Origin of the sequence: Paenibacillus canaveralius (assembly GCF_047238265.1) — a bacterium.
Lineage (GTDB): Bacteria > Bacillota > Bacilli > Paenibacillales > NBRC-103111 > Paenibacillus_F.
Genome location: NZ_JBDFMM010000001.1, coordinates 430,687 through 546,029, shown reverse-complemented (window position 1 = coordinate 546,029; position 115,343 = coordinate 430,687). Strand labels below are relative to the sequence as shown.

Here is a 115,343-nt window from a genome sequence, read left to right as displayed (position 1 = left end):
CCGACGTCATGATCAACCCGCTGCTCGCCGCGCTTGAAAAAAGAGGCTGCCGGATCAGCCTGAGCACCCCCGCCGAAGGATTAAGCCTGGAAGACGGCCGGGTCACGGGCGTCTCCCTGCAGGAAGGCGGGACCCTGCGAGCGGCTCACGTCGTGATCGCCACGGAAATCTCGGCGGCCAAGCGGCTGCTCCAGCCGCCGTTCGGAGGAGAGGCGTGGTATCAGCCTCTCCAGGATCTGCCGACGATGCCCGACGTGACGATTCAGCTGGAGCTCAGCGAGCCGCTCCTTCCGCAGGACCGCGTCACCTTCGGTCCGGGCACGTGCATCGGCAGCTTCAGCGAGCAGTCGCGCACGACGTTCCCTCACCTGCCCGGCCGCGTCTCCATGATCCTCTCACCCCCGGACGAGTTCATCGATATGCCGGATGATCTCGTTTTCGAGCGGGTGTGCGCCGATGCGGACAAGCTCGGTCTCGACCTGCGCGCGAAGGCCAAGGATTACCGGGTGATCCGCAGACCGGATCACTTCTACTCCGTCCGGCCCGGCAGCGAGAGGCTCCGCCCCGAGCAGCGTACGCCCGTGCCGGGTCTCGCCCTCGCCGGCGACTATACACGCCAGCCGATGTTCGCGACGATGGAAGGCGCGGTCATCTCCGGACGCAAGGCGGCCGAGGCCGTGTTGGGCCGGGAGCTGGTCTGAGCTTGGTGGCAGCTTAGCTTGACTGGCAACCCAGCCCGGTCGACAGGCAGTGCTCGATGGCAAGCCGAGCTTGGTTTACGGGCTGGGCTTGGATGACAGGCCAGGCTTGGTTGGCAGACCGAGATTGGCGGCTTCCGGGCTTGTCGCCGTTGTGCCCGGCTGTGTTAGGCGATGCCGTCACGGCTACTTTGGCCTGGCCCCCTACTGCACTGTGCCTTGCTAAGTCCATGCTCCGCAAGTATTGCACCACAGCCGAAGGACAGATTGAGCGTCACGGAGCGGAATATGCCCCTAAATCAAAAAGGACAGCCGGATAACCGGCTGTCCTTTTTTCCAACTCTTTTTCATAAATCTTACTTTTTCTCTTTTTTCACTTCGTCCAGAAGCGACAGATCCAGGAACTTGCTAAGATCCAGCTCTTCTTTCTTCACATTCTTGATAAAGCCGGCATCGATCGATACTTTTGCCATTTCTTCAATCGCTTCCTTGCTCACATCCGGCGTCAGATTGAGGCGGGAGAGCGCCGCTTTGATCAGTTCGTTATCGAGTCCTTTGCCGCTGAGCTTTTTAAGCTGATTGTTGATCAAATCGTACGACTTATCGGGGCTGCTTTTGATAAAGTTAATGGCATCGATATTCGCCTGAATTGCGCCTTTCGCCATATCGCGGTGGTCCTTCAGGAACTTGTCGCCGGCGACGAGGATCGTCAACGGATAGTTGCCGTTATTAGGCGGGATTTTGTCCCAGTCCACGAGAATTTGGCCGATGCCTTCCTTCTCCATCTGCGTTCCCCACGGTTCCGGGATAAGCGTAGCGTCGATTTCTTTCTGGCGCATGGCGACCAGCGTATCCGCCGGAGCACGGGCGATAATTTCCACGCCGGATTTATCCGTCGTCACTTTCAGCCCTTCCTGCTGGAGCAGCAGGCGCAGCGAAATTTCGTTCGTGCTGCCGCGCGTCGGGATGGCGACGGTTTTGCCTACAAGGTCTTTCACACTTGAAATTCCCGCGTCTTTACGGACAGCCAGTACGGCACCGCCGTTGTTGGAACCGGAAATGACTTTGAAGTTCTTGCTTTTCAGGTATTGGTTGGTGGATGGTCCGGGACCGACGAAGCCCAGGTCAATCTGATCCGTAGCGAGTGCGGTCGAAAAGTCCGAGCCGTTATCGAAAGCCGTGACTTCCACTTTAACGCCTTCGCCCCAATATTTTTCGAAATATTTATTTTCGAGCGCCACATAACCCGCGGCATGCGTAACGTTTTTGAAAATACCGACGCGGACTGTTTCCGGCTTCTTGCCGTCACCGCTCCCGCCGGAGCTTTTGGAATCTCCGCCGCCGCATGCGGTAAGCACCGTACCGACCAGCAGAATGAGCGCAAGCAGCCATGCTGTTTTTTTCATTGTGAACTCCCCTTTATCTGTTCGTCTGTTTCTTGCTTATTTGCCGCTTGAGGCTAGACCGTAGCGGAGCAGGATTTTATCCTCCAGCTTTTTGAAGCAGAGATGATCGGAAATCGTGCCGAGTACGGCGATTATAATGACGATGCAAAGCATAAGTGCGGTATCCGCAATATCGCGGCCCTGCTGGAGCAGCTGGCCCAAACCGACGCCTTTGGCGATCAGTTCCCCAGCTACGAGCGCCCGCCAGGCGAATGCCCAGGCTACGCGCACCCCGTTAATAAGATGAGGGAAGGCCGCCGGCACCATGATCTGCCAGAACATCCGCAGCCCGTTGCCCGTTCCCATAGTCTGAGCCGCTTTCAGATAGATCGGCGGGATGTTCATAATTCCCGTGCGGCTTGACATCGCCATCGTCCAGGTAGCCCCGAGCGCCGTGATGAAAATAACGGAGGTGTCCGTAAGTCCGAACCAGATGATCGCGAACGGCAGCCAGGCGATACTCGGCACCGTCTGCAGGGCAACCACGACAAATCCGAGCGTATCGTCCAGAAACCGGTAACGTGCGAAAAGAAAGCCGAGCAGTGTACCTACGACGAGGGAGATGCCGAACCCGGTAAGGAGCCGGCCGAGCGATCTGAACGTCGCTTCCAGAAGCTGTCCGTCCGTAAAACCGAGACGGAAAGCGTCCAGTGTCTGGAACAGAGACGGGAATTTCCATCCCCAATCGAAGATTCTATATCCCGCCTCCCACGCTATCAGCAGAATCACGAGAAAAATCATTCTTCTTAAGGCTGTACTCATCGCCCATCTCCTCCTTTACCACTTTCTCGAGCTCCTCGGCAAGAACGTCCATGATCGCACTCTCGACATGATGGATAACGGAGTCGGCATTGTCGCGCGGACGCGCGGCCTGCACGGCGAATTCCTTCTTGATCGTTCCCGGCCGGGTCGACATGACGACGACGCGGTCGGACAAAATGACGGCTTCACGGATGTTATGGGTAATAAACAAGATCGTTTTGCCCGTTTTCATCCAGATTTCTTCAAGTTCTTTATGCAAAATGAGGCGGGTCTGCTCATCGAGCGCAGCGAAAGGCTCATCCATGAGAAGTATTTCGGGGTCCATGGCAAGGGCGCGTGCAATCGCGGCACGCTGTTTCATGCCTCCGGACAGCTCGTGCGGATAACGGTCGGCAAATTTGCTGAGGTGGACCGTCTTGATCTGCTCCATCGCTTTCTCGTACCGTTCCTTCTTCGGAATGCCCTTCTGTTTAAGGCCGAAGGCTACATTGTCGAGCACGGTCAGCCAGGGAAAAAGCGCGTGCTCCTGGAAAACGACGACCCGGTCGGAGCCCGGTCCGGTCACTTTAGTTCCGTTCACTTCAATCGTTCCTTCATCGTAGCCTTCCAACCCGGCGACCATGTTGAGCACCGTCGACTTGCCGCAGCCCGAAGGGCCGAGCAAAGACACGAACTCGCCTTTCCTGATGGTCAGCGAAACATCGTCAATAGCGGTAAATGATCCGCTGCTGCGCTGCTTGAAGGTTTTGCGAACATGCTTGATTTGTATCATCGCTTGATCTCTCCTTCAGGCTCGGACGAAAGCAGAAGCTTCGTATGTCCCGTTCCTATTCTTATACCAACTTATTTTATCGGAATTATGTTATTTGTCAACCTTTAATTGCATAAAGTTCTCATAAAAAAAGCCCCTGTAAGGGGCTTAAAAGGCTGCTATAAAAGGAAAAAGGGAGTTGTGCAGCATACCGACTGACGCATCCAAACCGTTACCGGCCAGTCACCCAGAGTTGCGGATGCGGTATGTACGCCAGGGCTCACTCGTGCGCTTACCGCCCGCACCATCGAGACTGCGCTCGCTCGTGCGCTTGCCGCCCACGCCATCGTGACCGCGCTCGCACGTGCGCTTGCCGCCCATGCCATCGAGACTGCGCTCACTCGTGCGCTTGCTGCCCACGCCATCGAGACTGCGCTCATCCGCGGGTCCGGCGGCCCCGCCGGTCTTTGGCGGTCTCCGACTCCGCCACGACGAGCACGTCCATGCCGCGCGCCCCGCGCATGATCCGTTTCACGATGGAACCGTGAAACAGCCGCTCCCAGAGCGACTCGCGCGCCTGACCGATGATGAGCTGCGTAGCGCTCAGCTCCAAAGCCCGCGCGAGCAGCCCCTCCGCGGTGCGTCTCCGTCCCGCGGCACCCAGCACTTCGAAGCGGCCGCCGAGCCGCTCCGTCAAGGTCTGCAGCGCGGCGATCCGCGCCTCCTCTCCTTCCGCGGGCGAGCCGCAGCGGATGTAAGCGACGTGCCACCGCGCCTTCAACCGGTACGCGATGCGGAAGCCGCGGCGGATGATGCGCTCCGCGTGCCGGTTCAACTTCACGCAGACGAAGATCACTTCCTCGCGCCGCCAGGGGCCGCGCAGGGAACCGACGCGTTCCCACGCCTCCAGGCGCTCGTCCACGTCGTCGGCGATTTCGCGCAGCGCGAGTTCCCTCAGGGCAATCAGATTGACGGTTTTGAAGAAGTGGCCGAGTGCCTGGTCCACTTTCTCCATCCCGTAAATCTTGCCCTCCTTCATGCGCTGCCGCAGCGTCTGCGGCGTCACGTCGATGAGCTCCACCTCATCGGCCAGCCGCAGGATACTGTCCGGGACTGTTTCCCGGACCCGCACGCCCGTCAGCTGCTCAACGGAATCGTTCAAGCTTTCGAGGTGCTGGACGTTCACCGTAGAGATGACCGAAATGCCCGCATTGAGAATCTCCAATATGTCTTCATATCTCTTCTTATTGACACTCTGCGGCACATTCGTGTGAGCCAATTCATCCACGAGAACCAGATCCGGCATCCGCCGGATCACCGCCCCGGTGTCCATTTCCTGCAATTCGGCTCCACGGTAGGTAATGATTTTGCGCGGAATCAGCTCCAGATGGCCGACCTGGTCCGCCGTTTCTTTACGGCCGTGCAGCTCCAGAAGCCCGATGACCACGTCGATATTTTTACGCAGCAGATCGTTCCCTTCCCGCAGCATGCTGTAAGTTTTGCCGACGCCCGGCGCGGCCCCGATATAGACCTTGAAGCGTCCTCGCCGCGCTTTCCGGATTTGCCGTTCCATCTCCTGGGGACTGGGGCGCCGGTAGAGCTCGACCGGCTTCCGGGCATCGCTCTTTCGTTTTACCGGAAGGATCCGCTCTCCGTCCCTTTCCGCCCGGTCGGCCACCACGAACAGATCGATCCCTTGCAGACGGCTCACCGCATCGTTAAGCACCGAACCCTGCCAGAATTCCTGCCAGCGGCTGTGCTTGGAATGGCCCAGCACGATCCGGGTCACTTTGCGGTCAATCGCGTAACGTATGAGCGCCTGTGTAAGCTTCCGCCTTCCCGGGAAGGGAAGCTCCTCGAAACTGCCGCCTACTTTCTCGACCAGCTTGATAATCGAACGGCGGAACGTAGCCGCATCCTTGGATAAAGTTTTCCCCGGCCGTGCAAATGAGACGACGAACAGATCGCCGCTCAGCCGGTCCGCTATCTGCTGGCCCCGCCGGACATAGATAGACCCGTTCCAATGGTACTGGGCGGAAACCAAAATCCGCTCATCCGCACCCGAAGGACCGGTCATCCCCATTTCTCCCCGGTGCTTCTCCAGGGATTCGTTAACTCCTTCCGCCACGAGCCGAAGCGCCAGCTCGCGCAGCACGCCGATATTTCCCCGTTTCAGCACCTTACGCTCGTGCCACTGGCAGCCCCTCATCCCACCTTCCTCAAGGCGGTTAAGGATCGTTTCAGGGGTGGCATCGATAAGCCTCACTTCATCTGCCAACTCCAGGGTATCCGCCGGTACCGTATGCTCAACGACGATACCCGTCATTTTACGGGCAAGTTCCCGCACTCCCTCCAGCTCGTATACGTTGACGGTTGCCAGCACGCTGATGCCTCTGTTCAGCAAAAATTTGATATCCTCCAGCCTTGTCGGGTAAAGCGCTCCCGGCCGGTTGCGATGAGCCAGGCCGTCGGTCAGCACCACTTCCGGATTGCGGGCAGCAAGATCGTCGAGCGGCAAATCCTGCTGCCTCACTCCTTCCTCGATCCACTCGATGCTTTCAACCCGTTCCAGTCCATCGGCCTGCTCCAGCGTTTCGGGCCGTCCTTCCATAGAAACCGCACACAGCACCACATCGATTCCCTGTTCGCGAAGTGTCTGTCCTTCCCGCAGCATGTGGTACGTCTTCCCCGATCCGCTGACGGCACCGATATAGACTTTCAGCCGGCCCCGTCGGATTTCCGAAATGGACAGCAAAATTTCTTCGGGTGTTCTTCTCCGGAAATTATCCATCCTCCGGCTCCTTTCCGGTTCCTGATCCCCGTATTCTAAAAGTTGTCCCACATCATCAAACGGCGATTTTATACCTCACACTATTCTCTCACGAAATTCCCGCTGCTTTGTTAGCATCATGCAAGCATTCAATGTTACGAAAACAAGGGGCCGTACGCCCGGACTGAAGAGGAGCTATATATAATAGTAGAAACACATTTTCCCCAAGTGTAAAGACGGTTTGTTCCGGTTCATAAACCTGCAAAACGCATACCCTCCTGGCCGGATCGGGCATGCGTTAAGTAGTACGCAGATTTCCGGAGCTTCGCCGGTCAAAGGGAAATCTTCGCTAGGTAGAAAACTGACGTCCATCAGCAACCGGGACCCATATTTTACCGATATGCGGGTTTCAGGCTTTCCCGCCCGTATATCCGTCTTGTAGTCTCCAATTACGGTTCACAGTTCACGGTCTTCGGTTTACGGTCACGGTCTACGGTCTTCGTTCTACGGTCTTCGTTCTACGGTCTTCGTTCTACGGTCTTCGTTCTACGGTCTTCGTTCTACGGTCTTCGTTCTACGGTCTTCGTTCTACGGTCTTCGTTCTACGGTCTTCGCAATATCGGCTGCCCGTTTCCGGTTAATTCCCGGCTATCTTTTTCAAATCCAGATTTAATTCCAGCACATTCACGCGAGGCTCTCCGAACACGCCAAGGTCCCGACCGTCCGTATGTTTTTTCACCAATTCCTGAAGCTGGGCGGTCGATACTCCCGTCACTTTGGCAATGCGGGGAATCTGGACTCCGGCCGATTCCGGCGTAATATGAGGGTCGAGACCGGAAGCGGAGTTCGTGAGCAAGGAAATCGGCACCTGATTGACGGGCACGTCCGGATTCTCCTTTTTCCATGTATCGATGGACTCCTGCGTACGTTTTACCAGTTCCGGGTTGGAAGGTGCATAGTTGTTGGAGCCCGAAGCCTCCGCTTTATACTCGATGGAGGAAACGCGGCCGTGGAAATACTTCGGATCTGTAAACAGCTGCCCGATCAGCTCCGAGCCGACGATCTCCCCCTGGTCGTTCTTGATAACACTGCCGTTAGCCTGTTTGGGGAAAATAATCTGTGCCAAGCCTGTCGACACAAGGGGGTATATCATTCCGCATAGAACGATTAACAATAGGCTGATGCGGACAGCGATGGACAAGGCGGACCCGTTCCACCCGCCGTTTTCTTTAGGTACCGAAGCGCCTGGATTCATCCTTTTTCAATCCTCTCTCTTATACCGGGAGAAGCCTCGTAAGACATTCCCGGCATATGGTTGTTCTTTGTTACAGGGCACTTTCATGCCATTTTCTTTCACGCGTATGTGCTTCCGCTGCCACAGAATAGAATTCTAGATCCAGACATGAACGACCAGATCAATGATCTTGATTCCGATAAAAGGAACGACGACCCCGCCCAGCCCGTAAACAAAAAGGTTGCGGCTGAGCAGCTTTGTCGAGCTCATCGGGCGGTACTTGACCCCCTTCATCGCAAGAGGAATGAGCAGCGGAATGATCACCGCGTTGAAGATAAGAGCGGACAGCACCGCCGACAGGGGCGATCCCAGCTTCATGACGTTGAGAGCTTCCATCTGCGGAATCGCCAGCATAAACATCGCCGGGATGATCGCGAAGTATTTGGCGATGTCGTTCGCGATCGAGAAGGTGGTAAGCGCCCCTCGTGTCATCAGCAGTTGCTTGCCGATGCCGACCACTTCAATGATCTTGGACGGGTCGGAGTCCAGATCGACCATGTTGGCCGCCTCTTTGGCGGCGATGGTGCCGCTGTTCATCGCCAGGCCCACGTCGGCCTGGGCAAGCGCCGGGGCGTCGTTCGTGCCGTCGCCGGTCATCGCGACAAGCTTGCCCTCCGCCTGTTCCTTGCGGATCACGGCGATTTTATCCTCCGGCTTGCTCTCGGCGATAAAGCCGTCCACGCCGGCTTCTTTGGCGATGGTAGCCGCCGTGAGCGGGTTGTCGCCGGTGCACATGATCGTTTTGATCCCCATTTGGCGCAAGGTATCGAAACGCTCCTTCATGCCGGGCTTCACGGTATCCTTCAAGTAAATCAGGCCGTACACCCTACCGTCCACGGCTACGGCGAGCGGAGTCCCGCCTTCTGTCGCGATCGCGTCCCCATTGGCCTTAAGATCGGCGGGAACGGTTCCGCCCTGCTCCTGCACCCAGCGTACGACGGCGTCTACCGCGCCCTTGCGCACTTTTCTCCCGTCTTTCAAATCGATGCCGCTCATCCGGGTTTCCGCTTTAAAATCGATAAACTCCCCGCCTTCCGCGAGAGCCGGCTCGTAAACCAGGTTCTGCTTCTTCATCAATTCCAGCACGGAGCGTCCTTCCGGCGTTTCGTCTTTCACCGAGCCGACGGCCGCCCAGGCAGCCGCTTCGCCTGTAGAGGCGCCGCCTACCGGGATAAATTCGCTGGCCATCCGGTTTCCGAACGTGATGGTTCCCGTTTTGTCCAGAATGATCGTATTGATATCTCCGGCTGCTTCGACCGCTTTACCCGACATCGCCAGGACGTTGAACCGGGTGACCCGGTCCATACCCGCGATCCCGATCGCGGACAGCAGAGCGCCGATCGTCGTCGGAATGAGACAGACGAGCAGGGCGATCAGTACGGCCGTATCCAGCTCGACGTTTACGAACCCCGCGATGGGCTTCAGCGTAACGACCACGATCAGAAAAATAAGCGTCAGCGTAATAAGCAGCGTGTTCAGCGCGATTTCGTTCGGCGTCTTCTGGCGGGATGCTCCCTCGACGAGGGAAATCATCCGGTCGATGAAAGATTCGCCGGGATCGCTTGTGATCCGTACCCGGATCGCGTCGCTCACGACCCGCGTGCCGCCGGTAACGGAGCTGAAATCGCCGCCCGCTTCTTTAATGACCGGCGCGGATTCACCCGTGATCGCCGATTCGTCCACAGAGGCCAGCCCTTCTATCACTTCCCCGTCACCGGGGATCATTTCTCCCTGGGCGACGGTAACGATATCGCCCTTGCGGAGTTCCGTGGACGGAACGACTTTGATGCCGCTGCCGACCACCTTGTTGGCTTGTATTTCCTGCTTGGATTTCTTTAGCGAGTCCGCCTGGGCCTTCCCCCTGCCTTCCGCCAGCGCCTCGGCAAAGTTGGCGAACAGCACCGTGAAGAGCAGAATCAGAAACACGGTCAAGTTAAAACCGATCCGGTCCTGCGTTCCGAAATAGCCCGGCAGCACCGTCATCAGAAGAACCATGAAGGTTCCGATTTCTACCACGAACATCACGGGATTTTTCATCATCGTAACCGGATTTAATTTAAGAAAGCTTTGCGCGGCCGCCTGTTTGACGATGTCACCGCTCAGCATCGATTTTCGTTTCGCTTGAGAAGCATTTGAGCTCATCCGTTTTCACCCCATCGTTATTAACGCAATGTCAAATATTCGGCCACCGGTCCGAGCGCAATTACGGGCAGGAAGGTAAGCGCCCCAATGATGACGACCGTTCCTACCACGATCCCGGTAAACAAGGCATTGTCCGTACGGAACGTACCGATTGTTTCCGGAACCCACTGCTTGCGGCCCAGTGATCCGGCCACACCAAGAAGGGCGATGATCGACACATAACGGCCGAGCAGCATCACAATACCCGTAGAAACGTTCCAGAACGGCGTATTGTCCGCAAGGCCCTCGAAACCGGAGCCGTTATTGGCCGCCGACGACGTAAACTCATACAGCACCTGGGAGATTCCGTGGAACCCCGGGTTGGTGACCGCTCCTTTGCCAAGCTCCGTCATAAAGGCGAGCGCCGTAGGAGCCAGAATAATAAGCGGATGCGCCAGAATCGCGACGGCGATCAGTTTCATCTCGCGGGACTCGATTTTGCGTCCCAGAAATTCCGGCGTCCGGCCGACCATCAGGCCCGCCAGAAAAACGGCCAAAATGGCGTACATGAGCATATTGACCAGCCCGACTCCATCCCCGCCGAATACACAGTTCAGCATCATTTGGGCGAGCGGAACCATTCCGCCCAGCGGCGTGAGCGTGTCGTGCATGTTATTGACGGAACCTGTCGTAGCCGCCGTCGTTACCGTAGTAAACAGCGCGGACTGGGCAATGCCGAACCGCACCTCTTTGCCTTCCATACTGCCGATGGACGAATCCGCGCCAAGGGCATTTAAGGCGGGATTGCCGGCCTTTTCCGAGAAGAAGGCGACCGACAGGAAAACCAGGAACAACGTCATCATGGCCGTGAAAATAACCCAGCCCTGTTTCCGGTTCTTCGCAAACCGCCCGAAGGTATAGGTCAACGAGGCCGGAATACACCACATGGACAGCATCTCGATCACGTTAGTCAGCGGAGACGGATTTTCAAACGGATGGGAAGAGTTTACCCCGAAGAAGCCGCCTCCGTTCGTACCCAAATGCTTGATGGACACAAGCGACGCCACCGGTCCGATGGCGATTTGCTGCTCCCCGCCTTCAAGCGGCTTTGCGGCCAGCGACGGGTCCAGCGTTTGCGGCACTTTCAGGCCGACAAGCAGCAGCGTAACCACGATGGCCAGCGGCAGCAGCAGGCGCGTGTGGCCTTTTACAAAATCGGTAAAAAAGTTGCCGATGGTGTTTCCTTTGGACGTCAGTCCGCGTATAAACGCGATCGCGACCACGATTCCAGTTACGGCGGACGTGAACATCATCATCATGATGACCGCCATTTGCGAGAAATAGGACAGACCCGTTTCCCCGCTGTAGTGCTGCAGGTTCGTGTTGGTCATAAAGCTGATGATCGTATTGAAAGACAAAGTCGCTTCCATATCGTCGATCCCGTTCGGGTTAAAAGGAAGAGCGCGCTGCAGGCGCAGGATCAAATACCCGGCCGCCACAAGCACGATGTTGGTCAGCACGAGGCTGCCCGCATATTTTTTCCACGTCATGCCGTGCTCGCTGCGGATGCCCGCAAGCTTGTAAATGGGTTTCTCCAGCCAGCCGAACCATTTGTCCGTCCGGTTTTTTTCATTCGAGAAAACGTGATAAATATAAGTGCCAAGCGGCTTCACCAGCAGGCAAAGCACCGCGATTACGATTAAAATTTGCAGTATCTCCATGGATTCCGATCCTCCTCAAACAACTCCGTGCAGGGTTCTCCGGCAGCCCGCAGGCGCCTCAAAATTTTTCGGGATGAACAAGCGCGTATATCAGATACAGGAAAAGTCCTGCCGTAAAAAGCGCGATAATCATCATGAACGGCCGCCTTCCGGGCCATCCGCAACATGGTCACACCAGAGCAGAAATCCGTAAAAGATGAAATAAATGACTGCCAGCAGCAAAATCATATAAAGATCCGTCATGCGCGCCGGCTCCTTTCCTTCCTATTTATAGGGTTATTCTTTATCGTTCGCACAAATTGTTCCGCATGTTCAGCGCAAAACTTCCTCGGGCACCTGGCCCGGTGCCGCTCCAAGCAGGAAAGAGACCTGACGGGTATTCGTATGCACCACATGGTCGGCGCCGAGCGCTTTATAAATCAACCGCGGTGTGGCATTCGTTTTCACCACGTAAATCGTTCCGGTTGTCCAGCTGCGGACCATCTGAAGATACCGGCAGCAAAGCGGCAGGCTGTCTTCGAAAAGATACACGTCACCGATCGGAAGCTCCGGAACTTCCCAGGCTTCGTGGCGTACGGTATCCACCTCCACGAGATGCCGGACTCCCAGCTTCTTCATCCGCTGTCCTTCCACGGGGTTATTAACAAGCGCCGCGAAAGGTTTGCGGTAAATATTCAGCAGTTTAATAAAGTTCTCGCCGGTGACATTCGGTGCGGAAACCAACGTATAGGTTTGGATCTTTCTCTCGTCCACTTTTTATCCCTCTTTCGTGTTTTGGGCAGCAAAAAAAGAAGCCTGCGGGAAGAGGAACTCTTCACGCGGCTTCTTGACGGTCACAGCCTAAAAAAGACTATGGCCGAAGCGCGATAGCAGTCGCCTCTCTCGGTACGCTTACGAGGTTAGCTGTCGGATTCGGGCGTGAGAGTCGCCCTACCATAACGGCACGGATGCCGCTTCTGGATTCACCCCATGAGGACCGGCTTTCAAGCCTGCAAGTCCTCGTTGGTTCCCCCGTTTTCCGCTTCACACGGAAACTCAGCGATAAAAACGCATGTTCATTTTTTTGGCACATTTTTCATTTTCGGATGTTTTTGCACATAACAAAACCACAGCGAAACGAAGTCCCTGTGGTCGATGCCGATCACAAGCTTCTTCAACCCCTCCCGAACTCATGCGCTTACGAGGTTAGCTGTCGGATTCGGGCGGTGAGAGTCGCCCTACCTGATTGCCGGATCCATGGGTTCCGGCGCTTCAGGATTCACCCCTGCAGACAAGGCTCCGGCTCTCACACCGGATCAATGCTGCGATGGTTCCCCCGCTTCCCCGGATGGGGAAATTCAGCGAAAGCAAGAAACTGTTTTTTTCAATTGATGGAATGAATGTTACACCTCCGTACGTGCTTTGTAAAGATAGGGAGAGATTGGTTTTAAACCGATTTAAGCCAAAGAAAACCCCTAATGCGCTTACATTTCTTCTTTTTACGCGCTAGCTTGTTTATGCGTCGAAAATCTCACGTTTTTGAAAACGGTTTGGTCACCCGGACTCTTCTCATCCAGGAAAAACCTGCTATACTACTTGTAAACGTTACCATAATAACCAGTAAGGAGGCGTATTTATGAAAAACGGATGGAAATCAATCTTGCTCTGGGGGGTGATTTCCATTGTCGGCGCGTTCGCTTTCGGGCTTGTCGCACTTAACCGCGGGGAGACGATCAATGCCGCCTGGCTCGTCATTGCGGCCGTGAGCTGTTATGCGGTCGCCTACCGGTTCTACAGCCGGTTTCTCGCCCGCAAAGTATTCGTGCTCGATGACAACCGGAAAACACCCGCAGAGCTGAACAACGACGGCAAAGATTATGTGCCGACGAACAAATGGGTGCTGTTCGGGCACCATTTCGCGGCTATTGCCGGCGCGGGTCCTCTCGTAGGTCCCGTACTTGCCGCCCAGATGGGCTATCTGCCCGGAACGCTGTGGATCATTCTCGGCGTTATTCTGGGCGGCGCCGTCCAGGATTTCGTCATTCTTTTCGCTTCGACACGCAGAAACGGTAAATCGCTCGGCGATATGATCAAGGACGAAATCGGCAAGGTGACGGGCACGATCGCCATGCTGGGCATTCTCGGCATTATGATCATTCTTCTCGCCGTGCTGGGGCTCGTCGTCGTCAAAGCGCTGATCGGCAGCCCGTGGGGCATGTTCACGATTGCCGCCACCATACCGATCGCACTACTGATGGGCGTGTATATGCGCTACATACGGCCAGGCCGTGTCGGGGAAGCTTCCCTTATCGGCGTGGTTCTGCTGATTCTGTCCCTCATCGGAGGCAAGTTCGTCGCCGAGAGCGCATCGCTGGCGCCGCTCTTCTCGTTCAGCGGCGAAACCATCGCTCTGATGATGATCGCCTACGGCTTCTTCGCTTCCGTCATGCCGGTCTGGCTGCTTCTCGCTCCCCGCGACTATCTCAGCACGTTCCTGAAAGTCGGAACGATCATCGGACTCGCGCTCGGCATCATTTTCGTCCTGCCGGATCTGTCCATGCCGGCCACGACCCGGTTTATCGACGGAACCGGCCCCGTCTTCGCCGGGAACTTGTTCCCGTTCCTGTTTATTACCATCGCCTGCGGCTCCGTGTCGGGCTTCCACGCGCTGATTTCGTCCGGCACGACGCCCAAAATGCTGGAACGCGAATCCCACGCGCGTCCGATCGGCTACGGTGCGATGCTGGTCGAATCGTTCGTCGCCATCATGGCGCTGATCGCCGCCTGCATCATCACGCCCGGCACTTACTTCGCGATTAACTCGTCCGCGGCGGCGCTGGGCGGTACCGATGTGGCGACCGCCGCGGCGACCATCACGAACTGGGGCTTCACCATTACGCCGGAGCAGCTGACCACGCTGTCCAAGGATATCGGCGAGAGTACCATCCTCTCGCGGACGGGCGGCGCGCCTACCTTCGCCATCGGCATGGCGCAGATCTTGTCCGGCGTGATCGGCGGCAAAACGATGATGGCGTTCTGGTATCATTTCGCCATCCTGTTCGAAGCCTTGTTCATCCTGACGACGATCGACGCGGGCACCCGGGTGGGCCGTTTCCTTATCCAGGATCTGCTGGGTTATGCCAGCAAGTCGCTGGGGGATACCCGGTCCACGGTCGGCAACCTTATCGCTACGGCTCTCTGTGTGGCGGGCTGGGGTTATTTCCTCTATCAAGGCGTTGTGGACCCGCTGGGGGGCATCAACTCCTTGTGGGCGCTCTTCGGCATCGCCAACCAGATGCTGGCGGGTATCGCGCTCGTGCTGGGGACGACCATTTTGTTCAAAATGGGCAAAAAGGCGTACGCCTGGGTCACGCTACTGCCCACAACGTGGCTGCTTATCGTGACCATGTCCGCCGGCTGGCAGAAGCTGTTCCACGAGAAAGCGAACATCGGCTTTCTTTCTCACGCCAAGCAGTTCCAGAGCGCGCTGGACAGCGGCAAAATCGTCGCTCCGGCCAAAACGGCCGCCCAGATGAAGCAGATCGTGATGAACGATTATATCGATGCGGCCTTGTGCGGGTTTTTCATGGTCGTGGTGCTCATCGTGTTTATCTCGGCCATCCGTGTCTGGCTGAAGGCGATTTCAAACAAACCGCTGGATCTTTACGAAGCTCCGTATATCCCGCGCGGCGGGCAGGGCCGAAGCGAGGCGACCAAGTATGTTTAAGCGCCTAAAACTCATCTGGAGCTACCGCAGCCAGTTTATCCATCTGATGGTGGGCGTCCCCCACTACGAGACCTATGTGGCCCATATGAAAGAGGCCCACAAGGACCAGCCTGTGCTGAGCCGTGCGGAGTTTTTCCGGCAGGCCCAGGACAACCGCTACGACGCCAAGGACGGGAAAATCTCCCGCTGCTGCTAGACGCTCACGGCAGCACGCCACGGCAGCACGCCACGGCAGCACGCCACGGCAGCACGCCACGGCAGCACGCCACGGCAGCACGCCACGGCAGCACGCCACGGCAGCACGCCACGGCAGCACGCCACGGCAGCACGCCACGGCAGCACGCCACGGCAGCACGCCACGGCAGCACGCCACGGCAGCACGCCACGGCAGCACGCCACGGCAGCACGCCACGGCAGCACGCCACGGCAGCACGCCACGGCAGCACGCCACGGCAGCACGCCACGGCAGCACGCCACGGCAGCACGCCACGGCAGCACGCCACGGCAGCACGCCACGGCAGCACGCCACGGCAGCACGCCACGGCAGCACGCCACGGCAGCACGCCACGGCAGCACGCCACGGCAGCACGCCACGGCAGCACGCCACGGCAGCACAAAAAAACCAGCAGGCCTTCGGCCGCTGGTTTTTTCCTTTCCTGCGTTTGCAGGGGGAAGCTTTTGTAAGGATTAGTGGATATCCTTCTTCTTGAATTGTCCGCCCTTCACATCGTGAATGTTGCCGACGGCGATAAACGCGTTTTCGTCCCATTCTTCGACGATGGATTTCAGCTTCGCTTCTTCCAGACGCGTAATGACGGTGAAAATCACCTTCTTGTCGTCGCCGGTATAAGCGCCCTCCCCATGAAGGTAAGTCACGCCACGGCCCAGACGCTGAGTGAGCGCATCGCCGATTTCTTTATATTTTTCACTGATGATCCATACGGATTTCGACTGATCGAGACCCTCGATCGTCACATCAATCATTTTCATCGCAATGTAATAAGCAATCAGGGAATACATCGCATGATCCCAACCGAATACGAATCCGGCGCTGCCGAGAATGAACAGGTTGACGAACAAGACGATTTCACCGACGGAAAACGGTGATTTTTTATTGATCAGAATAGCTACGATCTCCGTACCGTCCAGGGAACCTCCCGAGCGGATAACGAGCCCGATCCCGACACCGAGGATAACCCCGCCGAAAACGGCCGCCAGCAGCGGATCAATGGTAAAAGCCGGTACCGGATGAAGAAAGGAAGTGCCGACTGACATGGCGATAACACCGAACAAGGTCGAGAAGGCGAACGTTTTACCGATTTGTTTGTAGCCCAGAAACAGAAAAGGAAGATTTAAAAGGGTCAAGAAAATACCGAGAGGGAGATGGAAGAAGTGGGACAGCATAATCGAAATACCGGTTATACCGCCGTCGATAATGTTATTGGGAACGAGGAAAACTTCCAACCCGACCGAAAATAAAGCCGCACCTAACGTAATAAATACGATTCTTTGCAGAAGCTTTGCCGCAGTGGCCGTACGTTTGCCTGTTTTTTCTCCTTGAAAAGTCGATTTTTCCACACTCAATGGCCGACACCCCTTTATTTATATTTATCTAAAGCTTGCCTTAACCCGAAAAAGGAGCCTGTTTGCAACAGACTCCGGAAATGCGGCCGGCAAACAAACATCGAATACATGTATTATACCATATTATTCGCCTAGGATCACTGAATTTACCGAAATACGGTCAAAAACGGCGATCGGGATTCTTGACAAGCCTTGTGAAGGTCTAACCGAAGCCTTTTTCATGTTCTTCTCCGCAAAGGAAAACTCGGCAAACGGCGTCTCTCATCAAGCCCACGAAAGGGGCTACAAACTCTTGCGGCAAACGGCTGTTGGCCTAAAGTCGGCCTAAGCTTTGCTTAGTTTTCCCCAGGTTTCAGCTTTCATTCCAATCCGCACCGCCGTACTGCAGGATGTGCTGCTGCATTTTTTTGCTTAAACTGCCGCGGACCAGCATATAAGACACGTCCACCATATCCCTGATTTCCTGCGGATCTAGACTTCCGTCCAGAAGCACGGTATTCCAGTGGCGCTTGTTCATATGATAGCCGGGCTTTACGGCATCGGGATACTGCATGCGCAGCAGCTCCGCTTCCTCGGGCGGACATTTTAACGTTACGGTCCCCTCGCCCCTTACGGCCTCTTCCGAAGGCAGCAGAGCGAACATTTTTCCTCCCACCCGCAGCACATCGGTTTCATTGTCGAAGGGACGGTCCACAGCCGCACCCGGCTTGGACAGCGCGTATTCCTTAACCTCTTTTGTATTCATCTTTGGTGACCCCTTTCATCGCATAAGTTTTGTTTTAAACGGGATTCGCTTCTCCAGGCGTAATTCCTTTCCGGACAAAAAAAGAACACCCCGCCGGTTCGCTTAGGCTGCTGCCTTTCGACTCCTTTGGGGTGTTCCTGTTCCTAACTTCAGCGGCTTTCAAACTGCTATACTAACTTTGAAGCCTTTATACTTGCGGCTGATGGCCGTTTACGAGCGCCACGACTTCCTCAGCCGTAGACAGCCCGATCGCGCGGGCGGCGAGCTGCTGCATCTCCGCCAGGGAGAGCTTCACAATCTGGCTGCGGGCAGGCAGAATGGATGTGGCGCTCATGCTGAACTCGTCGAGACCAAGTCCGAGCAGAAGCGGAATAGCGGTCGTATCTCCCGCCATCTCCCCGCACATGCCGGCCCATTTGCCTTCGCGGTGAGCCGCGTCGATCACCATTTTAACGAGGCGCAGAATGGCCGGATTGTATGGCTGATACAGATAAGAGACGCGCTCGTTCATCCGGTCGGCCGCCATCGTATATTGAATGAGGTCATTAGTGCCGATGCTGAAGAAGTCCACTTCTTTGGCAAACTGGTCGGCCATGACAGCCGTCGACGGGATCTCCACCATAATACCGAGCTGAATCTCGTCGGAAGCCGGAGTTCCCTCCGCCGCGAGTTTCTCCTTCTCTTCGAGAAGAAGAGCCTTCGCCTGACGGAACTCGTCCAGCGTAGCGATCATAGGGAACATGATCCGCAGAGAACCGTGCACGCTGGCGCGCAGCAGGGCGCGCAGTTGGGTGCGGAAAATATCTTCGCGTTCCAGACACAAGCGGATGGCACGGAAGCCGAGGAACGGATTCATTTCCTTAGGAAGCTGCAGGTAAGGCAGCTCCTTGTCGCCGCCGATATCCAGCGTACGGACCACAACCGGCTTGCCCTCCATCTTCTCGAGGACGGCCTTGTAGGCCTTATACTGCTCTTCCTCGGTCGGCAACTGATCGCGCCCCATGTACAGGAACTCCGTCCGGTACAGGCCGACTGCCTCGCCGCCGTTCTCCAGCACGCCGGCTACGTCGGCGGGCGTGCCGATGTTCGCCGCAAGCTCGACATGGTGGCCGTCCGGGGTCACTGTCGGCTCGTTGCGCAGCTTGGCCCATTCGGCGCGTTGCTCCGCGTAGCGCTGCTGCTTTGCGCGGTATTCTTCGACCACTGCCGGCTCCGGATTGATAAGGACGTCGCCGTCCAATCCGTCCACGATCAGCAGGTCGCCGTCCTTGACCAGATCCAGCACGTTCTTCGTCCCGACGACGGCCGGGATTTCAAGCGAGCGCGCCATGATCGCGGAATGGGACGTGCGTCCACCGATATTGGTCGTAAAGCCTTTCACGTAGGTGCGGTTAAGCTGAGCAGTATCCGACGGAGTCAGATCCTCCGCCACGACGACCATCTCCTCGGAGATCGCCGACGGGCTCACGAATTTGACGCCGAGCAGATGAGCGAGCACCCGCTTCGTCACATCGCGCATATCCGCCGCACGTTCCTTCAGGTAATCGCTGTTCATGTTCTCGAACATTTCGACGAACGTCATCGCAACTTCGTTCATCGCAAATTCCGCGTTCACCTTCTCGTCGCGGATTTTCGCTTTCACCGGATCGACCAACTCGGGGTCACCGAGCACAAGCAGGTGAGATTCGAAAATCTCCGCTTTCTCTTCTCCCATCTCCCGAAGCGTCTGTTCCTTGATAGCCTCAAGCTCGGCGCTGGATTTCTCCAGAGCCTGCTCGAATTTGGCAACCTCGGCTTCCGTATCCTCCACGGTTTTGCGGATGACGGTCAAGTCGGGGTGTTCCAGACGGAACGCCCGGGCGATGGCAATTCCCGCCGAAGCGGCAATGCCACGGATATTAGCCATTAAGCTCGCCCAGCCCTTCTTTGGTCATGATTTCTTCCAAAGCGGCGATCGCTTCCGCTGCGTCTTCACCTTCCGCGGAGAAAGTAATGACGTCGTTTTCTTCCAGACCCAGGGAAAGCACGCCCAGGATGGATTTCATGGTTACTTTCTTGCCTTTGCTTTCAGCGAATACATCGGCTTTGAATTTGTTGGATGTGTTCACAAGTGCCGTAGCCGGACGTGCGTGGATTCCTGTATCGCTGGTTACTTTAAATGTTTTTTGCATAGTCGGTCATCTCCACTCGTTAATTTATAGTTGCTTCCTCTATCTTAACCGAAAAGGAGGGGGTTAGAAAAATAACGCCCTTCTCCCCCCATTCCTATTTACCTGATCGTAATAATATTTTTATCGCCCGATTTAACGTCGCCTTGCTTATTCAGACGAATTTCGGTGCCTTCCGGCAGATTCGTGAAAATGACCGGCGAGATAATGGAAGGAGCATGCTCTTTCACATAATCGAGGTCGACTTTCATGATCGGCTGACCCGCTTCCACGATATCTCCTTCGGAGACAAGCACCTCAAAGCCTTGTCCTTTCAGCTTCACCGTGTTCACGCCGATATGAACCAGCAGTTCTTTACCCGCATCCGACTGAATGCCGATGGCATGCTTACTCGGGAATACGTTGAAAATTTTACCGTTTACCGGAGACACGATCGTTCCGTTTTTCGGCAGGATAGCAAAACCGTCGCCCGTCATTTTCTGAGAAAAGACTTCGTCCGGAACAAGCGTGATATCCATCAGTTCACCGTCCGCGGGAGCTACGATCGTTTCTTCCTTCATCAGCTCGCTGCCGCCCGTATCGGGAGATTCCACAACCGGCACGCTCGCCGTCGAAGGAATGCGGCCCGCCATAACGTCCTGAATCTGATTTTTCAGTGAATCGGAACGGGTGCCGAAAATCGCTTGTACATTGTTGCCGACTTCAAGCACGCCGGAAGCGCCCAGTTTCTTCAGACGCTCTTTATCCACCGAGCCCTTGTCCTTCACTTGGACACGCAGACGCGTGATACAAGCGTCAAGGTTGGAAATGTTCGGCGCGCCGCCAAGTGCCGCCAGAATGCTGCTCGGAAGGTCGCCCGTACCGCTGGCATTGCTTGCGCCGCTGACAGGAGCATCGTCCGTATCAGCTTCCGTTTGAACTTCTTCGCGTCCCGGCGTTCTCAGGTTGAACTTGGTAATCGCGAAGCGGAACACCACATAATAGATGACCGCGAAGACAAGACCGACCAGAATCGCAAGCCACCACGGCGTACGGTTCGGCAGGACACCGAGCAGCAGGAAGTCGATCGAGCCGCCGGAGAACGTAAAGCCCAGTTTAACATTCAGCAGAGTCATAATCGCGAAAGACAGACCTGCCAGCAGGGCATGAAATACATAGAGAAGCGGTGCAACGAACAGGAATGAGAACTCGATCGGCTCCGTAATCCCCGTAAGGAAAGCCGTCAAAGCCGCGGAGCCCATAATACCGGCAATCAGCTTTTTGTTCTCGGGACGTGCCGTATGGTAAATGGCCAGACACGCCGCCGGCAGACCGAACATCATGAACGGGAAGTTACCGCTCATAAACGTACCCGCCGTAAGCGGTACGCCGTCTTTCAGACTGGGCGAAGAAAATTTTCATATCCCCGCGTACCAGAACGCCCGACTTGTCGATATACTCGCCGAACTCGTACCAGAACGGCGCATTCCAGATGTGGTGCAGACCAAACGGAATGAGAGAGCGGACGCCTACCCCGAACAAGAAGGAAGCCAGAACCGGATTCGCGTCGAGTACGGAACGGGAGAACGCGCTTAGTCCGTGCTGAACCGGAGGCCAGATAAAGATCAGAATAAACCCGGCCAGCAGCGCGGCAAGAGACGTAATGATCGGAACGAACCGCTTGCCCGCAAAAAAGCCGAGGTAGGACGGAAGTTCGATTTTATGAAACCTCTTGTAAAGGAGCGCCGCTATGACCCCCATAATAATCCCCCCGAAAACGCCCGTTTGCAGGGTGGGTATACCGAGCACACTCGCGTAAGCAGGATCTTTAAGCGTCAGCGAGAAAGGGGTTACACCCGCCAGAACGCCCATCGTCACGTTCATAATCAAGTAACCGATTGTGGCTGCGATACCGGCAACGCCGTCTCCGCCCGCCAGACCGATCGCTACCCCGATTGCGAAGAGCAAAGCCAGGTTGGCGAAAATAATGTCGCCCGCACTCGACATAAGGTGAGCCGCTACCTGAAACCCGTTTCCGCTGAGGAAAGGCATAAGCTCGATGGTGTCCGGGTTTTGCATGGCCGAACCGAACGCCAGCAGGAGACCTGCGGCAGGAAGAATGGAAACCGGAAGCATGAGCGCCTTACCTACTTGCTGGAGAGCGCCGAAAACGCCTTTTAACATGTGCTTCACTTCCTTTATCTGGTCATAGTGTCTATGGATTATTCAACCCCACAGGCAAGGCCGAAACAGCAAAAAAGGCATAAGCAGTCAAGGAATGCCGGAAATAGCTGCCGGATAAGGGTTAATATAACCCGAATCGGACCATTTCCATTCATTCTCTTTCGTGCTCATGCCTGATCGTATCAGTCACACGCGCATATCGCCTGTTCAGTTGTATAATTCCTAAGCTCCGTCATTATAGCATGACAAATCTCAACAGACAATACCATTTTTCGCACTTCGGGCGCATTAAAAGGGAGACCTCCCGAACGGGAAATCTCCGGTTAAAAAAACGGAAGTGGGCGCGTTCCGGCAAAGGAACGTCGCCCCTTCCAAAAGGGATATCGCTCCTTAAGATACCCGGGGGAATCTGCAAAGGAAATCGCTTGTGTGATCTTCAGGAGATGACTCTCATTAGCAAAACGAGGCTTTCCTCAAGCGTTCCCGCAGGGGTGATCGGACCGTCCGGATCGCTCGGACCGAAAACTCACTAAGGCGGTTCGGCCGGAATCGCCCGGCTCTGGCACCGCCGCCCTAAGACGGTTCTGCGGATCCGGTCGGCCTTAACCTTACCCGGCCGGTTTCCGGGGATAATCCGGCGTCAGAATAAACGCCGTCTCCTCCTTATCCAGAGGAGGCTGCTTGGGGAGAACACGGTCGATAAACGGAGTCGTATCCAGCTTGGCAAGCTTGACGCGCCCCGGTCCCCAGCCGATCTTCTCTCTCCAGCTGCCGAGAACGCCGGATTCCGCAAGCGCCCGCTCATCGACGTTTACTGCCTCATCTCCGAACGGAGAGACGTAAAGCGCGTCGACCGGACAGTAAACCTCGCAGATAAAGCAGGTCTGACAGTCGTCCTGCCGGGCGATAACCGGTATCCGGTCCGGTCCTTCGTCGAACACATTCGTGGGGCAGACCTTGACGCACATGCTGCAGCCTACGCAGCGGGAGGAACTGACCAGCTCGATCATGCAGGCGCCACCTCCTTTCGCAAGGCATCTCCGCCGGACGGCTGAAGCCGCTCATGCAGGGACTGCGCGGAATGTGCCGCCGGGACGGCCGCCGTCAGGGGCGGAACTTCCCCGCCGCCCTCGAACTTGACGCGGATATCGTCCAGCCCCGACACGAGCAGACGGCGCTGGTAAGCCGGATCGCTATGCGGGTATTCCGCGAGCGTATGCATGCCGCGCGTTTCCCGCCTCGCCAGTGCGGCGGTATGAATCCAGCGGGCCGCCGCCGTCATGGCGGCCGCTTCCCTGGCACGGACCCGCTCCCTCGCATCACCGCCGGGGATACCGCCCTGAACGAGCGGCCACAGTCCGTGCAGTCTTTGAAGAGACTCCCGGAGCACAGGTTCGCTCCGGAAGTAGTTGATCTCCAGCGGAAACACTTCCCGCTGGACGGCTCTTACAATCCCGGGCACATCCGTCATTACGGATGTCACCGCTGTCCCTGCCAGCCCGGCGCCGCCTGCCGGGCGGAGATTACGCCGGTCTGCCCGGCCGCCCAGCGCAAGCGAATAAGCGGCGGCGGCTTTGCCGGACCAGGTTCCGGACGAGATCGCCCACGAGGCGTTGAAGGCGCCGCCTCCGGATTGAGCGCCCGTGACCCGCTCCCGGGTGGCCGCATCGCCGGCGGCATAGAGCCCGGCCACGGTCGTCGAGCAGTCTTCGCCGACGAGCCGGATGCCGCCCGTTCCCCGCACGGTCCCCTCGTACCGGAGGGTCAGCGGGAACGGCTGCGTAAACGGATCAATGCCCGCGCGGTCAAGCGGCAGAAAGAAAATCGCGTGCGAGCTGCGCAGAATCGCACGCTTCTCCGGGGTGTCCGCCTTGTCCATGATGGCGTACACGGGCCCTTTGCTCAGCATCTTCGGCAGGAAATCGTGCGGCCGGGGCCCCTCGGAATGCAGAGGCGTGCCGTTCTCGGCATAGAAGGTCGCCCAGTTCAGCAGACGACCGCGCGTGTTCGTGGCGAATGCCGCACTCGGCGCATACTGGCGGCTGAACTCCATGCCGGAGAGTTCCACGCCCAGCTCGGCGGCCATCAGCAGACCGTCGCCGGTCAGGACGTTGCAGCCGAGGCCCTTGCTCAGGAAGGCGCAGCCTCCCGTAGCGATCACGACGGCGCCTGCCCGCACTTCCCAATCCCGGTCATCGAGCCGGGATACGCCTCTGGCTCCGCCGACACCGTGCTCGTCGACGAGAAGCTCCAGGGCCGGAGACTGGTCCAGGATACGCACCCCTGCCTTAATCACGGCCCGGCGCATAAGCTTCATATACTCCGGTCCCTGCAGATGATCCCTCATGGGGACCCCGTTCTCGTCTCTGCGGAACGGATATCCCCAGGATTCCACCAGCTCCAGGCTTTCGTACACCTGATCAAGCACACCGTGAATCCAGGAAGGTTCGGACAGGAAGCCGCCTCCTTTCATCCGCTTCCTAACCGCTTCTTCCCTCAAAACGGGATCGGGCGGCAGGTAAAGCAGATTCGTTCCTCCGGGCGCCGTCGCCCCGCTGGAACCGAGAAAGCCCTTGTCGGTCACGACTACCCTGGCACCGCGGGAAGCCGCGCTCCATGCCGCCCAGGCGCCTGCGGGTCCGCCGCCGATCACCAGGACATCGGCCGTTAATTGAAGCGGCTGTTTCTGACTCATGGTTCTTCCTCCCTGTTCTGCCGCTTATTTGGCTGTAATCTGTTTGTACGACCCGTTTGGATGGCGGATTTGACGACCGGCTTATTTCACCAGCCACTCATCGACGTTGAAATCGGTATCGGCCAATTTATCCCCAACCAGAAAATCTTTGGTCGCCTTTAAAGCCGCAATACCGCTGTCCGTGAACGATTCTCTCTGAATGCGGGAGACGGCGCTCGTTTTTTTGACCAAATCCGCCGGGGTTCCGGTATTCTCGACGACAAACGCATAATAAGCCTCTTCCTGCGTTTTCAGACTGTCCAGCGCTTCGATTCTAAGATCGTTCCATACTTTGGCGATATCGGGCACTTTTTTCAAATAGCTCTCCGACACGACCGTTACCCCCGCGCCTACGAGAGCGGGATGATCTTTGGCCGCTTCGTCCAGAACGGGAAAGCCCTGAGGAATCAGCTTGAGTCCGCGCACTTCCGTGGTCGCTATAGCGTCCACTTCTCCTCTGACCAGAGCGGCATCCGCATCTTCATCCAGCAGATGGATCAGCTGTACGTCTTTAATGCCCTGCTCTTTGAGCAGTCCCGCCAGATAGCGGTGCATATAAGAGCCTTTTTTCACGGACACCTTCTTGCCTTTCAATTCGGCCAGCGTTGCGGGGCCGTTCTTCTTCCCGAGAATAAACGCGTTGCTCCCGGATGAATTCAAGGTGATGACTTTGGACGGCGCCCCTGCGGAACGGGCCAATATAGCCGGCGTGTCACCGAGAGAGCCGATGTCGATCCGCCCGCTGATCAGCGATTCGCTCAAGTCCGGGCCGTTGGGAAACCCGACGAACTGCACGTCCGTGATCCCCAGTTTTTTCAGTTCTTCCTTAGTTTTGCCTTTGTAAAAACCCCACCCTTCGGCGCCACTCGGAAGGTTCAGCTTGTTGGCGCCGATATAGCCGATGCGCAGCACGGAAGGCGCTTTGCCGCCCGGTTCCGCTCCTCCGGACGGATCGGCCTCCGCCCGGCCGCAAGCCGAAGCCAGCAGGACCAGCGTGATTAGAATGAGCAGCAATCCGATAAGACCGGTATGTTTGTGAATGAATGACGAACGCGTCATGCTAATCCCCCTTGTATGTAGAAAATTTTCTCCGGAAAGCTTTCGTTTTCCCTTTACGTTTCCGTTAACGTTCCCGTCTCAGTTTCAAATTTAAGCCGAAAACGCCTTTATCAGCCTTCAAAACTGTCCCTCCACTGCAGCAGCTTCGACTCCAGCAGCCTGACGAACGTATCCACAAGCTTGCCGACGACCGCAAACAGGATGACCCCGACAAAAATAATTTCCGTTACCGAATTCTGCTTCGCGAAGTTGATCAGAAAGCCGATACCCGACTGGGAGCCGATCAGTTCCGCTACGACGAGCCCCAGCCATGAAACGGCCAACGAAAGCCGCAGCCCGAGCAGAATGTTGGGCAGGGAAGCGGGAATGATCAGCCGGAGAAGCTGTTTGTAAGGACTGAACTGCAGCACCTTGGCCACGTCGAACAGTTTGTTGTCCACACTCCGGATGCCGAGGTAAGTGTGCACATAGAGCGGAAAGAAAGCTCCGTTCGCGATAATGAGCGTTTTGGACGTTTCACCGAATCCGAACCAGAGGATAATGAGCGGAGCCGCCGCCAGATGGGGCACGAGGCGGATCATCTGCAGCGTCGGGTCTAGCAGCTGCTCGGCTTTGCGGAAGTACCCGGTCAACAGGCCGAACAACAGACCGAGACTGCCGCCGAGCAGAAAGCCCGTTAAAGCCCGCCACAGCGAAATTCCCATATGCTCCGTAAGCTCGCCGCTCACGGCCAGTTCTTTGAGTGCAGCGCCGATCATCAGCGGAGTCGGCAGAAAAAACGTCGATATCCAGCCGAGGTCTCCTGCCGCCTGCCACATCACGAGCACAAGCACCGGAAGAACGGCACCCTGGGCAAAATCGCTCGTCTTCGCTTTCAGAAATGTCTGCCGGGATTTACGCAAACTTCCGGGCTGTTCATGTGCTCCGGTGAGCCGCCGAAGCGCTTCCCCTCCACCGTTCATAGCTGTCCCCTCCTTTCACTTGCCTCCGTAACTGTCCTGCCACTGCAAAAGACGCCTTTCCAGCAGCCGGACCCCGGAATCCGCCGCCTTGCCGATCACGGCAAACAGGATAATGCCCACGTACACCACCGCGGTTTTGTTAAACTGCCGGGCTTCCGACATCAGATAACCGAGCCCCGACGAGGCCCCCATCAATTCGGCGACGACCAGTCCGAGCCAGGCGATGCCGAGCGAAACTCTTATGCCAAGGAAAATGTTCGGAAGCGCCGACGGCAGAATAAGCCGCACCAGCTGTTTGCAGGTGCTGAAACCCAGCACTCTCGTCACTTCAAACAGCTTTTTGTCCGCGCCCCGTATCCCCAGGAAGGTATTGATGTAAAGCGGGAAAAAAGCCCCTTTGGCAATCAGCAGCACTTTCGAAGGTTCGCCGAAACCGAACCAGAGAATAAACAGGGGCGCAATCGCCAGATGGGGAACCATCCGGATCATCTGCACGGAAGGATCGAGCACCTTCTCCGTTCTGCGGAAAAAACCGACCAGCATGCCCAGCAGAAGACCGAGTCCGCCTCCGAGCGCAAAACCTGCGGCTGCCCGCAGCATGCTTATGCCCACATTCTCCGCAAGCGCGCCGGACTCCAGCAGGCTGCGAAGCGACTTCGCGATGGTCCAGGGAGTCGGAAAAAGCAGCCGGGAGATATAGCCCGCGTCGCCGAGCACCTGCCACAAAATGATCGCGGACGCCGGTACGACCGCTCCCAGCCAGAAAGAATTCAGCCGCCGGCTCCGTTTGGAAGAGCCGGAAGACGCGGGTTCTACCGGAACAGAATCAACCGCAGCGGCCAACAACGCCGGACTTGTGCCCGGCAGCGGATTTGACGGCTTGCTCACAAAGCGGCACCTCCTTCGTCAGATTCCTGCGCTTTCAACGAGCTCCAGCTCATCCAGCTTTTCGAATTCGTTTAAAATTTTGTAACGTATTTCCTGGAACGACGTGCTCGTTTTCTTTCTCGGGAAAGGCAGATCCACCGGAACGATATTCCGGATCGCGCCCGGGCGCGGTTTGAGGATGACGACCCGGTTCGCCAGGAAAATGGCTTCATCGATGTCGTGGGTAACGAACACCATGGTCGTCCGGTTGGCCTGCCAAATATCCAGCAGCACCTCCTGCATGTGCGCTCTCGTAAAAGCATCCAGCGCCCCGAAAGGCTCATCCAGCAGCAAAATTTTCGGTTTGCGGAGCAGAGCGCGGGCAATCGATACACGCTGGGCCATTCCGCCCGAAAGTTCCCTCGGATAAGACTTCTCGAAGCCTTGCAGCTTAACCAGCTCGATCAGATTATCCACCTTGGCACGGACCTGCGGATCTTTGAGCGAAAGATCGGCCGCGATATTCTTCTCGACCGTCAGCCACGGGAACAGGCGCGGTTCCTGAAAAATGAACCCTTTATCGATTCCCGGCCCCGCCACTTCCTCGCCTTCCAGCCGGACGTTTCCATTATGATCGGTATCCAGACCCGCCACGATTTTCAGCAGCGTGCTTTTTCCGCATCCGCTCGGGCCGATGACCGTGATGAACTCGCCCTCTTTTATATCCAGATTGATATCGTGCAAGGCATGGACAATCCCCTTCTTCGTCTCAAAAGATTTATTCAGCCTTCCGATTTCAAGCAGCAGTTTCCCCATCGTGCATCCCCCTTCGTTTTAGGACAAAAATAAAAAAAGCGCATGCCGAACGGACGACTTCTCTCATCCGGATCGCAGGCGCTTCTAGTTAACTAGTCAGCAATTTGTAATTAGGAATGTTCATTTTTAAACCGGGTAACAATTGCCGGGATAAACAAATATTTATTTCATACTATTCTTATAGGATTAGACAAATATTATCACCATCGCCCGGATCGGTCAAGACCGTTTTGCAAATAAAAAAGAACGCAAAAAAACGAGCCTCACGCAGCCGCGCCGGCTCGTTTTAATCCTACGCTTTTTCAAAGGAAAGCAGTCTTGCCGGAAAATGTGGGCATTCCGGATCAGCGCTCGCCCCCGGTTTTCCCCTTTTCCAGAGAATCGTCTTTCTCCATAAGGCGGATCAGGTGCATGGTCAAATAAACCGCCTCCGCTTCGTAAACCGGCTGCCGCAGACGGCGCTGCATGACTTTCATCAAGGTCCAGGCGATGGAGTAAATCTCCGGGTACTGCTGCTTAAGCAGTTCGCCGAGCTTGTCCGGTTCGTGGACCGCCTCTTTCCTCTTTACCCGTTCGATGGCAAAACGGAGATGGCGCAGAAGCCGCGAATACGCGATGGTGCTGCGGTCGATCGTAATATGCATCTGACGCTCGATCAGGCTGATAAGCTCTCCGATGAGGCGGGAATGCTCGTTGACCTCCGATACCGGACGGTTCGTAATCGCGCCGTGAATATGAAGCGTAACGAAGCCGACCTCGGCCGGAGGCAGATGCACGTTCATTTTATTGTTAATGGTCTTGATGACATAGTCGGCTATGGCATATTCCTGGGGATAAAGCTCACGGGTTTCGAGTAAAAACGGATTTTGCAGCACGATGCCCTGCTCCAGCCGTTTGATCGCAAACGCGATATGGTCCGTCAAGGCAATATGAATATGTTCATTCAGCGGCGCCCCGGCATGCTCCGAGATATACAGAATCACCTCGTTCATAACCTCGATCAGCTTCTCGTCGATTTGGGGAATCAGCTGCTGGTATTGTTCTTTTTCTTTTTCATTGGTCAAAATAAACAGCTTCTCGACCGCTTCCGAAGGAATGAGATCCTTGGCTTTCCGGTTAAAACCGATGCCCTTGCCGATCACCACGACTTCACGATAGACGGGATGTGCCGCGATGATCACATTGTTGTTCAGCACCTTGACCACTTCTATGCTGCTGTTCTTCACTTCCGCACCTCTTCCGTGCACCCTGTTGATTCCTCCAGATTACTAGAAAAAGGCGCTTACATCAAGTTGATGGAGCAAAAGCGGGCAGGCAATCCCCGGACTTCGGGAATTACCCCCGTTTTCCCGCCATTCCTTCCGGAATCTCTTGAAGAACCCCGCCGAAAGCTTCCTCCGGATAGTAGGCGCCGGAGGACGGCTCCGCCGTGCCCATACCGGGTGCGTAGCGCCTTTTCATCTGCCCGGCCGACATTGCGATAATACGCGGAGTGAGCCGGTCCTTGTTCTCCTGAAGGCGTCCGAATCCTCCCGGATGAAGCATTCCCAGCAGAATGCGCAGGTACAGCGTCGAGGACCAGCGCCACAAGCGGTTATGCAGCGGAAGGACGGTAAATCCGAACTGTTTTGTACCGCGGTGGATCATGGAGATTCCATACACGCCCTTAAGATCGGCAAGGGCCGGGTCCGCCAGCAGGCGGTGCGCCAGTCTGGGCATGGAATGGCCCATGGCCCGGATCATCTGCACGGCCAGTTTCATCATGGAGGAGCTTTGCGCTCCGGCCTGACGAAGCCATTCGTTGTCGAGATGAAGCTCCGCCACCTTGTCACCCGGACGGATAATCTCCCCGTCGTCGAGAACCAGTTCCTGCCCGTGATACGTCCGGATGCGGTAATGAAGGAAGCGGTGCTCGGGATCTCCGGGCTGTATTCGGTACAGCCGGTGGAACAGCCGCTCCCACAGCATCCATGCGCGCAGGGCCGGGCCCCGCCGCTCCGGCGTCGGAGACGGCTGGCTCTTCGGCGCTTCGCGGGCGGCAGCCGCTTCTTGCGCGGGCCGAGGAAGCCGCACGTTCGCAGACACTTGCTCCGCCGCCTGCGGCGCCCGCACAGCCGCTACCGCGATCTGCGCGTGCTGCATGGCCGCGGCCGCCTGGCCTGCCGTCGCCGGATGCTGCGCAGTCCCCGCCGCTTCCTGCGCCTGCCGCGAGATCGCAGCAGGCAGAACGGTCATCTTCTCCGCGCGGCGGCGGACGAGCCGGCCCGGGAGATGCTCGTCAATACGCGCAAAACGGATGCCCCGCCTGCGGGCATCCTCCAGCACATCCGCGAGTGCCTCGATCATATAGCCCGGCGCATCCGGATTGGCGCCCAGCGTATCGCCGCTGTCATGAAGAAGAATGACGGCGCCGTCCTTCACCTTCCCGATCAGCTTCCTTTTGATCTTGTCGGTTCCCCCTCTGCTGCGCCAGTCAAAAGCGGCCATGGACCATAAGACAATACGGAATTTGCGGATGAGCAGAAAGTCGAACACGTTGAAAACGCCCCACGGGGGACGGTAATGAACGGGGCGTATTCCCGTAATTCGTTCGATCACGTCGGCAGAGTGCTCCAGCGTGCGGCGGACCTTCCAAGGTGTCATGAGAGCATTCGAGTGATGCATATAGTTATGCAGCCCGACCAGATGCCCTTCCTCGTGCATACGGCGGATCAGATCCGGGTAATGCTCCGCCTTGGCGCCCAGCACGAAAAAAGTCGCTCGCGTGCCTTTCCGGGCAAGCAGATCCAGAAGCTGCGGCGTGTACTGCGGATCGGGGCCGTCGTCAAAAGTCAACGCGGCGCACGGGCTGCCGCTTCTGCTTTTGAACACACCGTATCCGAGCCGGCGGATCAGGAAGGTAGGCACAAGGGTGTAGATAAGATAGAAAATAAAGACCATCCATATAATTCCTTCAACCACGGTGCGTCACCCCCTTTACGGCGGCTTTGCCGTCTGTCTTACCCGAAGGCTGAAGCGGTACAAGTATGTACCACAGCGCAATGGCTCCCAGCAGAACCGCACTTGCCGCAATTACGAAAACTTCGCCGTACCGGTCGGCCAGCCATCCCCCGAGAACCGGCCCTATAAAGGCGCCGAGCCCCTCGACACTGGATAGCGTCCCCCATCCCATCTCCTGATGCCCTTTGGGAACGTAGAGAGCCATCAGGGCGTTCCAGGCCGGCAGCACGCAGGCATAGGAAACGCCAAGAAGAGCGGCTGTCAGCAGCGCAAACTCCAATTCTTTTATAAACGTCATCACATACAGAGCCGCCGCCAGAAACGCAAACCCGATAATCAGAAATCCGCGGAGCCCGAAGCGGTCAGAGAGTTTTCCCATCGGCATTAAACAAATGACCGTGCACAGCCCGCCGGCCAGCAGAACCATGGAGTATTCCGCATACTGCAAGCCCATGACTCCCGATGCAAACCCCGGAAGAACAGGAACAAGCAGACCCGCCGCAAGAGTCTGCAGCATCATCGGAGGCAGAAGCGGTTTCGCTGCGCCGAGCTGTTTTTTGAGTACGCCGGCCTGCACTTTCCACGTGACGGTTTTCTTCCGCGTCCCTTCGGCTCTGCCCCCCATTCCCAGAGAAAGCAGGCAGCCCAGTCCCCACAACCCGAGCAGGATAAAATAGGTGACCGACAGGCTGTAGTCCAGCACAAAATTTATTACGACGGGGCCCGCACCGAGTCCGGTGAGCCAGACGGTATACAGGACGCCCATTTGAAAAGCGCGCTGTTCGGCCGTTACCCGGCTCAGACAAACGAGCCAGATCGGGGAAATTCCGACCCCAAATAAAGCCGCCGACAGGAGAAAAACAAACACATTCTGCGGTCCTTGCAGCAGAATAAGCCCGATCAGAGAGAAGAGCATCCCTCCGCCGACAATAACCCGGGCGGGGAACCGGTCGAGAAGAAACCCCGCCAGCCCTTTTACAACCATATCTACTACATAGTGAATGGAAATCGCCAGACCGACAACCGTCACGGGGTAATGAAGTGCCTTCTCCGCATATACCGGCAGATAGGACAGCAGGTAAGCGCCCCGGACGAATTCCACGACAAAAAGAATGAGTGCGTACCCGATTAATCGGGCGGTAAGCCGGCGCTGTTTGTTCTCATCCATCGTTCTCACCTCGCTCGTTCGCTGCTGCGGGCAGGATGATGCCCGATCTCTTCTAGAATATGCGAGACAATGGTTTGGCCCGCATTTTTTTTGTGCAGTTTGCGGGCGGACGCCCGGGCCGACTCCGGCGGCCATTCGCCGCGGATCACCCTTCCGACCTGCCGGACAAGCTCATCCGGATTAAAAGCGGCGAGCGCCGCGCCCTTTTTCACGAAATAATCGGCATTTTCTTTCTCCTGGCCCAAAAAAGGCCGATAAACGACAACGGGTACTTCCAGCGCAAGCGCCTCGGACAAGGTAACACCGCCCGCTTTCGTAATCATGCAGGCGGAATCGGCCATCAGCCGGTGGATGTCCTCCACAAAACCGTGAACACACACGCGGTCCTGTCCCGCGAAAGCCGTTTCAAAATACCGCTTCAGGCGCCCGCTGCGGCCGCATACGAGTACGATTCTCACGTCCGGAATCTCCTTGAGAAGTTTGACGCATAGCCCGCGCAACCCCTTCAGCACGCCGTACGCACCGGCCATCAGAAGCACAAAGGGAGGCGCCTGTTCGGCCTCTCCGCTTATTGACACGGTATTCCCGGTTTCCGCAGCCTGAAAGGAAGGCCGCAGCGGGATCCCGCTGACTTTAATGTTATCCGCCGGTACGCCTTTCGCGACCAGCAGGGTTTTCAGCTCTTCCGAAGGAACGAAATAATGCCTTACGTCCGGGTGAATCCACCGGGAATGAAGATCGTAATCCGTCACGATCGAGAATGTCGGAATCGTTTCGCCGCAGTGCGTTCCCGTATCGGGCATCCCCTTAAGGGGGAATGTGTTCACCACCGCCGCCGGCTGGTGTTCGCGGATCATTTGGCGGAGCTTGCGGTCTCCCAGGGAGTGGAGCCATCTGGAAAGCAGGGCATCCGCCCGCATATCTTGCGTCAGGTAGTAGCTAAGGCCGTACAGGCCGATGGAAGATGTTTTCAGATACACGAAGCGGGTGAAGGAGTTGAACCAGGGATGCGCCTGTGCGAACAAGTCCACAAGCTCTACGTTGCTTATGCCTTGATTTTCAAAGCTCTGCCGCAGTGCCCGGGATACTTGCAGATGGCCGTCTCCGTAACTGGCATAGAGGATGAGTATTTTGGCATCGGGGTTCATGGGCATAACCACGCTTCCTGTTATGGAATAGGGTTATTATACGAATTTCGCGTAAATATTATTGTCGCTTTTACCAAATTTCTTGTAAAGCCGCCGCGTAGCGCCGTTCGCTGCGGGTTTCCAGCACGATGCGGACCGCTTCGGCCGATGCATTGGACCGGCGTGTTCGGCCCAGGTTCTCCCGCATGGTATAAAGCAGCGACGGACTTCTCAGAAGAACGCCCAACTGTACGATCAAGTCGTTCATGTTCTTCGCTTTTACGGCGATTCCCGCCTGCAGCAGGAAACGGGCGTTGTCCTCTTCTTGTCCCGGAAGGGACTTGTAGATCACGATCGGCAGCTTCATGGCCATCGCTTCCGAGATGGTAAGCCCTCCCGGCTTCGTGACGAGCAAATCCGCCGCGGCCATCCACTCGTGCACGTTGTTCACGTACCCGGTAGCGAGAATACGGTGGCGGGAATGAGCCGCCAGCTCCGTAATCTGCGCGCGGAGCTTCTCGTTGTTCCCGCAGACGACGACCAGCTGCGTCCGGACCGGCAGCGCTTCGAAGGCTTCGAGCCTGTTCGCCAGCTCGCCGCCCATCATGCCGCAGCCGCCTCCCATGAACAGGATCGTCGGCAATTCGGGATCGAGCCCGAGCTGACGGCGAGTCTGGGCGCTCTCGTAGGTGCCCTGGAATTCCGGCCGGATCGGAATGCCCGTTACTTCGATGCGCCCTGCGGGCACACCCGCCTGGATCAGGCCGTCCCGGACGGTGTCGGAACCGACCAGGTACTTGTCGGTCTCCGGGTAAACCCAATAGCTGTGGTCCGTATGGTCCGTAATGACCGTGGCCGTAGGCACGTCGTACAGCCCGTAAGCCCGGACGGCGGACATCGCGCCCGCGGCAGGAGGGAAGGTGGACACGACCACCGTCGGCTCCACTTCATGGAGCAGCTTCATCATGCGGCCGAGGCCGAACCGGTTGAACTGCTTGAGAATATACGAGAAAAAGTTCGCTTCTCTCGTTTTGTTGTATACATATCCGTACGCAGACGGGAACGTTTGGAGTCCTTTCAAAAACATATACCGCCCGATGGAATTCATGAAGGGATGCGTCCACTCCATAAAATCGAGCAGGACCGTCTCCGCTCCCGGATACCTCTGAGCGATCTCGCGGCGGATCGCTTCCGCCGCCTGTTTGTGCCCGTCTCCATAGCTTCCCGAGAGAATCAATACTTTATGTCCGTTCTTTTTCATGGTCCGCAGCCCTTTCCGTTAACCTTGTTCTTGTCACTATTCTACTCGGTCCCGAGGGGGAATCAGAACCGACTCACGACGGTTTTTATACCTGGTCTTAGGTCCAGGTAGCCCGATTCCCTCCCCGCCCGCCGAGACATCCGGCAAGCCGGAATCACAAGAAGCCTTCCGGCCGGCAGGCTGCAGAAGGCTTCTGTTTCTAAGATGCTGCGCTTGGTTGAGTGAGCTTCTGTGCCGTTCACGGTTATCTGTACCGCACGGTATCGCACCGTACGGGGGATAACACGGATGCTTCCAGTCAAACCGACTCGGCTTGTTCCGCCAGACGCGAGATTACGGGCGCGCCGTCCCATACAATCGCGGACGGGGCTTCTCTTTGACGCATATGCGGTTTATCCAGCAGGGTAAAAAAGTTTTCCGAAGGCAGTTCGCCCAGACCGTGCTTTGCGCATAGTCTGCCGAGGTACGGATTTCCTTCCTGCCGGTTTCCCGAAACATTGTCCCCTTTCAGCGAGAAAGCGTAGAGAACGCTCGCGACGGGAACTCTCGTAATTTTATAAACATTCGCGGTGCGAAGGAAGAAATCCCAGTCCCAGTAATGATGCACCTCGGGATCGTAAGGACCGAGCGTATCGTGGATCGCCCTGCGGTACAGGGTGCCTGACGGAACATACGTGGAAAATGCCCGCATCTCCGCGAGGTCGAATCCGTAAGCGAACAGCCGCCGGCTGACGGGGATGCGCGTGCGTCCCTCCACCCGGTAATCGAAAAGCTCCGCATCGGAATAAGCGAAGTCCGCTCCCGTCTCTTCGAGAGCGGCAAGCATGCGCCTGATATGTCCCGGCGTCAGGAGATCGTCGTCGTCGCAAAGCAGAATCAGCTCCCCGCGTGCGCGGCTGAGCGCCTCGTTGCGGGCATGCACATGCTTCAAATTGACCGGCTGGTTAATGACCGTGACAGCCAGCTCCGGATAGGCATCCGCCACAAAATCCACGGATACGCCGGCATCGTTCACTACAAGCACTTCCATGTTCGGGTAATTCTGCGCCGCCAGGGTCTCCAGCAGCTCGCCCAATACGTAAGGCCGGTTATATGTAGGGATAACAGCCGATATGAACGGCTCTCGGGTTGTTTTCGTTTTGTGCGGTTCTCTCACTTGGCGATCCGTTCCTTTCCCTGTGCAGCAGGAGTCATCAAATCGTTTCCCCTCTACTATACATGATGATGCCCGTCCGCGTCTGTATGATCATAAGCCTGTTGATAAGTATGCCGTTCTATGTCATTATGAATAAAGATTTTCAAAAAATAGGACTTAGTGCCTACACATAATACCTAGTCATTTGCGAAATCAAGGATTTTTCCTTTCATTTTAGGCAAAAAAAGGATAGAATGTAGGGTATAAACCTTTTTTGTTAGGAAAAAAGTAACGGCTTGTCAAGTTGCACTTGGAGTTTTTTTCCTTTTTGAGCACGGGCAGCAGCTAGGAGGTTTCTTCATGCAGGCAAGTAAAATTCTTGTTGTCGACGATGATCACCATATCTTGGAGATCGTCTCCCTGTATTTACGGCGCGAGGGCTTCGAGGTCGTCACCGCCGATCACGGGGATCATGTGCTTCAACTGGTCACCGAACAACGTCCCGATCTTATTTTGTTGGACATTCTGCTTCCCGGCATGGACGGTATAGAGCTCTGCCGCCAACTGCGGAAAACAAGCGACATCCCGGTTATTTTCCTGTCTGCGAAGAGCGAAGACATCGACATCATTCTCGGTCTGAGCATAGGAGGAGACGACTATGTGACGAAGCCGTTCAGCCCCGCGCAGCTTGTCGCCCGCGTGAAAGCGCTGCTTCGCCGGTGCTCTCCGGCCCGCAATATCGCGGACCAGCATGTGCTGAAGTTTCCCGATCTGGAGATTGATCTGCACAGCCACATCGTCAAGGTTCAGGAGCGGCCTATCGCCCTGTCCGCCAAAGAATTCGACCTGCTCAGCCTGTTGGCGCAAAATCCGAACCGCGTTTACCGGATTGAGCAGCTTTTCGAGCAAGTCTGGAGCCTGGAGAGCTTCGGCGATCCCCGTACACTCATCGTTCACATCAGCAATCTCCGCAAAAAAATCGAGCCGAATCCGTCGGACCCCCGGTATATCATTACCGTTCGCGGAGTCGGTTACAAATTTAACGGAAATCCCGTCTGATCGGAAGCCGCTAAGTTAAAACAGGGCACGGCAGGGCGGTACGGTGCTCCCGCGTCGGAGGGCCGAGACGGTACGGCACGTTGACGAAACCGCGGCGTCCGGTTCGGGGGCCGGCACGATAACGTTAGAGCTGCGGCGGATTATAAGACATGACTGCTGTACCGCATGGCAGTACGCCGGAGTACAGGCAATACGGCGACGGTACGATCATGGCACTACGGGTCGGCACGACGGTACGATCATGGCACGACGGTAAGGCACGTAAAAACGGCGTAACCAGACGGTTACGCCGTTTTGATATGGACGGGCAGGATGATATCGATGGTCGTTCCGAGGCCCGGACGGCTGGATACCCGCAGGGTACCGGCATGGTTCTCGATAATTTTGTTGCTCACCATGAGGCCCAGCCCCGTCCCGTTTGCTTTTGTCGTGAAGAACGGTTCGCCGATCCTCTCCAGGTGGCCGGGCTCGATTCCTTTTCCCTGATCGGCGAAACGGATTCTCACCTTGTTTTTGGGCAGAGCAGCCGCCGTAATATGCAGCAGCCCTCCCTCCGGCATCGCTTCGATCGCATTTTTCACCATATTGATAAAAACCTGTTTAAGCTGGTTAGGATCACAGTCTATCTTCGGGATCGCGCCTTCTTCCTCAAGAATGGCGCTCACCCCCGCCTCTTTGCGCTGGTTATCGAAAAGCTGCAGCGTTTCCCTGAGAAGAGGCAGCACTTCGTGCCGGTCGAACCGGCTGTTCACGGGCTTTGACAGCAGCAGAAAATCTTCAATGATCTCGTTCATCCGGTGTACTTCCGAACTCATCATGCCGAGATAGGGCGCATCGGGCGCCTGTTTCCGCGAAAGCTGCAAAAAGCCCGAGATGATCGTCAGCGGATTACGAAGCTCGTGAGCCATACCCGCGGCCATCTGACCGACGAGAGAAAGCTTCTCGGAGCGTTTGAGCTGGAGCATGATGTCCGCGAACTGACGGATAAGCAGCACGATCAGCAGCAGGATAAAGACCGAGATGCCCAGATACGTCATCGGCGAAAACCGGATTATGATATTCAACCGGTTCTGGAAAATATCGATCAGGCCGGTCAGACAGATAACTCCGATTCCGATCAGCAGCAGCTTCGCTCCCCTGTTTCCTTTCATTGCGCAGGCCGCCGCCCGCACGATTACAAGCGGCATACTGACAATCAGCAGGAGCTGGTACCAATCGACGATCTCCACGACGGAGATTGCGCGGCACGCGTGCAAAAGCAGAACACCCGCACTGTAGACAAGATGCAGCTGCCAGATTCTTCGTATATAGGCGTACCTGCCGGAGCCGAGCAGATGCTCCACAAACATCAAAATGCCGATTACGCCTCCGAACAGAGCGACCAGCTCCGCATAGGTCAGTATGGCCGGATGATCGAACACGAGATAAACGACCGACGACCGGCAGATGCTGTAAATGCCGAAACAGACGGAAAACAAAGTGAAATCGAGAAAAACTTTATGACTTCGCAGCCCGAGAAAAACACAAAAAGCCACGATTCCGGCTAATATGTAGCTGATTCCAAACACGGCCCGGAAAAATTCCTGCCGAACCATCTGCTTGATAAAGCCGCTCTCGGAACCGTACATGGCCCCCTCCTCTATTCCGATATTCCGCGACTCCGACTGGAGATGGATATACAGCATCCCCTGCGAATTATCCGGAAGCGGGACTATTCTTCTCGGCGTCCCGTAATAGCGGTGTTTCCGCCCTTCCTGCCAATCCCCGAAACGATAGGCGAGTCCTTGCTCCGTGTACACTTCCACGTTGTCGAAAGCGCGTATAAGCAGGCTCGGATCGGCCGCTTGGTGGGCAGGAAGCGGCACTCGCAGCCACAAATGGCTGCGGCCCATCCGGTCCTGCGGATTGAGCAGCTTACCGGCGCTTTTCCAATCCTCCAGACTGTCCAGAGGCACTCCGGTTCGTCCGGTTCCCTCTTCCTCCGTCCAGCAGTACTCCCAGTTGTCCAGAAGGACAGGGGGTGCATTCACACGCGTGAGAGAAGCTGTTTCAGCCCGGACGTTTTCCAACCCGGCGAATAAGAAAAGAGCCGCAAATACGAGCCCTAATGCAATAGCTTGAATGAACTTAGTCATGTTCTACCCTCTTGCCAACCTCCATTGCCGATTTTTCGACAATTCTTGGTTTTTCTGTAAGTAGATGTGGTTCTTTACCTACTTTCGATTCGGAAGGACGGTCTTCCTGTCCCTCTATCAAATTTTTATGATTTTCAACAATTATCGACATTTTATGCGAAAAAGATTAGAAATCTCCCGAATTTTTTTGTCGAAATAAAGACCATATTATATGAAGAGAAAGGAGTGTGAGTCATGTCCAAAGACAAAACCATGGACCCTATGAGCCACGAAACGGTTGAAACGGACGGCGTTTATGCGGACGAAGCCGGAAGGGAAGTCACGTTAAAACGGGGCGACAAGTTCCCCGCCGATCTTGTGCTGGGCGAAACGACCTGGGAGATGAAGGGCTTCTCCCTGAACGAAGCGGAAATCGATCATCAGCAAAAAGAAAATACCCCGCCGCGCCTCCATGCGAAAACCGGCGACCGGTAATTGCCGGACAGCGGGCCTCCGGGCCCGTTTTTTTTTACATACGTCTTCCCAACACGCGTATACGCGCCAAAAAGACATAAATCGCAAACGTTAAAGTCCCGTATGCTTGCAGGATTTGGCCTTCCCCTCATACGCACCGGCCGCTGCTCCTTTCGGCTCCAGGTCCCGGGTGCCGCAGGCGCCGATCGTTCTGCGGACGCGCACGTGCCGGGGAATGCGCTGCCGGGCGTCCATATAGCGGGATCGGCACGTCCCTTAGTAATCTTGCCGCCTTGCCTGCCGTATACTGCATGTTCAGCATGTTCAACATCTTCTGCATGTTCTTCGCGTTCCCGGTTATCCGCCGCTGTGGTATAATAAAAGCTTCCATTTCAATGAACGGAAGGAGCCGTTGGGCCGTTATGACGCTTACGCATCAGCGGATTTTTATTGTAACCGGAGGGGCTTTCGGCCCTTGGGCGGACGAGCATCTGAGAACACTGAACCCCGGAACGGATCTCCTCGTCGGAGCCGACCGCGGCGCTCTCCATCTGGTCCGCAGCGGCTATCGCCCCCGGCTTTCGCTCGGGGATTTCGATTCCGTCACGCCGGAGGAACTCGGCGAAATCCGCGGCGGCAGCGAGGAATTTATCGCCTGCGATCCGGTGGACAAGAACTGGACGGATACGGAGCTGGCTTATACGTGGGCGCTTGAGCGCCGCCCCTCGGAAATCATTCTTCTCGGCGCACTGGGCACCCGCCTCGATCATACTCTGGCCAATATTCATCTGCTCCGCAAAGGGACGGAGGCCGGAATCCGCTCCCGGATTATCGATGACCATAACGATATCGAACTGGTACAGGAGAAGATTGAGATTACCGCCGGTCCGTACGCGCAGGTGTCTCTGCTTCCCTTAACGACCGAAGTAACGGGCATTACGCTGACCGGCTTTCAGTACCCGCTGCAAAATGCGACCCTTGAGATCGGACAGTCCCTCGGGATCAGCAATGTGCTTCAAGACGCGCGGGGATCGATTTCCGTCCGCTCGGGGCTTCTTCTCGTGATCAGAAGCAGGGATTAACGGGCTGACGGGACCGGCTCCGGCTCTCCCTCCGCCTTCTGGGATCTTATGTAAGTAAAATGGGTGCATCCTAATCCCGAAAGGCTTATGAAACAAGCTTTCCGGCATGATCCCAATTGGAACATTTTAGTACGTACCGGATTAAAAATCAAACAAGCCCCGGAGCGGCAGAGAGTTTCTCGCCGTTACCGGAGCTTGTTTTTGCGGGCTGCGTCAGGGTTTGCGGAAGCTTCCGATAAAGGGTCCGTTATTTTTGAACGTGTGAAAACCCGCAATTGTCTTCCTATTTTTAAGAAGGAAGCCGGCCTGTCATTAACGCCGCGCCGTCACGTCAGCGCCAGTTCATCCGCTCTCTGAGAGAGGTGATATGGGCGGTATGATGCTTGCCGTGCCACACGTACAGGCCGAGCCCCCGCGCCAGTGTAGTCGGCCCGTTCACCGGATGCAGGAACGTCCGGGCCCAGCCCGCTTCATCCACGGTGCGCAGCCACCTCACCCAGCGGTCGTGCAGCGCGTCCAGCAGCGCCAGCGAAATCTCGGGAGGAGCACTCTTCCCGTCTTCAAGTTCCGCCCACAACTGCTCTTCGTAGGGTTTTATGACGGGCTCATGCTCCGTCGCGCCCAGCTTGAAGCGGACATAGCTGTTCATATGGCTGTCCGCCACATGGTGGATAACCTGACGCACGGTCCAGCCGCCGGGACGGTACGGCGTATCGAGCTGTTCATCGGTCAGACCGGAAGCGGCCCCGCGCAGCAGGGAAGGAGCGGCCGCAAGTTCTCCGAGCCAGCCCTGTATTCGGTCCGGGGAAATCTCTCCCTCGTGCGTAAAAGTTCCGATCGGATAACGTAAATCTTCTCCCATGTCGTTAACGCCTCCTCCGCTTTTGGGCCATTATAGCACAAGCCCCTGCCGCCTTTGAAAGGTTTTCCCTTTTCCTGGACATTACAAGGGTCAATTCTCTCCTCGTCTGCCATGAACTGGCATATAAACGAACAAATAAATCGCGTTCCCGTCAAAAAGTTCGGGTTTTCGACATTTTCTTCTTTTCAAGCGCCTGCTCTCTGAAGTATAATGAAGCCATCATTTAACAGCCAACCGAACACAGCCAGCTCGTATAAAGGCAGGAATAGGCCTGCCAGTCTCTACCCGGTCACCGTAAATGACCGGACTACGGGTGATGACAAATTCCGGATCCACGGAGGGTTTTGCCGCAGAAGACCTTAGCGTCCTCTCTGTGGAAATACCCGATACCGCGGCATTTGCGGTTATTTGCCTTTGTCACTCGATGAACACGGCCCCCAGGGGTCCGGTGCAGATTCGGGTTTTTTGCGTTTTTCGATTCAACTCATTATTTCATTTATGGGGGATGCCAGCATGGAACTTTTACAAAGAAAAATCGAAGCTGAAGGAACGGTCCTGTCCGGACAAGTTCTGAAAGTGGATGCTTTCCTGAATCACCAGATCGACCCGGTTCTGATGTTTGAAATCGGCAAGGAGTTCAGCCGTCTCTTCGCCGGCGAAGGCGTGACGAAGGTCCTGACGCTGGAATCCTCCGGCATTGCCCCGTCCGTAATGGCGGCGCTTGAAATGAAGGTGCCGGTCGTGTTCGCCCGCAAACAGAAATCGCTGACGCTGACCGACAACCTGTATGTGGAGCGCGTCTACTCCTTTACTAAACAGCAAACGAACGAAGTCACCGTGTCCAAAAAGTTCTTGTCCGCCGATGATCGCGTCCTCATTATCGACGACTTCCTCGCCAACGGCGAAGCCGCTCTCGGTCTGGCCAACATCGTCAAAGCGGCCGGAGCTGAAGTAGCGGGAATCGGCATCGTGATCGAAAAATCGTTCCAGCCGGGCGCGGACAAGCTCAAGGCCGCCGGCTACCGCGTCGAGTCGCTTGCCCGCGTAGCTTCGCTGGATAACGGAAAAGTCACCTTTATGAACGACAACGTCTCCGAGGAGGGTACTCATGCTCAACTGGTTTAAGACCGGCTCTCTGGGACTCCAGCACGTTCTCGCCATGTACGCCGGCGCCGTGATCGTCCCGATCATTGTCGCCACCCAGCTGAAACTGCCTCCCGAGCAGCTTTCCTACCTGATCTCGATCGACCTGCTCACCTGCGGAATCGCGACTCTCCTCCAGGTATGGGGCAACCGCATCTTCGGCATTAAGCTGCCCGTGATGCTCGGCTGCGCGTTCCAGGCCGTCGCTCCGATGATCGCCATCGGCGGCCAGCACGGCATGACGGCGATTTACGGCTCCATCATCGCCTCGGGGCTGATCATCTTCGTGTTCGGCGGCCTGCTCGGCAAGCTCGCCCGCTTCTTCCCGCCGGTCGTCACCGGCTCCGTTGTTACCATCATCGGACTGACGCTCATTCCCGTCGCCATCCAAGACATGGGCGGCGGCCAGGGCAGCGCCGATTTCGGCAGTCTGCAAAACCTTGCCCTGTCTTTCGGGGTCCTGCTCTTCATCCTGGTCATGAACCGCTTCTTCGGCGGCTTCATCCGGGCCGTATCCATTCTGCTCGGCCTGATCTTCGGCACGATTGCCGCCGCCTTCATGGGCAAAGTGAGCTTCCAGGGCGTGCTTGACGCTTCGTGGTTCCACATGGTCCAGCCGTTTTACTTCGGCGTTCCGACTTTCCACATCACGTCCATTTTGACCATGACGCTTGTGGCCATCGTATCCGTTATGGAATCGACCGGCGTGTTCATGGCGCTCAGCAAAATTTGCGACAAAGACTTGACGGACCGGGACCTGGCAAGAGGCTACCGCGCGGAAGGACTCGCAAGCGTCATCGGCGGTCTGTTCAACTCCTTCCCTTATACGACTTATTCGCAAAACGTCGGGCTTGTCCAGCTGACAAAAGTCAAAAAGAGAAGCGTGATCGCTTCTGCCGGCGTCATTCTCATCCTGCTCGGCTCCGTGCCTAAAATCGCGGCGCTCACGATGCTGATCCCGACTGCCGTACTCGGCGGCGCAACGATCGCCATGTTCGGAATGGTCGTGTCCTCGGGCATCAAAATGCTGGGCTCGGTAGACCTGAACCAGCATGAAAATCTGCTGGTCGTCGCCTGCTCCGTAGGCATGGGCCTCGGCGTAACGGTAGCGCCGACATTGTTCAGCCACCTTCCCGAGAGCGTACAAATTCTGACCGGCAACGGCATCGTGGCCGGAAGCTTTACGGCGATTGTGCTGAACCTGATTTTTTCCATCGGTAAATCCCGCTCCCAAGCTCCGGATGCCCACAGCGTTCCGGGCCAGGAGAAGCGTGATTTCAGCCTGAAAGCATCCGGCTGATCCGAACAGACTTGCCCGATCAAGGGGACCTCAATCCCCAAGCTTGATCGGTTTCCGAAACCGCTTCGCTCATAGAGCCGAAGCGGTTTTTTTGCATGGGCGCGGCGTTGGTACGGCGATTGGTGCGGCGTTTGATACGGCACTGATTCGGCTTTTGTTGCGGCGGTTGACCAGCATTGATCCTGCATTTAATGCAGCGATTGGTCCGACATTGGTCCGACATTGGTCCGACATTGATCCGGCGTTCGACCCGGCATTCGACCTGCGCCCGCTCCTCTGCCGGGCTTTTACACCCCGGCCCCGGATGCGGTTTACTTGGCGCCAGATTTCGGCCCCTCTTTTGGCGTAAATTCCCGGCTGCACGGCTCTCGGGCAGAGGGGAAATCCCGCCTGCCGTTCCCCCTCCTAATAATCGGGGATGCTCCCGCCGATATAAACGATAAGCGAATCCGGTCCATCGTGTCCGGCGCTTGTACGCATCCATGCGTATCCATGCGTCACTCATAACTCGAAACAGAAGAGGAACCCGATATGAAAACGAAGCTTTTATCTTTGAAAATCATCCTGGCGGTTTTGCTTCTCCTGCCCTTGTTTCCGGCAGGACCCGCACGCGCGGGCCTGACCTCCACTCCGTTTCCCGATGTGGACAGCGCCAAATACAGCTGGGCCGTCCAATCCATCACCTTTATGGCCCAGAGCGGTATTTTGCAGGGATATCCCGACGGCACCTTCCAGCCCGGCCGCTACGTAAGCAAAGCGGAATGGTCGGTGATGGTTTACCGGCTGTTCGACAAATACCGGCCGAGCTTGAGAACGGACGTATTAAATTACAGCAGGGCCTCGTACGGGGACGTCCCCGCTTCCCACTGGGCTTACCGGGAAATCAGCGATACGTTCGTCGGGGTCGCGGATACGACCGTGACCTCCCGTAACGGCAATCCCCTATTTAATCCCGAGTACGCGTTTACCCGCTGGGATCTCGCTCTGATGCTGTACGGGCTCTATGGCATAGACGGAGGGCCCGAATCTACCAACGTTTGCGGCGACATGAACCGGTTCAAGGATATTACGACCCGGCTGTTCAATACCGGGAATGAGCTGGAATCTTTCCGCAAAACGGACTCCCGCTACAATTCCGAGCTGCCCCCGGGCGGGATTTACCCGATTCTTTTCCTGAAAGAGGCGGACGGCACGTGCGGCGCCAATTACGACGACTACAGCGCCCTGGCCGCCAACTCGCTGCTTGAAGTCCACAAAACGGGGATTCTTACGGCGGACGCGAACGGAAAGTTTTATCCGTCGTCCAAGCTGACCCGCGCCGAGGCGGTAACGGTGCTCCACCGGATTCTCGACCACTTGAAGACGCAGGGGGTTCTCGGCAATTATTCCAGCATCAACCCTTCCGGCATTCTACGTCCGGTTCCCATGCCGGCGCCTAAACCCGGCGAAGCCGCGGAAGGACCCGGACCGTTCGACCGCGATCTCCAGCGGGACGGTGAGTTCAACACGATCGTTTACCCGAACGGGAAAAAATACATGCGCCTCGAGCTGACTTCCAAAGATGCCGTGGACCTGTACTTGTACATGAACGGGGACATCGCCTTCCTCCGTCAGGAAGAGCTGCCCCGGTACGTCCAGGTAGACCGCGTCAGCCAGATCGGCATCAAGTCCCAGAGCCGTAATCCCGAGAAGCGTTCGCCGCTGGCCGCTTACCCGGCTACGCTAAAGGTGACGTTCCACGACGAAATTCCCGCGACGGGGACGGGCAACGGTACCGGCACAGGAACGGGCAAGCCGGGCAAAGACAACGGCGGACAAACCGGCGGCGTTACGGCACCGCCCGGAGCGGCGGCCGTGCAGGATCTGAAGAGCCAGGGCGAGATCAACCGGACTTTTGCCCCGAACGGCTCCAAGTATATGAATGTTAACCTGGTCTCCCAAGATAAGGTCGACGTTTATGTCCAGCTCGGGACAGGCACCGCTTTCCTTAAGCAGGAGGAGCTGCCGGCCAAGATCAACGTCCTGGGCATGTCATCGGTAACGGTTAGAACCCAGAGCCGCAATCCGGAGAAACGTACCAGCCAGCAGACCTACAACGCTTACCTGTATGTAACCTTCTCCAACTGACAAGGCCGGTAAAGGTGTTTGCCGAGTTGGGAATGCCTGCACAGGCCCCGTAAGAGCATATGGCGGAAAGGAACCACCCTGCATGCTTGGCAGAAGAAACTCACCGGAAAATTAAAAAGCCCGACAATCAAAATAACGCAAGGTTCTCTAATTGAGATCCTTGCGTTTTTGCACTACCGATTTTGCGGGTCCGGTACGGAGCGGCGGCGGATTAATGCCGCTTCGTTCCCGTTACGGCGCGCATGCTCGACAGAAAATCGCTGTGCGTCAGCATGCCCAGGGACCGCGGATTAGCCCGGCGTCCGTAATTTATCCGCTTACTCTTCGCTGTTGCGGTTGGCCTGATTCACCGCCGCAAGCAGCCGCTTCACCTGCTCCAGCAGCTCGCCGGCCTGCTCCTCGGTTCCGCCCGCGCGGGACATCAGCCGGTCCGGAATGCACGTGCTGGGCTGCTCCAGCGCGCGTCCTTTGTCCGTCAGCGTGATAACGACACTCCGTTCGTCACGGCTCGACCGGGTACGCTTCAGGAGGCCGGAGGCTTCCATTCTTTTGAGCATCGGAGTCAGGGTGCCGGAATCGAGAAAGAGGCGTTCGCCGAGCTCTTTTACGGTCGATTCGTCTTTTTCCCACAGCACGAGCAGCACCAGATACTGAGGGTACGTCAAGCCCAGCTCTTCAAGCATGGGGTGGTACATCCGCGTGATTTCACGCGAACAGGCATATAACGCAAAGCAAAGCTGATTCTCAAGCCTAGGCTTGGATGGTGTATTCATAGGGCCTCAATCCTTATTCTGCTTATTCCGCCAGCAGCTTCTCGATATCCCCGGAAATCTTGGACGGAGCGGTCGTAGGCGCATACCGGCCCACCACGTCACCCGAACGGTTGACGAGAAACTTCGAGAAATTCCATTTGACCTCTTTGGATAAAATTCCTGCCGTATGGCGGGTTAAATATTGGAACAGCGGATGTGCGCCGCTTCCTTTGACATCGATTTTGGAGAACATCGGAAACGTAACGCCGTAATTTACCTGGCAGAACTGCTCGATCTCCTCGTCGGAACCCGGCTCCTGCTCCATAAACTGGTTGCTCGGAAATCCGAGTACGACAAGACCTTGGTCCTTGTAGGCGTCATACAGCTCCTGCAATCCTTGATACTGCGGGGTAAAGCCGCATTTACTCGCCGTGTTGACGATGAGCAGCACTTTGCCCTTGTAATCTTCGAGCGGTTGTTCCTCTCCGTTAATCCGTTGAGCCGTAAACTCATACACACCCATCTTCATAACCTCCCGGGTTTATTCGACTGTTTCCATTAAATTGTGCAAAATTAAAACATCTAAAATTAATATACGTGTGCGGGAAGAAAAAGTCAAATCACCTTGGGAATGGATGCTTGTGGAGCTATCCGCCGCAACCCTGCCCCCTGCGGGGCATTTACGCCGGAACCGGTATCCGCTCCGTTGCTTCAAAATCCGGGCCGGCGTGTACGTCCGGCGATCTCTCCGCTCCGCGGATTTTACACGCTGAAAGTCAGTTTCGCCGCTTCATGGATCGTGGTGCCCGAATGAATGCCCGTCAGAATTCTTTTCATGGAACCCGGCCTGTCGAAGTTGAACACGTGAATGGGCATTCCGTAATCCCGCGCCAGAATAAAAGCGGACTGGTCCATCACCCGCAGATCACGCTGAAGCACGTCGTTGTAATGCAGCGTTTCGTACATGCGGGCGTCGTCGTGCACGTTGGGGTCTTTGTCGTAAACGCCGTCCGCCCCCTGCTTCGCGACCAGAATGGCGTCGCAGTTCACTTCAATGGCCCTCTGAACGGATGGATAATCCGTCGTGACGAAAGGCTGGCCGTTGCCTCCCGCGAAGATGACGATATAGCCTTTTTCCAGGTGGTGGATCGCTCTCAGCCGTATGTACGGCTCCGCCAATGACGAAACGGGAATCGCGGTCATGACGCGTATCTCGGCATTCGTTCTCGCTTTCAGCACACCGCGCAGCATCAGGCTGTTAATGACCGTAGCCAGCGTGCCGATGTTATCGGCCTCCGCCCGCTCGATGCCCCAGTTCTCTCCCATATTGCCGCGAAAAATGTTGCCGCCGCCGATCACCAGCGACACTTCCACGCCCAGCTCCAGCACCGACAAAATTTCACGGGCGATATGCTCCAGCCTCTCCGGGTCGAACCCGAAATCGCCGCTTCCGGCTACCGCTCCTCCGCTCAGCTTGATCAATACGCGTTTGTACTTCATCCCTTCACCTCCGGCAAAAATAAAAAACACCAAAGCCCGAACGGCCTCAGTGTTCCAAACAGGAAATAAGAAACGATGCGAATTTCTGAACGTTCCGGTTCCACCGCTTCATATCCCCACACCTTTCCCAATGTCTCAATAAACTATTATAAGCGTATGAGCAAAGATGGCAAACATGAACGCGGCCCGCCGGATTTCATCACGAAAAATTTACAAAACCGATTCCTTCAAAGGCAGAATCGGGGCCTGAGCAAGCGGCGAGGACAAGACCACGAGCGTAGACGGCTTGCCGAATTCCATAGACGCGTCGATAAAAGTCTCCAGCTCGCGGACGGAGCTTGTCACCAGTTTGGTCAAATAGCTGTACGGCCCCGCGATGCGGTGACATTCCGCAACTTCCGGAACCTGACGGACAAATTCCACATACCTGCGGCAGTGCTCCGTTTCCATGAGGATATAGGCGATGACCGCCTTGCCTACGGCCTCGGGAGAAACGACGGCGCGGTACCCCGTCAACACTCCCTTATCCTCCAGGCGCCGGACCCGCTCGGCGGCCGCCGGGGACGTAAGACCCACCTGCTTGCCGAGCTCCGTCATACTCATTCTCCCGTTCTCCTGAAGCAGCGCGAGTATGCTGCGGTCTGTATGATCCAATCCTTACTCCCCCTGTTCTTTCTTTTTTAAAACAGAGCCGTTCAAAAGCTTTCAAAGTCAAGGCGAACGGATTCTTTTCCTTTCAGTATAACCTGTAATTCCGGCGCTCCGGCAAGTAAAATGAATACCAATCACGAAGGGAGCTGTTAAAGATGCAACTGACTCATAAAGCGGTCCTGCTGGTTATCGATGTCCAGAAGGCGTTTGACGATCCGCGCTGGGGAAGGCGGAACAACCCGGAAGCGGAGAGCAACACCGCTCTTCTGCTGAAAGCCTGGAGAGAGACAGGGCGGCCGGTTATTCATGTTCACCATATCGGGACAACGCCGCAGTCTCTGTTCCGGGCCGGAAGCGCTTCGGTAGAGCCCAAGCCCGAAGCGCTTCCTCTGCCTTACGAGGCCGTTATCCGCAAGTCGGTGAACAGCGCCTTCATCGGCACGGACCTGGAGGCCCGTCTCCGCCTGCTCGGCTGCACCGAGGTGGTCGTCACCGGCCTCACGACCAACCACTGCGTGGAGACGACCTGCCGCATGGCCGGGAACCTCGGGTTCCGTACGATTCTCGCAGCCGACGCTGCGGCGACTTTCGACCGTGCGGGCCCCGACGGACGCCTGCATGCGGCCGAGGACATCCACGCGATGACGCTGGCGAACCTGCACGGCGAGTTCGCCGAGATCGCGGACACCCGCACCCTGCTGAATGCGGTGAATTGACCGTGCCCGGCCGCCAGCCTCTCAGCGCTTAGGCCTACGCGTGCACGCTCCGGATCTTTTCTTCTTTTAGATGACAAAAAGTCCATGGCGTGTATGATTAAAGCAGCGAATGTTTTATGGGGCGGATAAGCCGCATTTTCAATTATTTACAGGGTGAGATAAAACCGTATTCCCGGCTAAGCACCTGATACTTACGACCGAAGATATCCTTATTCCAAAGAAGGTGAACGTATGAAAAGAGGGGTCAGCTTTCTGCTGCCTAACCTTTACGGAACTCCGCTTGCCGACTTGCTGTCCCCCGTTGATCTTTCCGCATACCATTGGCTCGTTGATGGCGTAGAATCCTATATCATTGAGGAAGATACGCTAGGGGGGCCGCTTTTCCCGAATTCCATCGAAACGATGGACGGCGGCCGTTTCAAGGAACGGATCGGCACCGGCAGGCATTACCTGATTTTCGTGGATATCAAAGCGTTTCCGGCGGGCTCAACGGTGCGGGAGATTAAAGATTACGGGCAGTTTACAAACTCCGGCTGCGAGCTTGCCCTGATTATCGTGGATTCGGTTTATGCCGCTCTTTATTGTAAAGATCAAGAACTTCTGGCCCGACTTAAGGAAAATGCCGACCGACAGGGCTACGAAAATATCGCCTATATTACGGACGACAACGATTTCCGTACAAGATTGACGGCGTTTTAGCTCCGTCGATATGGAATTTTTCTCTTAGGCAGGTGTTCTTGGAAAACCGGCAGAGCAAACGAAAATAGGATGCTTCAAAGCAGCAAAGCTCCCAGTTTTAGCGGCTCCGGGGGCAGACTCCATGCACAAAAAGCGGTCCCGGTCATCCGGAACCGCTTTTCCTTTTAAAGACGCCGAGTATCGGTATCAAGCCGTATGGACGTTCTTGGCCGTTTTGCTGTCCAGCGCCTGAAGAACGTGGAGGCCGGCAAACCCGCACAGCCCGATCAGTCCGTAAATCATCCACGGCCAAACCGTGCCGCCGTACTCCCCGATCAGCCACGTGCCCAGGTAGTTGCCGATCGTTCCTCCGACTGCGTAAGAGAGTCCGAAAGCGCCGTAGAAGGCGCCCGTATCTTCGTTCATGCTGTACTCAGCGATCGCAATGTCCACTCCCGGCAGCACAAACGTCTCGCCCGAGGTAAACACCAGCACGCAGAGCAGGATCCACAGTACCGAGGGAACCCACGGAACCGCGAGAAGGCCCAGCCCGATAATCAGCATACCGTATTTGACGATCACGGCCGCCGGCTTCCGCTGAAAAACACCCCGCAGCAGGAACATAAACAGAACCGCGTACAGTCCGTTGAAAATTACGACGCTGCTGACGAGTCGTTCGTTTTCACTCAGCCGGTAAACTTCGAGCGGCAGTGAGACGGACAACTGCGTAAACATGATCCAGAACATCACCATGGCTCCCGAAAAGGCGAGAAACGGTCTGTTGCGCAGCACTTTTTTGTAGCTGTCGAGCATTTTGGCGGAATGCCTGCCTTTCGGAAAGCTTTTGGCCTGGGTCAGCAGCAGCAGCGAAACGAGCAGAAACAGGGCGGCTCCGAAAAGCATCGGGTACGACGTGTGGAAACTGACGAGAACGCCTCCCGTTACGGCCCCCAAAACCGCGCCCGCGTTAAGCGCCTGATTGAAGTAAGTGAACGCGCGTCTTCTCAGAAGATGCGGCAGATTGCCGAACAGCGATTTGATGGAAGGCTCGTACATCGCCGGGCCTATGCCGATAAAACAAGCGGCCAGCACAAGTCCGCCGAAGCTGTCCAGCGCGTAAATCCCCAGGTACCCCAGCGCAGCCAGAAAAGTCCCCGCTACCAGCATCGTGCTGTAGCCGATGCGGTCTCCGATCATGCCGGAAAAGAGCGGCACCACCTGGTTGATGAGCAGGGCAACCGTCAAAACGGTTCCGGACTGCCACGCGGGAAATTGCAGCGTATGGGTCAGATAGACGGCCAGAAAAGTAAAGACGGAAAACCGGCCCATGTTGATGCATACGGTGGCGGCTATGATTTTGCGGGCGAATCCCGGCAGGGTGAGGCTGTTTGTGTCGTGCATGGCGATAACGTCTCCTTCCGGCTGATGAGGAATCTGGCTGACTGCGGCCGTACGGCCCATGAAATCGGTAACAATCCGGACAATATAAAAACGCGACCCCTCGAAAGCGAGAAACCGCGTTATTCCAATGGTTGTATAAAGATGCTGGTGAAGGGAATTGAACCCCCGGCCTACGCATTACGAGTGCGTTGCTCTACCCCTGAGCTACACCAGCATATTCCGAAGCGAATCGTGCCGGGCAAAACCGACATGTATAAGAATATACCCGCCTGCAAAAATTGTCAAGACTCTTTCCGACCTCTTTCGGCTGACAAAAACAGGATCCGACAAACTTGTCCCGATCCCCTTCTTTTAAGGAAAAAACAGCCACGTTTCTTCCCGTATGAAGTCCGTATCCGGTATGATATACTACATACAAACATATGTTCTTTTTTTCTATTCTGAAACGGGAAGGTAACCGGCTATAAATCCTGTCCGCTATGAAAAAGTGACGGCCAAACAAGTGCTGAACCCGGTCAAAACACCGGCGATGCCTTTCGAGCATTCCATTAATCCGTACCGCGGCTGCCAGCACGGATGCAGCTTCTGCTACGCCCGGGCGATGCATGCCTTCCTCGGGCTGAACGGCGACGATACGTTCCGGACGAACATTCTGGTAAAAGAGAACGCCCCCGAGGCGCTGCGGGAACAGCTCCGCAAAGCCGCGCGTTCCCGCAAAGGGCTGGCCGGGATCGGCCGCATCGCCATCGGCACGGCCACCGATCCGTATCAGCAGGCGGAGGGCCGCGCCAAGCTGACGCGCGGCTGCCTGGAGGTGCTCACGGAGTACCCCGTGCCTCTGACGATCACGACCCGGTCCCCGCTGATCCTGCGGGATCTGGACCTGCTCCGGAAGCTGCCCGTCTACGCCGTGAACATCAGCCTGAATACGCTGACCCGGACGACCTGGCGCAACTTCGAGCCGGGAGCCCCTTCGCCGGCGAAACGGCTGGAGACGGTGCGTGCACTGACCGATGCCGGGATACCGGCCGGCATCTTCATGGCTCCCATGCTCCCTTACATTACCGACGGCCGCGATGAGCTTGAAGAGCTGATCGCGGCCGCCTCGGAGCATGGCGCGCAGTTCGTGATGGCGTCGTACCTGCGCCTGAGCGCTTCGGACGTCAAGGTGTGGTTTTTCGAGACGATCCGGCGGCACTACCCGCAGCTCGTCGGCAAATACGCCAGGCTGTATGCAGCCTCCGCCTATGCGCCACGCCAATACCGCGATCCCGTCCGCACGTACATCGACGGACTGCTGGAGCGGTACGGGCTGCGCGACATGGACGAGGAGGATGAGGCGCCTCGTCCGCAGGAGCGGGCGGCTACCGGCCTCCCGGGCCGGTCAAGCGGGAAGCCGCTTGAAGTCGCCTGGGAGCCGCCCGCGGCCGTTCCCGGCTGCGCCGGCGGCGGCTGTGCAGCGGCGAACGCAGGTGCTGCCGGGGACGCCTGTGCGGCGGCGAGTGCAGATGCGGCCGGGAACGGCGGCTTCACCGGAGCGGCCCGAGACAGCGCAGGCCGCGGGGATTTCGCCGGCGGCCCGGACGCTTCGGGGCAGCGCGCCGGGACACCCGCCCCCGCTCGGGCGGCAGCAGCTCGGGCAGACGCGACCGCGGACGGCACGAAAGCCGGGGCGGGATCGCCTCGGCCGCCGGGGTCAGACTCGCCTCCGGCGCAGCTCGTGTTCTCCTTTTAGACGTTGCGCTCTGAGGACGCTTTGCCTTTGTCGGCGCCTTATTAGAGCCCCGGTTGATCCGGGCTCTTTTTTCGTTTACGCTTCAAGATAAGACAACGGCTGGAGGCGCGTTCCGGTAAAGCGGGAGCTAAACTCCCCCGGAAATGCGGAACTTATTTTACTGACAAACGGGACTGCTCCGCCCGACTGCCTCCCACAACTGACGTGATCTGCCGAATCTCCGGACATCTCGAGCCCGGCGGCGGATAACGCAATTATGCGCAGCGATAGTGCGCAGTGATTGTGTACCACGATTGTGCACAGTGATCGTGTACAACGATTGTTCGCAGCGTTGTTCGCAGCGCCCGTACGCAGGGGCTCTGGCCCGCTACTTTTTATAGAAAGAAGGAATTTCATGACTCCCGAAATGTTCGATATTTACGACGAAGACGCCAACCGGATCGGGACCGCTTCACGCGAGGAAGTCCATACGGCCGGATACTGGCATCAGACCTTTCACTGCTGGCTTGTCCGGCCGGAGGGGGAGGGACGCATGGTGCTGTTTCAGCTGCGTTCGTCTTCCAAGGATACGTTCCCGGACAAGTTCGATATTACGGCGGCGGGCCATCTGACCGCGGGTGAAACGATCCAGGGCGCGTCCCGCGAGCTTCAGGAGGAGCTGGGCCTCCGCGTTCCGTTCGACAGGCTTTCCCTTCTGTTTACCGTGCGCACTGATGAGCGGGGAACCGTGCGCGGCAAAACGTTTATCGACCGTGAAATCAGCCATGTGTTCGGTTATGCCAGCGATTGGCCCCTTGAGGCGTACACGCTTCAGGAGGAAGAAGTCTCCGGGCTGTACGAGGCGGAGCTTCACCGGCTGGCCGCTCTTTTCGAGGGCACGGTGGATTCGCTGGAAGTCCGCGGCGTACTGGCACAACCTGCGAACGGCGGCGGGGACGGCGGCCTGTCTCAAGCCGGTTCCGACGCCGTATCGGTCCGGACCGTCACCAAGGAGGATTTCGTCCCCCACCCGGACGATTACTATCTGCGCGTGTTTGAGCTGCTCGCGAAGATCTAGGCACTCATACGGGCATGGAGGAATACGATGGAGCATGATATTCGCCTATCCTTATCATTCAGGAGGTTCAGCATGTATCCCATCTATCCTTATACCGGAAAAGAAACGAAATGCGAGGAACAGCCGATTCCGTTTCCCGCGCAGCATCAGCCCCGCCAGCCCGGCATCGAATCCGAAATGGTTCCCCGGCCGATCGCCGAAAACCCTTATTACACGGGCAGCGGCAAGCTGCTGGACCGCGTGGCCCTCATTACAGGCGGAGACAGCGGCATCGGACGCGCGACGGCTATTTCCTTCGCCAAAGAAGGCGCTGCGGTGGCTATCGTATTTCTGTACGAATGGAGCGACGCCGAAGAGACCCGCGCCCGGATCGAGCAGCTCGGCGGACGCTGTCTCCTGATTCAGGCGGATTTGCGGGCGAAAGCCGCCAGCTGCGAGGCCGTCGCCAAAACGTTATCGGCATTCGGCAGACTGGATATTCTGGTGAATAACCATGCCGTTCAATTCCCGCAGCAAAGCATTCTGGATATTTCCGAGGAGCAGCTTTACGATACGTACCGGACCAATATTTTTCCGTTCTTCTTCCTGACCCAGGCGGCTCTGCCCCATCTGTGCTGCGGATCTTCCATCATCAACACCGCCTCCATCACGGCGTACAGAGGCCAGAAAGACCTGATCGACTACTCGTCTACCAAAGGCGCCATCGTCTCCTTTACGCGTTCTCTGGCCCTGTCGCTCGTGGACGAAGGCATCCGGGTAAACGCGGTAGCTCCGGGCCCTATCTGGACGCCTCTTATTCCTTCCAGCTTTTCGGCCGAAAAAGTCCGTATCTTCGGGGCGGAAGTGCCGATGAAACGGGCCGGTCAGCCTTTCGAGCTGGCTCCCGCCTATGTGTACCTGGCAAGCGACGACTCCAGCTACGTGACCGGACAGACCATTCACGTTAACGGCGGGGGAATGGTCACGTCTTAAACCGACCGGTAAAGCCGTCTTATCCTACGGTGAGGCGGCCGGTCAGCCGTCACCCAGCAATCCTTTATTGCTTTATCAGAGTAAAAGACCTATAATACTTCCCTACACTAAATTTCATGCACATAAGCAATAAAGGAGTCCTTATTTATGTCTAACGAGCCGCGCAAACTCGGTTTGCTCCCTCTCATTTCCCTTGTCGTAGGTTCCATGATCGGCGGAGGGATTTTCAGCATGCCTGCCGATATGGCGCAGGATGCGGGAAGCGGCGCCGCCCTGATCGGCTGGGCGCTGACCGGCGTCGGAGTCATCATGCTTGCCTTAACCTTCCAAAGTCTCGCCAACCGGCTGCCAAGCCTGGATAACGGCATCGTCCGCTACGCCGAAACCGGCTTCGGCCGCTTCGTCGGCTTTATAAGCGCCTGGGGCTACTGGCTCGCCAATATGATCACGATCGTGGCAAGCTCGGTGCTGCTGTTCGGCGCTCTCGATTATTTCATTCCCGTATTCGACGGCGGCAATAACGTCCTGGCCATCGTATGCGCTTCGCTGCTCGTATGGCTGCTCCACAGTTTACAACTCTCGGGAATCCGGGAAGCGACTCTCGTCCATATCGTAACGACGATGGCCAAGCTTATCCCGATCCTGGTCTTTATAGCGGCGCTGGCGACCGTCTTTCATTCGCCGACCTTTATCGCGGACCTGTGGAAAACCGCCGCGGAAGCCGCCGGGTCTCCCATCCGGCTCACGGATATAGGGAGCCAGGTAAAGCAGGCGATGTTTATTACCGTCTGGGCGTTCCTCGGCGTAGAAGGCGCCGTGGTACTGTCCGGCCGCGCCAAGCGCAAATCGGACGTCGGCAAAGCGACCGTCATCGGCCTCATCGGCACGCTCGTCCTGTACATGCTCGTGTCGCTGCTTTCTTACGGAGCGATGAGCAGAGCGGCCCTCGCCTCGCTTCCTACGCCGTCGGCCGCCTATGTGCTGGAAGCGGCAGTCGGCAAGTGGGGCGCTGTCCTGATCAACGCCGGACTCATCGTCTCTCTGCTCGGGCTCCTGCTCGGCATGTCGCTGCTTTCCGCGGAGACGCTCTACGTAGCCGGGAAGCAGAAACTCATGCCGGCCTGGCTTTCCGGCGAGAACAAGAACGGCGCCCCCAAAGGCGCGCTCTGGATGACGACAGGGTCCGTCCAGCTTTTCCTGATCCTGGTCGTTACCGCCTCGTCCACCTACCACGCGCTTTATCTTGTCGCGACGACGGCGGCGCTTATGCCTTACCTGCTGTCTTCGCTCTTTCTCGTCAAAACGGCAATCGTGGGAAAAGCCTACACTCCGCACAATTCGCCCGGGGAATCGCCCCTCTGGAACGGACCGCGCAAGCGGGAGCTGGCTTATGGAGCCGCCGCTACGCTCTATTCGCTGTTTCTTCTCTATGCGGCAGGGCTGACAAATCTGCTCTATGTGTGCATGCTTTACACCCTGGGTCTTGCCTTCTACTCCTTCTCGGGAAGGGAAAAAGGCATCCGGGCGATGTACGAGCCCGCCGAAGCTTTCGCCGCCTCGGCGATCATCGTGCTGGGACTCTACTCGGCTATCCAGTTCATATCCGGGCATGCCGGGTAAGCCTTTCCGGCGTACATCCGGATAAGCAAGGCTCCAAGCCGCGGCGCGATAACCGAGAAAACAACGCAGGCCCCTTAATCGGGGCCTTTTTTTGATCCGGCAGCTTACGGAAAGGCTGGCGGCGCACCCTCATGTGGTACCAAGCGGCCTGGAGGTGTCGCCCAAGGTTCGACGAACCGACGCGCAGCGTCTCAACACATGCGTCGGAATCGCGGAGCTAGCACCGGTGTTCCGGGCAGCATATGCGGATCGCGCAGTCTCTCTAGTCGATAAGTACGGTCGCACAACGTCAGCTAAACACATGAAAAACCGCACGGCCTCCATAGAAGCACGCGCGGTTTCCGGCAGGCCGGTGCGGCCCGCCTTTTTTGTATAAGACTACTTGATCGTAAAAGCGGAAGCCAGCTTCTGCATCTCTTCCGCCATGGAACTGAGCGACTCGGCCGACGAAGAAATATCGTTCATCGAATGAAGCTGGCCGTTCATGCTCCGGGCGACCTGCTGCATCTGATTCAGCGTCTGCTTCGAGATATCGACCATTTCCTGCGAAGAAGCGGACACTTCTTCCGTGCCTGCCGAGATTTCCTGGGTGGCTGCGGACACTTCTTCAATCTGGGCGGACACATCCAGGATAGCCGTCTGGATGGAACGGAACGACTGCGCCATCGCGTTCATCAAGTCTTCGCCCTGGGCGACTTCTTCCAGACTGCTCTCAATGGACTCCGTACTTTTCCCCGTGGCGGCGACGATTTCATCCAAAATCTCCTGGATCTCCACGGTCGAGTGACTTGTCTGCTCCGCGAGCTTCTTGACCTCACCCGCCACAACGGCAAAACCCCGGCCGTGTTCGCCGGCTCTTGCGGCTTCTATGGACGCGTTAAGGGACAGCAGGTTCGTCTGGCGGGCGATATCGGAAATCGTGCCGGCGATCTTCTGGATTTGCGCGGATTTCTCCTGCAGCGAATAAATCGTGCCCGCCGAATCCCGTACGTTGCTTCCCACGACCTTCATCTGGTTCAGCGTCCGCTCGACGGTCTCGCTGCCCAGGTTGACCTCGGAACGCACGCTGTCCGTCGTTTCGGCCACCTGGGTGGAGGAAGCCGCGATTTTCTGGATGCCGATCGCCATCTCCTCCATGGCCTGGGCGGTCTGCTGTGCCGCGTCATGCTGGGTTTCGGCCCCGACGGCCGTGGAATTGGCCGTTTCGGACGTGCGGGAAGCTACGCCTGCCGATTCGGCGGAGATAGCCGTCAGTTCTTCGCTGGACGACGCCATATGATCGATCGCGTTTTTCATCCGGTCCAGGATGGAGCCGAACGAATCCATCATGCCGTTAATGTCCGCATTGAGCAGGCCCATTTCGTCTTTCCCCTTCACGTCCAGCCTTCCGGTCAGATCGCCGCCGGCGGCTTTGCGCATCATCCCCGAAATGTTCATCAGCGGACGCAGGATAGCGCGGGAAGCGAGGATCGAAATCAGAATAACCAGAAGCACGGATACCGCGATAATGACGCCGGCCAGCGTTTTCGCCTTGGTCACCGTACTGTACACCTCGGTTTTCGGAGCGCTTATAAACAGCTTCCAGCCGGTTTTCTGCACTTCGGAGTAAGCCAGAGTAGCCTCTCCTACCGTTCCGTCGTCGGCGTATAAATAACCCGTTTTGTCCGCGGAGGCCGCGAGCTTATTGTCCAGATCCGGCGCCATATCTTTGGCCGGTTTACCGATATCCGCGGGGTCCGGATGGAGGAGAATATTGCCGCTGTCGGACAGCAGGAAGGCATAGCCTTTTTCCCCGAAATGAATCCGCGATACGAGCGAAACGATCTGTTTCGGGCTCACGATCGCTTGAATAAGTCCGGCATATTCACCGTTCTTGTCCAGAATCGGCTGGTCGATGATGATAATATCTTCCTTGGAGCCGACATCTTTCAAAATATCCGTGACGGCCAGCTTTTTGGACGTTTTCGCGTTTTTAACGTTCTGGAAAGCCGATACGTCCGTAACTCCGCCTTCCGTGCCGTGAGAAATATCTTTGCGGTCGATGTAGGCAAAATAGAACATTTCAGGATCACTGTCCTGCAAAATTTTCAGATAAGGCAGCACTTCTTTCTCGGAAGCGGCCACCGCAAATTCAGGATGCGCCTTTACGAGTCCTTCCACGGCGTTTATTTTCTGCCCCATCCACAAGTCGATATCGGCCGCGCCCATTTCTGCGCGTATTCTCATGTTTTCTTGGGTTTGCTTAGAAATGTAGCCATTGGAATTCGTCATCAGGATAAGAGTCGCCGCAATTAAGGGGACCGACGTAATTACAAGCAAAAGCAGGGAAATTTTGATCCGCAAAGACAAATCACGGAATGTAAAGGTTAAACCGGGTTTCATCAATTTCACTCCTTGACAGGTTTCAATTTCTATGTCATCTATCCCCATTTTCGACAACTTTCTACATGCTTCCTTTGTAATAAGTTCCATTCCTTAAATTTCGATAAAGTTTTTCCGGCTGCAAATGGCCCGCAGGCATGCAAAAAAACGGAAAGCCGCGGGCCATCCGTTTTCATCGTCTCCGTAATTCATAGTATATGCGCCGGTTCAAGCATGCCCTTTATTAGTCAAATTCAGCAGCGCGACACCGGCAATAATGAGAATAATTCCGATCACTCCGGCAACGCTCAGTTTCTCTTTCCAGACCAGAAAACCGAGGATAGCGGTAAAAGCGGTTCCCACTCCCGACCATATCGCGTAGCTGAGACCCAGCGGCAATGTTTTGAGCGCCATGGACAAGCAGTAAAACGCCGTTCCGTAACCGAGGATAACGCCCGCGCTCGGCAGCCATTTTGTAAAGCCTTCCGAAGATTTCAGCAGGCTGGTCGCAATAATTTCACCTATAATGGCAACGGCCAAATACACATATCCCATTTCCCTTAAACTCCCCTGTAAAATTTATGTAGCTCCCATCTCATCATTATACCGCAAATTCACGCAAAAAATAAAAACGGCACCGGCCGTATAGGCCGATGCCGGTTCAACCGGTAAGCTCCGGTGTTGGTGTTCCCTGCCGTTAATTCCCGACGGGAATTTTAAACTGGGCTTCCGGGATCCACTTCTTGGCGTAGAAATCCCGCCCTTGAATCGATACCCGGTCTTCGTACACTTCTACGTACAAGCCTTCGCTTTCCTTGGCGTCCTTTAGCTTCTCTCCACCTTGGCCGTCGGAAGTCCACGGACGTTCCACGGACGAGGAATTGACCATCGTGAACTTGTCCTTCACCAAAGTGTTCGGCTGCCGGAGCTCCCAGTGCGTATGGCCGCTGAAAAAAATCACCTGCGGATACTTCGACAAAATGCTTTTCAGCTCCTTATGCTGGACGACCGGACGCTGGTTAGAGGCTACCGACGTTCCGGCTACCGTTCCGGGAAGCGGCTGATGCAGGAAGACGAAAATCGGCTTCCCCGATTCCCGGCCGTGCTTGGCAAGCGATTGTTCCAGCCAGCTCAGCTGCTCCTTGGAAAGATAAGCGTCCTCCATATTGTCAGGGTTGGTCTGGCGGTACTGCTCCGAACCCAGGAATATAAACGGGTAACCCTTGATTTCCTCTTCATAATAGACCTTCTTCTCTCCAGTAAAAGACAAAAATCTTCCGATGGAAGCCGCTTCGGTCTCTTTATTGGGAAAGCTGTTCGGACTCCAGTTTCCTTTCGCGTTCAGCCAAGCGGAATAAAATTCATGATTGCCGATAGTGGCGAAAGTTTTTGCGGGATGCGGGGCGCTTTTCATCAGCTCGTTAAGCCTCGTGTAATCACGGGCGGAGCCGCCGGTCAAATCCCCGTTGATCACCAGAGCGTCGGCATTCGGATTAACCCGGTTAAGGTCTTCGAGAGCTTCCGTAAACTTACGCTGGGATTCTTTCTTGGAGGCGTCGACATGCACATCGCTGATTACCGGAAAGGTCAGCACCGGCTTGTCCGCTCTTTCTTGTACCGCACCCGCGGGAACGGTGGAAAGTACGAGCAAACTCGCCGACAAAAGAAGCGTCAAACCTGCTTTATTCTTCATACACATTCCCTCCATTTCATCTTAGGACGGGGAGAAAAGGTCAAGTCAGGAGGGGCTGAAACGCTCTGCGGCGGAAAAGAAAGAAGCACGTTCAAAAGAGACCGTGCCCCCATCCGGTTTGTGCCGACGGCGTCTGAACAGTATTGCAGGAACAGTTCCCGCCGTCTTTATAGGTGATGAGACAATCATTGTGTCTGACTCTGGTCCCATTCGTTTCTCTATATCATTCTCTCCGCTCTATCCGATTTCTCCAATTACCGCAGGTCTCTCTCCTCCTACGAAAAAGCGGCGGCATAGAACCGCTGCTTGTGTCAGGCTCCACCTTTTCTCCCTTATAATTGGAAAATCATAACTTTTAGTACCCGTTCCGAATGAAAGGTAAACCCTTATGTTCCGCGGGATGGGAACTTTCCGCCATCCGAATTGTGCCTTTATTGATTATATAGATTCCCGGCAAAAAAAGACACCCTTGCGGATGCTCTCGGATAGGATCTTTCCGATAACCGGTCCGCGTGTTCAGCAGCATGGCTTTTTATGCACAAAAAAAGCGCGGTTTCCGAGTAAGAAACCCGGCGCCTATATGCCGTTAACCGCCGAATATCAGGTTTGCCATCCAGGATCTGGGCGCCCCTAAAGTTGCTATAGCGGAAAATATATGGTAAAATGAGTTATACGTATATTTTTAGTTCTAAGTTCACATATTACAAAGGATATCACGGAATGGGTGCACTTTGTAATGTGTGGACTTTTTTCCTAAAAAGATATGGGTAAATCTTTAAATTTCCGGGAGGTTTTACAAGCATGGAAACAGGAACAGTTAAGTGGTTTAACGCTGAGAAAGGCTTCGGTTTTATCGAAGTTGAAGGCGGCAAAGACGTTTTCGTTCATTTCTCCGCGATTCAAGGCGAAGGCTTCAAGTCCCTGGACGAAGGCCAACGCGTCCAATTCGACATCGCTCAAGGCAACCGTGGTCCACAAGCCGAGAACGTTGTTAAACTGTAAGCAACTACACAAACTTATAGAAGGAACTGCCTTTCCTAGGATTAGGCAGTTCTTTTTCATGAACTTCTATAACCTATACGGTCTTGCGTAGACTATAGAGAAGGCCGACTATCTGAAGGAGGGTCACTATGCATTATTCCAAAAAGAACATGGAACCTGTTCCAGAAGAAGAGATCACCGTTTGGGCGTGCAGCCAAGAAAGCTGCGTATGCTGGATGCGGGAAAATTTCTCGTTTAATCAAGTCCCTCTCTGTCCGATTTGCAAATCCGAAATGGTTAAGCAAGTCAAGATGCTTCCTGTGCTTACAAACCACAACCATAACGCCCTGGGTTAACACCGTCCCGTTTCATTAAAAGTCAGCAAAAAAGCCGAGACCTTCAGGTCTCGGCTTTTTTGCGTTGTTCGGGCCGGTTTGGCGCGGTCGCTGCGGTGCGGCGGTGATGCAGGCCGGGCAAGCCGGCACGAATAAGGGCGAAAGCGGTCATTCGGGTTTAAACCGAAGGGACCCGCACGGCCGGCACGAGCAGGAACGGGGCCGGCTTCCCTACCGCCGTGCAGGTCCTACTCGTCCCGGGACTCGCGCGCGTCGGGATGCGAATCCGTCCGGGCCCGGCAAGCCGGCTCTGGTACGGCCATCGGCCGGACTAGCCGAGCCGCTTCGTCGGCGTAAACGTCAGCGGCAGACTGCTCACGCCGTGGACGATAAACCCGCGGGCGGGCGTCAGCGGCTCCCGGTCCGCCCGGGCCAGATCCGGCAGGCGCTCCAGGATGGCCTGAAGCGCTACACGCGCTTCCAGGCGGGCCAGCGGAGCGCCGAGGCAGAAGTGCATGCCGTGGCCGAAGGCGATGTGCGGGTTCGATTCGCGCGCGATATCGAACTTGTCGGCATCGGCGAATTTGCCGGCGTCGCGGTTCGCCGAGCCCATCCAGGCCACGACACGGCTGCCGGCCGGGATCACCTGGCCGCCGATCTCCACGTCCTGCGCGGCGGTGCGGAACATCGCCTGCAGCGGCGACCGGAAGCGAAGCACCTCCTCGATCGCGGACGGCAGAAGTTCCGGCTGTTCACGCAGCTTCGCGAACTGGTCCGGGTTGTCCAGCAGCGACAGCACGGCGTTGCCGATCAGGTTCGTCGTCGTTTCGTTGCCGGCCACCAGCAGAAGCGCGCAGAAGGAGAGAATATCGCCTTCGGAGAGATGCGTGTTGGATTCTTCGGCGGCAAGCAGCGCACTGATGAGATCGTCCCGGGGTTCTTCGCGCCGGAGGGCGATGATTTTGCGGAAATAGTCGTTCATTTCCTCATGCGCTTTCTGCGATTCGCTGTTGGTCGCTCCGACGACGGAATCGGCCGACGCCACAACTTCATCCGACCAGTGCTTGAACTGCTCGCGGTCTTCGCTCGGAATTCCGAGCATCTCCGCAATGACGATGACGGGCAGCGGGTACGAGAAATCGCGGATCATATCGATGCGGCCCGTTTCCGACACTTCGTCGAGCAGCTCGTGAGTAATCGCCGCAATACGCGATTCCAGCGCGGCGACCGCTTTGGGCGTGAACGCCTTGCTCACCAAGGTCCGCAATTGAGTATGCCGGGGAGGATCCATCGTAATAAGGCTGAATCCGCCTTCCCGGCTCTCCCCCTCCGTCCCTTCCTCAAATTTGGGGCGATGCTCGGAAGAAAACCGTGCATGGTCGAACAGCACTTGTTTGACGTGCTCGTAGTCGAAAACCGACCAGATTCCGAGCGGTTCCATAAACATGACAGGCTGATTTTGACGAAACTGCGCATACAGCGGATAAGGATTTCTCAAAAAGTCCGGTGAAAAGAGCGTATTCATTTTATACCGCCTCCAAAATAAGATTTCGAGCGTCGACCGTTCTCGGGCTAGGCTTGTTGTTTTGTCATCTATGTCCCTGTAACAGGGTTACCGTTTATCGTTACATTCACCGTTTATCCGTTCCCAGGGCCAGCCGCAGCTGCGAGGCCATCTCATCCAGCGCCTCCTGTGCGGCAGGGACGAACTTGTGGAAGTTCGCAAAGCCGTGAATCAGAGTTTCGTAGTTCTTGTACACGACTTCGACTCCCGCCTGGACAAGCTTGTCCGCATAAGCCTTGCCGCTGTCCCTGAGCGGGTCGTACTGGGCTGTCACGATCATCGCGGGCGGCAGTCCGCTGAGATCTTTATGATGGATGGGATAAGCATACGGGTTCTTCACTTCTTCCTCCGTATTCAAATACTGCTTCGAAAACCATTCCATCATCTCCGCCGACAGCAGGTAGCCTTCCTTATTCTCGCGCAGCGAAGCCGGGTCCTCTTCGAGGAAACCCGCGGCCGGATAACAAAGCAGCTGGTACACGATTTCCGGGCCGCCCGCTTCTTTTGACTTGATGCAGGTAACGGCCGCGAGCGTTCCTCCCGCGCTGTCGCCGCCGACGGCGATTCGCGCAGGATCGATGCCGAACTCTTCCGGACGGGAAGCGATCCGCTGAAGAGTCTCGTACGCGTCGTCCACCGCCGCCGGAAACTTGTGTTCCGGTGCAAGACGGTAATCCACGGAAATGACCCGGGCATGAACCGAGTTCGCCAAGTTCCGGCAGATGGAGTCATGCGACTCCAAATCCCCGACCACAAAGCCGCCGCCGTGAAAAAAGACAAACACCGGCCAGGGCCCCCGGCCTTCAGGCGTATAAATCCGGACGGGAATATCCCGCCCCTTCAGCGGAAGCTTCCGGTCCTCTACTTCCTTGACCTCCTCCACCCCGAAAGTGAAGGCGGCATTTCCCGTCCCTTTGCGGAGATCCTCCGGCTTCAGTTCCTCCAAAGACGGCAGCGGATGTGAATTCATCTGTTTAAGCATCATGGCAATACGCGGATCCACCGGCATAACGTTTCTTCCTTTCGAGTTAAGCGTTCCCCTAAGGAAAACAGAGCACAATAGGGGACAAAAAGGACCAGGATACAATCGCACGATCGGATACGGACTTCAATATTTGGTTTCACAGTGAAATATTTAAACACGGAACATTTCACTTATCTAAATGTTAATTGGCGGGGAACCGAAAGTCAAATTTAAGGTGTCCCCTAATTTTCACAGGATTTTGTCCGCTTGATTCCCTACGAAAAACAGCCCGCTCCGGCTTGTCCGGAACGAGCTGTTTATGTTTCGGTGCATCTACGGGGAAGAGGCTTATGCTTGCCGGGTTGATTCGGATTTTGCCGTGACCGTGAGAATCCCTTCCCGTGGAACAGAAGCGGCTTCTCCGGCCCGGTCCGGTCCGGCCCGCCCGCCACTGGGGCCAAGTCCTCACTCCGCGACAAAACGCCACGGATAGTCCACCGCTTTGGTAATACCGATCCGCGGTGTGACGAGAACCGGGCCCGCGGGCGGGGTTCCGCGCTCCAGCGACAATCCTGCCGGCGGAACCGCAAGAAGATCGCAGCCGTTCAGATCGCGTGTGATCCCGAGGCCCTGGGCCAGCTTGCCGGGACCGTTCAGCAGGTTCCGGTCCGGGGCGCCTCCGCGGTTGCCGCGGATCAGCTCCAGCCCCTCCAGGGGCCTGGCCGCACGCAGCAGCACCGCGCCCACTCCGCCCGGCTCATGGGCGACCACGTTGATGCACAGATGCATCCCGTAAATGAGGTATACGTACAGGCGTCCCGCCTCGCCGAACATAAGCCGGTTTCGCGGAGTAACCGCCCGGCTGGCATGACTGGCGGGATCGTCGGAGCCTCTGTAGGCTTCCGTCTCCGTAATCGCGACGCGGATCAGACCCGCCTCCGTCTGCCGGACAAGCTCGCACCCGAGCAGTTCTTTCGCTACCGTAACGGTATCGCGTTCCAGAAATGACGCGTCCATTTTTACCGCCCCCTTTAGCTCCCGTATTTCTCCTGCCACGCTTCGCTCCAATCCGGAAAAGAAACGGAGTGGACTTTTTCCAGCGTTTTACCGTCCAGCGACCAGCCGCTGCCGTCCGTTTCGTTTTGATCCTGAGGAAACGATGTCCCGCCGAACGGCTCTCCCTCATTTTCGTACACATAAACGTCAACCTTTCCTCTGGAAAGCGGGTGGCCATTGACGACAAATTTTTGGACACGGATCATTTTTCCCAAATAGCGATCCGGGTCTACGGACTGGAGACCCCAAACTATTTTACCCGGTAATTTCTTAAGCACATCCTTCGTAAGTTCGTAGCTTTGGACTTCCCCCTCGTAAGACAAAACGCGGTAGCCTTTGTCCTCCAGATAGCTTTTGGCCAAACTGAGCTCCCGGGGGACCCTAACTTCCCCGCTGCCGTTACATGCTGCCAGCAAAAGAAGAATGAGGAGCGCGGCCCATCCCGTTTTCAAGGAAATCCCTCCTTTTCGGCGCTTGAAGCGGCTTACCGGCGTTCTTTTTAACGCTGCAAAAATCAGGCCCGCCGCACAGGTTACGCCCCGGTCCCGGCAGACGCCCGGTTTACGGCAGCCTCTCTTTTGCATATATAAACAGAAAGAAGAGCAGGAGCTCCGCTGCGAAAGGAGGCAGGTGCGGTGCGGCTTAACCCGAAGAAACGAAAACGAATCCGTAGAACGTTCCATTCAGGCACCCTGCGTGTTCTCCAGGCAAAAACGGCCGTTTTTGTCACGTTTTCCGATGGAATCCGGCGCACTTACGGCAATCGCGACCAGGACCCTTCCTACGGCCGGGTACGCATTCCGGACCCCCGCACCGTGTCCTACATCAATCTGTTCGTAAACGCGGTGCTCCAGCCGTCCGGCGTATACCGGGTAAGCCGCGGAAAGTTGAAACTCCGCTCGCCCGAAGTGCCGGAAAAAGGCGTGCCGATTATGCTGCAATTCGTCACGATTCTGGGAAAGCACTCCCGCGGATGCCGGGGGCGAAAGACCGCGACACGCCGCCGTTTACCGCATAAGGTAAGGTAAACAAGCAAAGAGGTGATTACGCATGCCCCCATCTTTAATCAAGCTGTTCGTTGCGGCGAGCAGCGTCATTTCGGGAACCGTCACCACGACGACCACAACGGCCGTGAGCGACAGCGTGAGACGGTTCGATGCGGTCGTGACCGCGCCGATGATCGACGCGGGCGCAGGCACGACGACGATCCCGGACACAAGCTTCCGGGACGATTCCGGTACGGCCCTGGCCGCAGGCGCCCTCCCCGTTCCGCCCGCAGGCGGTTACTATAACCTGTATGCGAACGGCATGCTGCAGGAAGGGGATCTTTCCACGCTGTCCGCGACAAATCTTGTCATCGCTACGGCCGCTCTGCTTCCCGGAACGCCCGTAATCGTGGAAATTCACGACTATACCGGCACGACGTCCGTTTCCGCGTCAACGCCGAACTTGACCGTAACGACAACGATGAATACTTGATCCGTCCCCCATCCCTGCGGGAAACGTCCGGCCAAGCAGTACGGCGGATTCCTCTTGGATGGGGGATTTTTTTTAACGGACCGACCTCTGTAATCTTTGAAGCTCCGACCAGCCGATGAGACGGATTCCTTCGGCGGCAAGGAGTTCTTTTATGACGGGATCGCGAAAAAGGCGGAATTCCCACTCGCGCTTCTGCCAATGAGGGTTGATCGCTTTCAATTCCTCGGTGGGCAGAGCCGGATGAAGAATGAACTCCGAGACCCCGGGCTTAAGAGCCCTCAATAGCTCCATAACGGTTTCCCGGAAGCTTTCGTAGGTTTCCCCTTGTTCCGTATGAAAAGGAAGGCCCAGCAAATAATCCAGAATCACCACGCCTTTGGCATCGGCCTGAGCCGCGCGCAGCCCGGCCAGCTTGGCCGCTTCGGCCGGCACCTCCAGTCCCATGTCCACGTAACGGGGAATGCGGAAAGGAAGCCCGTAGGACGCGCATATATCAAAGACGATACCGAGGAAATCCCGCCCGGTGCCCAGGCCGTACAAGCTTCCCATGTGATTGTCCAGATGAGTCGGCATAACGCCCATCCTCATCGCCAGCTCGATCTGGCTCACGATCTCCGTCCGCACCTCGCCGGGATCGGCTCTCCGCTCGAATGACGCGGAATCCGCGGGAAAGTAACCTTCCTGCGTAACGAGCGACGCGACGCTACCATGCCGGGTTACCGGCCCCCATTTGTACGGCGCCCATTCGCTCGTAAATGTCAGGTGGACGCCCACATCCGCCTGAGGATGGACGGCCGCCCATTCCGCGGCTTCTTTGGCCCAGCCGCACGGCATCATGACGGTCGCCGACGAGACGGCCCCCTCGGACAGGAGCAGTGCGATTCCTTCGTTCGCGGCATGACACATGCCGTAGTCGTCCGCGTTGACGATAAGCAGTTTTTCATCCGGGCGGTAGCCCAGCGCTTCCGCAAGACTCATCTTTTCCCCTTCTTTCCGAAAGTAAAGATTGACGAAATCAGTTTTAGTACTATATAGTAGTAATATGAAAACGACCAAACGAACTTCCAACCGGGACAAAGCCCTGGATACCGCCGAACACCTTTTTCTGACAAAAGGGTTTCTCCTTACCAGTATGGACGAAATTGTAGCCGGGAGCAAAGTATCCAAAACGAACATTTATTATCATTTTAAAAGCAAAGAGGAGCTGCTCGGGGCGGTTACGGAAAGACTCGTCGGGCGTTACGAGGAGCTGATCCGCGAAGCCGGCTCCCGGAGCGGACCGGCTGTCCCGCAGAAAATAGCGATGATCGGCGAATTGCTGATGCAGAAAGAGGACGACTTCCTCGGAGGCTGCCCGTTTCTGACCCTGTACGTCCAGACCTCAAGAGAGGCCGGATTCGTGAGGGAAAGGATCGGACGTTTTTTCCGGGAACAGACGGTGTACCTCGAAAGGCTTCTCGCGGACGGCGTCCGCAGCGGAGAGCTGAAAGCAAGTCTGGAGCCGGGTCCTGCGGCCGCTCTGATCATGTCCGGTATAGAAGGCGCGCTTTTCCTCCAGCATGCCAGCCCTGATTCCACTTATATGCAACAAGTGCTTCCTGCTTTAGCCCAGCTGCTAAAGTAATTTTTTTAATCATTTTTAGTACTGATTAGTAGTATTATTATTTAGAAACAGAGGTGTTTATGAATGGCTCATATCTTTATCACCGGCGGAACCGGCTTTATCGGCCGGCACGTTCTCCGGGCTTTATCCCTTCCGGCGAATGGGGAACCGCATCAGCTTACCGTCCTTGTCCGGTCTCTCACCCGCTTCGATTCTATTCTGCAAAAAGAGGGACTGGCGGATTCCCCGCACATCCGTCCCGTGAAAGGCGATCTGTCGCTGCCTTCGCTCGGGCTGGACGATACCGGACTGGAGCTTGCCGGGCAGGCGGAGATTCTCCTGCACATGGGCGGTCCCATGGACATCGGGCTGGGGCCGGAGGAAGCCGAGAGCGTATTTTTCCGCTCCAGCGGAGAGATGGTGTCTCTGGCGAAACGCATCCGCAAAGGCGGGGGACTAAAGCACTTTATTCACCTGGTAGGCTTCAAGAGCCCTTATCACGAAAAAAACACCGATCCTCCCGAACATATCGGGCATCCCGGCGAGCCTCCTTACGAGAACCGCAAGCTGGCCGCAGACCTGTATATCCGCAAGGAGCTGTACCGCGAAGGAATTCCGCTCTCCGTCGTGAATCCCAGCGTCGTGATCGGGGATTCCGTCACCGGCGTTACGGAGCAGACGGGGGGCCTCGGCATCCTGGTCGACTCGGTCCGGCGCGGTCTGATGCCCCTCTCTCCCGGCGGTGCCGGACACTGGCTGCCCATGGTGCACGCCGACCATACCGCCGCATTCATCGCGGCGCTGGTCCGGGAAGAAAAGCCCGCGAACGGCACCTATTTTCTGCTGGACGAAAAAAGCGGCAGCCCCGATATGCGCGAGCTGGCGGCTATGATCGCCAAAGAAATGCGGGTCCGAAAGCCTCTCGGCGCGATGCCTCTTCCCCTGCTGATCAAGGCTTTGGGAACAAAATGGGGACGAAAAACCGGCATTCCCGCGGAATCCTTGAGTTTTATCGCGGATGCCGATTTTCCCCTCGCCTCCAAACAAGCCCTGGAGCGGAAATACGGGCTGGAGACGGGGCTGAACGGGGAAAGCCTGCCCTACACCGTCGCCGATCTGGATTACCGGCTCTCCCACGGGGAAGCGGGCCTGCCGGATACGGGATTCAAACCGGACCGGCTGGGCAAGCTCGCCGTGTGGTCCCGCCCGGAGGGCACCGGTATCCCGATCGTGCTCCTGCACGGGACTTTCAGCGGGGCTCTCCCGCTGCTCCCGGCCGCTTCCCGGCTGACCGGCCATCCCGTGTACGCCGCCGATCTGCCGGGCTTCGGGCGCTCGCCCTATCATCATGGCCGGGATGCGGTCGCCGGGTATGTCGAGGCGGTCGCCGAAGCCTTGCAGGAGCTGGGACAGCCCGTTGTGCTGGCCGGCCACTCCTTCGGAGGGCTGATCGCCGCCAAGGTGATGGAGCGGCTGCCCGGCCATGTCCGCGGGGCGGTGCTTCTGCAGCCGGCTCTGCATCCGGTCCGGCCCGTGCCGGGAGCGTCCGTCCCTTGGCTCGCCGGAGCCTGGCTGAAGCGGATGACGGAGCGGCAGTTCGTCCGGAAGCTGCTGGAATCCGGCAGTTTTGCGGACGAGGAAGACATCCCGCAGGAGTACGTGCGCTACGTGCTCCGGGATTTGGCTTCGCCCCGTGTCCGCAAAACGAACGCGGACCTGCTGGCCGCTCTCGGTAACGCAGGGACGTTCGGCCTGAGTCCCGGGAAGTGGGACGCGGGCAAAGTCCGCCTCGTCTGGGGCGGACTCGACCGGCAGTACTTTCTGCCGCCCGCTTTCCGGCATCTGCCCGTTACGGAAATCCGCGCCGGGCATCAGTTTCCGCTTTCTCATCCCGGACGGACGGCCGAGCTGATTTTGGAGGCGGCCCGGGGATGACGCGAAAAAGGATCACAGCTTACCCGCGGGCTGTGATCCTTTTTTGTTTCAGTTGACGGCCTGCGGGCCGCCGGGCAGAGACGCTTCCGTGACCCTGAATTGTGTCGCGGCTTCGATTTTTCCGAGATAAGGCGCGGTCGCGGCCGTATAGATCGTTTTTGTTCCCCCGCCCAGCTCCTGCAGGGAAATCGTGCGCCGGAGAACGAGACCGGGGGGCCTCCCCGGAATCCCGCCGTTCTCGTTCCATGCCGTTTGGAAGGTATGAAGCGGCAGTTGACGATGATCCAAAACGACCGAAATCTTCGGATACGTTCCGGTAATACCGGGTACGGGCTCCTTCAAGCCGGGAAAGTGCACGAGAAGCTCAAAAACACCGGCATTCCGGTGGTTCCTTACGGGACGAAGCAGAATGAGAGCATCCGTATAAACGAGACCCGGTGACCTTCCGGAGGAGCGGTTTACTTGAAAATCGGCGATTATGCGCGGAATGGCCGCCTGAAACTCGGCTATCTGCCGCAATTTTTGAAGAAGGGGGGCGGCGTCCGAAAACAAAGTCCGGTAGAATGCCTGCAAATTTCTTATTGGCACGGCTTCCCGGATGGCACTCACGATAAGCTCCGGTGTCAGGACGACGTCGAGCGGAATGAGGGGATTGCCGCCCGGGACCGGAATGAGTCCTCCGCCGATACCGGCGTTTTTCAGAATTTTATCCAGCGCTTCGCCGAGGTTTTCATTCCCCGTGAAAATTCCTCCCAGGCCGCCTCCGAGCACATCGCCTAGACCGCCTCCGATGGCGCCCCCTAACCCCCCTCCGATCGCATCCCCTATGCCGCCTATATTTCCTAAACTTCCGCCCAAACCGCCGTATCCGGCAGGTCCGCCGGAGAAAAACGGTCCGCTGAGCGGTCCCGGAAGCTTGATCGGCACCTTGATGCTCAAATTCAGGTTCAGATTCGACCGCTTGAACTGCTGAAAAATCTCTTGAAACACATAATCCGTGAAGGCGGGGAAATTGCCTTGGCCCGTCATCGTATCGGCTACCTTCCGAGGGTCCAGGTTAACTTTGCCCAGTTCGTTCATGATCGGGTTCATTACGGCTTCGGGAAGCAGACTGTTGATAGCCGCGTCTACGCCGTCCCCGACGAGGGATTGGATTTGCTTAGGCAACCGTTTTATGACCTCATCGGCCTGCCCCCGTATAATACGCCTGAGGGGCTCCGTCAGGACAGACCGGATGAAGTTTTGAAAGTTCTTCCAGGCCTCGCTGAGAACACGGCCGAATAGTTCGAACAGCGCCCGGAGTTCCTGCGCAAGAACTTCAAGAAATGCTTGAAGCACGACCGCGATGATTCGTGAAGTAAACGTGGTGGCTCTCGTCAGCAGGATTTCCAGCAGCGTACCGGCCAACTTCTCCAAATCGCCGCCCCTCGGTGTCCAGTCCGGTTTCCGCAAATTTTGAAGAAACGAAGCGGTAGAACCGGCATCTATAGGGGTGAAGATAACAAGCATCTGATCGAATGCCCTCTGCGGTATAAAATCCGCCAATTGAGCGGCCGCCTCCCTGAACCCTGCCTGTAAAGGCGGGATAAGAAACCGGTTGACCGGCCCTGTCAAATCGAGCAGCCTGACGACATTCGGATTCGACAGCTGATTGGCCGCTTCATTAAGCAGTCCGCCGAGCTGCCCTTGTATATGCATGGTAATCCCGTTGAATATGCGGACAAGGGTTCTTCCGGCAACCGCGAGCAGCGCGGAGGAAAGGGCTTCCCGGACGAAGGTCCGATCATAACCTCCCTGATTCAAGACATAAGGAAGCCCGACACCGGCCGCGATTTCAAGCGCGGGAATCAGACCGTTTTGTAAAATGACGCCCATTTCCCCGCTCCCGGCTGCGGTTTGCTTGACGGCTTGCACAAAAGCCAGCGACTCCAGCTGCTGTTCCGCAAAGGCTTGGAGTCCGGAGGTCAGCCCGGCCAAGAGAACCGACGGGTCGGAGCCGCCGTTATAGCCGAAGATCGCGGCTGCGCTCGCTTGAGGATCGCCCGGAAACGCGTTTTGAAAAATGTTCAGCACAAGGCGTATCTCTTCCGAGCGGGAAAGGAGGGCATCAAACGTCGGCTTTGCGGTTAAATAGGCTGCCAAATCCGATTGAGAAAGAAGCGTCCCCGGACTCCGGCCCAGTGCGGCATTAATCACATTTGCTATGTTTTCAGGCGCCTGTACTTCCAAAGGCCCGGTGAACGGATAGAGCGTGGGCTTGCTCGCCATATGTTTGGTTAACGCCGATAACAGGTTCGCGGCCGCCCACTGCTCCGTGCCGTTCACGCCTGTCTCCGCGAATCTTTTCAGCAGCCAGCGCTGTCCTTCCGTGATGATAACCGCGATGCTTCGTTCACCGGCCTTCTCCTGCGGCAGCTCTCCGATTTCGTAAGCGAGCCGTGAACCGATGATTACGGGAGCCTCAAGAGAGCGGATCAGGCCCGGCGTCCCCGAACCTGCGGAAGCGATTATTTTGGTGATGGCGGCTTCCGCATAACGGGCGATCAGTTTGCGCGGATCATCGAAATTCACCTCTACGAATGCACGGTATCCGCCGCCGACTTTAAATCCATACCCGGCTTCGCAAACATACTGAAATCCGGGTTTGCCGAATTCGCCATTCGCCAGAAAAGTTCCGGAGGCGACTAAATTGGCATAGGCCATAATTGCCACGGCCGCTTGTGCATGCAGCTCTCCCTGCAGCGTAATTTCCTGGAGAAAAAGCTCGAACATCTCCATCGGAGCACCCTGCATATCCGGCATTCCCCCGACAGCGTCCGTAAGATCCTTGACGGAGATTCTTGGCCGCAGGCCGATCCCTGCCGCAAGACGGGCAACCGCCTGAAGCCGTACCGCTACGCCGGCCTCTTCAAACAAATCCAGCGGCGCCTGCGCCTGCGCGCGGAAAACCGCTTCCCCGCCGACTTGGGCAAACACGGGCACATTATTCATTTTGGCGACGAACGATTCTGCAGCACCCGCTTTGAAATCAATTCCCCGCCGGCGCTCATTGGAATACTCGACCTTCCGGCCGCCTTTTACTTGGCTCCACGAAACGACGGAACCAGACTGATCGCTAAAAATTTGCCGGTCGGGTTGAGTCTCTGGCAACGACGATCACTCCTTTCTGTTTTCGCGTTCCTACGTTCCATTATATGGAATTTGTTTTTATTCATGTTTACCGGTTCCCGTCTTCAACCGTTCTCCGATCCTACGGTTGTGCAGGGCGTTTGTCCGATATGTACCTTTTTCTGCGGCAAAAAAAACCCTGCATCCGCATATCGGCGGTGCAAGGGTTTAGTAAGGGCCGGCGGCGCGTTAACTTTCCGGAGAAGTTTGTGCGGCACCGGCCCAATGATCCGGCACCGTCTTCGGCGTACGGCCCGGGATCAGCCTGCCGCCTTCGCTGTATCCTTCTTCCCGGCCTTTGAGCTCGGCTGCGAGCCTCTTCTCCGGCTTGTTCTCCAAACGGGACGAATGTCCGGCCGGTTATTTATTTTTCGCGTAAAGCCAGTTGTAGTAGCCCGCATGCTTGATTTCGTCCGTCATGATTTCGAATATCCAATCGCGGTATTCCGGGCGGATGTTCAAATAGATTTTTCTGTACTTTTCGAACGCCTTAAGCTCTCCGAGCAAAGCTTTCTCGATCCCTTCCAGATAACCGGCCGGCAGGTTCTCCTTATTTTCCGAACCTGCGGGCGCATTCGTTCCCGTTAAAGCCGTATACAGCTTACGGAACATCTGCCTGTGCTTCCGCTCGTCATCGCGGATTCCCGTGATGATCTCCTTCTCCTGCCGGGTAGGGGCTTCACCGATCAGGAAGTCATAAAAAAGCTCGTCGTTTCTCTCCCCTTGAATAGATTCAAGAATAAGCGCGATAACTTCGGCATCTTTCGGGTTGTACCGGTACGGATAAAGAGTTGAATATAATCGGGCGGCACCCGGAACGTACATGTTGATTCCTCCTTGCAGACTTCTGCTTGGAATCAGGATATTCAATCCGGAGGAATAGGTGAAAGCCCTGCCTTATCGGGAGGATTACGGAAGCCGGTCTCTGTACGGTCCGAAACCGGTCATCACGTCCGTTTTTGGCACGCCTGCGCCGGAGGCACATATGCTGTACAATAATGGCTTGCGGGATAAGGGTGAAAAACATGGACAATGAAGACGGTAAGCGGATTGTCACGTTTATCATTGTGATTATCATAGCCTCTGCCTTTATAGCAGGGTTCGGAAAAGAAGAGGGTGGAGGTGTTACCGGCACGGTTATAGTATAAAACGGATGGTGACGATCCATGAAAAGAGGGAATGGGACTGCGGGCGGGAACGGCGGCGTATTCGGCGGCAGAAACGGTAACGGCACTAAAAACGGCAGCCAAAACGGCAATGGCAATGGCAACGGCAACGGCAAGAAGAAAAAAGAAAGCAGGCTTACTCCGCAGCAGCTTGCGGTCGTGGTCGGGCTGCTTACGAATTCCCTCGAAGTGTTATCCGTGCTGATAGACAAGGATCAGAGAATTGAAATCGTACTGGAGGGCTCGATCCGCAAAAAAACAGAAGCGGACCGGGTTGCGGAGGAACTGGAGAACATCAGCGTGGCTGAGCTCATAGAAGCGCTGATAAGGAGAGGCTGACGAATCCGCGGGAAGAAGCCCCCCGGCGCACCGGGTTTGTCTCCGTATGAACGCGGCAGACATGCTTCAATCAAGGAGCCTGAACCGCTCCAGCTGATCGTGAATGCCTTCTTTCCGTAAAATTTCTTTCTGCCTGGGGCCGATCAGATCAAAATGAGGAAACGGGGCCCGGTTATGAATGTATCCGGGATTCAGTCCGTGAGAAATGCACCAGTCGGACAAGCGGCCGAGGTCGGAACAGCCGACTTTCGTAACCGTCGTACTGCCGGGAAAGCGCGGGTCCAGCCAGTAATGTGTCAAATACGCGATGTCTCCTCTTGAAACCGCCTCTTTCCAGCGCTGCAGTTCCTCTCTTTTCACTCCGAAAGCCAACCGGTTCTTCCCCTTTCCGGGCATGATTATGCGTGCCATACGGGCTGTACGGACTGTACGAGCTGTACGGGCTGTAAAAGCATGGCGGCCGCGTCAATCCAGAAGCTAATTATACCGCAAAAAACCGCCGGGCAACATACGCCCGGCGGTTATCCGCGATACGTTTCGCTTCGCCGTCAATCGGCGGCCGCCCATGCATCCGCGGCGGCATGCAAATAATAAGCCAAGCCGGTCTGCTGGCTCTCCAGCATGTGCCGGTGAAAATCGTCCGTCATAAAAAACTTCGTCTGGTTAACGTAATCTTGCGGCCCGAATGCGTGCCCGGCTTTGTTCAGGAAATCCAGATGATCCCGCAGCAGCGTCCGCACGTCTTCGTGATCGAACTTGATGCCGTTTTTGAGTGCGGCGGCCATTCCGTCCGTAAACCGTTTTGCCTCCGCCGCCTGCTCGTTCAAAGCCTCCACGTCGATCGTTCCCTTCTCCAGAAGGTCGTATCCGTACGTTTCTTTCAAATATTCATTCTGCTCCGACAGCGCCTCTTTCCATTCCTCTTCCTTGCCGAATCCTTTGAACATGTCAGCCATCTCCATCCATTCTCCTTCCGAGGCATGCCGGATCGACTCCCGCAGCGTATGAAGAAGCTGCTCCAACCGCGCTTTCCGCGCCGTGAGCAGTTGTTCCTGCTCCGACAAAACAGCCGGCCGCTGCGGCTTATCTTCCAGCACCCTCCTGATTTTTTCCAGCGGAAAATCCAGTTCCCTGTAAAACAAAATCTCCTGCAGGCGCTGAAGCTCCTCCATCCCGTACAGCCGGTAACCCGCTTCACTGATTTCCCGGGGCGGCAGAAGTCCGATTTTGTGGTAATGGTGCAGAGCCTTTACCGTTACACCCGACACCTGTGCGGTTTCCTTAACGGTCAAGAGTTTATCGCTGCGCATGGTATTCCTCCTTTCCTGTCAAAGTCTAAAGGCTCCTCCAAGAGGAGGGTCAAGACGAATCTTCAAAAAAATTTTATACATTTTAACGGTAACCGGGTATTAGTAGGGGATACTGATCAAAAAGGAAAAGGAGACAGCCTATCCCATGCACCATTTTAACGAAATCTTTATCCAAATTCTTGTTCTGCTCGCGGTTTCCATGGCCGTTATTGCCGTCTCTAAAAAAGTAAACCAGCCCTACTCCATCGCCCTCGTCCTGACAGGGCTGCTGCTCGGACTTGTCCGCGTACCCTTCCTGGAAGCGGCCGAATCCTTCATTACACAATCCCATGTATTTCAGGCGATTATCATTTCCCTGTTTCTGCCGATCCTGCTGGGGGACGCAACGCTGAAACTGCCCTTCTCCCATTTAAAAGAACAAAGCAAGCCCGTTCTCGCGCTGGCCTTCGGCGGTACCCTGCTGTCCTTTCTGCTGATCGCCTTCGCTTCTTATTACCTTCTCGGACTGCCTCTCGTCGTGGCATTTACCTTTGGCGCTTTAATGAGCGCGACGGACCCGATAAGCGTCATCTCCATTTTCAAGTCCCTGGGAGTTCCTAAACAGGTCGTGACCATCATCGAAGGGGAGTCGCTGTTTAACGACGGGATCGCCGTGGTGCTGTTTCAGATTTCTTCGGTGTACTTGCTGACCTACCTCGAAATGGGCTGGGCCGGAGCGGGAAGCGGGCTGCTTCTTTTCCTTCAATTCGCTCTCGGCGGCATCGCTGTAGGCGCACTGCTCGGCTTCGTGTTCTCCCAGCTCATCCGGTTTTACGACGACTATCCTCTCGAAATCGCCTTTTCCATGCTGCTTTTCTTCGGAAGTTACTTCATCGCGGAGCATTTCCATGTGTCCGGAGTAATCGCGGTCGTTGTGGCCGGGCTCATTTTCGGGAGCTACGGAGCCAGAATCGGCATGTCGGACAAAACCTTCATGAACATTCATTCCTTCTGGGACGTTATCACGCTTATCGCGAACTCGCTCATTTTCCTTATGATCGGACTGGAAATCCGGAACATCAACTTTGCCGATAAATGGGGCCTGATTGCCGCAGCCGTTATTCTCGTCCTTCTCGGCAGAACGATTGCCCTCTATACGAGCGTCTTCTTCCTGAAAGATTTCCCGAAGGCGTGGAAAAGCGTGCTGAACTGGGGCGGGTTAAAAGGAAGCCTGTCCATCGCGCTCGCTTTAAGTCTCCCGCAGGATTTCGCGGGGCGGGACGACGTGCTTGTCCTTACGTTCAGCATCGTCCTTTTCTCCCTTCTCGTCCAGGGCCTGACGATCAAGCCCCTTGTCGTCAAATTGGGGCTGGGCCGGCAAAAGAATCGTCCCGATACGGAGGCAGGCTGAAATGCTTGCTCCTATTCTTAATCAAATTCATTTCCATGCAAAAAAGCCGCCCTTTCACGGACGGCTTTAAGTTTGTGACTTCTTCGCCCTGTTCCTCCAGAACAGGAATAAAACCGCAACGGCACAGCCGATAACGAGGACGAGCTTCGTCTCCGGAACGAGCAGAAACTGAGATAGATTGTCGCCCCACTGCCGACCGATTCCGTAGAAAATAAGCGTCCACACCCAGGCTCCGCTGTAGGCGTACAGAGCGAACTTGGCATAGCGTTTGCCGTAGGCGCCCATAAATATCGGCACGATATAGCGGACACACGGGATAAAACAGCTGATGCACAGCGCAGCCGTGCCGTATTTATCGAGAAGCTGCTCGGAAGACGCGAAATACCGGGCGAATCTTTCCTTGCCGCGCAGCCGGTGAATGAGACGTTTGCCGAATACCCGGCCGATCAAGAATCCGATCGTGACTGCCGTGGTCAACCCCAGAAAAATGCATAAATAAACGAGCCAGGGATTAAGCAGCCCCTCGGCTCCGATAACGCCGCCTGTCATCACGGTCACTTCATTGGGTACCGGAATGCCGAAAGGTCCCAGCGCCAGGGCCGCGTAAAAAAACGTATATCCGTACTGGTCCACCAGCTCCAGGATGAGATCCCCCATCACCCTCCGACCTCCTTCGTGTATATATAAGTACCTTTCCGACTCCAATCTTAATCTAAAATTGTTACGTTTTTTTGATGGAGGACCTGAGAAATACCGGAAATATTTATGTCCGCGAAAAAAGCAGATACAAATAAGCGAAACGTCACCTTGGGACAAGGATCGGTTTCGCTTCGTTCACTTATCGTTTACCCGAAAAGGCGCTTTCACGAAAGAACGTCCGGACGCTTCCGCCTGGCCGTCTCATGACCGCCGCAGGCCGGGCACTCCTTGCGGAAAAGCCCCCCGCTTCCGGTCAAGAAAGCGGTCCGAACGGCAGCCCCCGTCTGAGCTGCCCTTAGTCCCCTCCGTACCGGAGCAGCACGCCGAGCGCCGGATCGCTTCCACGGAAGCTTTCGTACGCTTCGGCGGCCCGGGCGAACGGAAGCGCGGTCAACAGCGGGGCCACCGAGATGCGGCCTTCCTCAAGCAGGCGGATGTACTCGGCGGTATTGCGGCCTTCCGTCCAGCGGACGTAGCCGACGGGGTAATCCCGGTTATCGCGCTCGTACATCGGGTCGTAGCGCCCGGGACCGCCCGCCCGGGAGATCAGCACGCGGGCCTCCTTGCCGAACATCCGGCCGCGCGAGAAATTCGCGCTCACGTCGCCGACAAGGATGATCGATCCGCGGTCCCGCAGCCAGTCGAACGCGCGGTCGATCAGCGGACCGCCGTCGCCGCCCACGCAGAGCAGGACGCTGTCGGTGCCGAGACCGCCCGTCAGCCGCGGGAGCTGCGCTTCCAGCTCCTCGGCGCCGGCGAACGCCTCGACGCCTCCCGCGCGCAGCCGTTCCGCGCGTCCCGCGTCGAGGTCGAGCCCCGCCGTCCGGAGTGCGGCGGCGGAGGCGATCTGCGCCGTCAGGTTGCCGAGGATGCCCAGGCCGACCACGACGACGGATTCGCCGAACCGCAGGTCGGCCGTACGCAGCGCGTGGATCGCGATGGCGCCCAGGCCGGCGAACGCCGCTTCCTCCGGCCGGACATGATCCGGCACCGGGGCGGCCAGGTTCGCCGGAACGGCCAGCGTCTCGGCGTGCCGGACGTAGGGGGCGCCGTAGCAGGCGACGCGCTGTCCCGGCTCCAGGCCGCGGACGCCCTCGCCGGTCCGCGTCACGATGCCGACCGCGCTGTAGCCCAGCTCGACGGGCGTATCGCCGGACCGGCGGAGCATCGACAGCTCCGTTCCGGGGCTGATCGCGGAGTATTCCGTCCGGATCAGAATATGCCCCGGGAGAAGCTGCGGTTCCTCCAGTTCACGCAGAACAATGTTTCCGTGTTGTGCCGCAACGCATTTCATTGCTTTTATCCTCCATTAGCTTTCGTCAGCCTCCCGCACGTCCGGCCATGGCAGTCCTTTTTTTCAGTACCGTTCCTGGCGGCATATCGGTAAAGGTTGTGTAGTTGGTCTTGGGTTCGGTCTTGGGTTGGGTCTTGGGTTGGGTCTTGGGTTGGGTCTTGGGTTCGGTCTGTGATCACATCTGTGGCTCGATCTGTTATGTTGTTCACTATTCGACTTGCGGTTCCGTTGACCAAACAATTAACGCCGTGTTCGATTCGCCGCCTTTATCTTTAATACCAAGCATTCTCAGCCGCGTTTAATTTTTAGGCCCCTAATTTCCGGATCGGAACGGCTCGCGCCGTATAATTCCGGGTTGTCACGTTGCTTGACGAGACGAATTTTCAATACCGTTAAGCGGGCGATCGTCTTTTTTTCATCCGGCATCCGTATCCCGGCCCCCTTAAGTCGTTCAGGAAATCGACTTCCTCCGGTATTCACTGGGCGAAATGCCGTTGTATTTTTTAAAGGTGCTCGTAAAGGTGGACGAATTGAGATACCCCGACTTTTCACCGATTTCCGCAACGGACCAGTCGGTCGTTTTCAGCCATTCTTTGGCGTGAGCCATCCGGACTTTGTTCAGATATTCCACGAAATTGATGCCGAACGCTTTCTTGAAGTAGTTCGAGAAATATTTCGGGCTTGTGCCCAGCAGCTCGGCCATATGATCCAAGTGCAGGTTTTCTTTGTAATGCGTATTGATATACTGGGCGATAAATTCCGCTTCCAGCTTCGTGTCGCCGGCCGGTTTCCGCCATTCCGCAAAGCGGCGCGCGGCATATTCCAGCGCGGTTTCGATTTCACGGTAATCCACCGCGTGATGAACCGACCGGATAAAGCCGTCCTGCAGCCGGATCAGCTCCTGCCGGTCGACTTTGCCCGGCTCCACGTACTGCTGCATGTGATAGTACATGCACTCGGCGACGGGAACGAGCTGGTGATGGTGGACATGCCGCTCGGCGTTCTTCGCCAGAATGGCGCGGATCATCGCAAGGCATGCCTCCACGTTCCCTCCCGCGAGGTGGTTGGACAGCTTCTCGATTTCATGCAGCGGGAAGTACACCTTCCACGTATACCGGATCGCCTGCGTATCCGTGACGGGGCTTGCCTCCGAGAGATCCCGGTACATCAGGCCCCGCTTGACCTCGCGGTAAGCGTCCTGGCAGTACTGGATCTTCGAGGCATAGAGCCTGCTGACGGCCGCCATGACGGTGACGTCCTTCAGCGGTCCGCTCCCGGCCTGCTTCAGCATCTGCCCCATGCGCCGGATGACCGGCTCGCGGTCCGAAGGACGGTCAAGGCCGATCAGCGCCAGAAACTGCAGGCTTCCCGCGTGGAAGACGGCGCAGTGGCCTCCGGCTTCTTCCGCCGCTTCGCGCAGCAGGGCCAGCAGCGCCTGCTCCAAAGAAGCGGCCCGCAGCGGAGCCGGCGGTTCGCTTCCGGCTTCCGGGCTTTCCTTCGGCCGCAGATGAATGGCGGCCATCATGAACTGGCCCGTCCGGAAGAAGTCCGCGAAGATGTGCTGCATCCGGTTCTCGAATTCGCGCGAATGCGAAAATTCGTCGAGGGCATGCAGGAACACGCCCCGCCTTATTTCGGAATGCACCGTCTCCATCTGGATTTTGACGGAGGCATTCTCCAGCTGGATCTGCTCGATGCCGCTGCGGATGCGGCTGTAATCCGCCTGCGGTTCCGCGCTTTTGCCGCCCAGCAGGCGCACCAGGTCCCGGATCGGCCGGTACAGGTAGTGGCTGAGCAGGATGGAAAGGCCCACCGCCGCGAGAATGGCGATGATCATGATCATCCGGTTCCAGGCGACTATCGGCGCGGTGCCCGCCAGCTCCACCGGCATTTTATCGATATAAATGAAATCGTTATAGTCAGATTTATAAAACAGGTACTCGTAATCCCGGCTCTTGACCGTCGCTTCCTGCCCCGGGTTAAAATACACCTCGTTCAGCATTTCCACCAGATCCCACTGCGGGTCCGTACTCAAAATGCGGTTGCGCTCGGCATCCATCACCATCAGGGAGGTGCCCTGCATCATCGCGGTCTGGTTGACGTGCTTGAGCAGCTTATCCACGTCGATCAGCAGCATAATGTTGTACGTCGAAATCTGGTTGCTTCCCATCAGCACGATGAGATTGCGGTTTTGGACAAGCCGGTCGGCGACTCTCACTTTGAATGCGCTTGCAGGAAACACTTTCTGCGTCCGGTTCGTCTCGGCAAACGACTTCCAGTATTCCGCGTTATACGTATCGTGCCGGTACTGCTCGTTGAAGAGTGCCTCCAGGTTCGAAGTCCCCTGCGACGTAATCGCGATGGCGGACCCTTTCTCGAACAGAACAACCTCTTCCAGATAGTCCATGGATGACACTAGGGTCGTCATGTTTTTCTGCATCAGATACACGTCGTTCATGTTGATCCGGTCATCCTCCATCACCTCCCAAGACTTGTAGGGCAGGGCATGGATCGAATAGATGAGGTCGTTCATCTCTTTGAAAGCTTGATCAAACGACCGGATGACATGCTTCACAACCAGTTTGTTATTCTCGCTGACCTGACGATAAATACCCGAAATCGAATTCTCGAAGACCAAGTAATTGGATGCGAACATGACAACGGCCACGAGCAAAAGCGACAAAAAAATCTTCAGCAGCCCCATGTTCACTTTCCAGCGGATCCTCGGCATATTCCGTCCCCCTCGCTCTATAACGGAAATGACGCTGTTAGTTCCCTTAATCTTCGACATCCGGCCGGGCATCCCTTCTAACCTTTTTCGGAGCCGAGCATAATGCCCTTGGCGAAATATTTCTGGGCGAACGGATAAATCAGCAGCACCGGAATCATCGAAATGAAGATGGTCGCGTTTTTCATCGCCTCCGGCGTCAGCGCGGCCTGGTCCACAAGCCCCGACTCCTTGGCCTGATCGAAAATAAGCATATCCCGGAGCACCACCTGCAGCGGATAAAGGTTCGCGTCGTTGAGATAAATCAGCGGCAGGAAAAAGCTGTTCCAGTGGCCCATGAAATAGAACAGGCCGATGGAAGCGAGCGCCGGCTTGGACAGCGGGATAATGATGCTGAACAGAATCCGGTATTCCGAAGCGCCGTCGATAAGCGCGGATTCGCGCAAGGACGAGGACATCGACTCGTAAAAGCTTTTGAGAATGAGCAGTTCGATCGTCCAGATCGCATTGGGCAGCACGAGTGCCCAAACGGAATCCAGCAGGTGAAGCTTCTGCACGACGATGTAGGTCGGAATAATGCCGCCGTTCAGAAACATCGTGATCACAATCGCGATCATAAAATATTTCCGCCCGAAGAACGTCCTTCGGGAAAGCGGATAAGCGGCCACCGCCGTCATCAGCAGGTTGATGAAAGTGCCTAAGCCCGTATACAGAATCGTATTGAGATAGGCGCGCGGAATACGCGGATTTTGCAAAATCTCCTTGTAAGCGTCCAGGTTAAAACCCCGGGGCCACAGAAACACTTTATTCTGCACGATGTATGCCGAATCGCTGAATGAAATCGCGATGATGTACAGGACCGGATAGACGGTTGCGGCGGCAATCAGACTGAGAATGATCACATTCATCAGATCGAACAGGCCGAATTTGCGGAGTTTGCCTCCCTTTGCGGTTACCATAAGCTGCTTCCTCCCGCTCTCCGGCTGATCATATTGCTGACCAGCAGCATCACGAGCGCGACCAGCGCCTCGAACAATCCTACGGCAGCGGCATAGCTGTAGTTCGTTTCAAGCAGACCTTTGCGGTAGACATACGTTGAGAACACGTCCGCCACGTCGTAGGTCATCGGGTTGTAGAGCAGAAGCACCTTCTCGTAGCCGATCCGGAACATCGCGCCCGTTTTCAGAATGAACATGATCGTGATCGTAGGCAAAATACTCGGAATCGTGATGTAGCGCATCATCTGGAACCGCGTACAGCCGTCCACGCGCGCCGCTTCGTACAAGGTGGGGCTGACGCCGGCAATCGCGGCCAAATAAATGATGGCGTCGTATCCGATCGTCGCCCAGATTTCCGAGGATACGTAAATGGTACGGAACCACTCGGGATCGATCAGGAAATATTTCCTGCTAAAACCCAGCGCCTCGATCATCGTGTTGAGCAGCCCCCGGGTCGGCGACAGGAAATCGATAATCATGGATGAGATGATGACGACGGACAGGAACGCCGGCAGATAGCTTAGCGTCTGCACCGTCTTTTTGAAAAATTGCAGGCGCACTTCATTGAGCAACAGGGCGAACAGGATCGGAAACGGAAAGCCCCACAAGAGAGTAAACAAGCCGAGCAGGATCGTGTTGCGGAACAGCATCCAGAAATCTTGGCTGGAGAAAAACGCTTTGAAATGCTCCAGTCCCACCCATTCGCTGCCCAGGATGCCTTCATAGACGTTGTAATTTTTAAACGCGATAATCAGCCCGTACAGAGGGCCGTAGCGGAACAGGATAAAGAAGACGATACAGGGGATGAACAAAAGCAGGAGCTGGCGGTCCCTCTTAATGTGCCGCAAAATCTCCGCTCCTTTGGAACGCTTCGGTTGGCTGGCCGCCGTCCGGGCCAGTCCGGGTTGTGCCGGTTGCATGCAGGGTACCTCCTTCTCCTTCAAGGCGGTGGGGCACCCGCCAGAAACGCGGATGCCGTCCGTCTTTGCTCTATTTCTCGCGGAAGAGCGTGCTTACTTGCTGTCGAACCGCTTCTGCGCGGTATTGTAGGCTTCGATGTAAGCGGAGGCGCCCATTTTCTCGGCGGTTTGCAGCCATTCGTTCCACTGCGCGTCTCCGTAATTTTTGTTCAGAATATATTTAGTGCTGAATTCGTTGGCGGATTTCTGCAGAGATGTCAGGACATCGGCGATTTTCTTCGTTTCGGGATCGGTAAATTTCAGAACGGGGTCCAGCACGTCGATTTTGTTGTTTTTGACCATTTTGTCCTGGGCCTCCTGCTCTTTCTCCGTAAAGTTGTAGTACACGCTGCGGCTGTCCGCACGGACGTACATCCCTTCCAGCCAGAGCCCGTAGCGGTCCTTGAGGACGCCGATGTCGACGTTCGGCACGTCTTTCAGCTCGGGGTAGACGGCCTTGCCGCCTTCCATCTTGAAGGTCTCTCCTTCGACGCCCATCGTGACCAGTGCCGCCCCGGACGGGCTGGCCAAGTAATCGAGCAGCTTGAGTGCCACTTCCTTGTTCTTGTTGTTGGATACGACGATGCCGTAGTTGTCGATCTTGGAAAGCTGCTTGATTTTGCCCGTCGGTCCTACCGGATTTCCGTAGCGCAGGTTGTAGTCCGGATTCTGGGATTTGACCTGGTTATGGAACAAATCCAGACGGCCGATCCAGTCGAACGTGACGAAAGACTTGTTGTTCGTCGTCATTTTGGCGGTCCAGGACGCATCCGTATCCGTGACGAATTCGGGATCGAGCAGCCCCTCGTTGTACAGCTTTTTCATGAAATCGAGCATTTGCTTATATTCCGGCTGGATAAAAGCAAGCTTCCACGCCTTCGCGTTCTCGTCGTAGGCCGCCGGATAACTCGCTCCGCCGATTCCCCAGCCCGGCGCCCAGTCCCGGAAAATATAATCTTTTGTTTTGGACGCGTACGGATAAGAAGTCGGGTACGCTTCTTTCAATTTTTTCAGCGCCTGATAAAATTCCTCGGTGGTGTTCCATTCCGGGATGCCCAGCTTGTCAAAAATATCTTTGCGGTACAGGAAGCCGTGATTGACATCCCGGTTAATGTTATAGATCGGCCACGTATAGAGGTTATCCTTGTCGTCGGACCAGGACTTCATCACCCAGCTGCTGTCTTTGTTATCCACATAAAGGCTTTTGAAGTTAGGCAGCTTGTCGAGGTGGGAATTGATCGGAGTCAGCGCCCCTTGCGAACCTAATTTATTGGCTTCTGCCGGTGTGAGTCCGTGAAAGACGTCCGGAAGCTTGCCCGAGGCCATCACCACTTTTAATTTATCTTTGTAGTTGGCGGACGAATAGGCCTGGATGTTCAGCTTGACGCCGGTTCTTTTCTCGATTTCCTTCACGATAAGCTTGCTGCTCAAATCCGGATTGTCGCTGACCAGCATCCAGTTCAAGGTAACGGGTTCGTCAACCAGCGGAAGCTTGAGCCCGCCCGTGTCCCCGTAGTCTGCCGCGGCCGCGGTACCCGGTTTCGTATTTGCGGAAGATGCCCCCTCCTGCTTGCCCCCGGCGCACGCCGATGCGATCGATGCAAACAGCGTCAGGGATAAAAACGTCGATAGAAGCTTACGGGTCATACTTGTGCCTCCTTGACCTCAATGATGGATTTGCGCTTGAGGCGTTCCGGTGTCCGGCTCTGTCGCCCCCAGCACATCCCAGTATAGAAAGCGCGGAAAGATTTCGTAAATAAAGCGTTTTCACAAACCTGTAGATTTTTCTCATCTTCTCCTCACAAAATTACCAAAGTCCTTGACAATCAAGGGCTAGAGGCGATGTGGAAAATGATAAAGCGGTAGAAAATAATAAAATTTCCGTTCTTTGCGCGCCTGCCGCGGACGTACAAAAAAACACCTCACCGGATGCTTTGACGATGGTTGTTTTACCCGTGCTTCTCCTCTGTGCGCACAAAAGAGACCGGGGATTTCTCCCCGGTCTCTGCTTCCGAACCGTGCGGCCGGTCATTCACTGCCATATGCGGCCCGCACGCGAAATTCCGAATGCGCCTTGCGGCGCCGCGCGGTAGTCTTCGGGCCCGCTTTACTGCATCGAAACCGCCTCTTACTGGATCAAACCGACCGCGCGGCCGTCCAGGTTCCAGCTGCTGTTTACCGGCACGCCGAGATGTTTAAGAGCCGTGACCAGAACGTCGGCCTGATAAGTCGCTCCCGTCAGTTGTCCTTTAACGGTGCTTTCTCCGCTCGCGATCAGGAAAATGGTCGTCTCTTCACTGCTGCTGCCGCCGTGCGAAGTGCCCTTGCCTCCGTGATCGGTACTGACGAGAATGAGCCAGTCTTCCTGGGCGTAAGTGCTGCGGGCTTTAACCGCGTCCAGGATCGTGCCGATCTGGGCGTCCACGCCTTCGATCGCTTTTGTGTACTGGGATACCTTCGGACTGAAACCGTACGTGTGCCCGGCGTGATCTATGTCGTCGAAATGAAGGAAAAGAAAGTCCGGGTTACCGGTTTTCAGCAGGTTCACCGTATTCGAAACCACTTCGGCATCGGTAGCGACCGTTTTCTCCAGGTCGATTCCTTCTACCAGCTTGTCGTTGATCGGTCCCCAGTGCACGATGGAAGCCGTCGACAGAGCCGGGTTGTAAAGCTCCGCACGCTTCATCAGGGAAGGGTACTGGCCGAATTTGCTGCCCGCCCACGTGTTGTCCTTAACACCGTGCTTCTGGTACCAGACGCCGGTATGGAGCGTGGACCAGCCCGTTGCGCTCCACGTATAGTTGGAGTTGGCTTTCGTCGTCCAGCTGTAGGCACCGTTCGCGGCAAGCGCGTCCAGATTGACCGCGTTGGCGGCTTGCAGCGCATCCGGACGCGTGCCGTCCAGTCCGATCACGAGGACCTTCTTCTTCTTCGCTGCGGCTGGAGCAGCCTCTCCGGTCTCCGGCTTCGAAACGCCGTTAAGCGCCGCTCCGTTTTCCGGTCCTCCGGCGTTGTTCCCGGCGATAGAAGCCGCAGCCCCCGTCCCCGTCCCAGGCGAAACGGCGGCTCCGGCAAGCGATGCCGGAAGAAGCAGGCCCGCAAGCAGGGCGGCGCTTACCGTCTTTTTCCAATCATTCCGTACGTGTAACATAAATTCCACTCCTTTGTCTTTAAGAATTAAACAAGAAAAAACATATGATTTTCCGGTTTTTTAATGGAATTTCGTGTTTTTCCTTGTTTTTATCAGTATAGGTTCTTATTGTTAGCCCCGTGTTAGACGGGTTTTAATCTTTCGTATAGAAGAACGGCGCCGCCCGTTCCATTCCCAGTTAATATGGAGTTCATATAAGCATGATAAATTTACGGCATGGAATACAAACCACAGAAAAAGATTGTGTGGCCACACAGTTTTGCGGGAGGAGAATTTTGGAGATGAAAGAAACTATACAAGATAAAAAAACTTTGGGAAACTGGCGGCTGTTTCTCCGCATGATCCGTGATACTCATCCTTCGAAGCTGCTGCTGATCGCCGCCCTTGTGATGAGCGTGGCAACGACCGGCGTCGGCTTTGTCGTCCCCCTATTTACGAAGAAACTCGTGGACGGCTTCTCGATTCAATCGATGGATCCGTGGCAGATCGGCCTGCTGGCGCTGGCGTTCATCCTGCAGGCGGTGGCCAGCGGCTTGTCCATTTACCTGCTCAACCGGGTCGGCCATCATGTGGTAGGGAGTCTGCGCGACCGCTTGTGGAAGAAGCTGCTTCACCTGCCGATTTCTTTCTACGATAAAAATGAATCCGGTGAAATGTTAAGCCGGGTAACTAACGACACCGCGCTCGTCAAAGAAGTGATCACCGAGCATCTGGCCAACTGCATCACCGGTGTGCTCTCCATTACCGGTTCGGTCATTATCCTGCTGTTCCTCGATTGGAAAATGACGCTGGTCATGCTGCTCGCGGTCCCGGTTGCCATGGTGGTGCTTATGCTGCTCGGCAAAAAAATGTTTGCCATTTCGCGGGGCATGCAGGAGGAAACCGCCAAGTTTACGGCGGTACTTAATCAGGTCCTGCCCGAAACACGTCTGGTCAAAGCGTCCAATGCCGAAGAAATCGAATACGAGCGCGGAAAAACGGGTATCACGAACCTGTTCCGTTTCGGCCTGCGCGAAGCGAAAATCCACGCGCTGATCAGTCCGCTCATCTCGTTCGTCCTGATGGCCGTGCTTGTCGCCATTATCGGCTACGGCGGTGTCCGCGTATCGTCCGGGGCGCTGACGGCGGGCGACATGGTCGCCTTCATTCTGTATCTGATCCAGATCATCATTCCGGTCACCCAACTGACCATGTTCTTCACTCATCTCCAGAAAGCGATGGGCGCGACGGAGAGAATGATGACCGTCCTGGAAGAGGAGGAAGAACACCTGTATGAGGGAACGAAACTGGACAACGTCTCCCGCCCGATTCATGTCAAGGACGTCGACTTCGCTTACGGAGACGACCACATTTTATCCGGGCTGAACTTTACGATCGAGCCGGGCAAAGTAACGGCCATCGTCGGTCCGAGCGGCGGCGGCAAAACCACGACTTTCTCGCTGCTGGAACGCTACTATAAACCGACGGGCGGCCTGATTACGCTGGGAGAGACGCCGATCGAGCAGTTCTCGCTGCACTCCTGGAGAAGCCACATCGGCTACGTCGCCCAGGAAAGTGCCCTGATCTCGGGAACGATCCGGGATAACATCTGCTACGGAGTCGAACGGGAAGTGACCGACGCCGAGCTGCACAAGGTCGTGGAAATGGCTTACGCGAACGAGTTCATCGCCGAGCTGCCGCAGAAATTCGATACCGAAGTCGGCGAACGGGGAATCAAGCTTTCCGGCGGCCAGCGCCAGCGGATCGCTATCGCCCGGGCCCTGCTGCGTAATCCGCAGATACTGATGCTGGACGAAGCGACATCGAGCCTCGACAGCCAGTCCGAGATTTACGTCCAGAAGGCGCTGGACAATCTGATGAAGGGACGGACGACGCTGGTCATCGCCCACCGCCTCTCCACCGTCGTGGACGCCGACAATATCCTTTTTATCGAAAAAGGACATATTACGGGAAGCGGCACGCATGAAGAGCTGTTCCAGACTCACTCGATGTACAGGGAGTTCGCTTCGCAGCAGCTTCGGCTTCAAGAAGCGTAAATTTCCGCAAATCTACTGCTGAGGATCAAAAGTCTATTCAAAAGGGGGCACAGCCGATGGCGAACATTCTGGTTGTCGACGACGACGCGCATATCCGGGAGCTTGTGCTGATCTTTTTGCAGGCGGAGGGGCTGCAGGTGTTGGAGGCCGTCGACGGCCTCGACGCGCTCTCCAAGCTCGAAACTAACAAGATCGACATGGTCATTCTCGATATTATGATGCCGAAGATGGACGGGTGGGAGTTGTGCCGCGAAATCCGCGCCCACTACGGCGACCTTCCCCTGCTTATGCTGACCGCCAAGGGAGAAACGAGCCAGAAGGTCAAAGGCTTCAACCTGGGAACCGACGATTATCTCGTCAAGCCGTTCGAGCCGGCCGAATTGGCGGTCCGGGTAAAATCGCTGCTGAAGCGTTACCGGATTTCGGTCTCGCAGGCGGTGGAAGTCGGCTCGGTAACCATGCGGCGCAGCACATATGAGCTTATGTGGAACGGCGAGAACCTGACGCTGCCTCTGAAGGAGTATGAGCTGCTGTTCAAACTGGGAAGCTACCCGGGCAAAACATTCTCGCGCGACCAGCTTATCGAGGAGATCTGGGGCTACGATTACGCGGGCGACGAGCGGACCGTCGACGTGCATATCCGCCGGCTCCGGGAGCGGTTTCCCGAGGAGGACTGCGGCTTTAGAATCCGCACCATACGGGGGCTGGGCTATCGCCTGGAAACGGCGGAATGAGGAAAAGCTTCCTCGCGCGGGCCCGCACGGTCGTTCTCATTCTGCTTGCCGCCACAGCCATTATGCTGATCTGCACCTACGTGGCGTACACCGGCTTGCCTTTCCTGTATTCCCTGCTCGGCGCGGAGCCGGGCCCCTACTGGAAGCAGGCGATTTTTGCCGCCCTGGTCTTCATTCTCTTCGTCGGCTGTGTCGGCGCGATTTCTTCCTTAATGAGCAAAAGGCACATGCTCGTCTGGGATATGATCCAGGACGCCATGCGGCGCATCGCCAAGGGTGACTTCTCCGTCAGCATCGACATCCCGCTGGATGAGAAGGACCGGCTCGGCACCATCGTTTCCAACGTGAACCAGATGGCCGTAGAGCTCGGAGCTCTGGAAAAAATGCGGCAGGAGTTCATCTCCAACGTGTCGCATGAGATCCAGTCTCCCCTGACCTCCATTCAGGGCTTCGCCAAGGCGATCAAGCAGGAAAATCTCCCGCTGGAAGCCCGGCTGCGCTATATTACGATCATCGAGACGGAGAGCGAACGCTTATCCAAAATCAGCGACAATCTGCTTAAGCTGACTTCGCTGGAATCGAAGCATCACCCGTTCGAACAGGTTACGTACAGGCTGGATAAGCAGCTTCGCAATGTCGTGCTGGCCAATGAACCGAAATGGCTGGAAAAGAAGCTCGATATGGAGGTCGAGCTGGATCCGGTCACGTGCCGGGCCGACCGGGATTTGATGAGCCAGGTGTGGATCAACCTCCTGTCCAACGCCATCAAATTTACGCCCGAGGGCGGTACGATCCGTATCGGGCTGTCCGCCGGGGAAGGCCGTGCCCGCGTGACCGTAGCCGACACCGGGATCGGGCTGACGGAGGAAGACCGGCAGCATGTGTTCGAGCGCTTTTACAAAGCGGACAAATCTAGAACCTCCTCCGGCGGAGGAAGCGGGCTGGGACTGTCGATCGTGCAGAAAATCATCGAGATGCACGGCGGCGGGATATCGGTGGAGAGCAGACCGGGCGAAGGCACCGTCTTCTTGGTGGAGCTGCCGTTGGAGATCCAGAAGCCAAGCGCGTGAAAACGGGCAGGCTAACGCCCGTGTATGTATCTCTGTAGAACAAGCGTAAAGTCCGTCCTCTTCTCACGACTTGAAGCCAACCAAGCCCAAAAGCAAAAAAAGCCGAGTCTCCGTAAAAGGAAACTTCGGCTATTTTGCTTTTTCAATTGGGAACTTACGTGCTTTACACGGCGTTTTTTAATAGGCCGGGTTGCGGTTGGGCTCCGGGGCAGCCGGCCCGCTCCAGGCAAGCGGGCTGCTTTATGCATCCGGTTTGCTCAAACACTCCATACACTCGGTTTATACTCTATGCATCCGGCTTGCTCTATACACTCCATACACTCGATTTATACTCTATGCATCCGGTTTACTCAATACACTCCATACATTCGGTTTATACTCTATGCATCCGGTTTACTCAATACACTCCATACATTCGATTCGCGCTTGATGCCGCTTACTTGCCCGATGCCTTTCGCTTTGCTCTATGCCGCTCCCCTTACTCCAAGGCAAGACAACCGGTTGCTCTGGGTAATGCCCCTCAGGCCCCCCGCAGCCTCGGCTAATCCTTGAGGTAGTCCAGCAGCAGCTCCTGCAGCTCGCCCACGGCCGATGTCCGCAGGCTGTACCCCGTGACGGTTTCTCCCGCCACATGGGCTTTGAGCAGACCCGCGCAGCGCAGGCTGAACAGGTGCTCGTGGGTAATCCCTTTCGATATGCCCAGGTACCGCACCACCTCGATAAAGCTATGGGGTTCGCTGCGCAAAAAACGGAGGATCCGCAGGCGGCTTTTCTCACTCAGACTGCGGAGCATCCGGTACAATTTCGGCGACGGCCCTTCCTCGTGGTCGTGTCCCGGCATAACGGCCGGATATTGGCAAAGGGTGACGGGGCCATAGCTGTAAAACACATTTCCCGGCACAAAGTGGAACTGCGGCGTCAAAACGACCTTCTCCAAGCTCCCTCCCGGCTCGAAATACATCCCGCCCGTCGTCTGCTCCGCCAATTCGTCGGCGCCTATCCGCCCGATGAGCGCGCGGTTTTTCTCCGCGTCCGCTTCAAGGGCGCTTAAGAGGCCGGGTTCGACCTTAGCGAAATACTGGCTGTTCCACTCCGACAGAAGATGGACAAACTTGTCCCGCACCGCCTGCATGTCGGCCGGAAAGTTCTGGATGTAGGGCGACAGGAGAACGTACAGATCCCCGAGGGACAAGCCTTCGAGCCACCGGAGAAAAGCCGGTACGCTTTGCTTTTCCGGAGACAAGTAGGCGAAAAGAAAAATCAGCCGCCATTCCGGCGACAAATCCGTCGAATCGAGCTCATCCCGGAAACCGCCGGTCAGTCCCGAACGGATTCCGGGAGCCCAGTCGGGGCCGAGATCGATTCTTTTATACCAAATCTTGCACAGATACGTATGCAGACTGACGATCAATTCGTTCGCAGGCTGAAACGAAAATTCAACTTCATAAGCCAATGCCGTTCACGCTTCCCTTCGAACCCAGGCTATAGTTGTCTGGTTGCCTGTACTGTATGCGCCCATTCAGAGGAGGGCGGCCAAACAGCTTGCACGAGATACCCGGACGGGTCTTCCACCTAAGTATACGGACTGCTAGAAGCAAGTGTACATGGCGTTAAACCAAATGGCAAGCGACATAATGCTCGCCTCCGACGCTGCGGTATTCGGGAACGGCTTCTCTGCATACCGGCTTGGCGAACGGACACCGGGTATGAAATTTGCAGCCTGAGGGCGGATCTACCGGACTTGGAATGTCTCCGGTCAGTACGATTCTTTCCCGGCGGATTTCCGGATCGGGAATCGGGATGGCTGAAAGCAGCGCCCGCGTGTACGGATGAAGCGGATTCGCGAACAGCTCGTCGCGCGGAGCCAGCTCCATCAGGGAACCGAGGTACATGACGCCGATCCGGTTGCACAAATGCTCGACGACACTGAGATCGTGGGAAATAAACAGATAGGTCAGATCTTTCTGATCGCGCAGATCGCTGAACAGATTAATAATCTGAGCCTGAATGGACACGTCCAGCGCGGATACCGGCTCATCGGCGACGATGAAGTCCGGGTTCAGAATAAGCGCCCGCGCTATGCCGATCCGCTGTCTCTGCCCGCCCGAGAACTCGTGCGGAAACCGGTCGATATGATGCGGAGCCAGTCCGCATACCGACATGATCTCCAGCACCCGCTCGCGGATCTCCGCCTTCGAGGCGAGCCCGTGGTCCAGCACGGCTTCCCCGATGGCGTCCCCTACCCGGATGCGGGGGTTGAGGGAGCTGTAAGGGTCCTGGAAAATAATCTGCATGTCTGTGCGGAGCGTGCGCATCTCCGGTTTGGACAGAGAGAAAATTTCGCGGTCTTTGTAGATTACTTCGCCGGCCGTTTTATCCGTCAGACGGAGGATGGCCCTGCCGGTGGTGCTTTTGCCGCTTCCCGACTCTCCGACGAGGCCGAAGGCATCCCCCTTGTTAATCGTGAAGCTGATATCGTCAACCGCCTTGACGTGATTCACCGTCCGGTTCAGAAAGCCGCCGGAAACCGGGAAATATTTTTTCAAGCCTTTGACTTCAAGCAGTTTCGTACTCACCGCACTCCCTCCTCGTATAACCAGCAGGCCGTTCTGTGGCCCGCGCCCGTCTCCAGCATCGGAGGCTGTTTCGTACGGCAGATCTCCATGCAGTGCTCGCACCGGTCGCTGAAATAGCAGGATTCCTGCAGATCCACCAGCTTCGGCACCTGCCCCGGAATCGTGTAGAGCCGTTCCTTGCGCTGGTTCACGACGGGCTTGGCCCGCAGAAGCCCCTGCGTATACGGGTGCTTCGGATTGCGGAACAGATCCAGCATCGGCGATTCCTCGATGACCTGGCCGGCGTACATGACGACGACATGGTCGGCCATCTCCGCCACGACCCCCAGATCGTGCGTGATCAGCAGGATCGAGGTGCGGCGCTCTTCCTTGATCTTGCGCAGCAGATCGAGAATCTGCGCCTGGATCGTCACATCGAGCGCCGTAGTCGGCTCGTCGGCGACGAGCAGCCGCGGGTTGCAGGAGAGTGCGATGGCGATCATGATGCGCTGCAGCATCCCGCCGCTCAGCTCATGCGGGTAGCTGTCGTAGATGGACTCGGCGCGTGCGATGCCGACCATCGTGATCAGCTCCAGCGCCTGCTTCTTCGCCTGCTTCCGGGAGACGAGCTGATGCTCGATAATGGGCTCGATCATCTGCTCGCCCACGGTGAGCACGGGGTTAAGCGACGTCATCGGCTCTTGAAAGATCATCGCGATCTCATTGCCGCGCAGATGGCGGATGTCTTTAGGCCCCGCCTTCAGCAGATCCTTGTCGTCGAACCAGACTTCCCCCGCGACCGTCTTCCCGCCCGGTTCCTGGACGAGCCTCATCAGCGACATCGCGGTTACGCTTTTGCCGCAGCCCGATTCGCCCACGATGCACAGCGTCTCTCCCTCTTTCAGGCTCAGACTGACGTTGTCTACGGCTTTCACCGTTCCTTCGTCGGTATAGAAATGCGTACTCATCTGTTTAATTTCAAGCAATGGTTTGTTCATTACGCTCACCTGCTTTTCATTTTCGGATCCATGGCGTCTCTCAGACCGTCACCGAGCAAATTCACGGCAATGACCGTGATAAAGATGGCGAAGCCCGGAGGCGCCCACAGCCACGGCCGCTTCTGGAAATCGATCAGCGAATTGGCCGCGTCGATCATGTTCCCCCAGGAGGCCGTCGGAGGCACGACGCCGAGCCCGAAATAGCTCAGCGTCGACTCGCCGATGATCGCCCCGCCCACCCGCAGCGTCGCGACGACGATCAGCAGCGGAACCGTATTCGGCAGCAAATGGTGGAACAGTTTGCGCCGGTCCCTCAGGCCGAGGGCATCCGCGGCCTGGATGAATTCACGCTCGCGCAGGCCCAGAATCTGGCTGCGCACCATCCGGGCGAGTCCCGGCCAGCCCACCAGGCTGAGCATGATCATGACGATATACAGCCGGTAATCGGACGGCACCTTCCATTCGGACAGGACGGCGCCCATAATGAACAGCATCGGCAGTTCGGGAATCGTCATCAGCACGTCGGCGACGCGCATAATGACTTGATCGACGATTCCCCGGTAAAAGCCCGCGAGAATGCCGAGCACCGATCCGATCAGGACGGACAGCACCATGGAGGCGAGGCCCACCGTAAGCGAGATCCGGCCCGCCTGCATAAGCCGGGTCAGAATGTCGCGGCCCAGCTGGTCCGTACCGAGCCAGTGCTTCAAACTCGGCGGCGCCTTGATCAGACCGGCGTCCACTTTGCCGGAGCTGTACGGCGAGAAAAACGGACCGATGAAGCAGAGCAGAAATATAAATATAAGAACGCCCAGACCGAGCATTGCCATCTTGTTCTTCCTCAGCCTCAGAAACGACTGTTTCCACAAAGAAGACTTGGGAGCCGACGGCTGTACCGCGGCCGGATTTAACGGATGTTGAGCGGTGACTGACATGCAAGAGCCCTCCTATTTCAATCTTACGCGCGGGTCCGCCACGCGGTAGAGCAGATCGGCGATGAGATTGCTGATCACGGTCAAGGTCGCGATAAAGATCGTGAACCCCATCAGAACCGGATAGTCCCTTACGGAAAATGCCTGCATGTACACCTGCCCGATTCCCGGCCAGTTAAAAATTTTCTCCGTGATGATCGCGCCTCCGAACAAGGAAGGAATCTCGAAGCCGAGCAGGGTGATGGCAGGCAGCAGCGCATTGCGCAGCGCGTGCTTGTAGACGACCGTCTTCTCCTTGAGCCCCTTGGCTCTGGCGGTCCGGATAAAATCCTGCTTGATGACCTCAAGCAGATTCGTCCGGAAATACCGGGTCAGCGAACCGACGCTGAGCATCGTCAGAACGGCGACCGGCAGAGCCATGTGGCGGATAACTTCCCATATGTAGGCAAGGCCGGACGACGTGCTGCCGGTCGTGATTTTGCCTCCCGGCGGAAACCAGCCGAGGTCGACCGCAAGCAGCTTAATAATGAGCAGCCCTACGAAAAAAGCCGGAAGCGACATGGCGGCGAAGACCAGAAACGTAATCAGGGCATCAAACCAGGAATACTGCTTCGTAGCCGAGAAAACCCCGATCGCTATCGCGATCAGCCACGTGAAAATCATCGAGGTGAACGCGATCAGAAAAGAATTGCCGATAAAACTGACGACCAGCGAGGTCACCGACTGCTGATACTGCAGCGAAAAGCCCAAATCGCCCTTCAGCAGATTGCCCAGCCAGATAAAATATCGCTCGACGACCGGCTTATCCAGGCCGTACAGCTCTTTCAGCTCGATCTTGCGCTCCATCGACAGCTTCGGATTGGAATCGACGAAGTCGCCGGGCGTCAGCGCATACAGCATAAAAATAAGCATAGAGGCCCCGATCAGGGTGATCAGCATATAAATCAATCGTTTGATTACATAAGACTTCATTGTGTACCTCCCAAGAAAGATGCCCAGCCTGTGAGCTGGGCATGACTCTTTCCGCTATTGATGGATGGAAAAGACTACTCGATCTTCAGCTTAGGCAGGTTGGAGGAAATCCCCGTGTAGCCGTTCGGTTGGAAGCCTTGGACTCTCGCGTTATGCGCGGAAATGATTTTCCGGTACGTCAGGAAAATAAACGGCGGATCGTCGGACAGTTCCTTGTACAGCTCTTTATAAGTCGCTTTTCTCTGCTCGATGTCAAAAGTGGAAATCCCCTTCTCGATCAGCTCATCCACTTTCGGATTCGCGTAGCCGTTCGTATCGGTAAAGCTGCTTTTGTTCTTGGAGTAGAAACTGATGACCCCGTCGGACGGATCGGCCAGCAGCGTGGTCGAGAAGGAAGCCAGATCGTGATCGCCTTTGCTTGTTCTCGCCAGCAGGGCGTTGTAATCCATCAGTTCGGTTTCGAACTGGATGCCGATGTCTTTATAATTCTCTTTGGCAATCGGAACGAGCACGTCGCTGAGAGCGCCTTTCGTCGTGAAGTAATGAGCGACCAGCTTCGCGCCGTCTTTCTCCCGGATGCCGTCCGCTCCCGGTTTCCAGCCCGCATCGTCGAGCAGCTTCTTCGCTTTTTCCGGATCGAACTTGAACGTATTGACGCCGTCCTCGGTATAAGCCCAGGAAGCGGGAGAAATCGGTACGTTTGCAACCTGTCCGTAGCCTTGGAAGGCGGCTGCGACGATTTTCTCACGGTCGAGGCCGTAAATGAACGCCTGCCGGACGTTTTTATCTTTAAAAATCGGTTTGCTGTGATTGAATTTGATAAAGCTGTAAGCCGTCGACGTATAAATGTTTACGTTCGCGTAGCCGAGACCTTTGAGAAGCTCCAGGCTGTCGTCGTTGGCCGGATAAGAACTGTAATCCACTTCCCCGGTCTGGAAGAACTGGGTTGCGTCGCCGGAGGTCGTTTTATATATAAAATGTTCCACGGCCGGCTTGCCGCCGAAGTAGTTTTCATTCGCGATGAAGCGGACTTCCTGTCCCGGAATGAATTTCTCCAGTTTGTACGGGCCCGTTCCTACCGGTTTGGAATGAAGTGTTTTTATGTATTCGAGATTGCCCGGCGTGTAGTTTTTGCCGTAGTAGGCTTTGGACAGCACCTGGCCGCCCAGCAGCAGAAGCGCTCTTGCGTTGGCCTTCTCCGTCGTGATCTCGATCGTTTGCGGATCGGTGACTTTGATGCCTTCGATTGTGGAGGCTTTGCCCTCTTTGTAGGCCTGACCGCCTTTAACGGCCGTTTCCGTAATATCGGTTTCGCCGTCGTAAGCTTTGTCGTAGAGCACGCTCAGGGTGAACGCTACGTCATCCGCGGTCAACGGGGAACCGTCGCTGAACTTCAGGTCTTTCTTAAGATGGAACGTATACTTCAACCCGTCCTGGGAAATGTCCCATTTCTCGGCCAGCGCCGGGATCGGCTTGCCGGTTTCGTCGATGTCCACCAGCGGCGAGAACATGACGGAGGTTACGTTGCCGTCGTAGCCGTTGTGATAGAAGTAAGGATTGAACACTCCGCCAGGCTCCGTGAGTGTAACCACGACGGTATCTTTCCTGGCTGTTGCGGCGGCCGGCGATTTGGATTTGTCGGTAGCGGCAATGAACTGATCCGCGCCGGTCTGCTGCTTGGCCTGATCGTCCGTTTTCGGCGCTTCCGAGGCGCCCGGTGTCCCGGAACTGCTGCAAGCCGACAAGGCCAGTGAAGCGGCCAAAATCAGACTGACAGCGTATGAAGCTCTTTTTTTCATGATATAGTTCCTCCCCGTTTTTCGGCTGCATCCCATCCGAATGCTAATTTCTTAATATCCCATTGGTTAAGTAGGGATTAATCTTATCGCCATTATAGGAGGATTTTTTGGTTCTGTAAATAGGGAACTTAAAATTTTTTCTCCGAAAACAGTACCAATAAACCGTTTTCACATTTTATGTCCGCTTACGGCGTTTGACGCCTCTGTAAAAGCACGCAAAAAAAGACGCCCGGCCGGTAAGCCATGCGTCTTTCTTTTACCGGCAGGCGGCCCAAGAAGGGTTCGCCTGCTTATTCGATTTGCGGGGCGGTACTTGTCCGAAGCTCGTTCGTGACACGTGTCCGAAGCCGGCGTTTCTTCGCCTGTTTCCCGCTTGTTCCCGGCACAATTTTATCCCGCGGCCTCTTCTGAACCCGGCGCGAGCTTGCTTCCGCTCCGGAAAGTCACCGCCAGCAGCTTATGTACGAAATCGGCGGCCAGCAGCGTCACCGTCAGCCCTGCCAGAGACAAGGCGACGGCGAGCGGTACGTCCCAGACGCGGGGAGTCTCCGTAAAAAAGGGGATCAGGGAGACGGCGAGAATCGGAGGCGCGTTCCATTTGACCTTGTTCAGCCAAATGATGATCAGCGTATTGACGAAAAGCGCCCAAATGCCGGGAACGAGGTAATAAATCACGGTGCCGACGACCGTGGCCAGCACAGCTCCCGCCGAAATGGAAGTCATCGCTTTCGCGTTGAACGGACGGGAAATAAACAGAAAGCTGAAGGCCCCCAGGGCGGGGAAGAACAGTCCGTGCATGGCCGGGTAGTGCTTGGAAGCCCCGTAGACAAGCATGATGTAGAGCGCTACACCGATTATTTTCATATTCATGACGAGCTGTTCCTTTCTCAAGCGAAAGACACCAAGTCCCGGAAGCGGGCTTGATGTCTTCCTCTCCTTTATTCGCTATTAGCAAGGATTTGTGGAAGGTTCACGAGTTTCTTTGAAGTTCATATTCATTCTGATGCAGCTCTTTGATCATGGTTCTCAGAAAGCTGCTTTCCTGCATACCGAGACCTTTCGTATTGTCTTTTGCAATCATGTCTCCGATGGTACGCTTTAAAATCTCACTGCGTCTTCCCAACATTTTCGCATACGTCAATCCAAGTCACTCCCGGTTCGTTTATTTCGTGTGTAAAACACTCTTCTAAGTATATAGAACGAAGCCGGTTTTGGAAAACGGACTCAGCTCCCCTGACGCAGGCTTACCCGTACTCAACCCCGAAGAGCCGTACTGAGCGGGAAAGTTCGGAAACATCCTCCCGTATCCTCCCCTATCCTGCCGCGAATCACTAGGGACGGGACGCAGGACGAGCCTGGTTTTACTCAAGGCCGTTTCTCAGCCGTTCCACAAACGTTCTGGAAACCCGCGAGAAATGGCGTCCTTCCGAGCGCACCCAGCCCAGATAAACCGGCTGGCCCGCCATGAATTCCAGCTCCGCCGTCATCATGTTGACTTCCGTGAACAAGGGAGCCCATTCCCGCCGGAAGGAATAATCCATCCCCACGGTGACCGCGTTCTGTTCTTCCACCGCCTTGCGGATGGCGTCCGTGTTGTTCGTCGTGAATAAAATGTCTACCTCGCCGTGCTCCGCGGCGAACCGGTTCATAAACCACCGCACGTATTCGTCGTTATACAATACGACGGGCTGACTGCGGAGCATGTCCGGTGTAACGGCTCCCCGGTAAGCCAAGGGGGACTTATCGCTCATGCCGACGACCATCTTCCCTTCCAGCAGCCGTTCGAAGGCCAGTCCTTCGCTTTTTTTGAGCAGACTTTCGAACAAAATGATAAAGCCGATGTCCAGCCGGTTGTGGCGGATATCATCGAGAATTTCCTGTGAGCCTTTCTCCGCGATCTCCATCCGCACCAGCGGGTAGTCTTTCTTAAACCCCGCGACGGCATCGACCAGAAGAGACATCGGGCCCGGAATGGTTCCCATCCGAAGCTCACCGCTCAGCGTCTCGCCCCAGCCCCGCGCGGCTTCTTTGAGCTCGTCGAGCTTGCTCAGCACTTCGAATGCTTTGCTGACGATCACCCGGCCTTCGGCCGTCGGAACCGCTCCCATCCGCGAGCGTGCGAACAGAACGACTCCGAGTTCGCTTTCCAGGTGAGTAATGGACTGGCTGACTGCGGACAAAGAGACGTGCAGATTGCGCGCGGCGCTTGTGATCGAGCCCGTTTTCGCCACTTCAACGATATATTCAAGCTGCTCCAGATGCAAAAATTCCGCCCCCTTCCTTAAGCACGGCTTAAGTATAGCTTACTAAGTTTAAATAGTTCTATAGGAATAAAAGAGATACAATAAAAGCAAGATGATGAGGACTTGCCCGGGTGGCAGGACCTCTTTGAATTTCACGGCCCTTAATGACCGTTCACCCTACTTGAGAAACGGAGAGATACCTCATGAGATTTACCGATAAAGTAGCTATCGTAACCGGCGGCGCCAGCGGAATCGGGGAAGCGACGGTCCGCTTGTTTGCACAGGAAGGCGCAAAAGTCGTTATCGCGGACTTTTCCGACCGCGGTCAGACCGTAGCCGACGAGCTGAAAGCGGAAGGCCGCGACGCCCTGTTCATCAAAACCGACGTCACGAAAGAGGACGACGTTAAACATATGGTTGCCGAAACGGTCAAACAATACGGCAAGCTGGATATTTTATTTGCCAATGCGGGCATTGCCAAAGACGGCCCCGCGGACAAGCTGAGCTGGGAAGCCTGGCAGAAGACCATCGACATCAACCTGTCGGGCGTCTTCCTCAGCGACAAATACGCGCTGGAGCAGATGCTCGCCCAGGGCACCGGGGGCGCGATCGTAAACTGCGGCTCCATTCACAGCCATGTCGGCAAAGCCGGCGTCACCGCGTACGCCTCCGCGAAAGGCGGCGTGAAGCTGCTCACGCAGACGCTGGGCATCGACTATGCGCAGCACGGCATCCGCGTGAACGCCGTCTGCCCCGGCTATATCGACACGCCGCTGATCGCCGGACGCACCCAGGCCATCACGGACCACCTGACGGCGCTGCATCCGATGGGACGTCTCGGCAAGCCGGAAGAGGTCGCGAAAGCGGTGCTGTTCCTCGCCAGCGACGACGCCTCCTTCGTGACCGGCACGACGCTGCTCGTGGACGGCGGATACACCGCGCAGTAACGCGCCCGCACGGCTTTCCGGGCTGATATTTCCCGGCGGGAAGTATCAGACGGGGTTCATAAACCTCCTTAACCGTATACGGTTAAGGAGGTTTTTTGCTGCCGGGCCGGGGCTGCCGGGCCGGGGCTGCCGGGCCGGGGCTGCCGCACAAAAAGGCTCACACCCGCTAATCGGGGTGAGCCCTTTTGTGGCGCGGCACCCAGCCGCAGGCGCCTCTGCGCCTTCGCAGGAAGCATACAGCCTCATGCTCTGCTTTTCGCGGCTAAGCTTCTTCGTGCTCGTCCATGAACGGTTTGTTCACGTAGTGGTACATAACCGCCATCAGAATACCGCCCCCGATAAGGTTGCCGAACGTCACCGGAATCAGGTTATGGAGAACCCCGCCCCAGGAGATCGTATCCGGATGCTCGACCACCAGCGCAATTGCAAACGTACACATATTGGCAATGCTGTGCTCGTAACCGGAAATGAAAAAACAGAAGACAAACAGCATCATGGCGAACAGCTTAGCACCGTCCCCTTTGAGCGACATCGGAATAAAAAAGGCCAGACACACGAGCCAGTTACAAAGAATCGCCCTGAAAAAAAGTTCAAGCGTAGGCGCGTTCATCTTTTTCTCCGCCACGCTGAGCAGGAATCCGTTCACGTCGTGCTCCCTGAAAAGCCCCGTCGCCAGAATGAGCAGCGCGAACGCCACGGCACCGAGAATGTTGCCTCCGTAGCTTGTCAGCCATAACCGGATGACCTCCGGCCAGCGGAGCTTCCGCCTTAATGCGGCAAACGTATAGTAGAACGTATTTCCTGTAAAAAGATCCCCTCCGCCGTACGAGATCAAAATAATCGCGGCTCCGAAAGTAATCGCGGCCATCGGATACGTGAACGGGGAATGCTCCAAATAGAAAAAGCTTCCCGTCTTGAACGCGACGATCACCCCGAATCCGATAAACATGCTCGCCAGCGCGGAACGGGATAAATAGCGGAGTTTGCTCTGCTTGTAAATTTTCATTTTTTTCATGGCCAGCTTCTCGACTTGCAGCAGCGGCTGTACTTCCATAACCCGGTCTCTCCCTTCCCGGTGTCTTCACCCGTTGTTGATATTTTCCATTCCTATGTAGCTTATTATGAATTGTCTTTTTAATAAAGGGCTATATAAGAACTCGTGCCGGGCTATTATTCCGGATAAGAAATAATAATATAAAATCTAACCAGTTCATCCGTAGAATTGCTATACATATGTTCGGTATTCGCGTTAAATTTAATCGTTTCATCGGGGGTTAATTCAAACTTCTCCCCTTGAACATCGAGTGTAAGTACACCGCGTTGGATAAGTACATATTCCTCGCCCAGATGCTTTTCCGAAACATGACTAAAACCCGGTTTCAAGTCTACCGTGAAAACTTCAAACTTTTTGTCCGGATTAAAGGGGAACATAGAATAGACGAGATAATTCCCATCATCATCGATCAAAGGGTTCAGCTGGTTTATGTTTATTTTTTCGATTTGCGGCTTATCCGTTTCCTTTAAAAAAACGGAAAAAGATACGTGCAGCCCGTTGGCAATTTTCCAGAGAGTGGTGACAGTCGGATTCGATTTCCCGTTTTCGATTTGAGCCAGCATCGCTTTACTGACTCCCGTTAATTCCGCCACGGTGTCTAGGCTCAATCCTCTTTTTTTTCTCAATTGGGCAAGATTATGGGCGATAACCTTCTGAATAAACTCCATACAACATCTCCTTGACTCTCTTTTTCGTTTAATATAGCATACAAATATACAATATAACATACAAAAAAGGTGAGGAAATTATGCACGAATTGGCTCATGAAATGACTACCGAAGAAAATCTCCCTACCTTCTCCCAAGGCGTAAAAGATTGCATTCCGACTTTATTCGGCTATATCAGTATCGGAATTGCCATGGGCATTGTCGGGGTATCATCCAATCTAAGTATACTAGAAGTTACCCTCTTATCGGCATTGGTTTACGCCGGAGCGTCTCAATTCATTATTTGTGCATTACTCGTTTCGGGAAGTCCCGTTTCCGTCATTCTATTTACGACTTTCGTTGTAAATCTGCGGAATTTTTTATTGAGTATGGCGTTGGCTCCCCGCTTTGCAAACTATTCTTTATTAAAAAATATCGGGGTCGGAGCGTTCGTAACGGATGAATCGTTCGGTGTAGCCATGAACAAGATTGCCAAAGGAGAACCGGTCAATGTCCAATGGATGAACGGACTGAATGTAACCGCGTATATCTTCTGGGTTTTATCTTGTATGTCGGGGGCTTTCTTCGGCAAATGGATTTCAAATCCCGAAGTATTCGGTCTGGATTTTTCTTTGACCGCTATGTTTTTGGCGCTGCTTGTTTTGCAATTGCAAACGGTTAACAATGAAAAGTTGAAGTTTTATTTAACCTTAATTATTTATGTCGTTATATTGATGCTGGTTCTGTGTATGTTTGTTCCTTCTTATGCAGCCATCATTTTATCAACGATTATTGCCGCAACTATCGGGGTGGTACAAGACAAATGAGTATTGGGACCTCCTTTTTATTGATCATTTTAGGGTGTACCGCCGTAACTTTCCTTCCAAGAATTATCCCGTTTATCGTAATAAGAAATATTAATCTTCCGAAAATTGCAGTTAAATGGCTTTCGTATGTTCCCGTTTGTATTTTTACCGCGCTTATCGTCGAGAGTTTCATTAAGGAAGATGAATCTTTGCTGGCGATTGACTGGAGCGTTCTCACGGCTATCGTACCGACTCTTGCTGCGGCCCTATGGACGAAAAGTTTATCCGTTACGGTTATAGTCGGAATAGTGTGTATGGCTGCTGTCAGGTTCTTGATCTCATAAAATCCGATTCTTCTATTTTTATATAACCTTCTTGTCATTTGCCTCATAAAAAAAGGATAGGACAAACAAAAATTTTGTTTGTCTCTATCCTCTTCTTAAATTCTCTTCTCTTGTTACAAGTTACACGTGTCTTAGGGCTGAATCAAGCTTCCGGCAAAATACCGGGCCGGACTTCAAGCCGACAATGGCAGAGCGGTTATTCCGCCGCGCTTTAAGCCGCTTACTCTACCCAGGTTTTGCGCAGCTCGTCGAACTTGCCCTGCAGCTTCATTTCGTCCATCCATACGTCAAGGTAGTTCTCGAAGATGGTGTCTCCGCGCTGGATCATGAACGCTTTTTCGCTCTTCGTGAACGTGTTGTCGGACAGAGCGGCATAGAGGCGCTTGTCTTTCTTCGCGTAGGTCAGAGCTTCGATGTTGTCGGTGATCATCACATCATACGTTCCGTCGGCAACTAGGCCCGGAATGTCGAGGTTGTTCTGAACAACGGTCACGTTGGCGTTTTTCAGGTGTTCGCGTACGAACACTTCGTTCGTGCCGCCCGGATTTACGCCGATTTTTACCGTCGGTTTGTTGATGTCTTCAACGGATTTGTACTTGTCCTTGTCTTCCAGACGGATCAGCGGGGACTTGCCGAACGTGATGTAGCCTTCCGTCATCTGGGCTTTCTTCTGACGATCGGTGTTGCGCGTTACGCCGCCCACGGCGATATCGAACTTGTCGGCCAGCATATCGGCCATCATGTTCGGCCAGGAAGTCTGCACGAAACGTACTTCCACGCCAAGGCTTTTCGCCAGCTGCTTCGCCGCATCGATGTCATAGCCTTCGTACTGTTTCGTTTCCGGATTGAGGTAAGTGAACGGACGATAGTCGCCTGTCGTACCTACACGGATATATCCTTGAGCCACGATTTGATCGAGGCGGGATTCGTATTTTTTCTTGTGTTCTTTTTTGAGTTCTTTTGCTTCGTTGTTGTCCTGTGCCGCAGTCGCTACCGGAGCTACCGCATGAGACACGCTGATTGTCGAACCGACCGCAATTCCTCCCGCAAGCAGGGATACTGCGAGTGCCCCTTTTACCCATACGCCTGTCATGCTCTTCAACTGTTTCATCGTTCAATCGTCTCCATTTCTATTGGTTGTGTAAAAAAATGTGCAGCCGGAGATTTTCCGCAGCCGGGAGTTTTACAAGGTAAACTTGCGCAATTCCTCCCGCAGCTGCTTCATCATGCTGTCGAGTGAATGCATGGAACGGGCCATGTCCTCCATCGCCTGGAGCTGATCCCGCGTGGCGACCGCGACCTTCTGCGAATCGTCCGACGTATGCTTCGCGATTCCCTGCATCTCGTCTACGGATGCGGAAACCTCTTCCGCACCTGCGGACATTTCCTCCGATGCGGCCGACACTTCCTGGATATTCGCCGCCACGTGGCGGGACGAGGAAAGAATGTGCTGGAATTTCTCGCGCACTTCTTCGATCAGCTTGAGGCCGTCCTGGACGTTGCGGTCGCCGGCCGACATCGCATCGACGACATAGTCGGTCTGTCTGCGAATATCGCCGAGAAGAACGGAAATCCGGCCTGCGGAGTCTTTCGACGCCTCGGCGAGCTTCTTCACTTCCCCGGCGACGACCGCAAAACCGCGGCCGTGTTCGCCGGCTCGTGCCGCCTCGATGGACGCGTTCAGCGAGAGCAGGTTAATCTGCCCGGCAAGTCCGGTAATCGTGTCCACGATACCGGAGATTTCGCCGGAGCGCTCATGCCACTGCTCCGCCGCCTGCAGGGCACGGGTCGTGCCGCTGCTGATCTCGGTCATCTGGCGCACCGTCTGCTCGACGACCGCGGCTCCCTCTTCGGCCTCGCGGGCCGCATCGGTAGCGGCTTCGGCTACGGTCGCGGACGTTTCCGCGATGCGGACGATCCCGCGCGACATCTCGCCCATGGAGATCGTCACTTCGTGCGAGCTGCCGGCCTGCGCTTCCGCGCCCTGCGCGATCTGGGTAATCGCTTCGTTGGTCAGACGGCTGGAATCCGCCGCAAGGTCGATCCGCTTGGCAAGATCGCTGCCCAGCTGAAGCACTTCGTTCGATGACTTCGACACGCCTTCGATCAGCTGCTTGAGATGACCGACCGTCTGATTGAAATCTTGAGACAGAACCGCGATTTCATCATTTCCGAGTACCTCGACGGCATTGCTGAGGTTGCCTTCCGCCACAAGCTTAACGGCTTTGTTAAGACGCGCGATCGGACGGACCAGCCGTGCGGCGAAGAGGTAAATCAGCCCCACCGCGACAACGAGCGTGCCGAGCGAGATCAGCACGAGCTTGGTGGACAATTGGGTGACCGGAGCAAAAAGTTCGGATTCGGGAGCGGTGATGAAGATCCCCCACTTGAGTCCGGTAGGAGCGTAAGACACGTATTTCTTGTCTCCGTCCGTCGTGTAAGCGGATGTTCCGCTTTCCCCCGCGATGATTTTCTTATAAGCGTCTTGAAGTTCCGGGATCGGGATATCCGATACGGATGCCTTCAGAATCATTTCTTTGTCCGGATGCCATAAAAATTTGCCGGTTTTACTGATCAGATAGGCATAGCCCGTCTGCCCGAATTTTTCCTCCGAGACGTACGTCTGGATTTCGTTGATCGGGATGGTCGAGCCCGCGTAGCCGATCTGTTTCTTGTCCTTCATGATCGGCACGATCAGCGTCACGATGTTATTGCCCGTCCGCTTGGAAACGATCGGCTCGGAAACGACGATCTTGCCTTCGCCCTTGCCCGCTTCCTGGTAGTGGACGCGGTCGCTGACGTCCGTAACTTCCCCTTTGAAGTTAACGACGTTCTTGCCCGTCAAATCATGGGAAAAGAAAAACGTCTCGAACTCGGGATACTGTTTCTGCGCCTGCTGGATCACTTTCAGATCCTGCTCCCGGCTTCCATCTTCCGAAAGCAGCCTGGTGACCGTTTCCACAATCGCGATTTTGTTCTCGAAAAACTTGTCGAGCTTCATGGCCAGCTGCTTGGATTGCAGGGCGGATTCCCTGTCCAGACTCGTGCTCAGCATTCTGGAAGCCGTTAAATAACTCGCCGTGTATACGGCAGCCAAACTGACAATCAGAATCAGGCACATCAACCAAATCAGTTTTTGCTTAAGGCTGTTGAACTTCAATAGAGCCTTCATATTCACCGTCTCCCCTCCTCTTCCGTTATGTCGTACCCATCCGTTATCCGGTATGATCCGCCGGATCGTTGCCGGCCTGCCAACTCTCCAGTCGTCTCCGGATTTATCGGTCTTCCCCGCAAGGGAAGCCCTATTTTTATATCGGCTGAAAGTCCTGGTTTTTTATACCTATTTTCGATAATAATTTAGAATTTTTTGTTGATATTTGTTGAACAATGTTTGTTTATACCCATTTATTGTTATTAAAACGCCAACATTCCCTAAAATAACGTTTTCTAAATATGAAAAAAGAGACACCTTTTCCCGCCTTTAAAGGCAGAAACAAGTGTCTCTTTAAGCAGAATCTTACCCGGCCGGAGGACTCCGGTATACGATCTCTTTTCCGGTGCGGGCGGATTCGTAGGTTCCCAGTATGAGCTCCAGCGAATGCCTTCCCTCCGTTCCGGGCACGAGGGGCTCTCTGCCCTCCCGGATTGCGAGAGCCATGTCCCGGATCTGGATCCGGTGTCCGTCGGGAATGACCTTGAACGGTTCGAATTCCGGGAGCTCCACAGGCTCCCCGTCGATTTTAAGCGCCACGATGTCGTCGTCTTCGATCACCAGGGAGCCTCTCTCCCCATGAATTTCGACACGGTGCACAGGCCCCAGGTGCGCGGTGGTCGTAATTTCGAGCAATCCCAGCGCGCCGCTCTCGAACTGAAGCACCGATACCGCGGTATCCTCCACTTCGATATCCCTCAGAACGGCCTTGGCTTTGCCGTACAGGGAGGAGACGGGGCCCGCCAGCCACTGGAGCAGGTCCACCGTATGAATCCCCTGGTTCATCATGGCCCCGCCGCCGTCCATCGCCCAGGTGCCGCGCCAGCCCGCGCTGTCGTAATAATCCTGGCTGCGGTAAATGTTCACATAGCCTGAGCAGAGGCTGAGCTTGCCCAGCCGGCCTTCCCGGATCAGCTCCCGGGCATACCGGGCCGCAGGGGACATCCGGCGGGGAAATACCGTCGAGAGGAGGACGCCGTTCTCGCGGCTGACCCGGATCATGTCGTCGAGGTCTGCCATGGTAATGGCCATCGGCTTTTCGACGAAGACATGCTTGCCCGCTTTGGCGGCCTGCACGGCCTGCCCGGCATGAAGCCCGCTCGGCGTGCAGATGCAGACCACGTCCAGATCGTCGAGGGCGAGCATCTCTTCGAGGCTCTCGTAGACCGCCGCCGAGTAGGTCTGTCCGAAACGAACCGCGTTCTCCGGCACGAAGTCGTACACCGCGGTCAATTCCGCCTCCGGCGTCTCCCGGATTCCCTTAGCGTGGATGTCGGCGATGATGCCGCAGCCGATAAGGCCGAACCGGACTGGCCGCGCCGTAACCGGTGTTGTCATAAGAAAGTCACTTCCCTTTCGATGGTAGGCTAATTTCCGCCGGGAGCGGACACGGATGAAGAGGATGGAGATACCGGCGCTGCTGCCGGTGCGGGCGAGGATTCCGATACGGGCGCTGCTGTCGACTCCGGGGCGGTCGCTGCAGACGCTGCGGCCGTTTTCCGCGGTGCCGCCGCAGGTTCCGCCGCCGCTGCCGGCGCCGTCTCCCGGAGCAGCTGCCGGACCGCGTCGCGGTCATGCGCAAGCTGCTCAACGGGCGGGTACGGGGCGAAGCATTCGAGCGTCACCCAGCCCCCGTACCCCGTCTCCGCCAGCGCCTCGAAGAGCTCCCGGTGGTCGACTTCCCCCTCGCCGAGGCGGCACTGGAGGAAGTGCTCTTCCCCGTGCCGGGTGACGTTGCGGAACGTTCCCGTCCCCGGCCCGCCCGCTGCGGGGATTCTTTTCTCGTCCTTCACATGGACATGCTGCAGGCGGCTGCCCAGCCCCCTCACGGAAGCGCGGCCGAAATCGGTGTCGCTGATGTACATGTTGCCCGCGTCGTGAATCAGCCCGACGTTGTCTTCGCCGATCATCTCCAACAGACGGAGGGAGCTTTCCACGGTTTCGATCAGGCTCACATTGTGAATCTCCAGCAGGATCGTCTTTTCGTGTCTGCGGGCCGCCTCCGCGCATTTTCTGAGCCAGTGGGCCGCTTTTTCGTAATGATAATCGGCAGCCAGGAAAGCGTTGGGTCCCCCCGGAAAAACCCGGATCATGTCCGTTTCCAGATAATCGGCCCGCTCCAGCAGGGCGAGAAACTCGTCGTAAGCGGCTGCGCATTCGGGATCGCCCGATTCGGAAAACCGGCCCATATAGCCGCCCAGCACCGGGATGTCCAGTACATGCTCATCGGCGAGCCTGCGGATCTCCTTCACCCTCGGAATTGATGTCTGGGGCGATAAATGAGGCTCCCGGCACGCGATTTCAATCCCGTCGAAACCGAGATCCGCCGTGATTTTCATCGCTTCCTGAATGCTGTACTCCATGAGAGCGCCGCTGAATGCCGCGATTTTCATAAGAGAGCCGTCTCCTTTCATTTAATGCCCGAGGCACTGTGGTTCTGCACGAAATATTTTTCCGCGAATAAGAAAACAATCAGAATCGGCACCAGGCTCAGCAGAGCGGCCGCAACCATCAGCTGTTCGTTGCCGAACCATTGGCCGCCGAGCGAAAGAATTCCGATCGGGAGCGTAAACTTATCGTTCGAGGTCAAATAAATAACCGGCGTCAAAATTTCGTTCCATTTGCCCATAAACGTAAAGATCGCCAGCGTAGCCAGCGTCGGCCTCGCCATCGGCATAAAGATCCGCCAGTACACCTGAATGGGGTTGCAGCCCTCCAGCTTCGCGGACTCCTCGTATTCCTTCGGAATGTTCATAAACGCCTGCCTCATCAGGAAAATACCGAACGGCTGCGCGAGCCACTCGATTACCCAGAGCGGCGTAAGCGTATCGAGCATTTGCAGATTATTGAAAATAATAAAATGAGGGATGATGATGACGACTGGCGGGATCATCATCGTTCCGAGCACCATGACGAACAGGGCGTTTTTAAGCGGAAAACGGAGTCGGGCGAACGCATAGCCGACCATGGAGCACGAGAGCAGCGCTCCCGCCACGGATAACAGGGCGACGTAGAAGCTGTTCATCGTATACCCGCCGATGTTGCCGAGCTTCAGCACTTCCGCATAGTTCGACCATTGAAAAATTTCCGGCATCCATCTCGGCGGTACGGACGTGTACTCCTTATACGTCTTGAGCGAGTTCATGAGCGCCGTCGCGAACGGAACAATCATCACAAGCGACGATAAAATAATGGCCGTATACCGGAGAATCGTCGGCAGCCTTTTATGCTTCATAGAGGGTTCTCCTTTCCGGCGGCAAAGCCGCCCGGAAGTCCGTTACGGAGGGTCCGGTCAATCGTAGTGGACCCATTTTTTCTGCACCTTCATTTGAATCAGGGTAAGCGTGAACAGGATCATAAACAGCACCCAGGCGATAGCCGAGGCATAGCCCATCCGCATGAAGGTGAAACCTTCGCGGTACAGATACAGCATCAGGACCAGGCTGGAATTGTTCGGTCCGCCCGCGGAACTGATGTCCCCGCCCCCCGTCAGAACATACACCTGCTCGAAGGCCTGGAACGTGCTGATCGTGCTCAGAATGATAACGAGAAACGTCGTCGGGGAAATAAGCGGAAACGTGATCGACATAAACTTTCGCAGCGTGCCCGCTCCGTCTATTTCGGCCGCCTCGTACAAATCCTGGGGCACGCTTTGCAGGCCGGCCAGATAGATGACCATGATATAGCCGATCCCCTTCCAGACGGCGATCAGAACGAGCAGCGGGATCACGAGCTTCCCGTCCTGCAGCCAGCGCTGCGGGTCCAGCCCCAGCGAGGCCAGAATCGAGTTGGCGAAGCCGAAACGCGGATTGAAAATGGCGTCCGACACGTACAAAATGACCGTCCACGATGAAATTACCGGAATAAAATGGGCCATGCGGAACAGCTTCAGCCCTTTCAGCTTCTGGTTCAGCACAACGGCCAGGATCAGCGCCAGAATCGTCTGGGCCGGAACGAACAGAACCGCGAAATACAGCGTGTTCCACAGCGATTTCCAGAAAAGCTCGTCCCCGAGCAGACGTCCGTAGTTGTCCAGCCCCGTCCATTTCGGCGGGTTCATCATGTCGTATTGCGAGAAGCTGAAATAGAGCGAGGCGATGAGCGGCCCGGCCACGAACACGATAAAGTGAATCAGGTAAGGGGAGACGAGAAGCAGTCCCCATTTCCCCTCCTGATCAAGCGGTCTGAGCTTTCTTGCCGGGGTTTGAGCTTTCGCATAGGCTTTGCCGCTTACGGTGTCGTTCATAGAAAGCCCATCCTCCCTTCCGTAAATTGCGGTTTACTTCTTATAAAAATCATCCAGCACCTTCTGCACCGCCTTATCGGCATCCGCCAGCGCGGCGTCTATCGGAGCGTCTCCGAGGAATGCCCGCTGGGCGTTCTCGTTGAACTTGCCGACCCACTCTTCCCATACGGCGTTGTTGTCGAGCGTTTTGGCAAATTCCAGGCTGTCGAGGAACGCCTTCCGGTTGGCCGGCTTCTCTCCCGCTTTCAGGAACACGTCGGAATTCGCGACGGATTTCTTGACGGGAATCGCTTCGCCGAGCGCCGCCCATTCCTTCTGCACGTCGTCCTCCGTCGCCCAGTACTTGATCCACTCCCAAGCCGCCTGCGCCTTGGCGTCCGGCGACTTCTGGTTGACGACCCAGGAGTTCGCGATAACCGGCGATACCCGCTTGCCGTCGGGTCCTTTGGGCAGCAGCGTGACATCGTAGTTCAGCTTCGCTTCGTTGGCGGCCAGCACGCGGGCATAGATGCCGATGCGCATCGCGGCTGAACCGCTCGGGAATACCGCCATCGAACTCTGGAAGCTTTTCAGATCGACGGGGTCGGTGATAATGCCCCTCTTCATGCCGTCCACCATCCACTCGAACGCCTGCTTGTTCTGCGGGGTGTTGATGACCGACTTCTGGACCGTATCGTCCAGGACGCCGCCGCCGTAAGATTTCATCACGGAGAACCAGCCTTCCGTAATACTGAAGAAGGTAAGTCCGAACTGGTTGACGTTCTTCGGATCGAAGCCGGATTCGTCCGCCTTCTTGCCCTTGGCGTCAAGCGTAAGCAGCGCCGCGTTCTTTTTCAGATCGTCCCACGTCCAGTCTTCACTCGGGTAAGCGACCCCGGCTTTATCGAACAGATCCTTATTGTAAAAGAGCGCCCCCACCTGAATGCCCTGGGGCACGGCCCAGTACTTTCCTTTGGCGTCTTTGTTGAAATCGAGCCCGTAGTAGTCGTCTTTTTTCAAATCTTTGCCGATCCATTCGGTGAGATCCTTAACCGCCCCCCGCTCGGCATATTTCATGACATAAACTCCGTCCGAAAGCCACACGTCCGGCGCCTGGCCGGCCGCGATCTGTGTATCGAGCTTCTGGTAAAACTGCCCGTAAGGGGCGCTCTGGGTGTTTACTTTGATGTCCGGGTGCTTCTTCATAAACTTATCGATCAGTTCTTTCATCTTCGCATCCGATTTTCCGTCGGAATAATAGCCGAGCAGGATTTCAACCGGCTTGCCGCCTTCCTGGGAACCGCCGGCCGCAGTCGTCCCCGCCGTTTCCGCCGTTCCTTTCGAGCAGCCCGCCCCCACTACCGCCAGTGTCAGTGCCGATAGAAGTACCGTTGTCCAAGTCTTTCTTCTCATCTCTCTGTTCAGCCCCTTGTCTCTTCAAAATTAAGTTGCTCATTCGGCGGTTGACCGCCGTTAGGTGACGCCGGCAATTCCGCGCCGTGAGGTGTATCATCCGGTGCATCACTCGGTGTATCGCTCGGTGCATCGCTCAGTGCATCGCTCGCTGCAGCGAGTGATGCGTCATTCTCGCGTCGAAAGCTCATGCAATCCGCTGCCTCCGCGAATGCGGTTCGCCGGCTCAACCGGTCTTCGGGCTCCGGCGGTCGCCACAGCGTGCCGCGACGCGCGCCCGGATTCGCCCAAGCCGCTTAACGCCGGAAGCCCGGACTGCCCGGACTGCCCGGACTGCCCGCCCTACTCCTCCGCGCCGCCCCAGACGGCCGAGGCTTCCCCGGGCTTGTCGTAGGCATGCGCCCAGTAGTAACCGGCCGCCATGATCCGCCGCGGGGCGAAGCCGATCTCGCCGGACGCGGCTTGAACGGGCTCGGACGCCGCGGTGAACGTCCCGTCGGATGCGGACCGGCCGTCCACGTACTTGCCGCCCATCCGGGTGAACCGCCCGTGGACAGCGGCCGCGACGGGCTCGCCCGTCCGCAAGTCCGCCGTTTTCAGCCGGACGGAAGCTTTCGTGCCGTCATACGTCACCTGCATGCCGCCGACGATCATGGGCTTCAGGTCCGTAACGCCCGTCTTCGCGGATACTTCCGGCGAGGCCGGGCCTTCGTTCCCCGCCGCATCGAAAGCCGCTACACGGTAGTAGTACACCGTATCCGGCAGGAGCCCGCCGTCTGTGAACGAGAGGCCGCGCGCCGTCCCGGCCAGCAGCTCCCGCGAAGGTTCCAATCCCCGCACGGTGCTCCGGTAGATCTTGTAGCCCTCGACTTCCATGTTATCGG

General features: G+C 56.2%; 101 protein-coding genes, 1 tRNA gene, 1 pseudogene and 3 riboswitches (2 of these 106 only partly in view). Of the genes and pseudogenes, 29 read left to right on the top strand and 74 right to left on the bottom strand.

The window, feature by feature from the left end:
- Window positions 1–701 carry the 3' portion of a hydroxysqualene dehydroxylase gene (locus ABC395_RS02435; RefSeq protein WP_413000450.1) on the top strand. It extends 649 nt beyond the left edge of the window, so the window shows 701 of its 1,350 coding nt (coding positions 650–1,350); its start codon lies beyond the left edge, outside the window; it ends in the stop codon at window positions 699–701.
- 353 nt (window positions 702–1,054) lie between these two features.
- Here ABC395_RS02435 and ABC395_RS02430 read toward each other — a convergent pair whose 3' ends face one another.
- From ABC395_RS02430 to ABC395_RS02390, 9 genes are all read right to left on the bottom strand, one after another.
- Entirely contained in the window at window positions 1,055–2,104 is a 1,050-nt protein-coding gene (locus ABC395_RS02430; protein ID WP_103997408.1) for an ABC transporter substrate-binding protein, read from the bottom strand.
- A 36-nt stretch (window positions 2,105–2,140) separates the two neighbouring features.
- Window positions 2,141–2,905 carry an ABC transporter permease gene (locus tag ABC395_RS02425; RefSeq protein WP_413000449.1) on the bottom strand — a complete coding sequence of 255 codons (765 nt, stop codon included), beginning with the start codon at window positions 2,903–2,905 and terminating at the stop codon, window positions 2,141–2,143.
- Window positions 2,838–3,677 carry an ABC transporter ATP-binding protein gene (locus tag ABC395_RS02420; protein ID WP_009674680.1) on the bottom strand — a complete coding sequence of 280 codons (840 nt, stop codon included), beginning with the start codon at window positions 3,675–3,677 and terminating at the stop codon, window positions 2,838–2,840. The genes ABC395_RS02425 and ABC395_RS02420 overlap by 68 nt, the downstream gene beginning before the upstream one ends.
- 415 nt (window positions 3,678–4,092) lie before the next feature.
- Window positions 4,093–6,447, bottom strand: a complete 2,355-nt coding sequence (locus ABC395_RS02415) for a histidine kinase (RefSeq protein ID WP_413000446.1) — start codon at window positions 6,445–6,447, stop codon at window positions 4,093–4,095.
- A 616-nt stretch (window positions 6,448–7,063) separates the two neighbouring features.
- Window positions 7,064–7,681, bottom strand: a complete 618-nt coding sequence (kdpC, locus tag ABC395_RS02410; protein ID WP_413000444.1) for a potassium-transporting ATPase subunit KdpC — start codon at window positions 7,679–7,681, stop codon at window positions 7,064–7,066.
- 135 nt (window positions 7,682–7,816) lie between these two features.
- The gene (kdpB, locus tag ABC395_RS02405; RefSeq protein WP_413000443.1) at window positions 7,817–9,862 is read right to left on the bottom strand and encodes a potassium-transporting ATPase subunit KdpB; all 2,046 of its coding nucleotides are present in this window, start codon (window positions 9,860–9,862) and stop codon (window positions 7,817–7,819) included.
- A 20-nt stretch (window positions 9,863–9,882) separates the two neighbouring features.
- Window positions 9,883–11,562 (bottom strand): potassium-transporting ATPase subunit KdpA, encoded by a 1,680-nt coding sequence (kdpA, locus tag ABC395_RS02400; RefSeq protein WP_413000442.1) that lies wholly within the window; start codon window positions 11,560–11,562, stop codon window positions 9,883–9,885.
- Between the two features lie 58 nt (window positions 11,563–11,620).
- On the bottom strand, window positions 11,621–11,695 hold the full coding sequence (kdpF, locus tag ABC395_RS02395; protein ID WP_413006673.1) for a K(+)-transporting ATPase subunit F: 75 nt from the start codon (window positions 11,693–11,695) through the stop codon (window positions 11,621–11,623).
- A 179-nt stretch (window positions 11,696–11,874) separates the two neighbouring features.
- Complete coding sequence (locus ABC395_RS02390) at window positions 11,875–12,315, bottom strand: hypothetical protein (protein ID WP_413000440.1); 441 nt, start codon at window positions 12,313–12,315, stop codon at window positions 11,875–11,877.
- Window positions 12,316–12,434: 119 nt separating this feature from the next.
- Window positions 12,435–12,613: riboswitch (cyclic di-AMP (ydaO/yuaA leader) on the bottom strand.
- A 108-nt stretch (window positions 12,614–12,721) separates the two neighbouring features.
- A riboswitch (cyclic di-AMP (ydaO/yuaA leader) is annotated at window positions 12,722–12,915 on the bottom strand.
- 262 nt (window positions 12,916–13,177) lie between these two features.
- Here ABC395_RS02390 and ABC395_RS02385 point away from each other — a divergent pair.
- Window positions 13,178–15,268, top strand: a complete 2,091-nt coding sequence (locus ABC395_RS02385) for a carbon starvation CstA family protein (RefSeq protein ID WP_413000438.1) — start codon at window positions 13,178–13,180, stop codon at window positions 15,266–15,268.
- Window positions 15,261–15,464 carry a YbdD/YjiX family protein gene (locus ABC395_RS02380; protein WP_413000436.1) on the top strand — a complete coding sequence of 68 codons (204 nt, stop codon included), beginning with the start codon at window positions 15,261–15,263 and terminating at the stop codon, window positions 15,462–15,464. The genes ABC395_RS02385 and ABC395_RS02380 overlap by 8 nt, the downstream gene beginning before the upstream one ends.
- A gap of 491 nt (window positions 15,465–15,955) precedes the next feature.
- Here the strand turns inward: ABC395_RS02380 and ABC395_RS02375 are convergent, their stop codons facing one another.
- The 17 genes and pseudogenes from ABC395_RS02375 to ABC395_RS02295 form a co-directional block, all read right to left on the bottom strand.
- Entirely contained in the window at window positions 15,956–16,852 is an 897-nt protein-coding gene (locus ABC395_RS02375; RefSeq protein WP_413000435.1) for a YitT family protein, read from the bottom strand.
- A 352-nt stretch (window positions 16,853–17,204) separates the two neighbouring features.
- A complete protein-coding gene (locus tag ABC395_RS02370) occupies window positions 17,205–17,597 on the bottom strand; it encodes an MmcQ/YjbR family DNA-binding protein (RefSeq protein WP_413000433.1) in 393 nt (130 codons plus the stop codon).
- Between the two features lie 187 nt (window positions 17,598–17,784).
- The gene (gene ptsP, locus ABC395_RS02365) at window positions 17,785–19,503 is read right to left on the bottom strand and encodes a phosphoenolpyruvate--protein phosphotransferase (protein ID WP_413000432.1); all 1,719 of its coding nucleotides are present in this window, start codon (window positions 19,501–19,503) and stop codon (window positions 17,785–17,787) included.
- The gene (locus tag ABC395_RS02360; protein WP_103996530.1) at window positions 19,496–19,768 is read right to left on the bottom strand and encodes a phosphocarrier protein HPr; all 273 of its coding nucleotides are present in this window, start codon (window positions 19,766–19,768) and stop codon (window positions 19,496–19,498) included. Before ABC395_RS02360 ends, ptsP begins: the two co-directional genes overlap by 8 nt.
- A gap of 98 nt (window positions 19,769–19,866) precedes the next feature.
- A pseudogene (gene ptsG / locus ABC395_RS02355) lies at window positions 19,867–21,928 on the bottom strand (glucose-specific PTS transporter subunit IIBC).
- Window positions 21,929–22,536: 608 nt separating this feature from the next.
- Window positions 22,537–22,938: a 4Fe-4S binding protein gene (locus ABC395_RS02350; protein ID WP_413000431.1), complete on the bottom strand. Its 402-nt coding sequence runs from the start codon at window positions 22,936–22,938 to the stop codon at window positions 22,537–22,539.
- Window positions 22,935–24,623, bottom strand: coding sequence for an FAD-dependent oxidoreductase (locus tag ABC395_RS02345; RefSeq protein WP_413000429.1), 1,689 nt, complete (start codon window positions 24,621–24,623; stop codon window positions 22,935–22,937). Before ABC395_RS02345 ends, ABC395_RS02350 begins: the two co-directional genes overlap by 4 nt.
- Before the next feature lie 81 nt (window positions 24,624–24,704).
- On the bottom strand, window positions 24,705–25,721 hold the full coding sequence (locus tag ABC395_RS02340) for an ABC transporter substrate-binding protein (RefSeq protein ID WP_413000427.1): 1,017 nt from the start codon (window positions 25,719–25,721) through the stop codon (window positions 24,705–24,707).
- Window positions 25,722–25,831: 110 nt separating this feature from the next.
- Window positions 25,832–26,683, bottom strand: coding sequence for an ABC transporter permease (locus ABC395_RS02335; protein ID WP_413000425.1), 852 nt, complete (start codon window positions 26,681–26,683; stop codon window positions 25,832–25,834).
- Between the two features lie 15 nt (window positions 26,684–26,698).
- Window positions 26,699–27,529, bottom strand: a complete 831-nt coding sequence (locus ABC395_RS02330; RefSeq protein ID WP_413006672.1) for an ABC transporter permease — start codon at window positions 27,527–27,529, stop codon at window positions 26,699–26,701.
- Between the two features lie 60 nt (window positions 27,530–27,589).
- Window positions 27,590–28,366: an ABC transporter ATP-binding protein gene (locus ABC395_RS02325; protein ID WP_413000424.1), complete on the bottom strand. Its 777-nt coding sequence runs from the start codon at window positions 28,364–28,366 to the stop codon at window positions 27,590–27,592.
- A gap of 344 nt (window positions 28,367–28,710) precedes the next feature.
- Window positions 28,711–29,613 carry a glucose PTS transporter transcription antiterminator GlcT gene (glcT, locus tag ABC395_RS02320; RefSeq protein WP_413000423.1) on the bottom strand — a complete coding sequence of 301 codons (903 nt, stop codon included), beginning with the start codon at window positions 29,611–29,613 and terminating at the stop codon, window positions 28,711–28,713.
- An 88-nt stretch (window positions 29,614–29,701) separates the two neighbouring features.
- Entirely contained in the window at window positions 29,702–31,327 is a 1,626-nt protein-coding gene (locus tag ABC395_RS02315; RefSeq protein ID WP_413000421.1) for a polysaccharide deacetylase family protein, read from the bottom strand.
- Window positions 31,320–32,534, bottom strand: coding sequence for an MFS transporter (locus ABC395_RS02310; protein ID WP_413000420.1), 1,215 nt, complete (start codon window positions 32,532–32,534; stop codon window positions 31,320–31,322). The genes ABC395_RS02315 and ABC395_RS02310 overlap by 8 nt, the downstream gene beginning before the upstream one ends.
- 5 nt (window positions 32,535–32,539) lie before the next feature.
- On the bottom strand, window positions 32,540–33,688 hold the full coding sequence (locus ABC395_RS02305) for an MGDG synthase family glycosyltransferase (protein ID WP_413000419.1): 1,149 nt from the start codon (window positions 33,686–33,688) through the stop codon (window positions 32,540–32,542).
- A gap of 64 nt (window positions 33,689–33,752) precedes the next feature.
- Window positions 33,753–34,922 (bottom strand): MGDG synthase family glycosyltransferase, encoded by a 1,170-nt coding sequence (locus ABC395_RS02300; RefSeq protein WP_103996541.1) that lies wholly within the window; start codon window positions 34,920–34,922, stop codon window positions 33,753–33,755.
- 298 nt (window positions 34,923–35,220) lie between these two features.
- Window positions 35,221–36,078 (bottom strand): glycosyltransferase family 2 protein, encoded by an 858-nt coding sequence (locus tag ABC395_RS02295; RefSeq protein WP_413000418.1) that lies wholly within the window; start codon window positions 36,076–36,078, stop codon window positions 35,221–35,223.
- Between the two features lie 339 nt (window positions 36,079–36,417).
- Between ABC395_RS02295 and ABC395_RS02290 the strand changes: the two genes are divergently transcribed.
- Window positions 36,418–37,116 carry a response regulator gene (locus ABC395_RS02290; RefSeq protein ID WP_413000417.1) on the top strand — a complete coding sequence of 233 codons (699 nt, stop codon included), beginning with the start codon at window positions 36,418–36,420 and terminating at the stop codon, window positions 37,114–37,116.
- Between the two features lie 284 nt (window positions 37,117–37,400).
- Here ABC395_RS02290 and ABC395_RS02285 read toward each other — a convergent pair whose 3' ends face one another.
- On the bottom strand, window positions 37,401–39,251 hold the full coding sequence (locus ABC395_RS02285; RefSeq protein ID WP_413000416.1) for an ATP-binding protein: 1,851 nt from the start codon (window positions 39,249–39,251) through the stop codon (window positions 37,401–37,403).
- Between the two features lie 234 nt (window positions 39,252–39,485).
- On the opposite strand from ABC395_RS02285, the gene ABC395_RS02280 reads away from it, so the two are divergent.
- Entirely contained in the window at window positions 39,486–39,725 is a 240-nt protein-coding gene (locus ABC395_RS02280) for a hypothetical protein (protein ID WP_413000415.1), read from the top strand.
- 401 nt (window positions 39,726–40,126) lie between these two features.
- Window positions 40,127–40,786 (top strand): thiamine diphosphokinase, encoded by a 660-nt coding sequence (locus ABC395_RS02275; RefSeq protein WP_413000414.1) that lies wholly within the window; start codon window positions 40,127–40,129, stop codon window positions 40,784–40,786.
- Between the two features lie 331 nt (window positions 40,787–41,117).
- On the opposite strand, the gene ABC395_RS02270 is transcribed toward ABC395_RS02275, so the two are convergent.
- Window positions 41,118–41,648 carry a YfiT family bacillithiol transferase gene (locus ABC395_RS02270; RefSeq protein WP_413000413.1) on the bottom strand — a complete coding sequence of 177 codons (531 nt, stop codon included), beginning with the start codon at window positions 41,646–41,648 and terminating at the stop codon, window positions 41,118–41,120.
- A 229-nt stretch (window positions 41,649–41,877) separates the two neighbouring features.
- A riboswitch (purine riboswitch) is annotated at window positions 41,878–41,978 on the top strand.
- A gap of 183 nt (window positions 41,979–42,161) precedes the next feature.
- Here ABC395_RS02270 and ABC395_RS02265 point away from each other — a divergent pair.
- From ABC395_RS02265 to ABC395_RS02255, 3 genes are all read left to right on the top strand, one after another.
- The gene (locus ABC395_RS02265) at window positions 42,162–42,773 is read left to right on the top strand and encodes a xanthine phosphoribosyltransferase (protein ID WP_413000412.1); all 612 of its coding nucleotides are present in this window, start codon (window positions 42,162–42,164) and stop codon (window positions 42,771–42,773) included.
- Complete coding sequence (locus tag ABC395_RS02260; RefSeq protein ID WP_413000411.1) at window positions 42,757–44,091, top strand: nucleobase:cation symporter-2 family protein; 1,335 nt, start codon at window positions 42,757–42,759, stop codon at window positions 44,089–44,091. The genes ABC395_RS02265 and ABC395_RS02260 overlap by 17 nt, the downstream gene beginning before the upstream one ends.
- Before the next feature lie 531 nt (window positions 44,092–44,622).
- Entirely contained in the window at window positions 44,623–46,218 is a 1,596-nt protein-coding gene (locus ABC395_RS02255; protein ID WP_413000410.1) for an S-layer homology domain-containing protein, read from the top strand.
- 317 nt (window positions 46,219–46,535) lie between these two features.
- Here the strand turns inward: ABC395_RS02255 and ABC395_RS02250 are convergent, their stop codons facing one another.
- From ABC395_RS02250 to ABC395_RS02235, 4 genes are all read right to left on the bottom strand, one after another.
- On the bottom strand, window positions 46,536–46,991 hold the full coding sequence (locus ABC395_RS02250) for a MarR family winged helix-turn-helix transcriptional regulator (protein WP_413000409.1): 456 nt from the start codon (window positions 46,989–46,991) through the stop codon (window positions 46,536–46,538).
- 22 nt (window positions 46,992–47,013) lie between these two features.
- Window positions 47,014–47,493 (bottom strand): glutathione peroxidase, encoded by a 480-nt coding sequence (locus ABC395_RS02245; RefSeq protein WP_413000408.1) that lies wholly within the window; start codon window positions 47,491–47,493, stop codon window positions 47,014–47,016.
- Between the two features lie 239 nt (window positions 47,494–47,732).
- The gene (gene pyrH, locus ABC395_RS02240) at window positions 47,733–48,470 is read right to left on the bottom strand and encodes a UMP kinase (RefSeq protein ID WP_413000407.1); all 738 of its coding nucleotides are present in this window, start codon (window positions 48,468–48,470) and stop codon (window positions 47,733–47,735) included.
- 210 nt (window positions 48,471–48,680) lie between these two features.
- Window positions 48,681–49,124 carry an Lrp/AsnC family transcriptional regulator gene (locus ABC395_RS02235; protein WP_413000406.1) on the bottom strand — a complete coding sequence of 148 codons (444 nt, stop codon included), beginning with the start codon at window positions 49,122–49,124 and terminating at the stop codon, window positions 48,681–48,683.
- A 158-nt stretch (window positions 49,125–49,282) separates the two neighbouring features.
- On the opposite strand from ABC395_RS02235, the gene ABC395_RS02230 reads away from it, so the two are divergent.
- Together ABC395_RS02230 and ABC395_RS02225 are read left to right on the top strand one after the other, a co-directional pair.
- Window positions 49,283–49,837: a cysteine hydrolase family protein gene (locus tag ABC395_RS02230; protein WP_413006671.1), complete on the top strand. Its 555-nt coding sequence runs from the start codon at window positions 49,283–49,285 to the stop codon at window positions 49,835–49,837.
- A 231-nt stretch (window positions 49,838–50,068) separates the two neighbouring features.
- Window positions 50,069–50,536: a DUF2691 family protein gene (locus tag ABC395_RS02225; protein ID WP_413000405.1), complete on the top strand. Its 468-nt coding sequence runs from the start codon at window positions 50,069–50,071 to the stop codon at window positions 50,534–50,536.
- Window positions 50,537–50,722: 186 nt separating this feature from the next.
- Here ABC395_RS02225 and ABC395_RS02220 read toward each other — a convergent pair whose 3' ends face one another.
- Together ABC395_RS02220 and ABC395_RS02215 are read right to left on the bottom strand one after the other, a co-directional pair.
- Window positions 50,723–51,916, bottom strand: coding sequence for an MFS transporter (locus tag ABC395_RS02220; RefSeq protein WP_413000404.1), 1,194 nt, complete (start codon window positions 51,914–51,916; stop codon window positions 50,723–50,725).
- A 142-nt stretch (window positions 51,917–52,058) separates the two neighbouring features.
- Window positions 52,059–52,130: transfer RNA gene (locus ABC395_RS02215), tRNA-Thr, on the bottom strand.
- A gap of 273 nt (window positions 52,131–52,403) precedes the next feature.
- On the opposite strand from ABC395_RS02215, the gene ABC395_RS02210 reads away from it, so the two are divergent.
- The 4 genes from ABC395_RS02210 to ABC395_RS02195 all read left to right on the top strand — a co-directional run bounded on the left by ABC395_RS02210 (window position 52,404) and on the right by ABC395_RS02195 (window position 57,300).
- The gene (locus ABC395_RS02210; protein WP_413000403.1) at window positions 52,404–53,651 is read left to right on the top strand and encodes an SPL family radical SAM protein; all 1,248 of its coding nucleotides are present in this window, start codon (window positions 52,404–52,406) and stop codon (window positions 53,649–53,651) included.
- 394 nt (window positions 53,652–54,045) lie between these two features.
- Window positions 54,046–54,708: an NUDIX hydrolase gene (locus tag ABC395_RS02205; protein WP_413000402.1), complete on the top strand. Its 663-nt coding sequence runs from the start codon at window positions 54,046–54,048 to the stop codon at window positions 54,706–54,708.
- 72 nt (window positions 54,709–54,780) lie between these two features.
- Window positions 54,781–55,680 (top strand): SDR family oxidoreductase, encoded by a 900-nt coding sequence (locus tag ABC395_RS02200; protein ID WP_413000401.1) that lies wholly within the window; start codon window positions 54,781–54,783, stop codon window positions 55,678–55,680.
- Window positions 55,681–55,827: 147 nt separating this feature from the next.
- Window positions 55,828–57,300 carry a basic amino acid/polyamine antiporter gene (locus ABC395_RS02195; protein ID WP_413000400.1) on the top strand — a complete coding sequence of 491 codons (1,473 nt, stop codon included), beginning with the start codon at window positions 55,828–55,830 and terminating at the stop codon, window positions 57,298–57,300.
- Window positions 57,301–57,678: 378 nt separating this feature from the next.
- On the opposite strand, the gene ABC395_RS02190 is transcribed toward ABC395_RS02195, so the two are convergent.
- From ABC395_RS02190 to ABC395_RS02180, 3 genes are all read right to left on the bottom strand, one after another.
- Window positions 57,679–59,682, bottom strand: coding sequence for a methyl-accepting chemotaxis protein (locus ABC395_RS02190; protein ID WP_413000399.1), 2,004 nt, complete (start codon window positions 59,680–59,682; stop codon window positions 57,679–57,681).
- A gap of 207 nt (window positions 59,683–59,889) precedes the next feature.
- Complete coding sequence (locus ABC395_RS02185; protein ID WP_103996563.1) at window positions 59,890–60,216, bottom strand: DMT family transporter; 327 nt, start codon at window positions 60,214–60,216, stop codon at window positions 59,890–59,892.
- Between the two features lie 142 nt (window positions 60,217–60,358).
- A complete protein-coding gene (locus ABC395_RS02180; protein WP_413000398.1) occupies window positions 60,359–61,354 on the bottom strand; it encodes a metallophosphoesterase family protein in 996 nt (331 codons plus the stop codon).
- An 801-nt stretch (window positions 61,355–62,155) separates the two neighbouring features.
- Between ABC395_RS02180 and ABC395_RS02175 the strand changes: the two genes are divergently transcribed.
- Both ABC395_RS02175 and ABC395_RS02170 read left to right on the top strand, forming a co-directional pair.
- Entirely contained in the window at window positions 62,156–62,356 is a 201-nt protein-coding gene (locus ABC395_RS02175) for a cold-shock protein (protein ID WP_217560382.1), read from the top strand.
- A 128-nt stretch (window positions 62,357–62,484) separates the two neighbouring features.
- Window positions 62,485–62,691, top strand: a complete 207-nt coding sequence (locus ABC395_RS02170; protein ID WP_009674668.1) for a cold-shock protein — start codon at window positions 62,485–62,487, stop codon at window positions 62,689–62,691.
- 310 nt (window positions 62,692–63,001) lie between these two features.
- Here the strand turns inward: ABC395_RS02170 and ABC395_RS02165 are convergent, their stop codons facing one another.
- From ABC395_RS02165 to ABC395_RS02150, 4 genes are all read right to left on the bottom strand, one after another.
- Window positions 63,002–64,195 (bottom strand): cytochrome P450, encoded by a 1,194-nt coding sequence (locus ABC395_RS02165; protein WP_413000397.1) that lies wholly within the window; start codon window positions 64,193–64,195, stop codon window positions 63,002–63,004.
- Between the two features lie 106 nt (window positions 64,196–64,301).
- Window positions 64,302–65,243, bottom strand: a complete 942-nt coding sequence (locus ABC395_RS02160; RefSeq protein WP_413000396.1) for an alpha/beta hydrolase — start codon at window positions 65,241–65,243, stop codon at window positions 64,302–64,304.
- 420 nt (window positions 65,244–65,663) lie between these two features.
- On the bottom strand, window positions 65,664–66,215 hold the full coding sequence (locus ABC395_RS02155) for a DNA-3-methyladenine glycosylase (protein WP_413000395.1): 552 nt from the start codon (window positions 66,213–66,215) through the stop codon (window positions 65,664–65,666).
- Window positions 66,216–66,229: 14 nt separating this feature from the next.
- Window positions 66,230–66,706 (bottom strand): hypothetical protein, encoded by a 477-nt coding sequence (locus ABC395_RS02150; RefSeq protein ID WP_413000394.1) that lies wholly within the window; start codon window positions 66,704–66,706, stop codon window positions 66,230–66,232.
- Window positions 66,707–66,889: 183 nt separating this feature from the next.
- Between ABC395_RS02150 and ABC395_RS02145 the strand changes: the two genes are divergently transcribed.
- A complete protein-coding gene (locus tag ABC395_RS02145) occupies window positions 66,890–67,282 on the top strand; it encodes a DUF4183 domain-containing protein (protein WP_413000393.1) in 393 nt (130 codons plus the stop codon).
- Between the two features lie 22 nt (window positions 67,283–67,304).
- Window positions 67,305–67,733 (top strand): DUF4183 domain-containing protein, encoded by a 429-nt coding sequence (locus tag ABC395_RS02140; protein WP_413000392.1) that lies wholly within the window; start codon window positions 67,305–67,307, stop codon window positions 67,731–67,733.
- 72 nt (window positions 67,734–67,805) lie between these two features.
- On the opposite strand, the gene ABC395_RS02135 is transcribed toward ABC395_RS02140, so the two are convergent.
- Window positions 67,806–68,711 carry a polysaccharide deacetylase family protein gene (locus tag ABC395_RS02135; RefSeq protein ID WP_413000391.1) on the bottom strand — a complete coding sequence of 302 codons (906 nt, stop codon included), beginning with the start codon at window positions 68,709–68,711 and terminating at the stop codon, window positions 67,806–67,808.
- Window positions 68,712–68,775: 64 nt separating this feature from the next.
- On the opposite strand from ABC395_RS02135, the gene ABC395_RS02130 reads away from it, so the two are divergent.
- Window positions 68,776–69,357 (top strand): TetR/AcrR family transcriptional regulator, encoded by a 582-nt coding sequence (locus ABC395_RS02130; protein ID WP_413000390.1) that lies wholly within the window; start codon window positions 68,776–68,778, stop codon window positions 69,355–69,357.
- Between the two features lie 63 nt (window positions 69,358–69,420).
- Window positions 69,421–71,271, top strand: coding sequence for an alpha/beta fold hydrolase (locus tag ABC395_RS02125; RefSeq protein ID WP_413000389.1), 1,851 nt, complete (start codon window positions 69,421–69,423; stop codon window positions 71,269–71,271).
- 48 nt (window positions 71,272–71,319) lie between these two features.
- Here the strand turns inward: ABC395_RS02125 and ABC395_RS02120 are convergent, their stop codons facing one another.
- From ABC395_RS02120 to ABC395_RS02110, 3 genes are all read right to left on the bottom strand, one after another.
- On the bottom strand, window positions 71,320–74,421 hold the full coding sequence (locus ABC395_RS02120) for a hypothetical protein (RefSeq protein WP_413000388.1): 3,102 nt from the start codon (window positions 74,419–74,421) through the stop codon (window positions 71,320–71,322).
- Between the two features lie 207 nt (window positions 74,422–74,628).
- Window positions 74,629–74,778, bottom strand: a complete 150-nt coding sequence (locus tag ABC395_RS02115) for a hypothetical protein (protein WP_413000387.1) — start codon at window positions 74,776–74,778, stop codon at window positions 74,629–74,631.
- A gap of 21 nt (window positions 74,779–74,799) precedes the next feature.
- A complete protein-coding gene (locus tag ABC395_RS02110) occupies window positions 74,800–75,264 on the bottom strand; it encodes a ferritin-like domain-containing protein (RefSeq protein WP_413000386.1) in 465 nt (154 codons plus the stop codon).
- A 341-nt stretch (window positions 75,265–75,605) separates the two neighbouring features.
- Between ABC395_RS02110 and ABC395_RS02105 the strand changes: the two genes are divergently transcribed.
- Window positions 75,606–75,944 (top strand): hypothetical protein, encoded by a 339-nt coding sequence (locus ABC395_RS02105; RefSeq protein ID WP_413000385.1) that lies wholly within the window; start codon window positions 75,606–75,608, stop codon window positions 75,942–75,944.
- 66 nt (window positions 75,945–76,010) lie between these two features.
- On the opposite strand, the gene ABC395_RS02100 is transcribed toward ABC395_RS02105, so the two are convergent.
- Window positions 76,011–76,316: a hypothetical protein gene (locus tag ABC395_RS02100; RefSeq protein WP_413000384.1), complete on the bottom strand. Its 306-nt coding sequence runs from the start codon at window positions 76,314–76,316 to the stop codon at window positions 76,011–76,013.
- A 176-nt stretch (window positions 76,317–76,492) separates the two neighbouring features.
- The gene (locus ABC395_RS02095; RefSeq protein WP_413000383.1) at window positions 76,493–77,254 is read right to left on the bottom strand and encodes a MerR family transcriptional regulator; all 762 of its coding nucleotides are present in this window, start codon (window positions 77,252–77,254) and stop codon (window positions 76,493–76,495) included.
- A gap of 145 nt (window positions 77,255–77,399) precedes the next feature.
- On the opposite strand from ABC395_RS02095, the gene ABC395_RS02090 reads away from it, so the two are divergent.
- Window positions 77,400–78,644 carry a cation:proton antiporter gene (locus ABC395_RS02090; protein ID WP_413000382.1) on the top strand — a complete coding sequence of 415 codons (1,245 nt, stop codon included), beginning with the start codon at window positions 77,400–77,402 and terminating at the stop codon, window positions 78,642–78,644.
- 66 nt (window positions 78,645–78,710) lie between these two features.
- Here ABC395_RS02090 and ABC395_RS02085 read toward each other — a convergent pair whose 3' ends face one another.
- The 8 genes from ABC395_RS02085 to ABC395_RS02050 all read right to left on the bottom strand — a co-directional run bounded on the left by ABC395_RS02085 (window position 78,711) and on the right by ABC395_RS02050 (window position 88,473).
- Window positions 78,711–79,301, bottom strand: coding sequence for a DedA family protein (locus ABC395_RS02085; RefSeq protein ID WP_413000381.1), 591 nt, complete (start codon window positions 79,299–79,301; stop codon window positions 78,711–78,713).
- A gap of 337 nt (window positions 79,302–79,638) precedes the next feature.
- Window positions 79,639–80,637: a zinc-dependent alcohol dehydrogenase gene (locus ABC395_RS02080; protein ID WP_413000380.1), complete on the bottom strand. Its 999-nt coding sequence runs from the start codon at window positions 80,635–80,637 to the stop codon at window positions 79,639–79,641.
- 288 nt (window positions 80,638–80,925) lie between these two features.
- On the bottom strand, window positions 80,926–81,063 hold the full coding sequence (locus tag ABC395_RS02075) for a hypothetical protein (RefSeq protein ID WP_413000379.1): 138 nt from the start codon (window positions 81,061–81,063) through the stop codon (window positions 80,926–80,928).
- Window positions 81,064–81,088: 25 nt separating this feature from the next.
- On the bottom strand, window positions 81,089–83,368 hold the full coding sequence (locus ABC395_RS02070; RefSeq protein WP_413000378.1) for a helix-turn-helix transcriptional regulator: 2,280 nt from the start codon (window positions 83,366–83,368) through the stop codon (window positions 81,089–81,091).
- Window positions 83,369–83,445: 77 nt separating this feature from the next.
- A complete protein-coding gene (locus tag ABC395_RS02065; protein WP_413000377.1) occupies window positions 83,446–84,324 on the bottom strand; it encodes a carbohydrate ABC transporter permease in 879 nt (292 codons plus the stop codon).
- Window positions 84,318–85,283, bottom strand: coding sequence for an ABC transporter permease (locus ABC395_RS02060; RefSeq protein WP_413000376.1), 966 nt, complete (start codon window positions 85,281–85,283; stop codon window positions 84,318–84,320). Before ABC395_RS02060 ends, ABC395_RS02065 begins: the two co-directional genes overlap by 7 nt.
- Before the next feature lie 93 nt (window positions 85,284–85,376).
- Window positions 85,377–86,969, bottom strand: coding sequence for an extracellular solute-binding protein (locus ABC395_RS02055; RefSeq protein WP_413000375.1), 1,593 nt, complete (start codon window positions 86,967–86,969; stop codon window positions 85,377–85,379).
- 481 nt (window positions 86,970–87,450) lie between these two features.
- Window positions 87,451–88,473: an alkaline phosphatase family protein gene (locus ABC395_RS02050; protein ID WP_413000374.1), complete on the bottom strand. Its 1,023-nt coding sequence runs from the start codon at window positions 88,471–88,473 to the stop codon at window positions 87,451–87,453.
- A 281-nt stretch (window positions 88,474–88,754) separates the two neighbouring features.
- Here ABC395_RS02050 and ABC395_RS02045 point away from each other — a divergent pair, with 281 nt between their 5' ends.
- From ABC395_RS02045 to ABC395_RS02035, 3 genes are read left to right on the top strand one after another with little or no spacing between them, the layout of a single operon-like run.
- Window positions 88,755–90,509, top strand: a complete 1,755-nt coding sequence (locus ABC395_RS02045; protein ID WP_413000373.1) for an ABC transporter ATP-binding protein — start codon at window positions 88,755–88,757, stop codon at window positions 90,507–90,509.
- 56 nt (window positions 90,510–90,565) lie between these two features.
- Complete coding sequence (locus ABC395_RS02040; RefSeq protein ID WP_413000372.1) at window positions 90,566–91,243, top strand: response regulator transcription factor; 678 nt, start codon at window positions 90,566–90,568, stop codon at window positions 91,241–91,243.
- Window positions 91,240–92,313 (top strand): HAMP domain-containing sensor histidine kinase, encoded by a 1,074-nt coding sequence (locus tag ABC395_RS02035; RefSeq protein ID WP_413000371.1) that lies wholly within the window; start codon window positions 91,240–91,242, stop codon window positions 92,311–92,313. Before ABC395_RS02040 ends, ABC395_RS02035 begins: the two co-directional genes overlap by 4 nt.
- A gap of 541 nt (window positions 92,314–92,854) precedes the next feature.
- On the opposite strand, the gene ABC395_RS02030 is transcribed toward ABC395_RS02035, so the two are convergent.
- The 9 genes from ABC395_RS02030 to ABC395_RS01990 all read right to left on the bottom strand — a co-directional run bounded on the left by ABC395_RS02030 (window position 92,855) and on the right by ABC395_RS01990 (window position 101,833).
- Window positions 92,855–93,766, bottom strand: coding sequence for an ArsR/SmtB family transcription factor (locus ABC395_RS02030; protein WP_413000370.1), 912 nt, complete (start codon window positions 93,764–93,766; stop codon window positions 92,855–92,857).
- A gap of 157 nt (window positions 93,767–93,923) precedes the next feature.
- Window positions 93,924–94,889, bottom strand: a complete 966-nt coding sequence (locus tag ABC395_RS02025; RefSeq protein WP_413000369.1) for an ABC transporter ATP-binding protein — start codon at window positions 94,887–94,889, stop codon at window positions 93,924–93,926.
- Entirely contained in the window at window positions 94,886–95,866 is a 981-nt protein-coding gene (locus ABC395_RS02020; protein ID WP_413000368.1) for an ABC transporter ATP-binding protein, read from the bottom strand. Before ABC395_RS02020 ends, ABC395_RS02025 begins: the two co-directional genes overlap by 4 nt.
- Before the next feature lie 5 nt (window positions 95,867–95,871).
- Window positions 95,872–96,801, bottom strand: coding sequence for an oligopeptide ABC transporter permease (opp4C, locus tag ABC395_RS02015; RefSeq protein ID WP_103996591.1), 930 nt, complete (start codon window positions 96,799–96,801; stop codon window positions 95,872–95,874).
- Window positions 96,802–96,813: 12 nt separating this feature from the next.
- Window positions 96,814–97,770, bottom strand: coding sequence for an ABC transporter permease (locus ABC395_RS02010; protein ID WP_413000367.1), 957 nt, complete (start codon window positions 97,768–97,770; stop codon window positions 96,814–96,816).
- A gap of 74 nt (window positions 97,771–97,844) precedes the next feature.
- Window positions 97,845–99,569, bottom strand: coding sequence for an ABC transporter substrate-binding protein (locus ABC395_RS02005; protein ID WP_413000366.1), 1,725 nt, complete (start codon window positions 99,567–99,569; stop codon window positions 97,845–97,847).
- 390 nt (window positions 99,570–99,959) lie between these two features.
- Window positions 99,960–100,439, bottom strand: coding sequence for a hypothetical protein (locus ABC395_RS02000; protein ID WP_413000365.1), 480 nt, complete (start codon window positions 100,437–100,439; stop codon window positions 99,960–99,962).
- Between the two features lie 100 nt (window positions 100,440–100,539).
- The gene (locus ABC395_RS01995) at window positions 100,540–100,710 is read right to left on the bottom strand and encodes a hypothetical protein (protein WP_326052232.1); all 171 of its coding nucleotides are present in this window, start codon (window positions 100,708–100,710) and stop codon (window positions 100,540–100,542) included.
- Between the two features lie 220 nt (window positions 100,711–100,930).
- Window positions 100,931–101,833 carry a LysR family transcriptional regulator gene (locus ABC395_RS01990; RefSeq protein WP_413000364.1) on the bottom strand — a complete coding sequence of 301 codons (903 nt, stop codon included), beginning with the start codon at window positions 101,831–101,833 and terminating at the stop codon, window positions 100,931–100,933.
- Window positions 101,834–102,015: 182 nt separating this feature from the next.
- On the opposite strand from ABC395_RS01990, the gene ABC395_RS01985 reads away from it, so the two are divergent.
- Window positions 102,016–102,759, top strand: coding sequence for an SDR family NAD(P)-dependent oxidoreductase (locus ABC395_RS01985; RefSeq protein ID WP_103996596.1), 744 nt, complete (start codon window positions 102,016–102,018; stop codon window positions 102,757–102,759).
- 262 nt (window positions 102,760–103,021) lie between these two features.
- Here ABC395_RS01985 and ABC395_RS01980 read toward each other — a convergent pair whose 3' ends face one another.
- Entirely contained in the window at window positions 103,022–103,813 is a 792-nt protein-coding gene (locus ABC395_RS01980; protein ID WP_413000363.1) for a formate/nitrite transporter family protein, read from the bottom strand.
- 116 nt (window positions 103,814–103,929) lie between these two features.
- Window positions 103,930–104,481, bottom strand: a complete 552-nt coding sequence (locus ABC395_RS01975) for a helix-turn-helix domain-containing protein (RefSeq protein ID WP_413000362.1) — start codon at window positions 104,479–104,481, stop codon at window positions 103,930–103,932.
- 80 nt (window positions 104,482–104,561) lie between these two features.
- On the opposite strand from ABC395_RS01975, the gene ABC395_RS01970 reads away from it, so the two are divergent.
- Both ABC395_RS01970 and ABC395_RS01965 read left to right on the top strand, forming a co-directional pair.
- The gene (locus ABC395_RS01970) at window positions 104,562–105,287 is read left to right on the top strand and encodes an AzlC family ABC transporter permease (RefSeq protein WP_413000361.1); all 726 of its coding nucleotides are present in this window, start codon (window positions 104,562–104,564) and stop codon (window positions 105,285–105,287) included.
- The gene (locus ABC395_RS01965) at window positions 105,284–105,610 is read left to right on the top strand and encodes an AzlD domain-containing protein (protein ID WP_413000360.1); all 327 of its coding nucleotides are present in this window, start codon (window positions 105,284–105,286) and stop codon (window positions 105,608–105,610) included. The genes ABC395_RS01970 and ABC395_RS01965 overlap by 4 nt, the downstream gene beginning before the upstream one ends.
- Before the next feature lie 220 nt (window positions 105,611–105,830).
- On the opposite strand, the gene ABC395_RS01960 is transcribed toward ABC395_RS01965, so the two are convergent.
- From ABC395_RS01960 to ABC395_RS01925, 8 genes are all read right to left on the bottom strand, one after another.
- The gene (locus ABC395_RS01960) at window positions 105,831–106,721 is read right to left on the bottom strand and encodes a transporter substrate-binding domain-containing protein (protein ID WP_413000359.1); all 891 of its coding nucleotides are present in this window, start codon (window positions 106,719–106,721) and stop codon (window positions 105,831–105,833) included.
- Window positions 106,722–106,793: 72 nt separating this feature from the next.
- Window positions 106,794–108,782, bottom strand: a complete 1,989-nt coding sequence (locus tag ABC395_RS01955) for a methyl-accepting chemotaxis protein (protein ID WP_413006670.1) — start codon at window positions 108,780–108,782, stop codon at window positions 106,794–106,796.
- Between the two features lie 345 nt (window positions 108,783–109,127).
- Entirely contained in the window at window positions 109,128–110,159 is a 1,032-nt protein-coding gene (locus ABC395_RS01950; RefSeq protein WP_413000358.1) for a Gfo/Idh/MocA family protein, read from the bottom strand.
- Window positions 110,160–110,188: 29 nt separating this feature from the next.
- Complete coding sequence (locus tag ABC395_RS01945; protein ID WP_413000357.1) at window positions 110,189–111,214, bottom strand: sugar phosphate isomerase/epimerase family protein; 1,026 nt, start codon at window positions 111,212–111,214, stop codon at window positions 110,189–110,191.
- A 17-nt stretch (window positions 111,215–111,231) separates the two neighbouring features.
- A complete protein-coding gene (locus ABC395_RS01940) occupies window positions 111,232–112,056 on the bottom strand; it encodes a carbohydrate ABC transporter permease (RefSeq protein WP_413000356.1) in 825 nt (274 codons plus the stop codon).
- A gap of 57 nt (window positions 112,057–112,113) precedes the next feature.
- On the bottom strand, window positions 112,114–113,067 hold the full coding sequence (locus tag ABC395_RS01935) for a carbohydrate ABC transporter permease (protein WP_413000355.1): 954 nt from the start codon (window positions 113,065–113,067) through the stop codon (window positions 112,114–112,116).
- A 33-nt stretch (window positions 113,068–113,100) separates the two neighbouring features.
- A complete protein-coding gene (locus ABC395_RS01930; RefSeq protein WP_413000354.1) occupies window positions 113,101–114,459 on the bottom strand; it encodes an ABC transporter substrate-binding protein in 1,359 nt (452 codons plus the stop codon).
- A gap of 342 nt (window positions 114,460–114,801) precedes the next feature.
- On the bottom strand, window positions 114,802–115,343 hold the 3' portion of the coding sequence (locus ABC395_RS01925) for an Ig-like domain-containing protein (protein ID WP_413000353.1). 1,717 nt of this gene lie beyond the right edge of the window; the window shows 542 of its 2,259 coding nt (coding positions 1,718–2,259); the start codon falls outside the window, past its right edge; it ends in the stop codon at window positions 114,802–114,804.

Bases quoted from the DNA above. Each gene is read 5' to 3' on its own strand.
- ABC395_RS02430 (WP_103997408.1), bottom strand. From the start codon at position 2,104: ATGAAAAAAACAGCATGGCTGCTTGCGCTCATTCTGCTGGTCGGTACG.
- ABC395_RS02425 (WP_413000449.1), bottom strand. From the start codon at position 2,905: ATGAGTACAGCCTTAAGAAGAATGATTTTTCTCGTGATTCTGCTGATA.
- ABC395_RS02420 (WP_009674680.1), bottom strand. From the start codon at position 3,677: ATGATACAAATCAAGCATGTTCGCAAAACCTTCAAGCAGCGCAGCAGC.
- ABC395_RS02415 (WP_413000446.1), bottom strand. From the start codon at position 6,447: ATGGATAATTTCCGGAGAAGAACACCCGAAGAAATTTTGCTGTCCATT.
- kdpC (WP_413000444.1), bottom strand. From the start codon at position 7,681: ATGAATCCAGGCGCTTCGGTACCTAAAGAAAACGGCGGGTGGAACGGG.
- kdpB (WP_413000443.1), bottom strand. From the start codon at position 9,862: ATGAGCTCAAATGCTTCTCAAGCGAAACGAAAATCGATGCTGAGCGGT.
- kdpA (WP_413000442.1), bottom strand. From the start codon at position 11,562: ATGGAGATACTGCAAATTTTAATCGTAATCGCGGTGCTTTGCCTGCTG.
- ABC395_RS02385 (WP_413000438.1), top strand. From the start codon at position 13,178: ATGAAAAACGGATGGAAATCAATCTTGCTCTGGGGGGTGATTTCCATT.
- ABC395_RS02380 (WP_413000436.1), top strand. From the start codon at position 15,261: ATGTTTAAGCGCCTAAAACTCATCTGGAGCTACCGCAGCCAGTTTATC.
- ABC395_RS02370 (WP_413000433.1), bottom strand. From the start codon at position 17,597: ATGAATACAAAAGAGGTTAAGGAATACGCGCTGTCCAAGCCGGGTGCG.
- ptsP (WP_413000432.1), bottom strand. From the start codon at position 19,503: ATGGCTAATATCCGTGGCATTGCCGCTTCGGCGGGAATTGCCATCGCC.
- ABC395_RS02360 (WP_103996530.1), bottom strand. From the start codon at position 19,768: ATGCAAAAAACATTTAAAGTAACCAGCGATACAGGAATCCACGCACGT.
- ABC395_RS02350 (WP_413000431.1), bottom strand. From the start codon at position 22,938: ATGATCGAGCTGGTCAGTTCCTCCCGCTGCGTAGGCTGCAGCATGTGC.
- ABC395_RS02345 (WP_413000429.1), bottom strand. From the start codon at position 24,623: ATGAGTCAGAAACAGCCGCTTCAATTAACGGCCGATGTCCTGGTGATC.
- ABC395_RS02340 (WP_413000427.1), bottom strand. From the start codon at position 25,721: ATGACGCGTTCGTCATTCATTCACAAACATACCGGTCTTATCGGATTG.
- ABC395_RS02335 (WP_413000425.1), bottom strand. From the start codon at position 26,683: ATGAACGGTGGAGGGGAAGCGCTTCGGCGGCTCACCGGAGCACATGAA.
- ABC395_RS02325 (WP_413000424.1), bottom strand. From the start codon at position 28,366: ATGGGGAAACTGCTGCTTGAAATCGGAAGGCTGAATAAATCTTTTGAG.
- ABC395_RS02310 (WP_413000420.1), bottom strand. From the start codon at position 32,534: ATGGATGAGAACAAACAGCGCCGGCTTACCGCCCGATTAATCGGGTAC.
- ABC395_RS02305 (WP_413000419.1), bottom strand. From the start codon at position 33,688: ATGCCCATGAACCCCGATGCCAAAATACTCATCCTCTATGCCAGTTAC.
- ABC395_RS02300 (WP_103996541.1), bottom strand. From the start codon at position 34,922: ATGAAAAAGAACGGACATAAAGTATTGATTCTCTCGGGAAGCTATGGA.
- ABC395_RS02290 (WP_413000417.1), top strand. From the start codon at position 36,418: ATGCAGGCAAGTAAAATTCTTGTTGTCGACGATGATCACCATATCTTG.
- ABC395_RS02285 (WP_413000416.1), bottom strand. From the start codon at position 39,251: ATGACTAAGTTCATTCAAGCTATTGCATTAGGGCTCGTATTTGCGGCT.
- ABC395_RS02280 (WP_413000415.1), top strand. From the start codon at position 39,486: ATGTCCAAAGACAAAACCATGGACCCTATGAGCCACGAAACGGTTGAA.
- ABC395_RS02275 (WP_413000414.1), top strand. From the start codon at position 40,127: ATGACGCTTACGCATCAGCGGATTTTTATTGTAACCGGAGGGGCTTTC.
- ABC395_RS02270 (WP_413000413.1), bottom strand. From the start codon at position 41,648: ATGGGAGAAGATTTACGTTATCCGATCGGAACTTTTACGCACGAGGGA.
- ABC395_RS02265 (WP_413000412.1), top strand. From the start codon at position 42,162: ATGGAACTTTTACAAAGAAAAATCGAAGCTGAAGGAACGGTCCTGTCC.
- ABC395_RS02260 (WP_413000411.1), top strand. From the start codon at position 42,757: ATGCTCAACTGGTTTAAGACCGGCTCTCTGGGACTCCAGCACGTTCTC.
- ABC395_RS02255 (WP_413000410.1), top strand. From the start codon at position 44,623: ATGAAAACGAAGCTTTTATCTTTGAAAATCATCCTGGCGGTTTTGCTT.
- ABC395_RS02250 (WP_413000409.1), bottom strand. From the start codon at position 46,991: ATGAATACACCATCCAAGCCTAGGCTTGAGAATCAGCTTTGCTTTGCG.
- ABC395_RS02245 (WP_413000408.1), bottom strand. From the start codon at position 47,493: ATGGGTGTGTATGAGTTTACGGCTCAACGGATTAACGGAGAGGAACAA.
- pyrH (WP_413000407.1), bottom strand. From the start codon at position 48,470: ATGAAGTACAAACGCGTATTGATCAAGCTGAGCGGAGGAGCGGTAGCC.
- ABC395_RS02225 (WP_413000405.1), top strand. From the start codon at position 50,069: ATGAAAAGAGGGGTCAGCTTTCTGCTGCCTAACCTTTACGGAACTCCG.
- ABC395_RS02220 (WP_413000404.1), bottom strand. From the start codon at position 51,916: ATGCACGACACAAACAGCCTCACCCTGCCGGGATTCGCCCGCAAAATC.
- ABC395_RS02205 (WP_413000402.1), top strand. From the start codon at position 54,046: ATGACTCCCGAAATGTTCGATATTTACGACGAAGACGCCAACCGGATC.
- ABC395_RS02200 (WP_413000401.1), top strand. From the start codon at position 54,781: ATGTATCCCATCTATCCTTATACCGGAAAAGAAACGAAATGCGAGGAA.
- ABC395_RS02195 (WP_413000400.1), top strand. From the start codon at position 55,828: ATGTCTAACGAGCCGCGCAAACTCGGTTTGCTCCCTCTCATTTCCCTT.
- ABC395_RS02190 (WP_413000399.1), bottom strand. From the start codon at position 59,682: ATGAAACCCGGTTTAACCTTTACATTCCGTGATTTGTCTTTGCGGATC.
- ABC395_RS02185 (WP_103996563.1), bottom strand. From the start codon at position 60,216: ATGGGATATGTGTATTTGGCCGTTGCCATTATAGGTGAAATTATTGCG.
- ABC395_RS02180 (WP_413000398.1), bottom strand. From the start codon at position 61,354: ATGAAGAATAAAGCAGGTTTGACGCTTCTTTTGTCGGCGAGTTTGCTC.
- ABC395_RS02175 (WP_217560382.1), top strand. From the start codon at position 62,156: ATGGAAACAGGAACAGTTAAGTGGTTTAACGCTGAGAAAGGCTTCGGT.
- ABC395_RS02170 (WP_009674668.1), top strand. From the start codon at position 62,485: ATGCATTATTCCAAAAAGAACATGGAACCTGTTCCAGAAGAAGAGATC.
- ABC395_RS02165 (WP_413000397.1), bottom strand. From the start codon at position 64,195: ATGAATACGCTCTTTTCACCGGACTTTTTGAGAAATCCTTATCCGCTG.
- ABC395_RS02160 (WP_413000396.1), bottom strand. From the start codon at position 65,243: ATGCCGGTGGATCCGCGTATTGCCATGATGCTTAAACAGATGAATTCA.
- ABC395_RS02155 (WP_413000395.1), bottom strand. From the start codon at position 66,215: ATGGACGCGTCATTTCTGGAACGCGATACCGTTACGGTAGCGAAAGAA.
- ABC395_RS02140 (WP_413000392.1), top strand. From the start codon at position 67,305: ATGCCCCCATCTTTAATCAAGCTGTTCGTTGCGGCGAGCAGCGTCATT.
- ABC395_RS02135 (WP_413000391.1), bottom strand. From the start codon at position 68,711: ATGAGTCTTGCGGAAGCGCTGGGCTACCGCCCGGATGAAAAACTGCTT.
- ABC395_RS02130 (WP_413000390.1), top strand. From the start codon at position 68,776: ATGAAAACGACCAAACGAACTTCCAACCGGGACAAAGCCCTGGATACC.
- ABC395_RS02125 (WP_413000389.1), top strand. From the start codon at position 69,421: ATGGCTCATATCTTTATCACCGGCGGAACCGGCTTTATCGGCCGGCAC.
- ABC395_RS02110 (WP_413000386.1), bottom strand. From the start codon at position 75,264: ATGTACGTTCCGGGTGCCGCCCGATTATATTCAACTCTTTATCCGTAC.
- ABC395_RS02105 (WP_413000385.1), top strand. From the start codon at position 75,606: ATGAAAAGAGGGAATGGGACTGCGGGCGGGAACGGCGGCGTATTCGGC.
- ABC395_RS02095 (WP_413000383.1), bottom strand. From the start codon at position 77,254: ATGCGCAGCGATAAACTCTTGACCGTTAAGGAAACCGCACAGGTGTCG.
- ABC395_RS02090 (WP_413000382.1), top strand. From the start codon at position 77,400: ATGCACCATTTTAACGAAATCTTTATCCAAATTCTTGTTCTGCTCGCG.
- ABC395_RS02085 (WP_413000381.1), bottom strand. From the start codon at position 79,301: ATGGGGGATCTCATCCTGGAGCTGGTGGACCAGTACGGATATACGTTT.
- ABC395_RS02080 (WP_413000380.1), bottom strand. From the start codon at position 80,637: ATGAAATGCGTTGCGGCACAACACGGAAACATTGTTCTGCGTGAACTG.
- ABC395_RS02075 (WP_413000379.1), bottom strand. From the start codon at position 81,063: ATGCCGGATGAAAAAAAGACGATCGCCCGCTTAACGGTATTGAAAATT.
- ABC395_RS02070 (WP_413000378.1), bottom strand. From the start codon at position 83,368: ATGCCGAGGATCCGCTGGAAAGTGAACATGGGGCTGCTGAAGATTTTT.
- ABC395_RS02065 (WP_413000377.1), bottom strand. From the start codon at position 84,324: ATGGTAACCGCAAAGGGAGGCAAACTCCGCAAATTCGGCCTGTTCGAT.
- ABC395_RS02060 (WP_413000376.1), bottom strand. From the start codon at position 85,283: ATGCAACCGGCACAACCCGGACTGGCCCGGACGGCGGCCAGCCAACCG.
- ABC395_RS02055 (WP_413000375.1), bottom strand. From the start codon at position 86,969: ATGACCCGTAAGCTTCTATCGACGTTTTTATCCCTGACGCTGTTTGCA.
- ABC395_RS02050 (WP_413000374.1), bottom strand. From the start codon at position 88,473: ATGTTACACGTACGGAATGATTGGAAAAAGACGGTAAGCGCCGCCCTG.
- ABC395_RS02045 (WP_413000373.1), top strand. From the start codon at position 88,755: ATGAAAGAAACTATACAAGATAAAAAAACTTTGGGAAACTGGCGGCTG.
- ABC395_RS02040 (WP_413000372.1), top strand. From the start codon at position 90,566: ATGGCGAACATTCTGGTTGTCGACGACGACGCGCATATCCGGGAGCTT.
- ABC395_RS02035 (WP_413000371.1), top strand. From the start codon at position 91,240: ATGAGGAAAAGCTTCCTCGCGCGGGCCCGCACGGTCGTTCTCATTCTG.
- ABC395_RS02020 (WP_413000368.1), bottom strand. From the start codon at position 95,866: ATGAACAAACCATTGCTTGAAATTAAACAGATGAGTACGCATTTCTAT.
- opp4C (WP_103996591.1), bottom strand. From the start codon at position 96,801: ATGTCAGTCACCGCTCAACATCCGTTAAATCCGGCCGCGGTACAGCCG.
- ABC395_RS02010 (WP_413000367.1), bottom strand. From the start codon at position 97,770: ATGAAGTCTTATGTAATCAAACGATTGATTTATATGCTGATCACCCTG.
- ABC395_RS02005 (WP_413000366.1), bottom strand. From the start codon at position 99,569: ATGAAAAAAAGAGCTTCATACGCTGTCAGTCTGATTTTGGCCGCTTCA.
- ABC395_RS02000 (WP_413000365.1), bottom strand. From the start codon at position 100,439: ATGAATATGAAAATAATCGGTGTAGCGCTCTACATCATGCTTGTCTAC.
- ABC395_RS01985 (WP_103996596.1), top strand. From the start codon at position 102,016: ATGAGATTTACCGATAAAGTAGCTATCGTAACCGGCGGCGCCAGCGGA.
- ABC395_RS01980 (WP_413000363.1), bottom strand. From the start codon at position 103,813: ATGGAAGTACAGCCGCTGCTGCAAGTCGAGAAGCTGGCCATGAAAAAA.
- ABC395_RS01975 (WP_413000362.1), bottom strand. From the start codon at position 104,481: ATGGAGTTTATTCAGAAGGTTATCGCCCATAATCTTGCCCAATTGAGA.
- ABC395_RS01970 (WP_413000361.1), top strand. From the start codon at position 104,562: ATGCACGAATTGGCTCATGAAATGACTACCGAAGAAAATCTCCCTACC.
- ABC395_RS01965 (WP_413000360.1), top strand. From the start codon at position 105,284: ATGAGTATTGGGACCTCCTTTTTATTGATCATTTTAGGGTGTACCGCC.
- ABC395_RS01960 (WP_413000359.1), bottom strand. From the start codon at position 106,721: ATGAAACAGTTGAAGAGCATGACAGGCGTATGGGTAAAAGGGGCACTC.
- ABC395_RS01955 (WP_413006670.1), bottom strand. From the start codon at position 108,782: ATGAAGGCTCTATTGAAGTTCAACAGCCTTAAGCAAAAACTGATTTGG.
- ABC395_RS01950 (WP_413000358.1), bottom strand. From the start codon at position 110,159: ATGACAACACCGGTTACGGCGCGGCCAGTCCGGTTCGGCCTTATCGGC.
- ABC395_RS01945 (WP_413000357.1), bottom strand. From the start codon at position 111,214: ATGAAAATCGCGGCATTCAGCGGCGCTCTCATGGAGTACAGCATTCAG.
- ABC395_RS01940 (WP_413000356.1), bottom strand. From the start codon at position 112,056: ATGAAGCATAAAAGGCTGCCGACGATTCTCCGGTATACGGCCATTATT.
- ABC395_RS01935 (WP_413000355.1), bottom strand. From the start codon at position 113,067: ATGAACGACACCGTAAGCGGCAAAGCCTATGCGAAAGCTCAAACCCCG.
- ABC395_RS01930 (WP_413000354.1), bottom strand. From the start codon at position 114,459: ATGAGAAGAAAGACTTGGACAACGGTACTTCTATCGGCACTGACACTG.